We start from the raw sequence: 109249 nt of genomic DNA on the forward strand, positions 1-109249 counted from the left end.
GGATCCGGCACCGGCGCAGTCCCAGTCGACCAGGCCCGTGCATCGGTCGCCGGACCACAAGGTGTTCCCGAACCACAGGTCACCGTGCACGAAGACGGTCGGGCCGCCGGGCATCGGGAGGCGGGCCAGCCGTTCTTCGGCGGCGGCCAGCAGTGCAGTGGTGCCCTTCTCCCGGCGTTGGGCCGCGAAGTCGACGTCCGCGATCGAGCGGGTCCGCAGGGGCAGCGCGGCCCGAGGCTCGAGCGGGACCGCCTGAAGTGCGGCCGCCGTGGCCCCGAGCGCCTGGAGCCGTGCGTGCGAGGCGACCGCGGGAATCCGACTGTGCCCGGGCAAGGCAGCCGTCAGCACCGCCAACGCTCCGGTCGCGGCGCCGTCGAGATCCGCCGCGATCAGCCGGGCCGCGGGCAGCCCGTGGTCGCCGGCGACCCGCAGTGCCGCCGCCTCGGTCGCGAACCGCTGACGATGGTCGGGATCAGCGGGGTCCCCGAGGCGCAACACGGCCGCGTCGGCCCCGTCGACCCTCAGCAACCACGGATCGACTCCCTCCCGCAGACCGGTGACCGAGGCCACCCGGGCGCCGCCGACCGCGTCGGTCACCCACCGCATGACCTTCCCGGGCAGCTCTCGCTTCGTCACGACCCCGGCAGCAGCCCGACGGCGCCACGGGCGACCTGCGCCCAGGCCAGCCGGCCGAAGAGGTAGTGGCACGCGACCTGCTCGCTGGTGAACCGCGCCCAGTCGTAGCGGTTGCCCTGCTCCCGCCAGAACACCTCCCACGCCTCGTCCTCGCCCTGCATCAGGCACCAGGCGTTGTCGACCTCGGCGCCGAGCGAGACCACCTCCGGCGGGACGCCCAGCACGCCGAGCCAGCGCTGGATCGACTGGGTGTTCATCAGTCCTCTTCCCCCTTGGCCTCGGCGAGATAACCGAGGGTGACGAGCTCGTCCGCCGCCAGCAGCGCACGGTAGCGGGCACCGCCGCCGACCTGGCCGAACCAGTTCGCGGTCTCCGACCGCCACATCGGCACCGCGCGCACGACGACGTACCGGCGGTACTCGGCGTCCAGCATCCCGGGCGGCAGCGAGCGTTCCGCGAACGGCGTGCCGTCGGCGAAGAACACCCGGCCGTACGCCGGGCCGAAGCGGTCGAGCACGGTGTTGGCCGGGACCATCACCGGCTCGGCGTGGTCGACGCCGCCCTCGGGGAACATCTCCCCCGGCGGCCACGCGTACTCCGGCCCGAGCTCGCTGTGCCCGACGACGAACCGGCGGATCCACACCGCCTGCGTCGCCCGCGCGTACGGGACGTAGTGCTCGGTCAGGTGCGCCGGCACCGGCCGCGGCGGCGCGGTCGGCGACCGGCGGAACCCGGCGGTGACGTTGGTGAGGGCCTGGTCGTCGAAGATCAGCCGGGCGTCCGGGTGGTCGTTCGGGCCGAAGCCGTCCGGGTCGTCCTCGGGCAGGTCGAGCTGCAGCGCCGGTTTGTCCATCGCGACCGGCAGGTGCCCGATCGGGAACATGTGCACCAGGAACAGCGCGACAACGCTTTCCCGCTCGACGCGCGGCGAGCCGAGCGGGGGCAGCGGCGCGGGCGAGCCGGGGTTCGGCGGCGGGCCCGCCACGGGCGGCGGCGGCCCGGCCGGCGCCGGCGGAGGCTGCGGGGCCGGCGGGGCCGGGGGCAGCGGGAACGGCGGCAGGAGCGGCGACACCGCGTGCGGCCACGCGGCGGGATTGCCCGAAGGCGGCGTCGGCGCCTCTTCGAAGGCACCCGAGTCCGGCAAGCCGTACCCGGGCAGCCGGATCGGCCCGGTGTCGAGGTCGGCCTCGACCGGTTCGGAGCCCGCCTCGGAAGGCTCGGTCACACCCATCCTCCGGCTCGGTCGGTGCCCGCGGGCACACTGTTCGACGCGGCCGCGGCCGGTCCCCCTTGATACCGCACCCTCCGGGTGCGTGCGCAGGCGAGGTCAGCTCAGCGCGGCCACCACGCGGGACGGGCTCGGGCGGCCGAGCTGTCCCGCCATCCACGCGCTGGCCGCCACCAGCGCGTCCAGGTCGACGCCGGTCTCGACGCCGAGGCCGACCAGCATCCACACCAGGTCCTCGGTGGCCAGGTTCCCGGTCGCCGACTCGGCGTACGGGCAGCCACCCAGTCCGCCCGCCGAAGAGTCCACTGTCGACACTCCACATCGGAGCGCCGCGAGGGTGTTGGCGAGAGCCTGACCGTAGGTGTCGTGGAAGTGCACGGCCAAAGTACCGACATCGCCGAACAGCCCGACCAGGTTCTCGACCTGGCCCGCGGTCGCGACGCCGATGGTGTCGCCCAGCGAAAGCTGCGAGCAGCCCATGTCCAGCAGGCGGCGCCCGGCGTCGGCGACCTGCTTCGCGGGCACCACGCCTTCCCAGGGGTCGCCGAAGCACATCGAGAGGTAACCGCGCACGTCCAGGCCGGCTTCCCGGGCCCGGGTGACGACCGGCTCGAACATCGCGAACTGCTCGTCCAGCGACGAGTTGAGGTTCTTCTGCGCGAACGTCTCCGTGGCGCTGGCGAAGATCGCGATGTGCTCGACCCCCGCGTCGAGGGCCCGGTTCAGGCCCTTCTCGTTCGGCACCAGCACGGGGTAGCGGACGCCTTCGCGGCGGTCCAGCCCGGCCAGCAGCTGCTCGGCGTCGGCCAGCTGCGGCACCCACTTGGGGTGCACAAAACTGGTCGCCTCCAGCGTGGTCAGGCCGGCGCCCGCGAGCCGGTCGAGGAACTCCAGCTTGACCTCGACCGGGACGATCGTCTTCTCGTTCTGCAGGCCGTCCCGCGGGCCGACCTCCCAGATCGTGACCCGCTCCGGCAGGTCAGCCGCCGAGGGGACCCGCTCCGGCAGACCGAGTTCGCGCGTGCCCATCAGCGGCGTCGATCGCCGCGCGGCGGGTGCCCGCCCTGGGGCGGCAGCGGCTCGGTCTGCTGGGGAGCCGGCGCGCCGCCGGGCCGGTAGTCGTCGTACGGGTTGTCGTTGACCTCGCGGTAGATCACCGAGTGCACCTTCTCGACGTGCGGGATGTCCTCGAACCGCAGCGGCTCGTCCGACGCCGACTCGATGATCAGCGAGCCGCAGCCGAAGACCCGGTCGAGCAGGCCGTGCTCGAACTGGACGCTGTTGATACGGCCCATCGGGATGTCGATGCCGGTGCGCTTCAGCACACCCTCGCGCACGATCAGCCGGTCGGTCGTGACGATGAAGTGGGTGGTGCGCCAGCGCACGAACGGCACCAGGAACAGCCACACGACGAGCACGAGCGCCACCACGCCGATGGCGATCAGCCCGACGGAGTCCCACGGCGAGCCGGCGTCCTTCGCCAGGAGCGCGAGCCAGATGCCCGCGCCCACCGTGACCAGCAACGCGAGCGTCGGGAAGATCAGCATCTTGAAGTGCGGGTGACTGTGCACCACGACGTGCTCTTGCTCGCTGAGCAAATCGTCCGGATAGGCCACGGCGGACGCTCCCAAGGTCGGTGCGGCGGTGTCGTCTCACCGTACCGGCGAGACGCCCGGCCGGTGAGTGCAACGCCCCGAAGAATCAGGCCGGGCGGACGTGCACCACGTCACCCGCGAAGACGGTGTGGCGCTGGCCGCCCGCCATGTCGACCTGCAGCTGCCCCGCGGCGTCGATGTCGGCCGCCCGGCCGACGAGGGACGTGCCGTCCGGGAGCTGCACCTCGACGTCCTGGCCGAGGGTCGCGCAGTGGGCGCGGTAGTCGCCGAGCAGGCCCGCTTCGGTGAGGTCGCCGCCCGCGAGCCGCCAGCGCCGCTCGAGCTCGTCGAGCTCGGTGAGCAGCGCGATCGCGACGTCGGTGCGGTCGGTGTTCGTGGCGCCGCGCTCGGCCAGCGACGTCGCGGGCAGCCCGCCGGGCCCCGGCTGGACGTCGCCGAGCGGCAGGACGTTGAGCCCGATGCCGAGCACGATCGACGCTTCGGCCCCCGCGACGGCCTCGGCCAGGATCCCGGCGCACTTGGCGCCGTCGACGAGGACGTCGTTCGGCCACTTGAGCGAGGCGTCGACCCCGACCCCGGCGGCGGCCGCCCGGACGGCGAGCCCGGCGACGACGGACAGTGAGCCCAGCGCCGAAAACGACACGCCCGACGGCCGCAGCGCGACGCTCAGGTACAGCCCCGCGCCCTTCGGCGAGCTCCAGGACCGCGCGCGCCGCCCGACCCCCGCGGTCTGCTCCTCGGCGAGCAGGACGGTGCGGTCGGCAGCCCCGTCGTCGACGGCTTTCCGCAGGTCGGCGTTGGTGGAGCCGGTCCGCTCGACGACGTCGATCTTCGCGTACCGATCCTGCAGCTCCGCGCTCAGGCGGGCAGCGTCGATCTCAGGCATGTGCCCACCATATGGGAGTCCCCCTAACGTGCAAGCTACTCAGTCGTTCACTAAGAGGTGCGCTCTTCTAAGTTGGACCCCGTGACGACCAAGCCGACCTCCTGGGCTCGTGGTGCGGCCCTGCGCGGCCTCGTCGCGCTGCCGCTCGTCGCGGGTCTCGTGGCCGCGGGCTTCCTGCTGGCCGACCGCTCCCCCGAACCCGCGCCCGCCCCGCTCCCGGTGGCGCGCGACGCGGCGGCGTCGGGCCCGTCGGTCCTCGAGGTCAGCGCACCGGTGAAGGCGCAGGAACCGGGCCAGGGCGCGTCCGGCGCGGGCGGCAAGAGCCCGCTCCAGCAGTGGGCCGAGCAGCTGTCCGGGCCCCTGGACATCCCGGCGGACGCGCTGGTCGGCTACGCGAACGGCGAGCTGGCGCTGCGCAGCGAACAGCCGTCGTGCCACCTCTCGTGGGTCACGCTCGCCGGGGTCGGCTCGGCGGCGTCCGACCACGGCCGCGGCGGCGGGAACCTGCTGGGGCTGACGGCGGCGCAAGCCAAGAAGTACGGCGCCGACGCGCCGGTCGCGGCCGGGCGGGCGCTCTGCGCGGGCGGCACCGACCTCGGCGCCGGCCCCGGCTGGTGGAAGGCGATCGCGGCGTACCACCCGGGCAACGAGACCGAGCTGTTCCGCCAGCGGGTGCTCGGCACGGCCCAGCTGTACGCGACGCTCTCGCTCGACCCGGCGTCGGCCTCGTCGCCGTCGGTCCGCGCGACCCGGTTCGCGCTGGGCCAGCTCGGCCTCCCGTACGTCTGGGGCGGCAACGGCCCCAACGCGGGCGCGGCCGGCTTCGACTGCTCGGGCCTGACGAAGGCGTCGTACGACAGCGCGGGCGTGTCCCTGCCGCGCACGGCGGACAGCCAGTTCCGGGCGCTCCCGCCGGTGCCGGCTTCGCAGGAGCCGCGCCTGGGCGACCTGGTGTTCTACGGCAGCCCGGCGACACGCATCCACCACGTCGGGCTGTACCTCGGCAACGGCCTGATGATCAACGCGCCGACCGAGGGCCAGGCGATCCAGATCCACACGTATCACTCGAAAGGTGACGACTACGCGGGCGCGGGCCGTCCCGCCTGACTCTTTCGTCTCGCGTTTTCCGGTTCCGCCCCGCCGCCGGGCCGGTGTCGATTACCCTCCGGATTCTTCGAGGGGAAAGGCACTTTCATGTCCGTTCGCGCGCTATCGGTCCTGGCCACGGGCGTCTTCCTGGTGATCACCGGCTGTTCGAGCGACGTCGGTGGGACGGCGGCCCCGGCTTCGACTTCGGCTTCGGCTTTGCCCGCGCCGTCGTCGTCGACTGCGGCCGTGTCCTCCACACCCGCGCCTTCCTCGTCGAGCACGCCGTCCTCGCCCTCGTCAGCTCCTGTCAAGACGGCTGCCGGGGCGATCGCGCGGTACGAGACATATCTGCACGCGGTGGGCAAGCAGGACGTCGCGACAGTCTGCGAGATCGCCGCCCCGGCCGCGAAGAAGGCCGAGGACGAGGGCTTCGGGCCGTGCGAGCAGACGATCCCGGTCATGTTCGGGTTGATCTCGGCGGCGCAGAAGCGAGCGCTGCAGAGCGCGACGGTCGATCGGGCCCGCGTCAGCGAGGACAGCGCGACGAAGGTCCAGATCCCGGCGAGCGCGATCCGGGCGGCCGTCAAGTTCACCGAAGGCGACCTGGGCGACGCGGTGCTCGAGTACCGCGGCGGCAACTGGTTCGTCGTCGACTGAGCTCGCCGTTTTTGTCGGTGGTCGCCGCTAACGTCGCCGGCATGTACGAAGTGGACTTCGTGGAGTTCCCGTCGGCGTCGGCAGCGGCGTCCGGCGAGTTCTTCGAGCGCGCGTTCGGCTGGGCGGCGACCGCCTACGGCCCGGACTACACGGACGTCCGGACCGCGGGACCCACCCTCGGCTTCCAGGCGGACCGGGCCCAGCAGACCGGCGCACCGCTGGTCACCATCCGCACCGACGACCTCGCCGCGGCCCGGACGGCGGTCGAGTCCGCCGGCGGTGTGGTGACGACGGAACCGTTCGCCTTCCCCGGCGGGCGGCGGTTCCACTTCCGCGAACCCGGCGGGAGCGAACTGGCGGTGTGGTGCCCGGAATGACACTACGACGCCAGCTCGACGTACCCCGCCGCCCCGCCGCCGTAGTAGGTGGCGGGGTCGCCGGGCGCGAGCGGCAGGCCGAGCGCGAACCGCGTCACCAGGTCGGGGTTGGCGATGAAGTGCCGCGCGTAGGAAACGGCGTCGGCGATCCCGGCCGCGACCACGGCGTTGCCCGAGTCGCGGTCGAAGCCGTTGTTGACGATCAGCGGCCCGGCGAACAACCGCCGGTAGCGCGCGAAAGCGGCGAAGTCCGGTCCGTCGTCGGCCCCTCGGAGGTGCAGATACGCCACATCCAGTGAAGCGACGATTTCGTCGTACTCGGCGCGGAGTGTTTCGTCCACAGTGAACAGTCCGCCGGTCCACCACGGCGAAAGCCGCACGCCCACCGCGAGCCCGGACGCGCGCACGGCGGCGACGACGTCGAGCAGCAGCTTCCCCCGGGAGCGGCCGTAAGCGTCGGTGCGGTGGTTCAGCCGTGGGTGCAGGAACTGCGCGAGGAGGTACACCCCGTTGGCCGCGACCTCGACCCCGTCGAACCCGGCGCGGCGCGCGTTTTCCGCCGCCGTGCCGTAGTCCGCGACGGTCGCCCGGATTTCGGCCGCGCTCATCTCGCGCGGAGTCACGGTCGGCCTTCGCCCGCTCGCGAGGTGCACCGTCTCGCCCGGGTTCACCGCGGACGGCCCGCCCGGCCGTTCGCCGAGGAACTCCGGGTGCGAAACCGCGCCGGTGTGCCACAGCTGCAGGACGATCCGGCCGCCGAGCGTGTGCACGACGTCGGTGACCCGCCGCCACCCGGCGACCTGAGCGTCGGTGTGGATGCCGGGGACGTCGGCGAGCCCGACGGCCCGTTCGCTCACCCAGGTGCCTTCGGTGACGACGAGCCCGGCGCTCGCGCGCTGCGCGTAGTAGGCGGCCTGCAGCTCGCCCGGCACGCCGCCGGGAACGCGCGCCCGCGTCACCGGCGCCACCACCACCCGGTTCGGCACCCGCCAGCCACCCAGGTCGGCAGGGGTCAGCAAGCTCATCCGGTCACCTCCGGTCGCGGGGATTCGTCAAAGAAGCGACGGTGACGGCGGGCGAAAGGTGACCGATGGACGACCTGGCGGCGGAGTTCGAGGCCGAACGCGGCCGGCTGCGCGGGCTGGCCTACCGGATGCTCGGCTCCGCGGCCGAAGCGGACGACGCCGTCCAGGAGGCGTGGCTGCGACTGAACCGCGCGGAGCCGGTCGACAACCTGGCGGCGTGGCTGACGACGGTCGTCTCCCGCGTCTGCCTCGACGTGCTGCGCTCGCGGAAGGCGCGCCGGGAGGATCCCTTCGAGGTCCTGCCGGAGCCGGTGGATGGCGCCGACCCGGCCGGCGAGGTGGAGCTGGCCGACTCGGTGGGTCGCGCGCTGCTCGTCGTGCTGGCCACGCTCGGCCCGGCCGAGCGGATCGCGTTTGTGCTGCACGACCTGTTCGCGATGCCGTTCGACCGGATCGCGCCGGTGCTGGACCGGACGCCCGTGGCGGCGAAGAAGCTGGCGAGCCGCGCCCGGCAGCGGGTGCGGGGCACGTCCCTGCTGCCGCCGGCCGACCTGGCGCGGCACCGCCGGGTCGTGGACGCGTTCCTCGCCGCGGCCCGTGGCGGTGACCTCGACCAGCTCCTCGACGTCCTCGCCCCGGACGTCGTACGCCGCGCCGACCCGGCGGCGCTCCCTTTGGGAGCATGCCTCGAAGCGCGCGGCGCCCGCGCCGTCGCCGAGGAGACGCAGGTGTTCGGAAAGCGGGCCCGCTTCGCCGAGACGGCCTTGGTAGACGGCGCAGTCGGAGTGGTCGTCGCCCCGCGAGGACGGCTGCTGCTCGCCCTCGCGGTGACCGTCGAGGGTGCACAAGTGACGTCGTACGAGGTGATCGCCGACCCCGCCCGCCTCGCCGCCCTGCGGATCACGCTCCTGTGAGCCCGCGGCAGTACTGACGCGGCCGGCCCGGCCCTCACCGGTCGATCCGGTAGGACAGGTGCGTCACGCCGGTGCCTTCGATGATCTCCGGCCCGACCAGCTTGGTCATCGCGTCGAGGTTGTCGAAGAAGCGGACGCCGGAGCCGAGCAGCACCGGGGCGAGGTCGACCTGGATGCCGTCGAGCAGGCCGAGGTTCAGGCACTGCTGGGCGATCGTGGTGCTGGCGACCGCGACGATCTTGTCGCCGGCGACCTGCTTGGCCTGGTCGACGGCGCTCTTGAGGCCGTCGGTGACGAAGGTGAACGGCGCGTCGGGGTGCGGCCAGTCGACGGGCGTGTCGTGGGTGACGACGAAGACCGGCACGCCCATCGGGTGCGTGCCGCCCCAGCCCAGGGTGAGGTTGAAGAGGCGGCGGCCGGTGATCAGCGCGCCGACGTTCTCGAGGGCTTCCCTGAGCATCTTCGCGCTGGCTTCGGAGGTCTTGAAGGTCGCCCACTCGGCGGCGGTCGGGACCTCGACGTCACCGTTGCCGAACCACTCGAACAGGTGATCGGTGCGGTCCTCCGGGTCGGCGACGAAGCCGTCGAGGGACATGGACATGTTGGCGATGACCTGGGCCATTGTCTTGCTCCTTTGTGCTGGTCAGGGGCCGTTTCCCTGCTGACGAGAAGTCTTCCGCGGCGGCGCTCCCGGAAGATCTGCCACCTGGCTGACATCCGGCGGCGGGGTGGCCGATGCCTTGACAGCGCCGGCCGGCCCCGGAACCATGAACGTGTGTTCATGAACGCGTGTTCACAACGAAGGGGATGCAGATGAGCGGGATCGTCAACACCGCGCAGGCGGAGGCGTGGAACGGCTACGAAGGGGAGCATTGGGCGACCAACGCCGACCGCTACGACGGCGTGAACAGCGGGTTCAACGAATTCCTGCTCGACCGCGTCGGCACGGAAGACCGGGTGCTCGACATCGGCTGCGGCAACGGTCAGCTGACGCGACTGGCCGCGGCGCGGGGGCGGTCCGCGCTCGGGGTCGACCTGTCCGGGCCGATGCTCGAGACCGCGCGGGCCCGGGCGGGGTCGGACGTGACTTTCGAGCAGGGTGACGTCCAGGTCCACCCGTTCCCCGACGGCGGGTTCGACCTGGCGGTCAGCCGGTTCGGCGTGATGTTCTTCGCCGATCCGGTGGCGGCGTTCGCCAACGTCCGGCGAGCGCTGAGCCCCGGCGGCCGGCTCGCGTTCCTCTGCCTGACCGCGCTGGCAGGCACGGACCTGGGCCGGGTGTTCGGCGCGATGGCGGCGTACCTGCCCCAGCCGACCGGACCGGACGGCAGCGGCCCGACGTCGTTCGCGGACCCGGACAGGACGAAGGCGGTGCTGACCGAAGCCGGCTTCGAGGACGTGACGTGCACCCACGTCGAGGCCGACCAGATCTGGGGCCGGGACGTCCCGGACGCCGCGCGGTTCATCACCGACTGGGGCCCGGTGCGCCACCACCTGAGCCTGGTCGACAAGACCACCGCCGCCCAAGCCACCGAAGCGCTCACAGCGGCGCTGGAGCCGTTCGCCGCCCCGGACGCGGTGCGGTTGCGCGGTGCGGCGTGGCTGGTCACGGGAAGGAGGACCTGACAGGCCTACGATGGCGGCGATGTCACCGAGGAAAGCCGCAGCCCAGCGGGACGGCCAGTCCCTGTACGACCTCCTGGTCGAAGCCTGCGAGAAGCTGATCGCCGAGAACGGCACGGCGAACCTCACCGTGCGCGGGATCGCGCGCACGGCGGGCGTCGCCGACGGGGTGCTCTACAACCACTTCTCCGGCAAGGAGGAGCTGATCGCCTACGCGCTGCTGAAGTACGTGCGCCACACGGAAAAGACGCTGGGCGAGCTCCCGACACCCGGCGAAGGCACGGTGGCCGGCAACCTCCGCCGTCACCTGGAGTTCGGCCTGACGCTGCACCGGGCGATCGTCCCGGCGTTCAGCGGCCTGGTCGGGCAGCCGACCGTGCTGGAGCAGTTCGCGGCGATCAGCGAGAACTCGGGCGACTGGCGCGACCGCCTGCTGGCCTACCTCGAAGCGGAGCGGGCCCTGGGCCGCCTCCGCCCGGAGTCCGAAGTGGACGCCTCGGCGGCGCTGCTGGTCGGCTACTGCCACAACTCGGTGATGGCGGCGGTCTTCCCGCACACGAGCCCGCTCGACCCGCCGAGCCCGGAGTCGGTGGTCGAAGCCGTGCTCCACGGCATCGCTCCCTAGCCCCGTCGGTCTCGCACCCGCACCCGTACCACCCGTCGACGCGGTCCGTCCTCTGTAGAGCAGTCGACTTGAATCCCGTCATTCGCGACCTGGGAAGGGAAAGACCGATGGACGCTGCCGCGATACCGTTGCGGTATGGACGATGTCGAGGTCCGTGAGCTGCGGTACTTCCGCGCGGTAGCCGAGGAGCTGAACTTCTCCCGGGCCGCCGAGCGGCTCGGGATGGCGCAGCCACCGCTGTCGCGCGCGATCCGGCTGCTGGAGCGGCGGCTCGGGGTCCTGCTGTTCGAACGCACCAGCCGGCACGTGTCCCTCACGCCGGCCGGGAACGTCCTGTTCGCGGAGTCGGCGAAGGCGCTCGACGCCGTCACCGCGGCGGTCCGGCGCACCCGCCGGGCGGCGCAGGACGCGCCGCCGCTCGTGGTCACCGCCAAACCCGGGGTCGCCACCGAACTGCTGCGGCGGATCGCCGACGGCTACCCGGACCGGGTCGAGATCCGCATCAGCGGGTTCGGCGAGCAGGCGGAGATGGTGCGGGACGGCCGCGCGGACGTGGCGGTGGTCGGCGGCCCGGCCGACAACGACGGCCTGGACGTCGAGGTGCTCTTCAGCGAGCCGCGGGTCGCCGCGCTGCCCTCGGGGCACGAGCTGGCCGGGCGGGCCGCGCTGGCCTGCGCGGACTTCGCCGGGCGGCCGACGCCGTGGTGGCCGGACGCGTCCGCCGCGGACCGGGCGTACTGGTCCGGGCAGGACGTGACCGGTGGCGCGGTCACGCCGGGGCCGGTGGTGCACAACAGCGAGCAGATGCTGGAGACCGTCGCGCTCGGGCAGGCGATCGCCTTGCTTCCGGTGTCGGTGGCCGAGCAGCGGGTACGGGCCGACGTCGTCTACCGGCCGGTCGTGGACGCGACGCCGTACTCGCTCGTCCTGGTGTGGCCGACCGACGCGCGGGACCCGCGGATCGCGCGGTTCGTGCGGACGGCCGTCGAGGTCAGCGAAGCACCACCTCGACCGGGAGCTGTCCCGGCGGGGTGACCGAGCGGATCACCGGCGGCACCCGGACGTCGTCGGCCTCGAACGCCACCCGCAGCTGCTCGACGTCGGCGTCGGCCATCAGCTCGGCCAGCTCGTCGGCGCGGGCGAGGGTCGCCGGGGCGAGCGTCGCGTCCTCCGTGAGACCGCCCCAGAGGTCCCACAGGATCATCTCGTGCTTGTTGAGCGCGGCGAGGTCGAGCACGAGGTTGTGCCACGCGTACGGCAGCCCGCGCAGGAAGGGCACGTCCAGGTCCGGGGAGACGACCAGCCGGTCCGGGTCGACGTCGCCGGAGCGGGCCGCGGTCCACGCGTCGGCGCCGGTCAGGAAGCGGTCGCGGGGCACGTCGAGGAGGTCGAACTCGCCGAACCCGGCCGGGAACTGCGGTTCGACGAGGTGCCACTCGACGCCGTCGTGGACCTCGGCGACCACGTGGTCGAGGTGCCAGCCCGGCACGAGGTAGTTCGCGAACCCGACGCGGGCGCGGGCCGAGAATCCGTGGTGCCGCGCCATCGAGACGAACAGGAGGGTGAAGTCACGACAGCAGCCGACGATCCGCTGCAGCGGCTGACGCGGGCCGCCCGGCGGCGCCGGGTCGAGCTCGCGCAGGCGGGCGAACATGTCCGAGGCGTAGCGCAGGTTGATCTCTTCGCGCCGCGCCGACGGGAAGCCGTGCTCGGCGATGTCCCCCTGCGCCCAGTAGTGGAACACCAGCTCGGACGCTGCGAGGCGCAGGGCCGCGAGGTCGTCCGGCGTGCCGTCGAGCCAGGACGACTGCGCTCCCGGGTCGGTGAACCGGCTGTGGCTGACGTAGAAGTCGTCCATGGCCGACCACGCTAGCCGGATTCAGCCCGCCTGCGTCGCCAGTTCTCCGCGGAACGTCGAGCGGTAGGCGCTCGGTGACACCCCGAGGGCCACCTGGAAGTGCTGGCGCAGCGACGCCGCCGTGCCGAACCCGGCTTCGGTGGCGACGCGGTCGACCGGCAGGTCCGACTCCTCGAGGAGCTGGCGGGCGCGCTCGATCCGTTGCTGCGTCAGCCATTGCAGCGCCGAGATGCCGACCTCCTCGCGGAAGCGGCGGGTGAACGTCCGGGTGCTCATCGCCTCGCGGGCGGCGAGCTCGCGCAGGGTGAGCGGCCGGTGCAGGTTCTCCAGGGCCCAGGCGCGCGCCTCCTTGGTGGAGGACGTGCGGGGTTCGGGCACCGGCCGGCGGACGAACTGGGCCTGGCCGCCTTCACGGTGCGGCGACACCACCGTGCCGCGGGCGACTTCGTTGGCGACCGCCGTGCCGTGGTCGCGGCGGATCATGTGCAGCACCAGGTCGATGCCCGAAGCGACCCCCGCGGAAGTAAGGACGTTGCCCTCGTCGGTGTAGAGCACGCACGGGTCGACGTCGACCTCGGGGAACCGGTCCTGCAGCTCCTCGGCGGAGCGCCAGTGGGTGGTCGCGCGCCGGCCGTCGAGCAGGCCGGCGGCGGCGAGCACAAACGCGCCGGTGCAGATCGACGCGATCCGGGCGTCCGCCGGGATGCGCTCCAGGGCCGCGGCCAGCGGCGGGGTGAGCACCCGCGCCATCGGCTCGTACTCGGCCGAGGACGCCGGGACGATCACCGTGTCGGCCTCGGCCAAGACCTCGGGACCGCGGTCGATGGGGATGGTGAAGTCGGTGTCGGTGCGCACCGGGCCCGGCTCGAGGGTGCAGGTCACCACCTCGTACAGGGGCTCGCCCGAGGCCGAGCGAGCCTGCCCGAACAGCCGGTGGACGATGCCCAGTTCCATCACGAGCAGACCGTGCCGAACCAGCACGGCGACGTGGTGACGCGTGGGGTGCGCAAATTCGGCCATGGCTCGATTCTTGCACATGTTGGCTATCAGGCCACTCGATCGACCGAGGAGATCGAGTGACCATCGAGGTCATGAACGTGTTGTGGGTTTTTGCGCATCCCGAGCCCCGCTCACTGAGCGGCGCCCTCCGCGACGACGGGCTCCGGACGCTCCACGAGCTCGGTCACGAGGTCCGGGAGTCGGACCTGTACGCGATGAAGTGGAACCCAGTGGTCGACGCAGCCGACTTCGGCGCCGAAGCCGGCGACGAGCGCCTGGTGGTCGGAGCAACATCGGCGCGGGCGCACGCACGGGGCGAGCTGAGCCCGGACATCGTGGCGGAGCAGGAAAAGCTCGACTGGGCGGACGCGCTCGTCGTGCAGTTCCCGCTGTGGTGGTACGGCCTGCCGGCGATCCTGAAGGGCTGGTTCGACCGCGTCTTCGTAAAGGGTTTCGCCTACGGCATCCGAGCAGAAGACGGCCGAACATTGCGCTACGGCGAAGGCCGCCTCACGGGCAAGCGCGCAATGGCGGTCCTCACCGCGGGCGCCCGCGAACCGGCGATGGGCCCGCGCGGGGTGAACGGCGCCCTGAACGAGGTCCTGTTCCCGCTCCACCACGGAACGCTGTTCTACGCGGGAATGACGGTCCTACCCCCACTCGCGGTCTATGGCGCCGACCGAGTGTCCGACAACCACTTCACCGAGGCGCGCGAACTACTGCGGAAACGCCTGGAAGCACTGGAAACCACAGAGCCAATCCCCTTCCGCACCCAGAACGGCGGCGACTACGACGAGGAACTGGTCCTCCGCCCGGACCGCGCGCCCGGAGTGACGGGCTTGGCCGCGCACCTCACCCAGGCAGGGTGACGCACCGGCCCAGCCACGTCTCGCGGGCCTCTGCCCACAGCGCCTCGCCTCGCAGCCCGCCGCCCAACCACGCCACAAGGCCTGCACTCAACCGCGCTACCCGGCCAGCCGCGCCGCCTCTCGCGGCCGCCTTCCACCCCGCGCCACGCCATCCAAGCCGCCACCCACTCCGCGCCACATCTCGCGGCCCGCCGCACACCCGCGCCACACGACCCACCGCCCAACCGCGCCACACGACCCGCCGCCAACCGCGCTACGCGGCCAGCCATCCAGCCGCGCCGGCGCGCCACCACCCGCGCCACGCCATCCGGGCCACCGCCGAGCCGCGCCACCCGGCCCGCCGCACCACCCGGCCCGCCGCACCACCGGGCCTGCAGCAGCGCCCGATGCAGCTCCTCGCCGTGGCCTCAGCGGCAAGGCCGCCGACCAGCGGCCCACCCGACCCTCAGGCGGGCAACGTCAGCCGCTGCCCCAACCCTCCGTCCACCGGAAGATCCGCTCCCGTCGTAAACGTCGCCTCAAAAGCCAAAAACAACACCGCCGCCGCCACTTCCTCCGGGGTCGCATGCCGCTTCAGCGGGGTCACCACATCACCCGTGTCCTTGAACGCCGCCAGCACCTCCGACGGCACCCCCGTCACCCCCATCGTCGGGGTGTCCGTGTAACCCGGGCTGACCACGTTCACCCGGATCCCCCGCGGCGCCAGCTCGGCCGCATACGTCCGGGCGAACGACCGAACCGCCGCCTTCGCCGCGGAATACGGCCCCATCCCGGCGATCCCGGCCTCCGCCGCCACCGAGGTCGTGAACACGAACGATCCCCCCGTCCGCACCAGCCCCGCCAACCGCTGCGCCGTGAAATACGCGCCCCTGGTGTTGACCGCGAACGTCCGGTCGTAGATCTCCGGTGTCGTCTCCGCGAACGGGGTCAGCGTTGCGAACCCGACGTTGACGAACACCAGATCCAGCTCACCAAGCGTCTCCGCCGCCACCGCACCCAGCTCGTCGACGTCCGCAAGAGACGCAGCGTCCGACGACAGCATGTGCGCCTTTCCCGGCAGCTTCCCCTCCAGCGACGAGACGTCGCGGCCGGTCAGGAGCACCTCGGCCCCGCCGTCGAGGAGGGACTTCACCACCGCCAGCCCCATTCCGTGGGTGCCGCCCGTGACCACCGCCTTCTTGCCCAGGTACTTCACCGGATCTCCTCGATGACACTCGCGATCGCGTGCGCGCCGTGGCCCGATGCCACCGCGCGGTCGAACAGCTCCCGCAGGGCGGCCGGGACCGTGACACCGATCCCCTGCGCCCGGCTCGTCTCCACCAGCAAACCGAGCCCGGCCGCGTTGATGTCCAGTGCGGAGACGTCGGTCTCGTACTCGCCGCTGGCCACCTGCGCGCCGATGCCGGGCAGGAACCCTCCCACCGCCGAGAGCCAGCCCAGCGCCATCGGCGTGAACTTCTCCGGTGTGACCCCCTCGGTGCCGACCAGCGCGAGCGCGTGCAGGTAGCCGCCCATCGTCGACCACATGATTCCCAGCAACGCCAGGTCGTACAGTGCCGCCAGTCCGGCGTCCTCGCCGAGGAACACCGGCTCTCCCAGTACTTCCAGCACGTCCCGCCCCGCCGTGAACGCCGCTTCGGAACCGCTGTAAAGAACCCGCGCGCCCGCGGTGCCGATGCCCTGGGGCACGGCCATGATCACGCCGTCCACGTAGTCGATTCCCTGCGAAGACGCCCATTTCGCCGTCTCGCGAGCTTCTTCCGGCGTCCCGGACGTGAGGTTGACGAGCAGTTTCGGCTCGGCCGCCGCCAGCACCGGCCGTTGGACGTCGTATGTGGACAGACAGCTGATCACGACGTCCGCCGAGGCCGCTTCCGCCGGGGTGGCCGCCAGCCGTGCTCCCCGGTCGAGCAGCGGGCCCGCCTTGAGCGGCGACCGGTTCCACACCACGACGTCGTGGCCCGCCCCCAGCAGGGCTCCCGCGAGCGCGGCGCCCATCCGGCCCAGGCCGAGCACGCCCACCTGTTTTGTGCTTTCTCCCATGGGTTCCATGCTGCTGACGCGCTTTACAATGGACAAGTACCGACTAATAAGTCGGGTACTCACCAAAAGGTAAGGATCGGCGCATGCTGGCGAGAACCTACCGCTGCGGACTGGACGCGGCCATCGACGTGGTCGGCGGCCGCTGGAAGGCCCTGATCCTGTGGGCGCTGCACGCCGAGCCGCTGCGGTTCGGCGAGCTGAAGCGGAAGGTCGCAGGCATCAGCGAGAAGATGCTGATCCAGGCTCTGCGGGAGCTCGAGGCGGACGAGATCGTGCACCGCGAGGTGTTCCGGGAGGTCCCGCCGAAGGTCGAGTACTCGCTGACCGGCCTGGGTCAGCGGCTGAACACCGCGTTGCTGCCCCTGGGCGACTGGGGCGAGGAGAACATGGCGGGCATCGCGAGCCGCCGGGGTGTCACGCCGGCGCCGCCGCATAGCGCTTGAGCTTGATCGTGTTGCCCGCCTTGAGCGGCAGCTCCTCGATCAGCTTGCGCCACGGCAGGTACGGCAGCAGCTTGTAGTTGAGGTTGCGCATGCGGATCCACGCGCGGGTCGGCGGGACGAACCACTTCCCGTTGCCCTCGGCCAGCTTCTGGCACGCGGCGACGAGCTCGCGCATCTCCTCCTGGTACGCGCCGAACGCGCTCCGGTGGTCACCGCCGGCCGCAGCGAGCTCGCCGGCCAGCACGTACGCGCCGACGATCGCGAGGCTCGTCCCCATGCCCGAAAGCGGTGCGGCGCAGTACGCCGCGTCGCCGACCAGCACGACCCGGCCGTTCGAATACCTGTCGAGCTTGATCTGGCTGGCCGAGTCGAAGTAGAAGTCCGGCGCCTCGCACATCGCCTTGAGCAGCGTCGACGTCTCCCAGCCGACATCGGCGAAGCGCTCTTCGACGATCCGGCGCTGCTGCTCGACGTCGCGGTGGTCGTAGCCGAGCGGGTCCGAGCCGAACCAGAACAACGCCTTGGCCTCGGTGTTGTCCCGCGCGCTGTACACGCCGACCGTGCGGTTCGGCTCGTTGTAGAAGCGGCCGACGTGGTCGAGGCCGAGGTGGTTCGGCACGGTGAAGATCGAGACGTAGTACCCGAGGTCGCGCCGGTACCAGGACTCGTCGCCGAAGACGAGCGAGCGGACGTTCGAGTGCAGCCCGTCGGCGCCGACGACGAGGTCGAACTCGCGCGGCTCGCCGTGTTCGAAGGTGACCGTGACACCGTCGCGGTGCTCGGTGATTCCGGTGATCGAGTCGCCGAAGACGTACTCGACGTCGTCCGCGGTCGCCTCGTGCAGGATGCGTGAGAGGTCGCCGCGCAGGATCTCCAGTTCACCGCTCTGGAACGTCGACGGCGTGACCACCAGCGTCCGGTCGTCGCCGTCCACATAGGACACGTCGCCCATCCGCGTCGCCGCCGCTTCGACCCGGTCGAGCAGGCCCATCCGGTCGAGGACGTCGAGGGACGCGCCGCGGAAGTCGACCGCGTAGCCGCCATCACGCAGCCGGGGCGCGCGTTCGACGACCGTCGGCGTGAAGCCGTGGTGGCGGAGCCAGAAGGCCAGGGCGGGGCCGGCGACGCTGGCGCCGGAGATGAGGACTCGTCTGTTCTGCATGCCGAGAACCATAACCGCGATTTGGGCGATCGCGCAAGGCGTTCGCCTAAGACGATCGTGCTAGGCTCTCGGCATGGGCAACAAGGAAGCACTGCTGGCGGGCGCGAAGCGCTGCCTGAACGAGAAGGGGTACGCCCGCACGACGGTGCGCGACCTGGCCTCGGCGGCGGACGTCAGCATGGCCGCGATCGGGTACCACTTCGGCTCGCGGGAGGCGCTGCTCAACGCCGCGCTGATCGAGGCGAACGAGGAGTGGGGCGAGACGCTGGCCGGAGTCCTGCAGGCCGAGACCCCCGCGGACGCGTCACCGGCCGAGCGCTTCGAGCTGATCTGGCAGCGCGTCATCGAGTCGTTCGAGGCGCACCGCCGGATGTGGGCGATGACCTTCGAGGCCTGCTCGCAGCCGGATCTCGACGAGAAGGTCCGGGCCCAGCTGGCGAACGCCTTCGAGCTGGCCCGCTTCGGCCTGGCGAACCTCTTCCAGGGCCTCGACGACGGCGGCGCCGAGGCCCGGGCCGCCGGCACGGTGCACCAGGCCCTGCTCTCGGGCGTGATGCTCCAGTGGCTGGTCGACCCGGACCACGCCCCCTCGGGCGCCGACCTGGTCCGCGGCCTGCGCCTGATCGCGGCGGACGCCTAAGCGGTCACGAGAGCCTTGCTGAAGAACGTCTCCGCCGCCGTCATCGCGTCGGCGTCCAGCAGGACGTCACCGGGGCGGCTTCCGTTGCCCAGCAACACTCCTCCCCAGTTCATGCTCAGGTACTCGGCACACAGCTCCAGCGTGCCGATCAGCGGCTGGGCTTCCCGCGCCGTCTCGCTCAGGACGCTCACGCCCCACAGCGACTTGCCGCACATCCTCGGCTTGAACTCGACCGGCAGGCGCATCCAGCCGGACCAGTAGTCCAGGTAGAGCTTCACGCTCGCCGCGACCGAGTACCAGTACACCGGCGACACGATCACGATGTCCGTCGCCGCGAAGGTGGCGTCCATCAGCAGCTGCTCGTTCGGCCCCGGCTCCGGGTGCTCGCCGGCGCCGTGGCGGCGGTCTTCGAACGGCGGCAGCGGCAGCTCGGGCAGCCGCAGCCACCGCTGCTCCGCGTCGGCGGGCAGCTCCTTCGCCGCTCGCCGGGCCAGCATCTCCGTGTTCCCGCCGGCCCGCGCCGCGCCGACCAGGAAGAGGAAGTTCCGCGTCATGAGAGTCCCCTCAGTTACTTGCATGTACATATAAAGACTGTCCCTACAGCTATCCTGATGTCAAGAGGAGGCCGCACATGACCGTCGACGAACAGGCGTGGGGACGCGTTCTCGTCCTGCATGCCCGCATCGAGCAGGAGCTCGGCAAGGCGCTGCACCGCCGCCACGGGCTCGGCCTGTCCGAGTACCGCGCGCTCGGCAAGCTGGTCGAAGGCCCGCGCGGCGGCCTGCGGATGCAGGAGCTCGCCGAGGCGATCGGGCTCAACCAGAGCTCGGTCAGCCGGATGTGCGCGCGCCTCGAAGACGCCGGCCTGACCATCCGCGACCTGTGCGAAGACGACCGTCGCGGCGTCTACTCGGTGATCACCGACGCCGGCCGCAAGCGCTACGCCGAGACCGAGCCGACGTACTGCTCGGTGCTGCGGACCGCGCTCGACAAGGCCGCGGGCGACCCCGAGCTCACCGCCGCGGTCGCCGCCGTCCGCGGCGCTTGACCCGAATATGCCACGGTGGTTATATACGGGCACAGGCACCCTGACAGGAGGACGCCGTGCCCGCGAAGCTGCTGACCGCCGACGATCGCCCCGTGCTCAGGCTGGAACGCCGTCTCGAGCACCCGCCCGAGAAGGTGTGGCACGCCCTCACCGACCCGGCCGAGCTGGCGCATTGGTTCCCCGCGCAGGTGGACGTCGACCTGCGCGCGGGCGGCGCCATCCGGTTCACCTTCCCCGGTGAGGACGACACGACGACCGGCCGGGTCGTCACGGTCGACCCGCCGCGCGAGTTCACCTTCGTCTGGAACGACGACACCCTGCGCTGGCTGGTGTCCCCGGACGGCGACGGCAGTCTCCTGGAGTTCACGCACACCTTCGGCCGCGGCGACCCCGCGATCGCGAAGCTCGCGGCGGGCCGCAACGCCGCCGGCTGGGACGTCTGCCTCAACGCCCTCGACGCGCGGCTGTCCGGCCGCTCCTTCACCCAGCCCGGCCAGTGGCACGACCGGATGGCGTCCTACGTGACGGAGTTCGGCCTCGACACGGGCGAAGTCCTGCCGGACGGCACCATCCGCTTCCGCCGCGACCTGATCTGGAAGCCCGTCGATGAGGTCCGGGCGCTGCTGCCCGGCGAACCCGGCTGGCACGTGCTCCAGGACCCGCTCGACGGCACGCGCGTCGAGCTCACCGAAGCCGCCGAGGCCGACGTCCCCGCGCAGCTGGCCAGGCGGCACGAACAGCTCGACAAGCTCTTCGCCGCGACCCACGGCGTCGACCTGCCGGACTGGACGCCCGACCGTGTCGAGTACGTGAAGAAGCAGTACGCGGAGCGTCCGACCCAGGGTTGACGCTTCCACCGCGCGGCCGCATTACGTTCGGTCCATGCGAATCCGCGTGGCACTCGACGTGCTGGCCGCGCTCGTGCTGGGGATCGGCGCGGGCGGCAACCTCGCCGCGGGCGCGTGGACGCTCCCGGTGTGGCTGCCCGCCTGGCTCGGCTGGACGATCCTGCTGACGAGCGTCCTCCCGATCGTGCTCCGGCGGTGGTGGCCGCTCGGCAGCTACGTGCTCAGCCTCGTGCTGGCCGCGGCCGCCGTCCCCATCGGCGGCCCGGTCTTCGGCGTCGCCGTGGTCGGCGCCGGGTGTGCGCTCTACGTCGTGGTGGTCCGGCTGAACCGCCGGTTCGGCCAGATCGGCCTCGCGGTCGGCATGATCGAGCTGGGCGTGCTGGCCCTGGTCGTGTCGAACCCGAGCGCGGCCACGACGGTGAACTTCAGCGTGTCGGCGCTGGTGGTCGGGTTCGTGCTCGGCATCACCGTCCGCACCCGCCGCGAGTACGCCGTGATCGAACGGGAAAACCATGCCCGCCAAGCAGTTTCGGCCGAACGGCTGCGGATCGCGCGGGAGATGCACGACGTCGTCGCGCACAGCATGAGCCTGATCGCGGTGAAGGCGGCGGTCGGCAACCACGTCGCCCTCGAGCAGCCGGACCAGGCGCGGGACGCGTTGCGCGTCATCGAAGACACCAGCCGCGAGACGCTCGCCGAGCTGCGGCGGATGCTGGGGGTGTTGCGCGACGGCACCGGCGTCCCGGCTTTGGCTCCCGCCCCGACACTCGACGACCTGCGTGCGCTCGCCGAACGCGCGCAGGTCGCGGGCCCGGCCGTCGACCTCGTCGTCGACGGTCTCGACGAGCTGCCGAACGGTGTCGGCCAGTCCGTGTACCGGATCGTGCAGGAGGCACTGACCAATGTGGTCAAACACGCGGGCGCGACGACGTGCCGCATCCACGTCACCGGCGGCAACGGCGAGGTGAGCATCGAGGTGCTCGACAACGGCCGCGGCGGCGTCGCGACCCCGGGCCACGGCCTGATCGGCATGCGCGAACGCGTCGCCGTCTACGGCGGCGAGTTCAGCGCGGGCCCGTCCGACCACGGCTTCCGCGTTTTCGCGCAGCTCCCCTACGAAACGGCGGTGGCCCGATGACCCGCGTCCTGATCGCCGACGACCAGGCGTTGCTGCGCGGCAGTTTCCGCGTGCTGGTGGACAGCGCGCCCGGCCTGAGCGTGGTCGGCGAGGCGTCCGACGGGGTCGAGGCGGTCGCGCTGACCCGGCGCGAGAAGCCGGACGTCGTGCTCATGGACGTCCGGATGCCGGAGATGGACGGCATCGAGGCGACCCGCCGGATCTGCGCCGAGACCGACGTCCGGGTGCTGATGCTGACGACGTTCGACCTCGACGAGTACGTCTACGCGGCCCTGCGCGCGGGCGCGAGCGGCTTCCTGCTGAAGGACACTCGCCCGGCGGACCTGCTGGCGGCGATCGAAGTGGTGGCCTCCGGCGACGCGCTGCTCGCGCCGTCGGTGACCCGGCGGCTGGTGGCGGAGTTCGCGCGGCTGCCGGCCGGGCCGGTGACCCGGTTGGACGGCGTGACCGCGCGCGAACAGGAGGTGCTGACGCTGATCGCGCGCGGGTTCTCGAACGACGAGATCGCCGCGCGCCTGCACCTGGGCATCGCGACGGTGAAGACCCACATCGGCCGCCTGCTGCACAAGCTCGCGGCACGCGACCGGGCCCAGCTCGTGATCACGGCGTACGAGTCGGGGCTGGTCCGCCCGGGCTGAGGCTCAGGACGGCTACGGTGGGTTCGAGGGAGGTACACCTTGAGTCGCAGCATCCTCGTTTCCGGCGCCAGTATCGCCGGACCCACCCTGGCCTCGTGGCTTTCGCTGGCGGGCTGGGACGTGACCGTCGTCGAGCGCTTCGACCACGTGCGCGAGCAGGGCCAGAACATCGACGTCCGCGGGGTCGGGCGTCAGGTCATCCGCCGGATGGGCCTGGAGGACGCCGTGCGCGCCGCGCACACCGGGGAGACCGGCACGGAGTTCGTCGACGAGCACGGCCGCGCGATCGCCACCTTCGCGGGCGGCACCGACGACACGTCCGGCGGCACCGCCGAGCTGGAGATCCTCCGCGGCCAGTTCGCCAAGATCCTCTACGAGCACTCCAGGAACGACGCCGAGTACGTCTTCGGGGACCAGATCACCGCCCTGCACGACGACGGCTCCGGCGTGGACGTCGAGTTCCAGCACGGCGCGAGCCGGCGTTTCGACGCCGTCGTCCTCGCCGAAGGCCTCCGCTCACGCAGCCGAGCGCTGGTCATGCCCGACGCCCGGATCGACGAACTGGGCCTCTACAGCGCCTTCCTCGCCATCCCGCGCACCGGCGACGACACCGACCGCTGGCGCGTGCTGGCATGCGGGCGAGGGCGGACCCTCTCCCTGCGCCCGGACAACCTCGGCACCACCCAGGCGTCGTTGGGCTTCATCTCCGACGTGCGCGGCCTGGACCGGCTCGGCCGCGACGACGTTGTCGCGGTCCTGCGGGCGACCTTCTCCGACGTCGGCTGGGCGGCTCCGCGCGTGCTCGCCGAGCTGGACAACGGTTCCCTGTACTTCGAGGACGTCGGGCAGGCGAAGCTCGGCGCCTGGAGCCGCGGCCGGGTCGCGCTGCTCGGCGACGCCGCGTACTGCGCGTCCCCGATCAGCGGCATGGGCACCACGCTGGCCCTGGCCGGCGCCTACGTCCTGGCCGGGGAGCTCGCCGGTCACGACGATCCGCGCGACGCCTTCGCCCGCTACGAACAGGTGCTGCGGCCGCTGGTCACGAAGGCGCAGCAGCTCCCGCCGGGGGCGCCGCAGATCGCCCACCCCCGCTCCCGCCTGCAGCTCACCGCGTTCCGGACGGCGGTGCGCGTGGCCGCGTCACCGGTGCTCGGCCGGGTGTCGGGGCTGGCCGGCAAGTTCATGTCACCACCGGCCGAGGCGATCACGCTGCCGGAGTACCCGATCCCGGCGGCCGCCGGGTAGGTCAGCCCACCGCCCGGGTGAACGGCGCGAACCTCCGTGCCGGGTCACCCGGGAGCGTGCGGCCGCCGAGGACCAGCCGGGGCGCGAGGGCGCCCGGGACCAGCCCGCGTTCGCGGATCCACGCGGTCAGCGCCGGGAACCGGAAGTCGGGGTCCACCCGTACTTCGCCGGACGCCGACCGCGCCACCCCGCGGATCAGCGCCTTCGCCTGCTCCTCTGTCTCCGCGACCACCGGGCCGATCACAGTCACGTGCCCGATGTCCACGCCGAACGCAAAACCGCCCGCCACGACGAACGGCGTCCCCAGCCGCTCCAGCAGCGGCCGCCGGTCCACGCCCTGAGCACGCAGGTCCAGCGGGAAGACGTCCGGTAACGAACCCGGCGAAGCTCCCGGCCCGCCGTCGTCGGCGAAGGTGCCGACGTGGCCCTGGCAGCCGCCGTCGAGGACAAAGCCCATCGACTCGTACAGCGGCTGCCCGGACTTCGACGCGTGGAGCCAGACCACCCGGTCGCCTGCCGCCGCAAGCGCTTGCGTCGTGATCGCGCGGCCCAGGCCCTGGCGCTCGTAGCGGGGCGCGACCAGCACCATCGAGATCGACGCCACCGCGCCGAAGGACACCAGGGCGGCCGAGGCGGCCAGGCCGTCGCCGTCCGGCGCGTCGATCCCGAACACCTGCCCGATGTCCTGCAGCATCGCCCACTTCGGCGGCTCGCGCGGCCACGACCGGGATTCCGCCAGGTCGGAGCAGGCGGGCAGGTCCGCGGGGGTCAGCAACCGGATCTCCATGGACGTTGCCTACGCCACACGCGAAGTGACCGGCAAGTAGCTAAGCTCCCGTGGCATGAGCAGTGCGACGGAGCCGCTCGGGACGCCGCCCGAGGACGAACCGGACATCCACACCACGGCCGGCAAGCTGGCCGACCTGTACCGCCGGTACGACGAGGCGGTGCACGCGGGCTCGGCCCGCGCGGTGGAGAAGCAGCACGCCAAGGGCAAGAAAACCGCGCGCGAACGGATCGAGCTGCTGCTCGACGAAGGCTCGTTCGTGGAGCTCGACGAGCTGGCCCGGCACCGCTCGACCAACTTCGGGCTGGAGAAGAACCGCCCGTACGGCGACGGCGTCGTCACCGGCTACGGCAGCATCGACGGCCGCCCGGTCTGCGTGTTCAGCCAGGACGTGACGGTGTTCGGCGGCGCGCTCGGCGAGGTGTACGGCGAGAAGATCGTCAAGGTGATGGACCTGGCGATCAAGACCGGCCGGCCGATCATCGGCATCAACGAAGGCGGCGGCGCGCGCATCCAGGAGGGTGTCGTCTCGCTCGGCCTGTACGGCGAGATCTTCAACCGCAACGTCAAGGCGTCCGGCGTGATCCCGCAGATCTCGCTGATCATGGGCGCGAACGCGGGCGGGCACGTCTACTCCCCCGCGCTGACCGACTTCGTGGTGATGGTCGACGAGACGTCGCAGATGTTCATCACCGGTCCGGACGTCGTCAAGACGGTCACCGGCGAGGACGTCACCTTCGAGGAGCTCGGCGGCGGCCGCACCCACAACACGAAGTCCGGCGTCGCGCACTACCTCGGCTCCGACGACGAAGACGCGATCGCCTACGTCAAGGAGCTGCTCTCCTACCTGCCGCAGAACAACCTGTCGGACGCGCCGGTGTTCGAGCAATCCAACACAGCCGCAATCGGGTTCTTCGACGACGTCACGGACGCCGACCGCGAGCTGGACACGATCATCCCGGACTCGCCGAACACGCCGTACGACATGCACGAGGTCATCACGCGTGTGGTCGACGACGGCGAGTTCCTCGAGGTCCACGAGCTGTTCGCGCCGAACATCATCGTCGGCTTCGGCCGCGTCGACGGCCAGAGTGTCGGCGTTGTGGCGAACCAGCCGACGCAGTTCGCCGGCTGCCTCGACATCGACGCGTCCGAGAAGGCCGCGCGGTTCGTGCGCACCTGCGACGCGTTCAACATCCCGGTGGTCACCTTCGTCGACGTCCCGGGGTTCCTCCCGGGCACCGACCAGGAGTGGAACGGCATCATCCGCCGCGGCGCGAAGCTGATCTACGCCTACGCCGAGGCGACCGTCCCGCTGGTCACGATCATCACGCGCAAGGCCTACGGCGGCGCGTACGACGTCATGGGTTCGAAGCACCTCGGCGCCGACATCAACCTCGCCTGGCCGACCGCGCAGGTCGCGGTGATGGGCGCACAGGGCGCGGCGAACATCGTGCACCGCAAGACATTGGCGAACGCCGCTTCCGAAGGCCGCGACGTCGACGCGCTGCGCGCCGAGCTGATCCAGGAGTACGAGGACACGCTCCTGAACCCGTACGCGGCGGCCGAGCGCGGTTACGTCGACTCGGTGATCGTGCCGGCGCACACACGCGGGCACGTCGCGCGGGCGTTGTCGTTGCTGCGCAACAAACGTGAGGCGCTGCCGCCCAAGAAGCACGGGAACATCCCGCTGTGAGCGAGGAGCGCAAGCCCCTGCTGCGGGTGGTCCGCGGGAACCCGAGCGACGCCGAGCTGGCGGCGCTGACGGCGGTCGTCGCCGCGGCGGCTTCGGCTCCGGCGTCCTCGGAGAAGCCGAAGCCGCGTACGTCCTGGTGGGGCGACCACGCGACCGCGCTGCGGAAGCCGCTTCACCACGGCGAAGGTGCTTGGCGCGCTTCGGGTTTGCCCGGCTCCTAGCGCGAAAGGGCGTCGAGGAACACGGTGGGGACCTCGTTCTCGCGGACGACCGTCCCGAGCAGCGCGGCCAGCCGGTCGCGGTCTTCGGTGCCCAGGCTCGCGGCCAAGTCGTCCACGCGGCGGCACGTCGCCGCGTAGAAGTCCTCCGCCAGGACGCGACCTTCGGGGGTAAGCACGACACGCACGGCGCGGCGGTCGGCCGGGTCGGGTTCGCGGCGGACGAGCTCCCGCCGGACCGCGCGGTCGACGAGCCCGGTGAGGCTGGACTTCTCCAGGCCGAGCGTCGCGCCGAGGTCGCCCATGCCGTAGGGCCGGCCCATCAGCACGCACAGCAGCTGACCCTGCTGCACGGTGAGCCCGTACTCACGGGCCGACTCGGCGTAGACGGCGTTCACCAGGAACGACGCCCGCACGAGCCCGGCCACCACGCCGAGGTCCTCCCCGCGTTTCCCCATCACACCAGCCTACTTCGCGACGGCCTCCCGCACGGCGGGCGCGATCTCCTCGGCCCACCGGGCGGCGGCGGTCTCGTCGGGAGTGCTGCCACCGGGGCCGAAGAGCACGAACCCGGATGCGCCGTGCTCCAGCACCGCGCCGGTCAGCTCCTCGATCCACTGGTCCGGTGAGCCGCCGATCCAGCGCCCGTCGTCGGCGCGGGTCTTCGCGAGCGGCTTTTCGCTGATCCGCCCGGGGAAGTTGTAAACGGTGACAACGTCGGCGGGCCCGCGTCCGGCGGCGGCCGCGGCTTCGTCGATCACCGGCCGGGAGGTGCGATAGCGCTCGCTGAGCCAGTCGGCGGCGCGGCCGGGCATCCACCCGTCGGCCACCCGCCCGGTGACGGCGAGGGATTTCGGCCCGACGGACCCGGTCCACACGGGCGGCACGTTTTCCTCGGCCGGCTCCAGGTTCGTGACCTGGTAGAACTCGCCGTCGAAGGTGACCGGCCCACCGCCCCCGCCGAGCAGCTTCACCAGCCGGATCCCCTCCTCGAACGCCCGCACGGCCGCCCCGGGCGTCAGCTTGGCGACGCCGAGCCGGGCGATGTCGTCCCAGAGCCCGCCGACGCCCATGCCGAGCACGATCCGCCCGCCGCTCAGCGCGGACAAGGACGTGACGGTCCTGGCGAGCATCGGCGCGTGGCGCGTGGGCAGGTTGGTGACGCTGACCAGGCCGGAAACCCGTTCGGTGCGCCCGAGCAGAACGCCGATCTCGGCATAGGCGTCGAGCCGGTCGGCGTAGTAGGGGTGATCGGAGACGGTGACGAGGTCGAGCCCGGCCCGATCGACCTGGACGGCGAGCCGCAGGGTCTTTTCAACGGCGGCAACGGCCGTTGACACCCCGATCCCGAAGTGCACCATGATTCCTCCCAGTTTTAGTTCGCTCTACGAACTGACTATACATAGTTCTTAGCACGAACTACTAAGACTAAGCGTTCCGAGAGAAGCCATCGGAGCCCCGACACCGGATCATGGAAGCTTCCAGACCGTGTACGCACGGTCACAGAACTGGCCGTGGACTCCCGCATAGTCTGCGCCGTATAGTCCACGTGGAATAAACGACCTGGAGTCATCCGGAGGGACCAACGATCATGGCCTCGGCCAAGCTGACCCCACTCGGCATCGCGGTGCTGGAGCTGCTCCACGAGAAGCCCATGCACCCGTACGAGATGGCCCAGCTCATGCGGGAGCGGTACGTCAGCACGCGGGTCAACGTGAAGGCGGGCTCGCTCTACCACACCGTCGAACGCCTGCACCGGGACGGCTTTGTCGAGGTCGTCGACACGCAGCGTGACGGACGGCGGCCCGAACGGACCGTCTACGGCATGACCCAGGCGGGCCTGGATGCGTTCAACCAGCGCGGCCGCGAACTGCTCGGCGACCTCGTCGAGGAGTTCCCCGCCTACCTGTCCGGGCTCGCCGTGATCGACGAACTGGGGCGCGAAACCTCGTTGATCGAGCTCGACCACCGGGTCACGCGGCTGCGCGCCGCGGTGGCCGCCGACCAGGCCGTGCTGCAGCGGCTGGTCGAAGACGCGACGCCGCCGATCTACTGGCTCGACTGGCGCTTCAAGTGCGACCAGCGGAAGTTCGAGCTCGAGTGGACCGAGCGGCTCGTCGACGACCTCGCGTCCGGGCGGATCCCGTTCCAGGACTGCGAACAACCCAGGCTCACGCTCATCACCAAGGAAGACGACGATGAACGCAAGACAAGCTAACCCGTGGGCCGCGCTGGGCGCGCTGTGCCTCGGCTTCTTCATGATCCTGCTCGACACGACCATCGTGTCGATCGCGATCCCGACCATGCTGCGCGAGCTGAACGCCGGACTGAACTCGGTCGTCTGGGTGATCAGCGTCTACCTGCTCACCTACGCCGTGCCGATGCTGTTCACCAGCCGCCTCGGTGACCGCTTCGGCCCGAAGCGCGTGTTCCTCGCCGGGCTGGTCGTGTTCACCGGCGCGTCGCTGTGGTGCGGCCTGTCCGGCAACGTCGAGATGCTGATCGCCGCGCGTGCGGTGCAGGGGCTCGGCGCCGCGCTGATGACGCCGCAGACGCTGGCGTTCATCACGCACCTGTTCCCGCCGGCCAAGCGCGGCCCGGCGATGGGCATGTGGGGCGGTGTCGCCGGCCTGGCGACCATCGCCGGCCCGCTGCTCGGCGGGGTGCTGGTGGACCACCTCGGCTGGGAATGGATCTTCTACGTCAACGTGCCGATCGGCGTGATCGCCATCGTGCTGACGCTGATGCTGGTGCCGGACTGGCAGCCCAAGCACTCGCATTCCTTCGACCTGCTGGGGATCCTGCTCTCCAGCGCGGCCCTGTTCTGCATCGTGTTCGGCGTCCAGAACGGCCAGCAGTACGACTGGGGCACGGTCTGGGGCGGCATCACCGTCTTCGAGATCATCGGCGCCGGCGTGGTGCTGCTGCTGGCTTTCCTGGCGTGGCAACGGTTCAACAAGCGTGAGCCGCTGCTGCCGCTGCAGGTGTTCTCGAACCGGAACTTCTCGGCCGGGACGCTCACCGCGACCACGGTCGGCTTCGCGATGACCGGCATGTTCCTGCCGCTGGTGATCTACATCCAGTCGGTGCTCGGGCTGACCCCGACCATGGCCGGCCTGCTGACCGCGCCGATGTCGCTGCTGTCCGGGATCATCGCGCCGTTCGTCGGGCGCGCGTCGGACAAGGTCAACGGCAAGTACCTGGTGATGTTCGGCCTCGCCTCGCTCGCCGCGGGGCTGGGTGTCATCGCGCTGCAGGCGTCGCCGACGAGCAGCCCGTGGAGCTTCATCCCGGCGCTGCTGCTGTGCGGGCTCGGCATCGGCTGCATCTTCTCGCCGATGAGCAACATGACGATGGGCTCGGTCGAGCCGCGGCTGGCCGGGACGGCGTCGGGCATCTTCAACACCTCGCGCCAGGTGGGCGGCGTGCTGGGTTCGGCGGCGATCGGCGTGCTGCTGCAGGCGCGCGTGACGGCGTCGATCACGGACGAAGCAGCGAAGGCGGCCACGCAGCTGCCGGAGCAGTACCGGGCGCCGTTCGCGGAGGGCATCGCGAAGGCGGCCGCGAGCACGGGTGAGTTCGGCTCCTCGGGCGGTCCGTCGCCGATGCCGGGGCTGCCGGCGGAGATCGCGGCCCAGGCGGGGAAGCTGGCCTCGGACGCGGTCCACAGTGGACTCACCGACGCAGCCCGCGTGACGATGCTGCTGCCGATGGTGGTGCTGTTGCTGGGAATCGTCTCGGCCGCGGTGATGCGGCAGGTCAAACCGCGCTGGGAGACCCCGGCGCCGGCCGCGCCCGAGACCGCCACGGCCTGAAAACCGGGCAGGCCTGTCGTTCCGGTGTCGGGTGGCCGGAGCGACAGGCCCGCACGGACCGCGGGAGCGGTGGTCCGGTTGTCAGCCAGTCAGCTCGTCAGCTCGTCGCGGGAGGGGAAGCCGCCGGCGCCGAGCCCGGCACGGGCCGGCCGGCGGCCCGGGTCTTCGAAGTCCGGCGTTTGGCCCACCACGGCGACCGCGACGTCGCGGTCGACTCCGTCACGCGCACGGTCATCAGCCACCTCCGCGCCATATGTTGCGAGCCACAACAAACTAACTCCGCATCCGGGTGACGGCGGTCACAATTCGGTCACGACCCCCGCCCGGGTAGGTTCCCGGGGTGCAGTTCGTCCTCGCCTCCCAGTCCCCCGCCCGGCTCGCCCTGCTGCGCTCGGCGGGCCTCGACCCGGCCGTGTTCGTCTCCGGTGTCGACGAAGACGCCGTCGCCGCGTCGCTGACCGAGCCGGAGCCCGCCGAGCTGGTCATGGCGCTCGCCGCGGCCAAGGCCGAAGCCGTCCTCGACCAGGTCGCCGCCGCGCACCCGGACGCCGTGGTCGTCGCCTGCGACTCGATGCTGAACATCGGCGGGCGGATGGTCGGCAAACCGGCCACCCCGGACATCGCGCGGCAGCGCTGGGCCGCGATGGCGGGCTCATCCGGTGAACTCTTCACCGGCCACACGGTCGTCCGGCTCGAAGGCGGGAACCGCGCCAAGGAGGCCTCCGGCTCGATGTCGACCGGCGTCCGGTTCGGCACGCCGAGCGCCGCGGAGATCGACGCCTACGTCGGCACCGGCGAGCCGCTGCACGTCGCCGGCGGCTTCACGATCGACGGCCTGGGCGGCTGGTTCGTCGAAGGCCTCGACGGCGACCACACGAGTGTCATCGGTCTCAGCCTGCCGCTGACGCGCCGGCTGCTGGCCGAGGTCGGCGTGAGTGTCGTGGATCTCTGGCGGCCTCCCGCATCCTGAGAAGGGCACCACACGAACGGGCGATCCGGAAGAGTCCTGTCCTGCCTAACGTTCTTCTGACGAGGCAAGACAAGATACTTTCAAGCACCGGAGTAGCCCCGTGTCTTTTGTACGGACATACACCAAGCCGCGGGTGTTCGCGGCCGCGGTTCTCGGCGCGCTCGTCGTCGGCGCCCTGCTGGGTGTCGTCGCACGGCAGACCGAGGCCGGCTGGCTGACCGATCTCCTCGACCAGATCGGCACCATCTTCACGACGCTGCTGCAGATCGCGGTGATCCCGCTGGTCTTCACGGCGATCGTGGTCGGCATCAACAGCCTGCGCAAGCTCGGGGGCGGCCGCACGGCCGCGCGCCTGGGCGGCAAGACAGTGCTGTGGTTCGCGATCACGTCGTTCATCGCCTCGCTGATCGGCATCGCCGTCGGCCGGATCTTCAACCCCGGCTCCGGCGGCCTCGGCGGTGTCGAAGCCACCGCGAAGAACGCCGACAAGGCCGCGGCCAGCGTCGACCACTGGGGCTCGTGGAGCGCCTTCATCGACGGGTTGCTGCCGGAGAACTTCATCAAGGCCTTCGCCGACGGCGAGACGCTGCAGGTGCTGTTCCTCGCGCTCGTGATCGGCGCCGCCGCGTACAGCCTGGGTGACAAGGCCAAGCCGTTCGTCGACTTCACGACGAGCGTCTTCGAGATCATCCAGCGCTACCTCGGCTGGATCGTCCGGCTCGCCCCGATCGGCATCATCGGCCTGATCGGCGCGGCGGTGGCCAACTACGGCGACGCGCTGTTCCGGCCGCTGTTCTCGACCACGCTCGCGGTGTACGTCGGCTGCCTGCTCGTGCTGTTCGTCGTCTACCCGATCCTGCTGCAGTTCGTGGCGAAGGTCAGCCCGCTGAAGTTCTTCGCGAAGGCCGGCACGGCGATCCAGTTCGCGTTCGCCTCGCAGTCCTCGGCCGCCACCCTGCCGCTGACCCGCCAGTCCGCGGTGAACCTCGGCGTCCAGCCGGCGTACGCGGCCTTCGCGACCCCGCTCGGCAGCGCCACGAAGATGGACGGCTGCGCGGCGGTCTTCCCGGCGATCGCGGCGATCTTCGTCGCGAACCTCGCCGGGGTGTCGCTGAACTTCTGGCAGTACGTGGGCATCGTGGTGGTCGCCGTGGTCGGCGCGCTCGCGACGGCCGGCACCACCGGCTGGCTGACGGCGTTCACGCTGACGACGTCGTTCATCGGCCTCGACGCCAAGCAGGTCGCGCTCGGCCTGGCCCTGATCTACTCGGTCAACCCGATCATGGACATGATGCGCACGGCGACGAACGTGGCCGGCCAGATCGTGGTCCCGGTGGTCGTGGCCCGCGGCGAGGGCCTGCTCGACGAAGAGGTCCTCAACACCCCGACGGACCGCCCGCAGGCCTCCGACGACGGCTCCGCGGCCCGCCACACCGAGCCCGCCCCCGCCTGACCCCTGACACCGAGCGCCCCGGGGCCCGCCTCGGGGCGCTCGTCAGGAGGACGGGCAGGCGCGCAGGTCGGCGCGGGTCAGGCGGATGTCCGGCCAGCCGCGCAGGTCCGACGGCGAGGTCACCCGCCGGGTGCAGCCCACCGACTTGCCCGTCAGGTCGTAGACCTCGCCCAGCACCGGCGCCGCCGCGCACTTCGCGGTGCCGGCCGCCGCGTCGGCGCAGTCGTGGCGGACCACGATCACATCCGGGCGGCCGTCGGCCGTGACGTCGTAGAGCGCGAGCGTGCCGGCGTCGGCGTAAAACGGCTTTCCCGAGTCGCGCCACACTCCCCCGCCGGCGACCAGCAGCTCGCCGTACGCGGCCGTGCCCTCGTCGCCGACGTCGCCGCGGACCAGGCACGTCGGCGCGGCGCCGTCGATGCAGCGCAGCGAGTTCTGGTCCAGCCGGACCCCCAGCTGGGCGATCGACAGCTCGAACACCGTGCCCGGCTCCGGCCCGATGCGCAGCCGTCCGGACCCGCCCGAGGCGTCGGTGAGCAGCACGACCGGCGTGCCGCCGACCGTCATCGCCGCGAGCTGGCGGCACGGCCCGCCGCCGCAGGTCACCACGGGCGCCACCGGGCCGGCCGCGGGCTCGGCCGCGCCGGCGGGCACCTCCGGGCGCGGCCGCAGCAGGAACACCGAGCCGATCGCGCCGAGGGTCACCACCGCGGCCAGCACCGCGGTGAGCAGCGCCGACCGGGGCGTCCGCGCTGCCGAAGTCCGCATAAGACAGAGCGTAAGCCGCTTCGCGACCGTGTGTGGGCAGCGCCCCGGCGCCGTGTGGCCGAAATCCCCCGGGGGTGCGAGCCCACCCCGGCAGACCCCCTGAACGGGTGACCTGACGGGGCCAGATCTCGCTCTGCGTGTCCGTCTATGTTGGCCGGGTGACGAACCCCAACCTTCCCCCCGCCCTGTACCTGCCGACCGGCCCGGTGAACGTCGAAGCCGAAGGCGCGTCGATCGAGCTGCGCCGCACACCGGACGGCCGCACCGCGCTGGTCGCCTTCACCGCCCTCGACCGGCTGATCGACTGCTGCGGCGAGCACCAGCCGTGGGTGCTGGTCAACACCGAGCACCTGCCGAAGGTGCACGCCGCGAACCCGTACGACGTGATCGTGCTCGACTCGCCGCTGCCGGTGGAGCTGCGTCACCACGTCTGAGCGTGGTTCAGCTCTCACTCCAGAGACGCGCGACGTCGTATCCGTAGACTTCCCAGGTGCCGCGCAGGCGGTCAGCAATGCAGCTGTCGGACACAGGAGGTGCGGGGTGGCCGAGCAGGTCGGCGAATCCACGGGTGGCCCGGTGACCAAGATCCTGGTCGCCAACCGGGGCGAGATCGCGGTACGCGTGATCAGAGCCGCGAAAGACGCTGGTCTCACCAGCGTCGCGGTGTACGCCGACCCGGATCGCGACGCACCGCACGTGCGCCTGGCCGACGAGGCCTTCGCGCTCGGCGGCACCACGGCCGCGGAGAGCTACCTCAACATCGACAAGCTCCTCGACGCGGCGAAGCACTCGGGCGCCGACTCGGTGCACCCGGGTTACGGCTTCCTCTCCGAGAACGCGGACTTCGCCCAGGCCGTCCTCGACGCCGGGCTGACCTGGATCGGGCCGAGCCCGCAGGCCATCCGCGACCTCGGCGACAAGGTCACCGCGCGGCACATCGCGACCCGCGCGGGCGCGCCGCTGGTGCCGGGCACCAAGGAGCCGGTCAAGGACGCGAGCGAGATCGTCGCGTTCGCCGACGAGCACGGCCTGCCGGTGGCCATCAAGGCCGCGTTCGGCGGCGGTGGCCGTGGCCTCAAGGTCGCGCGCACCCGCGAAGAGATCCCGGAGCTGTTCGAGTCCGCGACGCGCGAGGCGGTGGCCGCGTTCGGCCGCGGCGAGTGCTTCGTCGAGCGCTACCTGGACAAGCCGCGGCACGTCGAAGCCCAGGTGCTGGCCGACCAGCACGGCAACGCGATCGTCGTCGGCACCCGCGACTGCTCGCTGCAGCGCCGGCACCAGAAGCTCGTCGAGGAGGCGCCCGCGCCGTTCCTGTCCGACGACCAGCGCAAGCGCATCCACGAATCGGCGAAGGCGATCTGCAAGGAAGCCGGGTATTACGGCGCCGGCACGGTCGAGTACCTCGTCGCGACCGACGGCACCATCTCGTTCCTCGAGGTCAACACGCGCCTGCAGGTCGAGCACCCGGTGTCGGAGGAGACGACCGGCCTCGACCTCGTCCGCGAGATGTTCCGCATCGCGCGCGGCGAGAAGCTGCGGATCACCGAGGACCCCGAACCGCGCGGCCACTCGATCGAGTTCCGCATCAACGGCGAGGACGCCGGCCGCGGCTTCCTGCCCGCGCCGGGCACGGTGACGAAGTTCGTCGCGCCGAGCGGGCCGGGGGTGCGGGTCGACTCCGGTGTCGAGTCCGGCAGCGTCATCGGCGGGCAGTTCGACTCGATGCTGGCGAAGCTGATCGTCACCGGGACCGACCGGAACAACGCTCTCGAACGCAGCCGCCGCGCGCTCGCCGAGATGGTCGTCGAGGGCATGGCGACGGTGCTGCCGTTCGACCGCGTGATCGTGAACGACCCGGCCTTCATCGGCGACGACAACGGCTTCAGCGTGCACACGCGCTGGATCGAGACGGAGTTCGACAACCAGATCGAGCCGTTCGTCGCGCCGGACGTCGAGGCCACCGAAGAGGAGCCGCGGCACAACGTCGTCGTCGAGGTCGGCGGGCGGCGGCTCGAGGTGTCGCTGCCGGGCGGGTTCGCGCTCGAAGGCGGCGGCGGGGGCGGCGGCACCGCCGTCAAGGCGAAGCCGCGCAAGCGCGCCGGCGGGGGCAAGGCCGCCGTCAGCGGCGACGCCGTCACCGCGCCGATGCAGGGCACCATCGTGAAGGTCGCCGTCGAAGAGGGCCAGTCGGTCGAAGCCGGCGAGCTGATCGTCGTCCTCGAGGCGATGAAGATGGAGAACCCGGTCACCGCACACAAAGCGGGCACCGTGACCGGACTTTCGGTCGAGGTGGGCGCCGCCGTGACGCAGGGCACCCAGCTCCTGGAGATCAAGTAGCGCAGTTCGTTACGGATGTCGTGGTGGGCCGCCCCCGAGGCGGCCTACCATCGACTACGTGACCGAAGTCCCGTCTCCGCAGCTGCGGATCAGCGACCAGAACCGCGAGTCCGCACTGACCGCGCTCGGTGAGCACATGAGCGCGGGGCGGATCGACATCGACGAGTACGGCGAGCGCTCGGCCCGGATCACCGCGGCGAAGACGCGCGGCGAGCTGGGCGAGATCTTCGGTGACCTGCCGGCACCGCACCCGAAGTACGACGACGTCCCGCAGGCCGTCGCGGCTCCCGAGCCGGAAGCCGCACCGGCTCCGCGGCACCCGGGCACAGCGGACGGCTGGAGCGGCGGGCAGCGGTTCGTCGCCGCGTTCCTCCCGCTGGTCTGGATCGCGACGATCGCGCTGATCGCCACCGGCCTCGTGTCCGGGACGCTGATCTTCGTTCCGATCGGGCTGAGCATCTTCGGCCGGTCGATGTGGGGTCATGCCGGGCGTCACGACCGGCACGACCGGCACCTGCGCGACCGCGAGCGCCGGCGCGCGCTGCGCGACTCCTACCGCCGCGAGATGGGCCGCTGATCCTCCCGTGGGCGACATGCTGCTGAGCGACGCCGAACGCCAGGACGCGCTGGACGTGCTCGAGGAGCACGTCCGCACCGGGCGGCTCGACATCGACGAGTACGGCTCGCGCTCGGCGAAGGTCACCGCGGCCAAGCGCGTCAGCGAGCTCGTCCCGCTGTTCGACGACCTGCCTTCGCCGCGGCCGAGCGCCCTGCTCAACGGGGCCGCCGCGCCGCAGGTGCCGGTGATGACCGGCGAGACCACGCTGTCGCGCTGGCTGACGGCGAGCGCGGTGCCGATCGCGATCGTCCTCGCCGTGGTGGTGCTCATCCTGTCCCGCGGCCGGCTGCTGATCATCTCCGTCGCGCTGCCCCTGGTGGTCGCGATGATCGCGGGGGCCCGCCGGCGGCGCTGAACCTGCGAGAATCGCTGCGTGATGGGCGTGGTCCCGGGCGCGCTGGACGCCCGAAGCGAACGGCTGGCCGGACCGATCTTCACGGTCGTCGGCCTGGCCGGGCTCGCGGCGTGCGTGATCTGGGGCCCCGGTGTCCGGGGTGTCACGCTGGTCGCCGTCGTGGTCGCGGCGGTGTGGGTGCCGCTGTTGATCCCGCTCTTCCCGCACCGGCGGGCGCACCCGTGGCTCGTCTCCGGCTACTACGCCGGGGTGCTCGCGGTCGCGACCGTGCTGGTGGCCCGCGACGACACCTTCATGGGCTTCGCATCCTTCGGCTACCCGCTCGCCTTCGTGCTCTTCCCCGCGCGGTGGGGGTTCTTCGCGGTGGCCGCGACGGCGACGCTGCCGCTGCTGGCCGCCAACTCGGATTCGCGGAGCCCGACCTGGGTGCTGGTCGCGTCGATGGCCGGGCCGCTGCTGTACGCCGCGTGGTTCGTCGGCGCGGAGAGCGAGCAGCGGCGGAAGGCGAACGTCCGGCTGGAGGCCGCGCTCGAGGAGAACGCGGACCTGCACGCGCGGCTGGTGACCCAGGCGCGCGAAGCGGGCGTGCTCGACGAACGGCAGCGGATGGCCCGAGAAATCCACGACACGCTCGCCCAGGGCCTGACCGGGATCGTCACGCAGCTGCAAGCCGCCGACGGCCCGGACCGCGATCGGCGTGTGGAGCAGGCTCGCACGCTCGCCCGGGAGAGTCTCGGCGAAGCGCGACGCGCCGTGCAGGCGCTGCGGCCGGAGCCCCTGGACGCGGCCCAGCTGCCGGAAGCGCTTTCCCGGCTGGCCCGGCGGGTGTCGGAGACGTCCGGGGTCGCGGTGCGCGTCGAGACGACCGGGGACACCCGGCCGCTCCTGCCGGAGCTGGAGGAGACGCTCTACCGCGTCGCCCAGGAGGCGCTGGCGAACGCGGAGAAGCACGCGAAGGCGTCCCGGATCGGCGTGACACTGTCCTATGCGGACGATCTGGTCCTGCTCGACGTCGTCGACGACGGGGCCGGCTTCCGGCCGGGCGACCGCGGCGACGGCACCGGGTTCGGCCTGGAGGCGATGCGGCAGCGCGTCCGGCGGGTGGCGGGGACGCTGTCGGTCGAGAGCGAGCCGGGCGGCGGCACGGCCGTGAGCGCGCAGGTCCCCGCGCTCTGAGATTGCTCCTTTCGCCGGGCAACCCGTCCGCCGGTCCGGACGTGGTGATCGTGCAGGTCGGGGGAAAGGGGAAATGATGAGCAAGAAGTGGCTGCGGGCGGGGGTGCTCGCCACCGCGGCGATCGCCGTCACCGCGCTGGGAGTGCCGGTTTCCGCGGACGCGGCGATCCGCATCTCGTGGCGGCCGACGGTGCTGCCGCTGCCGCCCGGCGCGAGTGCGGGCAACCTCACCGGGTCGGACGGCAAGGGCGAGTACACCGGGACGTTCCGGGTCAACGACGTCACCCAGGTCGTGAGCTGGCGCAACGGGCAGCCGGTCCTGCGCGGCGTGCCGAGCGGGTACGAGCGGGTCGACGCCAACGACGAAAACTCGTCCAGTGTGGTCGCCGGCACGATCCACGACTACGAGAGCATGACCAGCCGGACGTACACCTTGGACGCGTCGGGCTACCACATCAAGGACAACCCGGCGGGGTACCAGGAGGTGACCGGCGTCGCGATCAACACGCGTGGCGACGTGCTGGGCGAGGCCTACGCACCCGGGGTGCCCCGCGCCGTCGTCCTGTGGCGGGCCGACGGCAGCGCGCCGGTGGTCATCCCGGAGACGGGCGACATCTCGTCCCCGCAGGACCTGGACGACGACGGCACGATCCTGCTGAACTCGGGCAGCGGCTCGGCGCTGTGGAAGGACGGGGTCCTCCGCAAGCTCCCGCCGAGCCCGTCGGCGTGGGCGGTCGGCTACGCGATCCGCGGCGGCGTTGTCGTCGGGTCGCGCTCGTGGGGCAGCGAGCAGGCGGCCCGCTGGTCGACCCCGACCTCGGGAGTCGCCGGCCTGGAAGGCGGCGGCATCGCGCTGAGCGTCAACAAGGCCGGCCTGACGGTGGGCCTGGCGCCGACGCCGTCGGGACCGCAGATCTACGGCAACGCGGTGGTGTGGCGCGGCACGGTCCCGGGCGTGGTCCAGGGTCCCAGCGGCTACCCGACGTTCCGGGCCGAGGTCGCGGCCGACGACGGCACGCTGGCCGGCTACGCGTCGAAGGACGCGGCCCCCAGCAGCGGGGTGCCGGTGATCTGGCGCTTGACGCCGTGACGCGGCCTTGACCGGGCGGGCCGGGAGCGACGTGCTCCCGGCCCGTTCCTAAACCGTTCCCGGGGTTCGCGCGTGCTGGCGGCGAACAGGGGAGGAACGGATGACCTTCAGAACCAAGGCACTCGCCGTCGCCGCGGCGGCACTGCTCGCCACCACGCTCGCGCAGCCCGCGCAGGCCGCCCTCGGCCACTGGGAGGCCGACCTGCTGGCCTTGCCGGCCGGCTACTCGGACGCGTCCGGGTGGGTCCGCGGCACCGACAGCCACGGCGGGTACGCCGGGAACCTCTGGCTGGACGGCACTTCCCACGTCGTGACGTGGTCGAACGGCCAGCCCACCGTCCACCCGGCGCCCGGGGACTCCCCGTCCGCCGAAGTCCTGGACGAGAACTCGTCCGGGACCGTCCTCGGCCAGACCATCGACACGTACGGCACCCGGGTGCAGCCCTTCCTGCTCGACCACGGCGAGTACCGGATACTGCTGGCGCCGGGCGACTGGGCGAGCCTGACCGCGGTGGCGATGAACGAACGCGGCGACGTCGTCGCCAACGCACAGCCGAACGGCGGCGGCGCGGGGGCGGTCGTCCTCTGGCACGCCGACGACCGCGACCACCCCGTCGTGATCACCGGGCAGCCGTACCTGTCCGCCACGGACATCGACGACGACCGCGCGGTCCTGGTGAACTCTTTCCCGAACTCGTTCGTCTGGCGGGACGGTGTTTTCGAGCAGCTCACGGCCCCTCCGGGGGCGGCGTACGTCAACGCCTCCGGCATCCGGAACGGGCAGGTCACCGGGAACTTCGGGGCATCCGACTGGCTCACCCTCGAAGGCGTGCGGTGGCGCTCCTCCGGGCAGCCGGAAGTGCTGCCGTCGTCCAGCACGACGTTCGGGCTCAACCGGCTCGGCCTGATCGTCGGGTACGGCACCAGGCCCGATCCGACCGGCCCGCTGGGTCCCCTCTCGGTGTGGCTGGCCGGGCGTGCGATGGGGCCGCTGCCCCTCGCCGGGTTCAGTGCCGGCTATGCGAAGACGGTCGGTGACGACGGGACGATCGCGGGCGTGGTCTCCGACTGGCATCCGTCGACGTACGGCGGCCACCCGGTCGTGTGGCGCTACTCGCTGCGCTGACGCCGTGCCCCGGGGCTGATCCGGCCGTGATCGCCGGGCCGGGAGCGACGTGCTCCCGGCCTGGCTAGGCTGGGTGGAGTGGAACCGGTGGAGATCAACGCGGGCACCTACTACCTGCGCCAGCTGCGCGCCGACCGGCACATCGACGACCGGCCGCTGCTCATGGAGGCGTTCGCGGACCCGACGCACCGCAAGTACGTGCTGAACTACCGCTTGCGCACCCTGGACGAGGCCACGGAGTACGTGACTCTGCGGGCAGCCCAGTGGGCCGGCGACGAGCGGTGTTCCTGGGCGATCGCGGAGCCGACGTCAGGGCGCCTGCTGGGCGAGGTGGGCTTGCGGGAGCTGGACCTTTCCTCGAACTACGCCGAGGCGACGATCTGGGTCCACCCGGCCGAGCGCGGCAAGGGCATCGCGACCACGGCGTTGAACGCGGCCTTGCGGTTCGGTTTCGGCGGGCTGGGGCTGACCGAGGTGAGCTACCGGTACGAGGAGAGCAACGCGGCGTCGGCGATCGTGGCGGAGCGCTGCGGGTTCACGCTGGTGGGCCCGGAGCCGGACCGGGCGCCGACGGGCGAACGCCTGATCCGCTGGCACCGGACCTCCTGATGCTCCCTCAGCTCACCGGCTCGACCAGGCCCGAGCGGGCCTCCGGGGCCGCCGACCGCAACGCGTCCGCCGCTTCGTCGCTCGGCTGGGACTGGGACTCGCGCTCCGACTCCACCCTCGCGCGGTAGACCTCGATCTCCCTCTTCACCGTTTCGGGTGACCAGCCGAGGACCTCGCCCACCAGGGCCGCCACCTGCTCCGCGCAGTCCACACCGCGGTGGGCGTACTCGATCGAGATACGCGTCCGGCGGGCCAGGATGTCCTCCAGGTGCAGCGCCCCCTCGTGCGAAGCCGCGTACACCACCTCGACGCCCAAGTAGTCCGGGGCGTGCTCGATCGGCTTGAGGAGCTCCGGGCGACCTTCGGCCGAGGCCAAGACCTCGTGGACCAGCGACCCGTAGCGGTCCAGCAGGTGCCGGACCCGGTACGGGTGCAGGCCGTGCTCGGCGGCCAGGTGGTCGGCCTGGTTGACCAGCGCGTGGTAGCCGTCCGCGCCGATCAGCGGGACCTTGTCCGTGATGGACGGCTGGGACCGGCCGGGCAGGTCGACCGCCGCCGCGTCGACCGCGTCCGCCGCCATCACCCGGTACGTCGTGTACTTGCCGCCCGCGATCGCGACCAGGCCCGGGGCCACCCGCGCCACCGCGTGCTCGCGCGAGAGCTTCGACGTCTCTTCGCTCTCCCCCGCCAGCAACGGGCGAAGGCCCGCGTACACACCTTCGATGTCGTCGTGCGTCAGCGGTGTCGCCAGGACGCTGTTGACGTGCTCGAGCAGGTAGTCGATGTCGTGCTTCGTCGCCGCCGGGTGGGCCAGGTCGAGGTTCCAGTCCGTGTCCGTGGTGCCCACGATCCAGTGATTCCGCCACGGAATGACGAACAGCACCGACTTTTCGGTGCGCAGGATCATCCCCGACTCCGACACGATCCGGTCGCGCGGGACGACGATGTGCACACCCTTGCTCGCCCGCACGCGGAACCGCCCGCGGCCGCCGGACAGCCGCTGCAGCTCGTCGGTCCAGACGCCGGTGCAGTTGATCACCGCGGCCGCCGAGATCTCCGTTTCCCGGCCGTCCTCGACGTCGCGCACCCGCACGCCGGACACGCGGTCGGCCTCGCGCAGGAACCCGACCACCTGCGTCGACGTCCGCACGACCGCGCCGTAGTGGGCCGCCGTGCGCGCCACTGTCATCGTGTGGCGGGCGTCGTCGGACTGCGCGTCGTAGTAGCGGATCCCGCCGATCAGCGCGGACCGCTTGAGCGCCGGCACCATCCGGAGCGCGCCCGCGCGGGTGAGGTGCTTCTGGCCCGGGACACTGCGGGCGCCGCCCATCGTGTCGTACATCAGCAGGCCGGCCGCGGTGTACGGGCGCTCCCACACGCGGTGCGTCAGCGGGTACAGGAAGCTCACCGGCTTGACCAGGTGCGGCGCGATGGTCGTCAGCATCAGCTCACGCTCGCGCAGGGCTTCCCGGACCAGGCCGAACTCGAGCTGCTCCAGGTACCGCAGGCCGCCGTGGAAGAGCTTGCTCGACCGGCTCGACGTCCCCGACGCGAGGTCGCGGGCCTCGACCAGCGCCACCCGCAGCCCGCGGGTCGCGGCGTCCAGCGCGGTGCCCGCGCCGACGACGCCGCCGCCGATCACCACGAGGTCGAACGTTTCGCCGCCGAGCCGCTGCCAAGTCTCTTCGCGCTTGACCGGGCCCAATCGAGCCGGGTTCGTCTCCGCTGCGTGCTGCGCCACGTGACATTCCTCCTCGTGCTGGCGAGGCTTCCAGCATCGCACGACCCGGTGATCCTCCGCCCGTTCGCGGACGACACGTGTGGCGTAACCCTCCGCGATCTTGCTGTGCCATCCGCCTGCGTCCGGCCGGATCTTGAAAAGATTCGGCTACCCGGTGCTTTGAATCCGCTTCTACGCCCCGGTAACGTCGCGCGGACGTGGGTCGGCAACGGTGCCGTGGCACGCCGTGATCGACCCTGCGCAGAGTGTCCAGTGTGGAGGTGCAGCGGTGAGTGCTGGGGCAATAATCGTCTGGGAACTACTGGGAACGGCCGCCCTGATCCTGCTCGGCAACGGTGTCGTCGCGAACCACGTGCTGCGCAAGACCAACGGCAACAACGGCGGAATCCTCTTCATCAACTTCGGCTGGGCGTTCGCCGTCTTCACCGGCGCCAGCATCGCCGCGCCCAGCGGCGCGCACCTGAACCCGGCGGTGACCCTCGGGCTCGCCATCGCGGACAAGACCAAGTGGGCCGACGTGCCCTTCTACTTCATCGGGCAGATGGCCGGCGCCATCATCGGCGCCCTGCTCTGCTGGGCGACCTACAAGCTCCAGTTCGACGACCACCCCGAGCCCGAGAACACCCTCGGCATCTTCTCCACCGCACCGCAGATCCCGAACGTCGCGTGGAACCTCGTCACCGAGGTCATCGGCACCTTCGTCCTGGTGGCCTGGATCCTGCTCAGCCCGACGTTCGCCGCGACCGACGGCGGCACCCCGAACTTCGGCAACTCCGCGCTGGGCTACGCGGGCGTCTCGTTCGTGGTCCTCGTGATCGGCACCTCCCTCGGTGGCCCGACCGGGTACGCCATCAACCCGGCGCGTGACCTCGGCCCCCGGATCGCGTACGCGTTCCTGATGCCGATCCGCAACAAGGCGAACGCGAACTGGGGCTACTCCTGGATCCCGGTCGTCGGCCCGCTGGTCGGTGGCGCTCTCGCCGCGCTCGTCTACCTCCTCGTGCACAACCTGACCTGATCGCCCGTCCGAGAAGAACTCCTGGAGCAAGCATGACTTCGTACGTAGCCGCGATCGACCAGGGCACCACCTCGACCCGGTGCATGATCTTCAACCACGAGGGCCGGGTCGTCGCCGTCGACCAGAAGGAACACGAGCAGATCTTCCCGAAGGCGGGCTGGGTCGAGCACAACGCCGAGGAGATCTGGGAGAACACCCGCGCGGTCGCCGCGGGCGCCATCGCCAAGGCCGACCTGCACACCAAGGACATCGTCGCCGTCGGCATCACCAACCAGCGCGAAACCGCGCTGGTCTGGGACAAGACGACCGGCAAGCCGGTGTACAACGCGATCGTCTGGCAGGACACCCGCACCGACCGGATCGTCACCGAGCTCGGCAACCTCGGCGGCGGCCAGGAGCGCTACCGCGACAAGGTCGGCCTCCCGCTCGCGACGTACTTCTCCGGGCCGAAGATCAAGTGGATCCTCGACAACGTCGACGGCGCACGCGAGAAGGCCGAAGCCGGTGACCTGATCTTCGGCAACATGGACACCTGGGTGCTCTGGAACATGACCGGCGGGGCCGACGGCGGCGTGCACGTCACCGACCCGACCAACGCCTCGCGCACCATGCTCATGGACCTCGACACCCTGCAGTGGGACCCCGAGATCGCCGCCGAGATGACGATCCCGCTGTCCATGCTGCCGGAGATCCGCTCCTCCTCCGAGGAGTACGGCAAGGTCCGCGAGAAGGGCGCGCTCGCCGGCGTGCCGATCGCGGGCATCCTGGGCGACCAGCAGGCCGCGACGTTCGGCCAGGCCTGCCTCTCGCCCGGCGAGGCCAAGAACACCTACGGCACCGGCAACTTCATGCTGCTCAACACCGGCACCGAAAAGGTGATGTCGCAGAACGGGCTGCTCACCACGGTCTGCTACAAGATCGGCTCGAACGACACGGTCTACGCGCTGGAAGGCTCCATCGCCGTCACCGGTTCGCTGGTGCAGTGGCTGCGCGACAACCTCGGCATGATCTCGACCGCGGCCGAGATCGAGGAGCACGCGCGCAGCGTCGAGGACAACGGCGGCGCGTACTTCGTCCCGGCGTTCTCGGGTCTGTTCGCTCCTTACTGGCGATCCGACGCTCGCGGCGCGATCGTCGGGCTCACCCGGTTCGTCAACAAGGGACACCTGGCCCGCGCGGTGCTGGAGGCGACCGCCTTCCAGTCGCGCGAGGTCATCGACGCGATGAACGCCGACTCCGGTGTCCCGCTGAAGTCGCTCAAGGTGGACGGCGGCATGGTCGTCAACGAGCTGCTCATGCAGTTCCAGGCCGACATCCTCGGTGTGCCGGTGATCCGCCCGGTGGTCAACGAGACCACCGCGCTGGGCGCCGCGTACGCCGCCGGCCTGGCCGTCGGGTTCTGGAAGTCCGAAGACGACATCCGCACCAACTGGGCCCAGGACAAGCAGTGGGACCCGTCGATGGACGACGCCCGCCGCGAATCCGAATACCGCAACTGGAAGAAGGCCGTCACCAAGACCTTCGACTGGGTCTCCGAAGAGGACTGACCGGCCTGGGCCGGGGGCACCACGTGCCCTCGGCCCGCCCCTCAGTCGTCCCAGCCCTCAGTCGTCCCAGCCCTCCGGCTTGCCGGACTGCTCGTTGGGGGCGATGACCAGGAACGGCACACCCTGGTCGTCGACCAGCCGCACCTGCCTGCCGTGCGGCGAGTCGAACGGCTCGCCCAGGACCTGGCCGCCGAGCTCGACCGCCTTGGCCGCGCTCGCGTCGGCGTCCGCGACCCAGAAGTAAACCGACCAGTTCGACGGGACCTCCGGCGGCACTTCGGCCGGCATTCCGCCGATCCCGCCGACCGAGCGGCCCTCGACCAGCAGCACCGAATACGTGAAGCCGGCACCGGAGACGTCTTCGAACCCGAAGCCGAAGACCTTCTCGTAGAACGCCTTGGCCGCCGGGTAGTCGCGGCTCATGCACTCGTTCCACGCCGGTGTGCCCGGTGCCGCCGTCACCTGTGTGCCCACGTGGTTGCCGGGCTCCCAGAGGCCGAACGCCGCGCCGCCCGGGTCGACCGCGACGGCCATCCGCCCTTCCTTCAGCACGTCCATCACCGGCACGACGACCTGACCGCCGGCTTCGGTGACCGCCGACGTCGCCTTGTCCACATCGGACACCGCCAGGTAGGTCGTCCACACCGCGGGCATCTCCTGGCCCGGCGGTGTCTGGCCGATCCCGGCGACGGGCCGCCCCTGCAGCGTCGCCATGCCGTAGAAGCCGGTCTCCTCACCGCCCGCCTGCACGCTCCAGCCGAGCAGACCGCTGTAAAAAGCGATCGCTTTCGCCTGGTCGGGCACCATCAGGTCCACCCAGCTGGGTGTCCCGTCGGGCCAGGGCTCGTCGCGGAACAACATGTCGGCTCCCTACGTCGTCGGCGCCGCCTCGGGTGACGGCTGACACAGTGAAGCACCGGGGTACGACAAAACCCGGAAATCAGCCCTGGACCAGGCGGGCGTACACAACGATGTTGTCGACGTAGTTGTGCGCGCTCCGGTCGAAGACACCGCCGCAGGTGATCAGCCGGAGCTCGGGGCCGGGTGTGTCGTCGTAGACGCCTTCGCCCTCGAAGTCCTGCTTGGGCACTTGGTGCACCTTCGTCACCTCGAACGACGCCGTGGTGCCGTCCTTGCGGGCGACCGCGACCCGGTCGCCGGGCGCCAGCTCCTTCAGCCGGTAGAAGATGCCCTTCTGGTGGTTGCCGTCGACGTGCCCGAGCACGACGGCCGGGCCGACCTCGCCCGGCGTCGGCGCGTAGGTGTACCAGCCGGCCTGCAGCGGCGTGGTCACCGGCGGCACCTGGACGGTGTTGTCCGCGTTCAGCCCGAGCGGGACCAGCGACGAGTGCGCGCCGATCTTCGGGATGTCGATCGAAACCGGCTCCGACTTCGGCATCGACGCGACGGCGTCGGCCCCCTCGCCCCCCTCGGCCCGCGGTTCCGGGCTGACCGCGACCGGCTGGGCCGGCGGCGGCTGCGCGGTGGACGGCTCGGACCCGCCGCCCAGTGTCAGCACCAGGACCGCCAGGACGGCCAGCAGTGCGACGACGAGCGCGATCAGGTAGCCCCGTCTGTTCGTGATCCTCGTGGTCATGGTCTCCCCCGTGACTGGCGCCTGCAGTTCACACGTCCGGGTGGCCCGTTCGGTTGGGTCCCGACGGTACCGCCGCGGGCGGGCCACTCCGGAGCCCCCGCTCCGGAGTGGCCCTGGAAGATCAGCGGCGCCGAGCCCGTCGGGCCAGCACGAGGCCGCTGCCTCCGATCGCGAGCACCCCCATGGCGGCCGCGGCCGCGAGGGGTGCGCCGGAACCGTCGTCCGGCCCGTCCGTGCCACCGGTCTGCGGGGCGCCCGCGGGCACCTTCGCGACCTGCTTGCCAGGCTGCTTGCCGGGCTGCTTCGCGGCCGGCTGCACCACGAACCACAGCTCCTGCGTCTCCGGGCCGCAGTGCAGCGCCACGATGTACTTGCCGGGCTTGACGTTCTTGACGGTCGCGTCACCCCAGTTGCCCGGCTTGGCGAAGCTCAACGCCGCCGACCGCACGCTCACGGTCTCGTCCGGGCCGCGGGTCTGGCAGTGGAAGTCGACGGCCACCTTCGTGCCCGGCTTCGCGGCCGACGGCGAGAACGTCAGCGCCTTCGTGACCCGGGTCTGCGGGCCGTTTTCGTCCGGCGGCGCGGGAGTGGTGGGCTTGGCCGAGGTGGACGGCGCGGTGTCCGACGTCGCCGCGAGCGCGGCGGTGGGCGCGAGCACCAGGAACGCCGCGGCGACCCCCGCGACGACAGCAGTGTTCTTCATTCTTTTCTCCCCTGTGGATTCGCTTCGGAAATTACGGGAAACGGACGCCGTTCGCAGTTCCCCCTGCATCGGCCTGCTCCGCTCACCTACACAGCCAAAGACGTCTCCACCTGCGATCGGTTGCGCCCGAAGGTCACGAAAACATCGCGAAATCAACGGCGGGGAACTCAAGAAAAAACCACCCCGGAGCGTGGTTCCGAGGTGGTCTTTTCGAGCCGGTGAATCAGCCGGCCATACTGCCGTCGCCCGCTTTCGCCGCGCCGGAGGGCACCTTCGCGACCTGAGCCGCGGGCACCGAGAACTGCGTGCGGTAGGTGTTGCTGCCGCAGGTCACGGTCAGCGGGTACGTCCCGGCCGCGGTGCCCGGCTTGAGCGTCGCGTCGGCGCTGATGTTCGCGTCCGTGCCCATGAACGGGCCGGGGAAGTAGTTGGCGAAGGTCAGCACCGGCGACGAGAACGCCGGCGAAGCGCCTTGGCACTTCGCCAAAGCGACGTTCGGCGCATCCCGGACGTACTTGTTCACGAGCGTCTGGTTGATCGCGGTGTTGACGTTGAGCTGCACGCTGCCCTCGGGAGCGGCCGGTGCGGGACTGCTGGTCTGCTGCGCTGTTGCCGGCGCCGCCAGCGCCGTCGCCCCGATCACCGCTGCCGCAACAAAAACCACCGTCTTGCGCACCTTCGCACCCTTCGCGTCCTTCAGCCTTACAACCGACAAGACGCGACGGGTGCGAAGGGGTTGCGTGACTTTCTCAGTCGAGATCGTCGTGGCGCATGAGCTGGCGCCCGGCCTCGGTGATCGAGCCCGAGAGCGACGGGTACACCGAAAATGTCAGTGCCAGGTGGTCCACTGTGAGCTGGTTCTGGACGGCGAGCGCGATGGGAAGGATGAGCTCGCTCGCCTGCGGCGCCACGACGACCCCACCGACGACCACGCCGGTGGCGGGGCGGCAGAACAGCTTCACGAAGCCTCGGCGGAGGCCCTCCATCTTCGCGCGCGCGTTGGTGGCCAGGGGCAGCATGATGGTGCGCGCGGGCACCTCGCCGGAGTCGATCGCCTGCTGGCTGATGCCGACGGTCGCGATCTCCGGGTGGGTGAACACGTTGGCGGCGACGGTCTTGAGCTTGATCGGCGCGACGCCTTCGCCCAGCGCGTGCCACATAGCGATGCGGCCCTGCATGCTCGCCACCGAGGCCAGCATGAGCACGCCGGTGCAGTCGCCGGCGGCGTAGATCCCGGGAACGGAGGTGCGTGAAACGCGGTCGACGGTGATGAAGCCGCCGGGGCCGGGTGCGATGCCGACCTTGTCGAGGCCGATGTCCTGGGTGTTGGGGACCGAGCCGACGGTCATCAGCGCGTGGCTGGCTTCGATCACGCGGCCGTCGGCGAGGAAGATCTCGACGCCCTTCTCGGTGCGCTCGACGCGGTCGGCGCGCGCCTGCTTCGCGACGGTCGTGCCGCGCTGCGAGAAGACCTCTTCGAGCACCGCGGCGGCGTCGGCGTCCTCGTGCGGGAGGACGCGGTCGCGGCTGGAGACGACGGTGACCTTGACGCCCATTTCGGTGTAGGCGGACGCGAACTCGGCGCCGGTGACACCCGAGCCGATCACGGCGAGGTGCTCGGGCAGCTCCTGGAGCTCGTAGAGCTGACGCCAGTCGAGGATGCGCTCGCCGTCCGGCACCGCGCCGGGCAGCACGCGCGGGGTGGCGCCGGTGGCGATCAGGACGACGTCGGCCGGGAGCTTCTCGGTCTCGCCGTCCGGCTTGACGACGGCGACCTTGTGCGTCGCGAGGCCGGGCTCTTCGTCGCAGAAGCGGGCTTCGCCGATGAGGACGCGCACGCCTTCGCGCTGGACGCGGGCGCGGATGTCGGCGGACTGCGCGAGCGCGAGGCCCTTGACCCGGCCGTGGACGGTCGGGAGGTCGATGCTCGTGTCGGCCAGGTCGGTGTTGATGCCGAGCTCGCCCAGGTCGTGCATCTTCGCGAGGGCGCCGGAGGACGCGATGAACGTCTTCGACGGAACGCAGTCGTAGAGGACGCAGGCGCCGCCCAGGCCGTCTCGCTCGACGATCGTGACGTCGGCCCCGTGCTGGGCTGCGACCAGCGCGGCTTCGTAGCCGGCCGGGCCCCCGCCCATGATCACGATCCTGGTCACCTGGGTCCTCCTCTGGGCTGTTCGTGCGGTGGTCTCACCGTACGCGGCGAAGGTGACCGGACACTGAAGTGGGCGAACACGCCGAGTACGTCCACTCGGGTGAGGTGGGGGTCGCTACGCTGTCGGCGTGCCGTTGTATGCCGCTTACGGATCGAACATGGAGCCCGCCCAGATGCTGGAGCGCGCGCCGCACTCTCCGATGGCCGGCTCCGGCTGGCTGGAGGGGTGGCGCCTGACCTTCGGCGGCGAGGACCTCGGCTGGGAAGGTGCCCTGGCCACGATCGTCGAAGACCCGGGATCCCGGGTCTTCGTCGTTCTCTACGACGTCACGTCCCTGGACGAGACGGGCCTCGACCGCTGGGAAGGCGGCGAGCTGGGCATCCACTCGAAGATCCGCCTGCGCGTCCAGACCATGGACGGCTCGGTGCTGGCCTGGCTGTACGTCCTGGACGCCTACGAAGGCGGCCTCCCTTCCGCGCGTTACCTGGGCGTCCTGGCCGATGCCGCCGAGGCTGCCGGTGCTCCCGCCGACTACGTCGACGACCTCCGCACCCGCCCCTGCTCAGGCATCACCGGCTAACCGTGTCGACCCTCCAGTCACGCGTGTCGACCCTTCAATCACGCGTGTCGACCCTCTGATCACGCAACACGGCCGGATCGTTGGGAGAAGGCGTCCCGCAGTTCGGTCAGCAGGCGAGCTGGGTCACGCAGGTCGGCCGCCGCGGCCCGGACGGTGATCCATCCGCGGCCCGCCATCCGCTCGTCGCGCGTGAGGTCGTAATCCCGCCGCTCCTCGTGAGCCGCGAACCCGTCGTACTCGAGAGCGATCTGCCTGCTCGGCCACGCCATGTCGAGCACGTACAGCTTGCGGCCGTCGACGGTGGTGATCTCGTACTGCGGCTCGGGCACCGGGAATCCGGCTTCGACCACGATCAGGCGGAGCACACTCTCCGGAGGTGATTCCGCCTTGCCGGTGGCGAGGTCCAGCAGCATCAGCGCCCTGTGGATACCTCGACGGTCCTGGCGGTCGGTAAGCCGGTCGCGTACGTGCTCCCTCAGCTTCCCGAGGTGGTCCGGCGGAAGCCCGCGCATGGCTTCGTCGAGCGCCGCGAAGGCCACTCGCTTGTCTCCGTCGCAGAGGAAATCGGCCAAGGCGCGATCGAGCGAGAACGTCGCCAGCCCCTCGATCTCGATCACGTCCTCGTCCCGGAAGCCGCCTTGGTGCACGACCAGGCCCTTGCGCGATCGGATGCGCCGCGAGTAGGGCACCATCACGTGGATGCCGCGGTCCTCGGCGGCCGAAATGCCATGCAGCGCAAGAGAAGTAACTCCGGCAAGCGCCGCCGGCGGGCCGACGGCGACCAACGCGGCAGCGGCTCTCGTCGACAGCTTCAGCGTGTCCGCGGCGTGCACCACCACGCCTCGCCACGGCTGAGAAAGCACACCGCGCTCAAGCCCTTCGAGGACCTTGCGTCGCCCAAGAATCCGGTCGGCCTCGCCGCGCAAGAGCACGCCGTGCCGCCTTGCCCATTCGGTCACAAACTCGAGGATGAGGCTCTCCGGCGCGTGCGCGGAAGAGCCTCATCCTCAGCCTGTGGATAACTGTCTACCTGTGGATAACCCTGTGCACAGCTGGCCGTGCGGGAAGGGTCAACTCGCGTGATTAGAGGGTCGACACGGTTAGGCGAGGGTGGTTAGGGCGGTGTGGACGAGGGTTCGGACTCCGCAGAGGAGGGCACGCTCGTCGAGGATGAAGGTGGGGCGGTGGATGTCGGACTGGGGGGCCGGGGGCCCGGGCCAGACGCCCAGGCGGGCGAAGGCTCCCTGGACGTGCTCCAGGTACCAGCCGAAGTCCTCGCCGCCGGATGACTGCTCGGTGCCGGCCAGGGCGTCCTCGCCCAGGGCGGCCTCGGCGCCGGCGCGCATCAGGGCCGTCGACTCCTCGTCGGACACCACCGGGGGGACTCCGCGGCGGTAGTCCAGGTGGAAGCCGACGCCCGTCGGGGCCAGCAGGGACTCCACCGACGAGGCCACCAGGGGCTCCAGCGCCGTCCAGACCTCGTGGTCCGCCGTGCGGAGTGTGCCGCGCAGGACGCCGTCCTGCGGGACGGCGTTGGCCGCCTGGCCCGCGTGGACCGCTCCCCACACCAGCACCGTGCCCGACCGCGGGTCGACGCGGCGGGAGAGCACCGCGGGCAGCGACGTGATGACCGTGCCCAGCGCGTGGACCAGGTCCGCCGTCAGGTGCGGGCGGGACGTGTGGCCGCCGGGCGAGGTGAGGCGCAGCTCGATCAGGTCCGCGGCCGACGTCAGCGCGCCGACGCGCATGCCGAGCTTGCCGACCTCGAGACGCGGGTCGCAGTGCAGGCCGTAGATCCGCTCGACGCCTTCGAGCGCGCCCGCCGCGATCATGTCCAGCGCGCCGCCGGGCATGACCTCCTCGGCCGCCTGGAAGATCAGCCGGACGCGGCCGGGCAGCTCCGGCGCGCCGGCCAGCGCGCGGGCCGCGCCGAGCAGGATCGCCGTGTGGGCGTCGTGGCCGCACATGTGCGCCGCGCCCTCGACGGTCGACGCGTAGGGCAGGCCGGTGTCCTCGGTGAGGGGCAGCGCGTCCATGTCCGCGCGCAGCGCCACGCACCGCTCGCCGCTGCCGATGTCGCAGACGACGCCGGTGCCGCCGGGCAGCACCCACGGCTTGAGCCCGACCGTGCGCAGCAGCGTGACGATGAGCTCCGTGGTCGCGAACTCGTGCCGCGACAGCTCCGGGTGCGCGTGGATGTGCCGCCGCCAGGCGAGCACGTCGGTCGCGTTGGCGCGGAGCCAGTCGTCGAGCCAGAACGGGCCGCGGCCCGCACCAAGGTCCTCCACGGGAGCCATGCTGACGCCGGCTTCGGAAATGAGCGCCTCCGGCCCCTCGAAAGAGGCATGAGGGTCACCTGGAACGTCCGGTCGTGAGTCGAGCACCGTCACGCCGCACCTCCTCCCGCAACACGGGCAACCCGGGCAGCGGCTGGGGTCACGCGACGTGCCGATCGATCTGTCGTACGCATTTGCAGATGATCGTGCACCATGCAGGCGGCAAGCCGCGCCTCGAAAACCGCCGTCCTAGATGGCCGGTACCGGATCTGCGTTGAACGGTGTGCAGGAGTTCGGCAACGCCGAAACCTCAGGACTTCTTGGCCTTCTTCGAACGGATCCGCCGTCCCCAGACGACGATGCCGAGGAGAACCACCGCGACCAGGCCCGCGATCAGCTTGTTCTTGGTCTTCTCGCTGTTCGCCTTGTCGGTCTGGGTCGGGTCGAGCACCGGCCCGGGCGGCTGCGTCTGCGCGGGTACGAGCGCCGCGGCCTGCGCCGCCGACACCGACACGGTCGCCACGCGCACCGGCGACGCGACGGCCGGCGACGCGGCGAACAGCACCGCGCCCAGCACGCCGACCAGGACCAGAACCCGCAGTTTCGCCATGACGTCCCTTCGCCTCGACCAGGCATTCTGCCCGCGGAACGCCACCGCGTCAGCCACCTTGCGGTGGATTGAACGCGTCGAGGATCCGCTGAGCACCGAGGGTAGCCGTCAGCTCACCGTCTCGCACCGCCCGCTCGACGTCGGGAACGACCGTTCGCACGTCCGGATGTGCCGCCAGGCGACTCAGCAGCTGTTCGCGGACCATCGCCCACGTCCAGTCGACCTGCTGCTGACGGCGACGGGACTCGAGCTCGCCGGACGCGCTGAGCGTGTCGCGGTGCTGCTCGATCGCGCCCCAGACCTCGTCGAGGCGCAGGTTGTGCAGGCCGCTGCAGGTCAGCACCGGCGGGGTCCACGACGCCTCGGGCCCGTAGATCATCCGCAGCGCGCCCGAAAGCTCCCGCGCCGCGCGGCGGGCGTCCCGTTCGTGGTCGCCGTCGGCCTTGTTGACGGCGATGACGTCGGCGAGCTCCAGCACGCCCTTCTTGATGCCCTGGAGCTGGTCGCCGGTGCGGGCGAGCGTCAGGAACAGGAAGCAGTCGACCATGTTCGCGACGGTCACTTCGGACTGTCCCACCCCGACAGTCTCGACGAGCACGGTGTCGTAACCCGCCGCTTCCATCAGCACGATCGTCTCGCGGGTCGCCCGCGCGACGCCGCCGAGCGTCCCGGACGTCGGCGACGGCCGGATGAACGCCCGTTCGTCGACCGCCAGGCGCGCCATCCGGGTCTTGTCGCCGAGGATCGACCCGCCGGTGCGCGTCGACGACGGGTCGACCGCCAGCACGGCGACGCGGTGCCCGGCCGCCGTCAGATCGGTGCCCAGCTGGTCGATGAATGTCGACTTGCCGACACCGGGGACGCCCGTGATGCCGATGCGTCGCGCGCCACTGGACGACGGCAGCAGCTCGACCAAGAGCTCCTGCGCCTGCGCCCGGTGGTCCTCACGCTGCGACTCGACCAGCGTGATCGCCTTCGACAGCGTGCCGCGGTCACCCGCCAGCACACCCTTGGCGTAGGCGGTGACGTCGATCTTGCGCGGCAACGGTCAGGACTCCTGCGCGGTCAGCTGGCCGAGCAGGTCGATGGCGGCGTCCGCGAGCACCGTGCCGGGCCCGAAGATCGCCGCCGCGCCGGCTTCGCGCAGCGCCGGGTAGTCCTGCGGCGGGATGACCCCGCCGACCACGACCATGATGTCCTCGCGGCCCAGCTCGGCGAGCTCGTGCCGCAGCGCGGGCACCAGCGAAAGGTGCCCGGCGGCCAGCGACGAGACGCCGACGACGTGCACGTCCGCCTCGATCGCCTGCCGCGCGACCTCGGCCGGGGTGGAGAACAGCGGGCCGACGTCGACGTCGAAGCCGATGTCGGCGAAGCCGGTGGCGATCACCTTCTGGCCGCGGTCGTGACCGTCCTGGCCCATCTTCGCGACGAGGATGCGGGGCCGGCGCCCTTCCTCCGCGGCGAACTCTTCGACGAGCTGACGCGCCTTCTCGACGTTCTGCGACTTACCCACCTCTTCGCGGTAGACGCCCGAAATCGTCCGGATCTGCCCGGAGTGGCGGCCCCAGAGCTTCTCGAGCGCGTCGGAAATCTCCCCGACGGTCGCCTTCGCGCGGGCCGCACCGATGGCCAGCTCCAGCAGGTTGCCGCCGTTCCCGGCGCCCTCGGTGAGCCGCCGCAACGCGTCTTCGGTGGCAGCGGAGTCACGCTCGTCGCGCAGCCGCCGCAGCTTCTCCAGCTGCTGCGTCCGGACGCCCGCGTTGTCCACCTTCAGGACTTCGATGTCCTCGTCCCCGGTGACCTGGTACTTGTTGACGCCGATGACCGGCTGCCGGCCGGAGTCGATCCGCGCCTGGGTGCGGGCCGCGGCCTCCTCGATGCGCAGCTTGGGGATGCCCGCGTCGATCGCCTTGGCCATGCCGCCGGCCTGCTCGACCTCGCTGATGTGCCCCCACGCCTTGCGCGCGAGGTCATAAGTCAGCTTCTCGACAAAAGCGGACCCGCCCCACGGGTCGATCACGCGCGTGGTGCCGGACTCCTGCTGCAGCAGCAGCTGGGTGTTGCGCGCGATCCGCGCGGAGAAGTCCGTCGGGAGCGCCAGCGCCTCGTCCAACGCGTTGGTGTGCAACGACTGCGTGTGCCCCTGGGTCGCCGCCATCGCCTCGACGCAGGTCCGCACGACGTTGTTGTAGACGTCCTGAGCGGTCAGCGACCAGCCGGACGTCTGGGAGTGCGTACGCAGCGACAGCGACTTCTGCGACTGGGGGTCGAAGCCCTTGACCAGCTTCGCCCAGAGGAGACGCGCCGCGCGCAGCTTCGCGACCTCCATGAAGAAGTTCATCCCGATCGCCCAGAAGAACGACAGCCGCGGCGCGAACTTGTCGACGCTCAGCCCGGCGTCGACACCCGAGCGGATGTACTCGACGCCGTCGGCCAGCGTGTAGGCCAGCTCGAGGTCGGCGGTCGCCCCGGCTTCCTGCATGTGGTAGCCGGAGATGGAGATCGAGTTGTACTTCGGCATGTGCTGCGAAGTGAAGGAGAAGATGTCGGAGATGACCCGCATCGACGGCTGCGGCGGGTAGATGTAGGTGTTGCGGACCATGAACTCCTTGAGGATGTCGTTCTGGATGGTCCCCGCGAGCTGCTCCGGCTTCACCCCCTGCTCCTCGGCCGCGACGACGTACAGCGCGAGCACCGGCAGCACCGCGCCGTTCATCGTCATGGACACCGACATCTTGTCGAGGGGAATCCCGTCGAAGAGCTGGCGCATGTCGTAGATGGAGTCGATGGCGACGCCCGCCATGCCGACGTCACCCGAGACGCGCGGGTGGTCGGAGTCGTACCCGCGGTGCGTGGCCAGGTCGAAGGCGACCGAAAGCCCTTTCTGACCGGCCGCGAGGTTGCGCCGGTAGAAGGCGTTGGACTCCTCGGCCGTCGAGAACCCGGCGTACTGGCGGATGGTCCACGGCTGGTTGACGTACATCGTCGGGTACGGGCCGCGCAGGAACGGCGCGATGCCCGGGTACGTGCCCAGGAAGTCCACATCGGACAGATCGGCCGCGGTGTAGACCGGCTTGACGCCGATACCCTCGGGTGTCTCCCAGGCCAGCGCGTCCGGGCCTTTGCCGGTGGCTTCGTGCACCGCGCGGGCCCACGCGTCGCGGTCGCCCGGCGACGGGGTGCCGAGGCCGACGTCGGCGAAGTTCGGGATGGTCATCGCACAACTCCCAGCTTGGCGTGGAGGCCGTTGAGGACGTCTAGGGCGTCACAACCGGCGAAGACGTTGGCGTCGACACCGTCGTAGGAGCCCTTGCCCGCCAGTAGCAAGTATTCGGCGCCCAGCGACGCGGCGACTTCGGCCGCCTGCTCGGCGTAGGCGTCGTCGGTGCCGCAGATGCAGGCGACTCGGGTGCCGCTCTCGCGGAACGCGCCCGGCAGGTCGTCGGTCGCGCCCGGGTTCACCGCCTCGATGCCGCCCGCCTGGAACAGGTTCGCGGCGAACCCGGCCCGCGTGGTGTGCGCGGCGACCGGGCCCAAAGTCGCGAGGAAGACCTTCGGCCGGGCACCGGTCGAAGCGAGGTGCGCGTCGGAGGCGTCCCGCAGCGCTTCGAAGCCTTCGGCGTACCGGTGCCGTGGCAGCCCACCTTCCACAGTGGACTCCACGGGCTCGCGGACCACCGGCTTCTCGGTGAGGTTCGGGAACTCGCTGACGCCGGTGAGCGGGTCACGCCGGGTGGCGATCCGCGCCGAGCGCTTCTCCCACGTCGAGGCCAGCCGCCCGGCCAGCGCGCCGGACGCCAGCTCCGCGACCAGGCCGCCCGCGGCCTCGATCGCCGTGAACTCGGTCCAGGCGGCGTGCGCGAGGTCGTCGGTGAGCTTTTCGACGTACCAGGAGCCGCCCGCCGGGTCGACCACGCCGGCCAGCTTGGACTCCTCCAGCAGCACCGCGTGCGTGTTGCGCGCGATCCGCGCGGAGAAGGCGTCCGGACGGCCGATCGCCGCATCGAACGGCAGCACCGTGACGGCATCCGCTCCGCCGACACCGGCGCCGAAGCAGGCGACGGTGGTGCGCAGCATGTTCACCCACGGGTCGCGGCGGGTGAACATCGACGGCGACGTCACGGCGTGCTGGCGCATCGGCGAGGAGAAGCCGCACACCTCGGCGACGCGGGCCCAGAGCCGGCGTGCGGCACGCAGCTTGGCGATCGTGGAGAACTGGTCGGCGGTCGCGGCGAGCCGGAACTCGAGCTGCCCGGCCGCGGTTTCGGCGTCGAGGCCCGCTTCGGTCAGGGCCCGCAGGTAGGTGACGCCGGCGGCGACGAGCGCGCCCAGCTCCTGGGCGTCCGACCCGCCGGCTTCGTGGAACGGGAGGCCGTCGGCGACGATCGTGCGCACCTTCGGGTACTTCCCGGCGACACGCGCGGCCAGCGCGGCGGCCGGTCCGAGGTCGGCGGCCGAACCGGACCGCGCCGCGAGCCCGACCGGGTCGGCGCCGAGCACGGCCACGGCTTCGCTCGGCGGGATCTCCCGTTCGGCGAACAGCTCGAACAGCGCTTCCGACGCGGCTTCGTACGACGCGCCGGCGTCCAGCACGACCGGCGCCAGGTCGAGGTAGACCTCGTTCAGCGCGTCGGCCAGCGACCCGGGCGCCACGGTCAGCCAGATCGACGTCACGCCGCCTTCGAGGTCGGCGAGAATCGCCCGGTTGACCGCGCGGGCGTCTTCACCGGCGAAGCGGGCGCGGACGTCCCAGCCCGTGCTGATCTGGCCTTCCGCGCGGGCGCCGCGCACGAACGGCGACAGCCCCGGGAACCCGCTGTCCCCCGGCGCGTCTTCGGCCGTGTACAGCGGCTGGATCTCGATGCCGTCGTAGGTCTTCGTGACGAGCTTGCTCTCCGGGGCGCCCTCGAAGTCCTCGGGCAACCTGCCGCTCTTGCGCAGCACCCCGGCCACGAGCTCCTGCCACTGCCCGCGCGTCGCCTGGGGGAATTCACCCGCCAGGTCGAGCTCGGAGATCGGCGCTGACTCCGGACCGGCCACTTCAGTCATAAGCAGTGATGGTAGAGGCACGCGCCGCGTCCGACCTGTGAGTCTGGTCGCGCCTAGGGGTTCACCCAGTGCAGGTTAGGGGCCACTCGGCCGCGTACGCCACAATTGGCGGGTGCCCTCCTCGAGCGAAGAGAAACGACTGGTCGCCGGTCGGTACCGGCTGCGTTCGGTGCTCGGCTCCGGGTCGATGGGCACCGTCTGGTCGGCCTACGACGAGTTCCTCCACCGGCAGGTCGCCGTCAAGGAGATGAAGGTGCCGCCGGGCATCCCGTCGTCGCAGGCGGACGAGCTGCGGGAACGCACCCTGCGCGAGGCGCGCGCGATCGCCGTGCTGTCTCACCCGAACGTGATCATCCTGCACGACGTCGCCCGCGAGAACGACCAGCCGTTCGTGGTGATGGAGCTGCTGCCCTCGCGCAGCCTGGCGCACATCCTGCGCGACCACGGGCCGCTGACGGTCGAGCAGGCCGCCGCGATGGGCATCGCCGTCGCGTCCGCGCTCGAGGCCGCGCACGCCGCCGGCATCACCCACCGCGACGTCAAGCCGGGCAACGTGCTCGTGGCCAGCGACGGCCGGATCAAGCTGACCGACTTCGGCATCGCCCGCAACGTCTCCGAAGCCACCATGACGCGCACCGGGATCATGCTCGGCTCGCCGGCCTACATCGCGCCGGAGGTCGCCTCCGGTGGCGCCGTCACGCCGGCCGCGGATCTCTGGGGCCTCGGCGCGACGCTCTTCGCCGCGGTCGAGGGCGCGCCGCCGTACGACGCCGACGGCGACCCGCTGGAGACCGTCGGCAAGGTGGTCAACGGGAAGGTCCCCAAGCCGAAGGCCGGCCCGCTCGCCGACGTCATCAGCGCGCTGATGCGCAAGGAGCCCGGCAAGCGGATCACGCTGCGCGAGGTCCGGCACCGGCTGTACCCGCTGCAGACGAAGACGCCGCTCGACCTCTTCGGGCCGGAGCTGTTCCACACCCCGGACGGCAAGAAGACGTCCGCGCAGCCGGACGCCAGCGACACCCAGGTGATCAAGACCGTCCTGCCGGAGAAGGCAGAGAAGAAGTCCGAGGAGTCGAGCAGCGAGCTCGCCACCGACCCCGGCCCGCTGCCGTTCCTGCGGCCGCCCACCCCGGCGCCCGCACCGGCCCCGGCACCCGCGCAGACGGCCGCGACGGTGTTCGTCCCGCCTCCGCCGCCGCGGCCCGGACGCCGTGGCGCCCGGGCCACCACGGTGCTCGTCGCCGTGGCGATCCTGCTCTTCCTCCTCGCCGCCGGCGGCGGGTTCGCGCTGGCCAGGACGGTCGGCGGGCAGTCGCTGCTGCCGCCGGACAGCGTGCCGCGCAGCACGTCGAACGGCCCCACCGACGTGCCGCCGCCGATCCTGGTGCACCAGACCGGCGACGCGAGCTACGTGACCGGCAACGGCGGCCAGTTCGAGCTCGACGTGCCGGACGGCTGGCAGAAGTTCGTCGCCCCGCACAACACGGCGCGGTTCGGGGTCAGCCTGGCCGTCCAGTACGTCTCGCCCGACGGGCGCCGCTCGCTGCGGCTGGAGCGGCTGGCGGACTACTTCCCCAAGTTCGACGACGACGAGTACCTCACCTGGCTGAAGCAGTCCTACCCCGGTGACGCCTTCGAGCTCTTCCCACCGGCGCCGCTGCCGGACGGCAAGGGCCTGACGCTGACCTACCGCCTGGCCGAGCGCGGCACGCTGCCCGAGAGCGACGGTGGCGGCGGCACCCGCGTGACGTTCATGAACCTCGTCCAGGCCGGCACCAGCCTCTGGCTCCTCTCGGTCACCGCGCCGTCCGAGCAGGAGGATGCGGCCCGCCGGGACGTCTTCGACCGCGTCGCGGCCACCCTGAAGGTCACCGACTAGCCGGGCGGGCGCCCGAGCACTTCGCGGGAGACCTGCGCCTGGGCGAGGTGGCGCAGGCCGCTGAAGATCCGGTCGCCGAGCACCGTCGCGACCAGCCCGGCCTCGATGATCCGGTCGTAGGAGGCCAGGCCCGTCACCACCTCGACGTCGAGCTCCGCGACGCGCAGGGCCAGCTGGACGTAGTCCTCGAGCCGTTCGGCCAGCTTCTCGTGCCCCAGCTCCTTCGCCGTGGCGAGCGCCGCGACGACGTTCGCGACCGTCGCGTCCTGGCGGTCGTAGGACTCCCAGCCGCTGCGCAGGGCGATCTCCTCGAGCCGCCCGGACGCCCAGTCGGCGGCCGCGCCGGAGACGTCCGGGGCCGGGCCGGCCAGCTCCTTCTGGACGACGCCCATCGTGTCGTGCGGGGTCTCGCGGGAGTCGATCGCCTCGAGCACGGCGCCGACCGAGGCCAGCGAAAGCCCGCCGACCTCGGTGAGCGCCTTGATCAGCCGCAGCCGCTGGACGTGCCCCGCGGAGTAGCGGGCCTGGTTGGGGCTGGTGCGCTCGCCCGGCGGGAGCAGGCCCTCGCGCAGGTAGAACTTGACGGTCGCGACCGGGACGCCCGACTCGGCGCTCAGTTCGGCCATCCGCATGCGTGTCCGCTCCGATCCCAGGGTCGCCTCCGGGGCTTCCCTGAAGACTTCTCAGGATGGATAGCTTAGCTTCCCATAACGGAGAGCTTGACTATCCATTCTGGGAGGAACCATGACCATCCTTGCCGACGTCCGGACCAGAACCCGCGGGTGGCACCGGCCGTCCGCCCTCGCCGCGGCCGCCTTCGGGGTGGTGGCCGTGCTGTGCGTCGCCGCGCTCCTGCTCGACCAGCGGACCCTCGGCGGCGCCCCGATCTGGGCCAAGCCGTTCAAGTTCGCCGTGTCCGGCGCGCTCTACTTCGCGAGCTGGAGCTGGCTCGTCTCGCTGCTGCCGCGCTTCCGGCGCACCGCGTACTGGCTGACGAACTTCCTCGTGCTGATCTTCGCCAGTGAGTACGTCCTGCTGGTGTTCCAGGCGGTGCGCGGCCGGGCCAGCCACTTCAACCACGCGACCCCGCTGGACTCCGCGATCTACGACACGATGGGCAAGATGATCGCCGCGCTGTGGGTCGCGACGCTCGCCCTGACCGTGCTGGTGATGTTCACGAAGATGGCGGACCGCGGCACCTTCTGGGCGGTTCGCGCCGGCACCGTGCTCTCGCTGATCGGCCTCGGCCTGGGCTTCCTCATGACGAGCCCGACCGCGCAGCAGCTCGCGCAGTGGCGGGCGGGCGGCCCCGAAGACGTCATCGGGGCGCACACGGTCGGGCTCGCCGACGGCGGTCCCGGCCTGCCGATCCTCGGCTGGAGCACGGTCGGCGGCGACCTGCGGATCCCGCACTTCGTCGGGATGCACGCGCTGCAGGCGCTGCCGCTGCTGGCCCTCGCCCTGCTCACGCTCGCGTCGCGGTTCCCGCGGCTGCGGGACGACGTCGTCCGCGCGCGACTGGTGCTCATCGGCGCGGCCGCCTACGCCGGGCTGCTCGCGCTCGTCACGTGGCAGGCGCTGCGGGCGCAGTCGATCGTGCACCCGGACGCCGTGACGCTGGAGGCGTTCGTCGCGCTGGTCGTGGCCGTCGGAGTGGGTTCGTGGGCGGCGGTGCGGTCGCGATGACGCTGTTCAGCCTGGCCTTCCCGCTGGCGACGCCGTTCTGGGCGCTGCTGATCCTGGCGCCCAAGTGGCGCTGGACGGCGCGGATCATGGCGTCGCCTTGGGTGCCGCTGCTGCCGCTCGTCTGCTACTTCGCGCTCGAGCTGCCGCACTTCGGCGAGTAGGGGCGGGCGATGCTCTCCCCCGACCTCGGGGTGCTGCAGGGGCTGCTCGCGACGCCGTGGGGCGCCGGGCTGGTCTGGGCGCACCTCATCGCGTTCGACCTGTTCGTCGCGCGGTGGATGTACTTCGAAGGGCGCTCGCTGGAACTCTCGCCGTGGGTCGTCAGCCCGATCCTGGTGCTGACGATCTTCCTCTCGCCGTTCGGGCTGGTCGCGTTCCTGGTGGCCCGGAGCGTCCGGATACGCTCGCGCGCATGACTGAACAAGAGGCCGCGGCCGCCATCGCCGAACGCACCGGCGTGGACGCGCACGACATCGCGGTGGTCCTGGGGTCGGGCTGGCGTCCGGCGGCGGACGTCATCGGGGAGTGCGAGACGGAGATCCCGTTCGCCGAGCTGCCCGGCTTCACCACGCCCGGCGCGGTGGGCCACGGCGGCACCATCCGCTCGCTGAAGATCGGGGACAAGAACGTCCTGGTCATGCTGGGGCGCACGCACTTCTACGAGGGCAAGGGCATCGACCCGGTGGTGCACAACGTGCGCACCGCCGCCGCGGCCGGCGTCCGGACGGTGCTGCTGACGAACGCGGCGGGCGGCCTGCGCGAGGGCTTCCGGGTGGGGCAGCCGGTGCTGATCGCCGACCACCTCAACCTGACGGCGCGCTCCCCGATCGTCGGCGCGAACTTCGTCGACCTGACCGACCTGTACTCGGCGCGGCTGCGGAAGATCGCCCGCGAGATCGACCCGTCGCTCGAGGAGGGTGTCTACGCGGGCCTGACCGGGCCGCACTTCGAGACGCCTGCCGAGATCCACATGCTGCGCACGCTGGGCGCGGACCTGGTCGGCATGTCGACGGTCCTGGAGGCCATCGCGGCCCGCGCGGCGGGTGTCGAGGTGTTCGGGCTGTCGCTGGTGACGAACCTGGCCGCGGGCATGACCGGTGAGCCGCTGAACCACGAAGAGGTCCTGCAGGCGGGCCGCGAAGCGGCGACTCGCATGGGCTCGCTGCTCCGCGACCTCGTCACCCGCGCCTGACCCCGGGCGCCCCCGATGCGGGGCGCCCGGCTCAGGCGAACGCCGGGAGCTGGGCGGCCACGTCGGCCGGGGACGGCATCGCCGCCACCTCGGCCGCCAAGGCCCGGGTCGCGTCGCGGACCGCGGTGTCCGTGAGGAGGCGACGCGCGTGCGTGGCCACCGCTTCGGGCGTGACTTCGGCGGCGAGCAACCGGGAGCCGACGCCCGCGGCCACGACCGCGTCCGCGTTCGAGAACTGGTCCGCGCCCTGCGGGAGCAGCAGCTGCGGGAGACCCGCGCCGAACGCGCCGAGCGTCGTGCCGCTGCCGCCGTGGTGGACCACCAGGTCCACGTGCGGGAGCAGCTCCGACTGCGGCACCCACGCCTCGAGCCGGACGTTCGGCGGCACCTCCCCGAGGGTCGCCGGGTCGACCGTCGGGCCGGTGGCGACCAGGACGTCGGCGTCCAAACCGGACAGACCGGCGATCGCCGCGCCGAGCACCCCCGCGTGGCCCATCGCCGTGCCGAGGGTCAGGTAGACCAGCGGCCGCGTGCGATCGAGCACTCCCGCCGGCAGCTCACCCGGCTCGCTCCAGCCGACCGGGCGCAGCGGGACCCGCGTCGCCCGCGCCACGAACTCCGGGTCCTGCACCGACTCCGGGCAGATGTCGACGAACGGGCCGCCGAAGGTCAGGTCGTCCCCGAGCGTCAGGCCCAGCGACGCGGCGTTCGCACGGATCGCCTCGCGGATCTCCGCCACCATCGGGTCGGCGCCCGACTGCTTGCCGAACCCGTGCGCCACCACGGGGATCCCGGCCTTCATCGCCGCGAAGACGCCACCCGAGTTGCCCGACTCGGCGACGACCAGGTCCGGCCGGGCCCGCTCGAACAGCGGCAGCAGGTCGGCGACGAACCGCCCGGGCATCAGCTCGCCGAACACCTTCGCGACGATCGGCCGCAGCACCTCCGGCGGGATCTCGCCCGGCGCCCGGCGCGGTCCGGGCGGCGCGGCGGCGAACGCCTGGCCGAACGCGTCCTTGAGGGCGAGCCCGGCGGCGGCCGTCTCGAGCCCGGCTTTTGTCAGCTGTGGCAGGAAATCTTCCGAAGTGGCGAAGACGACCTCGTGGCCCGCGTCGCGCGCGGCGACCGCCAGCGGCACGAGCGGGAACGTGTGACCGAAGGACCCCAGTGAGGTGAAGAGCAAGCGCACTCCCCCGACCCTAGCCCGTAGGCTGGCGCGGTGACTGTGACCTCCACGCTGCGGGACGCCGCCTACCGCTGGATCGCCGACGACCCGGACGACGCCGCCCGCGCCGAGCTGCAGGACGTGCTCGCCCGGGCGCTGGGCGGGGAGCCCGGCGCGGCCGAGGAGCTGGCCGACCGGATGGCGGGGCCGCTGGAGTTCGGCACCGCGGGCCTGCGCGGGCCGGTGCGCGCGGGGCCGAACGGGATGAACGTCGCCGTGGTCACCCGCACGACCGCCGGGGTGGCACAGTGGCTGACGGCGCACGGGCACGCCGGCGCGCTGGTCGTCGTCGGCCGGGACGCGCGCCACGGCTCGGAAGCCTTCTCGACCGCGGCCGCCGAGGTGCTCACCGCCGCCGGGTTTGCCGTCAAGGTGTTCCCGAAGCCGTTGCCGACCCCGGTGCTCGCGTTCGCCGTCGGCCGGCTCGGCGCGGTGGCCGGGATCCAGATCACCGCGTCGCACAACCCCCCGGCGGACAACGGGTACAAGCTCTACGACGCGACCGGCGGGCAGATCGTGCCGCCGTCCGACGGCGAGATCGAGCGCGCCATCCAGGCCGCGCCCGCCGCGGTGAGCGTGCCGCGCGAGCCGGGCGCGCAGGTCGTCGACCTGCTCGACAGCTACCTGGCCGAGGTCGCGGCCCTGCCGCTGGGCCAGGAGCGCGTGGTGCGCGTGGCCGCGACGGCGTTGCACGGTGTCGGCGCCGACACGCTGCGGGCGGCGTTCGAGCGGGCCGGGTTCACCGACCTGCACCTGGTGGACGCCCAGGCGTCCCCGGACCCCGACTTCCCGACGGTGTCCTTCCCGAACCCGGAAGAGCCGGGCGCGACGGACCTGCTGCTGGCGCTGGCGTCCGATGTGGACGCCGACCTGGCCATCGCGCTCGACCCGGACGCCGACCGCTGCGCGCTGGGCGTGCGGGAGCGGGACGGCTCCTGGCGGATGCTGCGCGGCGACGAGACCGGCGTGCTGCTGGGCTCGACCGTGCTGTCCACTGTGGACCGGACGCTGCTGCCGGACCCGCTGGTGGCCACGACGATCGTGTCGTCGTCGATGCTGGGCGAGATCGCGAAGGCCGAAGGCGCGCGCTACGCCGAGACGCTGACCGGGTTCAAGTGGCTGGTCCGCGCCGGTGAGGGGCTCGTCTTCGCCTACGAAGAGGCGCTCGGCCTGTGCGTCAACCCCGGGTTCGTCCGCGACAAGGACGGCATCGCCGCCGCGACGCTCGCGGCCGGGCTCACCGCGCGGCTGAAGGCCGGCGGCCGCACCCCGCTGGACGTCCTCGACGAGCTGGCCCAGCGCCACGGCGTCTACCTGACCGACCAGGTTTCGCTGCGGGTCACCGACCTCTCGGTCCGCGGCCGGTTGATGACGAAGGTGCGCGAGACCCCGCCGTCGCGCCTCGGCGGCGTCGACGTGACGCTGGAGGACCTGCTGCCCGACGCGGACGTGCTGCGCCTGACCGGCGAGGGGGTGCGGGTGGTCGTGCGGCCGTCCGGCACCGAGCCGAAGCTGAAGGCGTACCTGCAGGTCGTCGCGCCGGTGACGGACTCGCTAGCGGACGCGCGGGCCGCGGCGCGGGAGCGGCTGACGGGGCTGCGGGCCGAGGTCGAGGGGCTGCTCGTCTGATGCCGAGGCTGCTGGTCGTGCACCACACGCCGTCACCCTCGACGCAGGCGCTGTTCGAAGCGGTGCTGGCCGGCGCGACGCACCCGGACATCGAAGGGGTGGAGGTGGTCCGCCGGGCGGCGCTGGCGGCCACTTCTTCCGACGTGCTCGAAGCGGACGGCTACCTGCTGGGCACGCCGGCCAACCTCGGCAGCATGAGCGGCGCGTTGAAGCACTTTTTCGACACGGTCTACTACCCCTGCCTGGACTCGACGCGTGGTCGCCCGTTCGGGTACTGGATCCACGGCAACAGCGACACGGCGGGCACGGAACGCCAGCTGCTGGCCATCACCACGGGGCTGGCCTGGGAAAAGGCCGCGAACCCGGTGGTCGTGACGGGCGAGCCGGACAAGAAAGCGCTGGCGGCGTGCACGGAGCTGGGCGGCACGCTGGCCGCGACGCTGATGGCTTGAGGACCCGGAAAAAGTAAGGGGCCTGTCACCGGAAGCCCTGGGGGTCGACCTCCGGCAACAGGCCGTGACCAAGGGATCGCCGCGAGGGCGTTCGACCTTGGTTCCCCAAGCGTACTACAGACGGCCGATCATGACGAGTCGGCGGGCAGGACAACCTCTCGCCGGGTTGGTTCCGTACACCCCCAGGATACGGATCGCCCGGCGAGAGGCGAGCCAACTGTAAACCACTGCATACGATATCTGTCAACATGTGCGTACAGTGGTTTCCCGGCTAGAATTTTCACGGTGGAAACCTAGGGGGCGGGTATGGCACGGGAACGCACCTTCGCGGAGCGCCTGAGCACCCTGATCGAGGCAGCTCGGGTGGACGGCCGCGCACCGCACAGCTACCGGGAGATCTCGGCCGCCGTCGAGCGCGCGGGAGGTCCGGCGATGTCGCCCGCCTACCTGCAGCAGCTCGCGACGGGCAAGCGGGTGAACCCGAAGATCCACTACGTCGAGGCGCTGGCGAGACTGTTCGGGGTGCCCGTGACGTACTTCTTCGACGAAGAGGCCGCGGCGGCGCCGGCCGGCGAAGTGCAGCTGATGGCGATGCGCGCGCAGGAGCTGTCCCCGCAGGGCCGCCGTCAGGTGATGGACCTGCTGGAGCTGGTCGAACGCTACGAGCGGGCCGAACGCGAGGGCCGGAACCCGGAGGACGCGCCGCGATGAGGGAACGCGAGCTGCGCCGCCGCTGCCGGAAGCTGCTGAAGCAGCTGGACATCGGGCCGCCGCTGGACGTCGAGGTGCTGTGCGCGCGGCTGGGCGAGCAGCGCGGGAAACCGATCCGGCTGATGGCGTACCCGCTGGAGGTGCCGGGGCCGTTCGGCTGCTGGATCGCGACGTCGTCGGCCGACTACATCTTCTACCAGGCCGAAACGACGAAGTCGCACCAGGACCACATCATCCTGCACGAGCTCGGCCACATGCTGGCCGACCACCACCCGCACGGCGACGCCGAGCCCGCCGACTTCCTGCGCGGCCCGGCTCCCGATCTTGACCCGGATGCCGTACACCGCGCACTGCGTCGTTCGTCCTACGATGACGCGCACGAGTGGGAAGCCGAAACGGTCGCGACGATCATCCTCGAGTGGGCGTCCGTCCTGAACTACACGATCCCCCGGCGCGCCGCTGACCGGGATCTCCGCCGGATCCAGGGGGCGCTCGGCGATCACCAAGGGTGGTTGTGAGCACACTTTTCAGCCCAGTCAACTTGATCGCGCTGGTGCTGTTCGCCGTCGCGCTCGCGTGGCGGATCTACCAGGTGCAGCGCGCGCCGACGGTGCCGAACTGGGCCGTCACCGCGTGCGTCGCCGGCTTCGCGCTGGCCTTCCTGCTGCAGCAGCCGGTGCTCTCCGACGAGGTCGACGCGCTCCTCGGCCTCGGCGCGGCGCGCGTGGCGAACAACGCGCTGCTGGCGTGCGCGGTCTGCGCGCTGGTGATCTTCTTCCTCGGCTCGGCACTGGGCCCCGTCCGCCGGTACGGCCGCGTGGTCGCCGAGCTGGTCCCGCTGGGCGCGGCGATCACGCTGATGGTCGTCGCGATGGACCTGACCCCGCCGGAGCTGCGCGGGCTCCCGCTCGGGCCGTCGACCATCCACGACAGCGGCGTCGCGCTGTTCTACCTCGGCGCCGGCCTCTACCTGATCTACGGCCTCATCGCCTGCACCGCGTGGATCGTCCGGTACCTGCGGGTGGCCGACCGGGACCTGCGGATCGGGCTGAAGCTGGGCGCGGTCGGCCTGGCCAGCGCGGCGGTGGGCAGCATCTTCCGCGCGCTGTACATCGTGGTGGCGTGGGCGTTCGGCCCGGTCGTGAAGATCCTGCTGCTGCTCGGCGTGCCGTTCGTGATCGTCGGCGGCCTGCTGTTCCTGGTCGGCGTCACCTACCCCGGTGTGCGGGCGCGGGTCTCGGCGCTGCGGCGCCGGCGGCAGCACCGGCGCGAGCACCAGGCGCTGGGTCCGTTGTGGACGGTCCTGGTGCAGGCGTTCCCCAGCATCGTGCTGCGGACCCCGCCGCGCCGGCGCACGGAACTGCTGTCGCCGCGCAGCATCCACCGCGTCTACTACCGCCGGGTGATCGAGATCCGGGACGGCCTCGTGCAGCTCTCGCCCTACCTGGACGCGGACTTCGGCGAGGTGGTCGCCGCCGATCCCGGCGCCGCGGCGGCCGCGTTGAAGACGGCGCTGCGGCGGCACGCGGCGGGCGAGGAGATGGACGGCCGCGCCAAGCAGGTCCTGCCCGCCCGGGCGGACGACATCGAATCCGACGTCCGGCCGCTGCTCGCGCTGTCGGCCGCGATGGGGAACAGGGCGTGACGTGGACGTCGTGATCACCGCGGGCCGGGTGCTGCCGCGGCCGTCGACCCCGATCGAAGACGGCGGCGTGCTGGTGCGCGACGGCCTGCTCGCCGCGGTGGGCCCGCGCGCGGACGTGCTCGCGCAGGCGGCGCCCGACGCCGTCCGGCACGACTTCCCCACCGGGACCGCGCTGGCCGGACTGTTCAACGTCCACGCGCACCTGGCTTTTGACGCCTCCCGCGAGATGCTGGCGCACTTCGAGGATGCCTCCGATCCACTCGAAGGCGCGCGCACGCGGCTGTCGTCGATGCTGGCCAGCGGGGTCACGACGGTGCGCGACCTCGGCGACCGCGACCACCTCGGCGCGGCCGTGCGCCGGTCGTTCGCGGGCTCGGCCGCGCCGCGGCTGCTCGTGTCGGGCCCGCCGATCACCGTGCCGGGCGGGCACTGCCACTTCTTCGGCGGCGAAACCGCGTCCGACAACGACATCCGCGCGCGGATCGACGAGAACGCGGCGGCCGGCGCGGACGTGATCAAGGTGATGGCCAGCGGCGGCCAGATCACCGAGGGCGGCGCGGACATGTGGGAGTCGCAGTTCGACACCCGGCAGCTGGCCCTCATCGTCGAGCACGCGGCGTCGCACGGACTGCCGGTGGCGGCGCACGCCCACGGCGCGGACGCGATCTCGGCCGCGGTCGAGGCGGGCGTCTCGACGGTCGAGCACTGCAGCTTCCTGACCGGGCCGCGGACGTTCGACCGCCGTGCCGACGTGGCCAAGCGGATGGCGGCCGACGGGATTTCGGCGTGCTCGACGAGCAGTCGCAACTGGCGGATGATCGTCGAGAAGCTGGGCGACTCCGCCGCGGAGGCGATGTACGGGCGGCTGCCGTGGCTGGAGGAGCACGGCGTCCGGCTGCTCGCGGGCACGGACGCCGGGCTGCCGGGGTCGGTGTTCGACGATCCGGTCGGCGCCCTGGAGCTGTACGAATGGCTCGGCTTCCCGCGGCGGCGGATCCTGGAGATCGCGACCGAGGACAGCGCGGCCGGGCTCGGCCTCGGCGCCGTGACCGGACGGCTGGAAGCCGGGCTCGCGGCGGACGTCCTGGTCGTCGAGGGTGACCCGCTGGCGTCGCTCTCCGCGCTTCGCAACCCGTTGCTGGTGCTGGCCCAGGGCCGCTCCACCTGATTCCACGATCGGGGAATGCCTGGTTTGGTGACACCGTTTTAAAACAGTGTTACTGTAGGCCTGCCCACCCCGGAGAAGGAGTCCCCCGATGCACGGACCCACCCAGCTGTTCACGGTGATCGCCCTGGTCTCGCTGCCGACCGTGATGTACGGCGGTTACGCGCTGATGGGCATCATGCGCGAAGCCAAGCTCACCGAACACCAGCGCGCGATGTTCCGCGCCGGCCACGCGCACGCCGGCGTCCTGCTGATCCTCGCCCTGGTCGCGCTGCAGATCCTCAGCCGCACCACGCTGTCCGACACGACGTTGTGGATCACCTGCTTCCTGCTGCTGTTCGGGGTGCTCGCCCAGTCCGGCGGGTTCTTCGTGCACCTGATCCCGAACAAGGGCAGGCTCGGCGGCCGCGTGACGTCCGCCGGCGCGGTGCTCCTGGCCGCCGCCACGCTGCTCACGGCGTACGGGGTCGCCTTCGCCTGAGCGCCGGTCGTTAAGCTGGGTGACGTGCCTGAATACCTGCCGACCGCGCCCTACAAGGGGACCCGGGACTTCCTGCCCGCCGAAATGTCCGTCCGGACGCAGGTGTTCGGTCATCTCTACGACGTCCTCGAGCGCCGTGGCTTCCTGCGCTACGACGGCCCGATCCTCGAGTCCGCCGAGATCTACGAGCGCAAGTCCGGCCAGGAGCTGGCGGACAAGCAGCTGTACACGCTCACCGACAAGGGCGGGCGGCGGCTGGCGCTGCGCCCGGAGATGACCCCGTCGGTGGCGCGGATGATCGCCGGGAGCGCGAAGTCGCTGTCGTTCCCGGTGCGCTGGTACAGCCACCCGAACTGCCACCGGTACGAGGCGCCGCAGCGCGGCCGGGTGCGTGAGCACTGGCAGATCAACGCGGACATCTTCGGCTCGGACAGCGCCAACTGCGAGATCGAGATCTTCGAGCTGGTGCACGACATGATGGCCGCGCTCGGCGCGACGCCGGACATGTTCGTGCTGCGTGTCAACGACCGGAACCTGCTGACGTCGGCGCTCACCGACGTCGCCGGGGTGTCGGAGGACCACCTCTCCCAGGTGTTCGCGCTGGTCGACCGCTGGGAGAAGTACCCCCGCGAGAAGCTGGCCGAGGGCGCGGCCGAGATCGGGCTGTCGGACAAGCAGTTCGTGAAGCTGGCCGAGACGCTCGACATGGGCGAGGCGCTGCTCGACGAGCTGCCGGCCGAGGTGCGGGAGCAGTCGAACCTGGTGAAGGTGCTGAACAGCAGCGCGGGTTCGCTGGTGAAGTACGAGCCGATCATCGTGCGCGGGCTGGCGTACTACACGTCGACCGTGTTCGAGGTCTTCGACACCTCACCGGAGAACCGCCGGGCCCTCTTCGGCGGCGGCCGCTACAGCGACCTCGCGTCGATGTTCACCCCGCAGCAGATCCCGGGCATCGGGTTCGGCATGGGCGACGTCACGCTGATCGACTTCCTCGAGACGCACGGCCTCACGCCGGCGCCGCGCAGCGAGGTCGACGTCATGGTGATCCCGGTGACCGAGGACCTCTCGGACGCGGCCCGCTCGGTGGCGGCGGCCCTGCGCGCCGCGGGGCTCCGGACGTCGACCCCGATCGAGCACCGCAAGCTGGGCAAGGAGCTCACCCGCGCGGACAAGGCGGGCGCGGCCGCGGTGGTGATCGTCGGCCAGGAGGACTGGGCGGCCGGGAACGTGACGGTGCGCAGCCTCGCGACGCGGGAGCAGAACCCGGTCGCGGTCGCGGAGGCCCCGGCGGCGGTCCAGGCCCTGCTGGCCTGAAATCGGTTCGACGCCCCCTCGGCGCACAGGCATCCTGAGCGCCGAGGGGGATGCCGATGTACGAAGAACCACTGACCGCCGCGAGCCTGCGTGCCCTCGTTGCGGGGGACGTGCGCGAGTGGGTGGCCTACGACCTCGCCGTGCGGCGCTGGTGGCGGCCCACCGGCCTGCCCGGGGTGCGTGAGCTGGGGCGCCGGCCGCCGCGGGAGGTGCTGGCCGAGGCCGCCTGCCACGGCAACGGCCACCTGCGCCAAGCCGCCGTCGAGCGGCTCGCCCACAGCACGGACCCCGAGGCACTCCCCCTCCTGCTGGTCCGCTGCGTCGACTGGGTCCGGCCGGTCCGGGAGGCGGCCCGCGCGGCCGCGCTGGCCAAACTGGATTCGGCGGCCACGCGGTTGATGCTTCCGCTGATCGCCGTACTGGGCCGGCGTCAGGTCGACGACTGGGCGGTGACGCTCTTCCGCCAGGTCTTGGCCGGCTCGCTCGATGCCGCGCTGGCTTTGGAGGACCGGGAGAGCCGTCGCTGGGCGCACCACGAAGCGATCGGGCTTCTTTCGCGCGAGCGGCTGCTGGACATTTCCCTGCGGGACCGGGACTTCGTCGTCCGCGCGGTGTGCGGCAACGCGCTGCTCGACCGCGGCGAATGCGTTGAGGAGCTGCTGGCGGGCGGGCCGCCGAAGGTCCGGATGCGGGCGCTCACCATGGCCGGCGACGCGGCGACGTACCTGGCCGACCGGACGTCGGCGGTCCGTTCGATGGCGCAGGCCCTGGTGCTCAAGGCCGGCGGCGACCCGGCCGCGCGCTACCGCGCCATGCCGGTGTCGTTCGGCATGCTCGCCGGGCTCGGCGAGACGGGCACCGCCGCCGACGCCGGGCTGCTGGCGGGCCTGCTCACCGACGACCGCCCGCGGATCCGGCGGGTGGCCGTGCGCGGCCTGCGCCGGATCGCTCCGGAGTCGGCGGCGGTCGCGCCGTTGCTGACCGATCCGTCCCCCGCGGTGACCCGGCAGGTCGTGGAGTTCCTGCGCGGCAAGCCCGCGCTGGTCGGGGAGCCGGCGCTGCGGGACCTGCTGGCGCCGGGACGGCCGGTCCACACCCGCCGGGCCGCCGCGGCGTTGCTGCGCGACCGCGACACCTGGCTGCGCCTGCACACGGACCTCACCCTGCTGGCCGACGCCGACCTGGGCGCCGACGCCGAGCAGGACCTGCACGCCTGCCACCAGCACATGGCCGGCGTCTACACCAAACCGCCGGCCCGGCTGCGGGCCGAGATCGAGGCCGCGTGCGACCACCTCGACCCGGCCCGGGCCCGCGGAATCCGTTTCCTCCTGGGTTCCGCGAGATACCGCGCGTGACCAGACCCGGAACTCACGTGATCAAGCCCGTAACTCGCGTGATCAAAGCCGGAACTCACGAGTTCCGGGTCCAGTCACGCGAGTTCCGGGTCCAGTCACGCGAGTTACGGGGCTGATCACGCGAGATCGGCGCGCAGGAGCCGGAGGGTGAACGTGGCTCCGTCGCCGGGACGGCCCGCGGCCGCGATCGTGCCGCCGTGGCCCGTCACCACCTCGCGAACCAAGGCCAGGCCGAGGCCGAAGCGGCGGCCGTCGCCGTCGGAACCTCGGGCGAAGCGCTCGAAGATCCGTTCCGCGTCGGCTGCCGGGAAGCCCACTCCGGTGTCGCGGATCCGCAGCTCCACGTGCTGCTCGTCCGGGACGCCCAGCCAGACCTCGATCGAGCCGCCCGGCGGGGTGTGGCCGAGCGCGTTGTCCAGCAACGCCGAGAGCACCCGCCGCAACGCCGTCGGCACCCCCTGGACGACGTACGGGCGCCGCTCCCGGGTCACCGCCAGCCGGACCCGGCCCTCCCCCGCGCGGACCGCCTCCGCCGCGACCGCTTCCTCCGCCAGCACCCCCAGCTCGACCGGCACGAACTCCGGCCGGTCGCACGCCCGCGCCGACAACAGCAGGTCCTCGACGACTTCGCCGAGCTCCCGCGTGCCGCGCACCAGCTGGTCGAGGTCGTCCGCGTCGCGTCCGGACGCGCGCCGGGCCAGCAGCTGGGCGCGGGTGTGCAGCCGGGTCAGGGGCGCGCGCAGCTCGTGGGACGCGTCCGCGACGAACGTCCGCTGCCGCCGCAGCGCGTCGGCCAGCGGCCGGATCGCCCGGCAGGCCAGCACGCGTCCGCACAGCACCGCCGCGACCAGCGCGAGCAGCTCCGCGACGCCGAGCCCGAACAGCAGCGACGAGCGGTCCTGGATCTGGTACAGCTCCTCGAAGAACGCCTCCGAGACGACACCGCCGCGGTTCTCCACGCGGATCGTGTACGTCATCTCGCCGATCTGCCGCCGTTCCGTGTGGACGTCGCCGGGCGAAGGCGTCAAAGCGGTCAACGCGGGGATCGGCATCCCCGCCGGCGGCCGGCCCGCGGGCGCGTGCAGCGCCGGCGTGAACAGCCAGACGCAGCCGGGCGGGGTGGTGGCCGGGCCCAGTTCGATCGTCCGGGCCAGCGTCCGGTCGGCGTCGGCGTGCTGACCGGACAGCAGCATCCCGTACGCGATCCCGCCCGCCACCGCCACCAGCAGCGAAACGACCACGGCGATCTGCGCGGTGATCGCCCACCGCGCCCGCCGCAGCGCGCGCTCCTCCGGGTCGCCGCGGGGTCTCACACCGCGCCGATCTGGTAACCGAGCCCGTGCACGGTCCGGACGACGTCCCGGCCGAGCTTGCGCCGCAGGTAGTAGACATAGGTGTCCACAATGGACTCACCGGTCGAGTCGGCGAAGACCCGCGTGCGCAGCGCCGCCCGCGGGTGGATCGCCTTCGGCCGCTGCGCCAGCGCCCGCAGCAGCTCGAACTCGCGCCCGGACAACGTGATCCGCTCCCCCCGGGGCAGCACGACCTCGTGCCGCTGCAGGTCGAGGGCCGCCGCGCCGAGCGGCAGGCACTCCGCGCCCTCGAGGTCACGGCGGCCCAGCGCGCGCAGCCGGGCCAGCAGCTCCTCGGCCTCGAACGGCTTGACGAGGTAGTCGTCGGCCCCCGCGTCGAGCCCCTCGACGCGGTCGGCGAGCTCCCCGAGCGCCGACAGCATCAGGACCCGGGTGGTCACCGCGCGCGCCCGGAGCCGGGCAAGCAGCTCGAGCCCGTCCAGCACCGGGAGACGGCGGTCGATGATCATCACGGCGTAGTGCCCGGTGAGGCCGAGGTGCAGCCCCCGCTGGCCGTCGTGGGCGGCGTCGGTTTCGTAGCCTTCCTCCGCGAGCAGCTCGGCGAGCATGCCCGCGAGGTCCCGGTCGTCTTCGACGAGCAGCACCCTCGTTTTTGCAGCCACATCGTGCACGAGTCCATACTGGCAGTGAATTTCTGGGATTGAACCCTCAACTTTTCCCGGTGACCGGAACCGGCTCGGCCGTCAGGAGCACCTCGCTGCTCCCCCGGCGGGCGTCCCGCCGGTCCAGCCAGCTGAGCACCGGCGCGGTCATGACGGTGGTCACCAGCGCGACGAGCACCAGCACGGTGAACAAAGCGGGCGAAACGATCCCCGCCGCGAGCCCGACGTTGAGCGCGATCAGCTGCATCAGCCCGCGGGCGTTGACGAGCACACCGACACGCGACGCGATCGCCGGCGGCTCCCCCGCCAGCCGGGCCGCGCCCCAGGACGCGCCCAGCTTGCCGACGATCGAGACGGCCACCGTCACGAGCGCGAAGGCGAGCAGCTTGGGATCGGCGAGGAGCGCGAACCGGGTGTTCAGGCCGGAATAGGTGAAGAACAGCGGGACGAACACGATCCGCCCGATCGGCATGATCTTCGCGAGCACCGCGTCGGAGGCTTCCCCGCGAGGGAACGCCACGCCGACGCAGAACGCGCCGAACACCGCGTACAGCCCGATGGTGTCGGTGAACCAGGCCGCCGCGAACAGGATCATCGCGGTGACGAGCACCCGCTGGTCGACGCTCACCCGGTCGCTGCCCATCATCCGGTTCAGCAGCCGCCGCCCGACGATGAACACCAGCAGCGCGAACAGGACCCCACCGCCGAGGGCCAGCGCGATCGGCCCGGCCGAGCCGGCGTGCATGCCCAGCACGACCGCCAGCAGCAGCCACGCCAGCACGTCGTCGAGCGCGCCGCAGGCCAGGGCCAGCGAGCCGAACCTCGTCGACGCGATGCCGCGTTCGGTGATGATCCGGACCATCATCGGGAACGCCGTGATCGCGACCGCCACCCCGACGAACGCGGCGGAGGTCACCGGCGAGACACCCTCCTTGCCGATGCCGACCCAGGACGTGCCGAGCACCGCGACGCCGATCCCGAGCACCAGCGGCACCAGCGTCCCGGCCGAGGAGATCGCCGCGACCGACTTCCGCGACTCCTTGACGCTGGTCAGGTTGAACTCGTAGCCGGCCCCGAACATGTAGATGACCAGGCCGATCTGGCCGCCGACGTAGAGCAGCGACTTGATGGCGTCGGGGAACAGCGCCGCCTGCAGGTCCGGCAGCAGCAGCCCGAACAGCGACGGCCCGAGCAGCACCCCGGCGACCATTTCGCCGACCACCGGTGGCTGGCCGAGCTTGACCGCGAGCGCGCAGACGAGCCGGCACACCAGCAGGATCGCCACGACGGCGATGAAGAACGTCGGCGCGGCTTCGGACGGGCTCATCGGTTTCCTCCGGCGAAGTAGGTCGAACAGAGGGCTTTCTTCCGGGCGTCGAGCACCATGTACGTGCCGAAGACGAGCTGGGCGAGGCTGCGCCAGACGTCCTCCCAGCGGTCGCGCACCGCGAGCCAGACCAGCGGCGCGCGACGGCGGCGGGCGCCACGCGGGGTCAGCAGCGCCGGGCCGCGGTTGGGGATCGAGCGGGTGTGGCCGGCCGTCGAGGCGAGGCTGAACCGGCGCAGCACCTCACGCGCCACCACGCGCATGGTCAGCGGGGCCAGCCCGCGCGCCGGGCACGCGCGGTTCTGCGCGACGCCGAACGGGATGAAGGCGTCCTTTCCGGACTGCGCGGCGAACTCCGGGTAGCTGAAGCACAACACGGTGCCCGCCGGGATCGTCAGGTCCGCCAGGTCGATGTCGGCGGTGGAGATCCGGTGCGCGATCCCGAACAGCGGGAACGTGCGCAGGCCGTCCATGATCACCTGGTCCAGGTAGGCGTCGTCGTCCGGGTGCCCGGCCAGGCGTCGCTGCACCTCGTCGTCCTGCGCGACGATCATCAGCAGGTGCGCCATCGCCTCGGACATCTGGACGACGGCGGTGTTGAAGAACGTGCCCTGCAGGTAGTACGCCTGCTCCTCGCGGGTCAGCGACACCGGCAGCGGGTGCGGGACGTCGTCCAGACGCCTTCGCAAGTACTTCGTCAGCCTCGCGCGGCGGCGCATGTTCCGCGGCCGCACGCACTTCAGCGCCGAGACGACGTCGTCGGCGTTCGCCACGATGAGGTCGCGTGCCTCCGGCGGGCACGGCTCGTCGAAGACCAGCTCGTAGTAGAGCTCGGCCCAGATCGGCATCATCTCGTCGCGCAGCCGGACCAGCCCGGGCCGCGTGGTGTCCAGCACGTGCGCCGCGACGCGCCGGGTCAGCTCCTCGGAGTCCTTTTTGGACTTGACCAGGATGTGCCGGGTGCACTTGGCGACCTCGTCGTAGCGCGGCCCGGCTTCGAGGTGCTCCTGGTGCACCTCGGGGCCGGGCGCGAGCCAGTACCAGAACAGGTCCGACAGCGCGGCGCCCTTGCTGCGGCCGTTCGCCGCCGGGTCGGCGTAGACGCGCCGGAAGTCCGCCGCGCCGATCCGCTCGCCCGGGATCGTCACCGTGTCCTCGCCGTTGACCAGCGAGAAGATCTTCACCCGCAGCGCGACGACCCGGCCGGGCAGCCACGCCGGCGCGGTGGCGACCGCCGCGGCGGCGAGCGCTTTCCCGATCATCGCCGCACCTGGTCCGGGGTGAGATCCGCGGGGTGCCGCCCGCCGCACATGGCCAGCGCCTGGTCGAAGTCGTCGCGCAGCAGCTCCAGGACCTGCGTGACCCCTTCACGGCCGCCCGCGGCCAGGCCCCACACGACCGGACGGCCGACCCCGACCGCGTCCGCGCCGAGGGCGAGGGCCTTGACGACGTCGGTGCCGCGGCGGATCCCGCCGTCGAGCAGCACCGGCACCGCCCCGCCGACCGCGGCGGCGATCTCGGGGAGGACGTCGATCGTGGCCGGCACGGTGTCGAGCTGGCGGCCGCCGTGGTTGGACACGACGATCCCGGCGACACCGTGGTGCACCGCGAGCCGCGCGTCCTCGGGGTGCAGCACACCCTTGATCAGCACCGGCAGCTTGGTCTTCGAGCGCAGCCAAGCGATGTGCTCCCAGTTCAGCGCGGCCGACATGACGATGTCGCGGACGTGGCTCGCGTTGCCGCCGCTGCGGTTCACGCCGATGTTGCGGAGGTTCTCCACGACCAGCCCCGACGGCAGGTCGTGGAAGCTGTTGCGGTCGTCGCGCTCGCGGCGGCCGAGCACCGGCGAGTCCACGGTGACGACGAACGCCTTGACACCGGCGTTTTCGGCCCGCCGCACGATCGCCTCGGTGAACTCCAGGTCCGGCTGCAGGTAGAGCTGGAACCACAGGCCCGGGTCCGGCGTCACCTCGCGGGCCGCCGCGGCGACGTCCTCGATCGCCGTGGTGGCGGCCATGCTGACGATCATGATCGTGCCCGCACGCGCCGCCGCGCGGGCGGTGGCGAGCTCGCCGTCGGCGTGCGCGAGCCGGTGGAACGCGGTGGGCGCGACGAGGATCGGCATCGAGGACGACGTCCCGAGCAGCTCGACGCTCAGGTCCCGCTTGTCACTGCCGCGCAGGACCCGCGGGAGCAGCCGCAGCTTCTTGAACGCCGATTCGTTCTCCGCCACGGTGATCTCGTCCTGCGCGCCGCCGGCGAAGTAGTCGTAGTGCACCGGGTCGAGGCGCTGCCGGGCCGCCGCCTCGAACTCCGCGACCGTGCGCATCACAGCTCCCGCGTGAAGAACGCGGTCAGCGGTCCGACGTGGACCTCCTTGTCCCATTCGTTCTCGAGGTTCTCGGTGACGTGGTGCGTGGCCACGAGCTCACCGCGGCGGTAGTGCCGGACGATCGGGTGCAGGTAGTGGCCCTCGCCGTGGTCGTTGGCCTTGTCCTGCGCGGCGCGCGCGACGAAGTCGAACGGGTCGATCTTGTCGTGGTCGGGCCCGTAGTCGAGGGTGACGACGTAGGCGTCGTCCGGCGGGTTCGCCAGCACGCGGTCGACCGGCACCTCTTCGAGGTAACGCGCGGTGTCACCGTCGATCGTGAGGACGTCCCCGAGGAAGCCGAACTGCTGGTACAGCGCGGAAGTCCGGTTGATCCGGGTGATCACGGCGTCGGTCAGCGCGTCCGGTTTGGCGGGCAGCTCGGTGCTCGGCCACGGCGTTTCGTGGTGGCGCTCGTTCAGGATCCGGGACAGCGCGCGGACGCCGTAGCGGAAGCCGTGGATGAACGGGTTGGTGGCCTTCTTGAAGCCGCGGACCTGCGTGATCGTGCCGGCGAAGTAGAGGCCGGGCACGTTCGTCGACTCCCAGTCCGGCGTCTGCGCCGGGAAGCGGTCGTCGATGACCAGCTCCGGACGGCAGTCCTCGTCGAACAGCGACGCGTCGAACCGGAAGCCGGTGCAGCCGATCACGCGGTCGTAGCGGATCTCCTTGACGACCTCGTCGGTGCGGGCGAAGGAGAACTTGACGTGGTAGCCGTCGGCGTCCTTGCGGACCTCGCGCACGTCCCCGTCGAGGATCGCGTGCTGCAGCTTGAGCTGGTACATGTCGAGGATGCCGGCGTTGTACGCGCGCAGGTGGCCGACGAAGTGGGTGCGCCAGGCGAGCTTCACCGGCCGCGGGCCGCCGACGTGCACGACCGCCGCCTTCTCGATCAGGTTGTCCGCGGTCTCGAAGGCGGAGTTCCCCTTGCCCAGCACCAGGACCCGCTGGTCGGTGAAGCTGTCCGGGTCGACGTCGACGTCCGTGTACTGGTCGATCAGCTCGACCCCGGGGAACTGCGGGACGAACGGCTTCGTGACGCCGGTCGCCATGACCAGGCGGTGCGCGCGGACCTCGGCGTCACCCGCGGTGACCACGAAGAGAGCGCTTTCCAGATCCCGGCGGATGCGTGTCACCCGGGTGTCGTAGCGCACCTGGACCTGATGCTTCGCCGCGTAGTCGGCGAGGTAACGGAGGAAGTCCTCGGCGTCCGGGAAGAGCAGCTCACTGTAGTTCGTGAAGAGGACCGGGTCGTCGTCCCCCTCGGCGAGGATCGAGTTCCAGTCCATCCGGAGGTTCAGCTCCGGGTCGGTCCAGCCGGTGTGCTTCTTATTGATGGAGATGAGCGTGCGGTGCCGAGGGAAGGTCGCGAAGAACGTGCCCGGCGCCGAACCGGCCTCCAGCACCAGGTACCGGTGTCCGGCGTGGCCGAGGGCCTGCCCCAGCTGCAGCCCCGCCGGCCCCGCGCCGACGACCACGTAATCGAGCACTTCCTCTGCCACGACGACCTCCTGGAGCTCGGCACCGACCGCATGATCGGCGCCGAGCCTGCCCCGGAGATCTCAGAAAAGCTTCAGAAGCACCTCAGAAAGTGCACTGTTCCGGCATTTCGCCAGTGTTCACCGGCCGGCCGCGCGGGCGAGGCGTTCGGGGTAACGCTCCCCCGCGATCGCCTCGGCGGGCGCGGCCGCCTCGATGGCCGCGATGTCCGAAGCCGTCAGCTCCAGCGAAGCCGCCGCCACGTTCTCCTCGAGGTACTTGCGGCGCTTCGTCCCCGGGATCGGGACGACGTCCTCGCCGTGGGACTGCACCCAGGCCAGCGCGAGCTGCCCGGCGGTGACGCCCTTCTCCTCGGCGAGCTTGCACAGCGCGTCGACGATCGCCATGTTGCGCTCGAAGTTGCCGTCGGCGAAGCGCGGCAGGCCGCGCCGCATGTCGCCCTCGGGCAGGTCCTTCATCGACGTCACCGCGCCGGTGAGGAAACCGCGGCCGAGCGGCGAGAACGGCACCACGCCGATGCCGAGCTCACGGCACGTGTCGAGGATTTCGCCTTCGAGGCCGCGGGTCCACAGCGACCACTCGCTCTGCAGCGCCGTCACCGGGTGCACGGCGTGCGCGGCCCGGATCGTCGCGGCGCTCGCCTCCGAGATGCCCGCGTACCGGATCTTCCCGGCCTCCACCAGGGACTTCAGCGCGCCCCAGGTCTCCTCGATCGGCGTGTCCGGGTCGACGCGGTGCTGGTAGTAGAGGTCGATGTGGTCGACCCCGAGCCGCCGCAGCGACTCGTCGCAGGACTGCTTGACGTACTCGGCGTCCCCGCGGGCGCCCATCGAACCGTCGGTCCAGACGATGCCGAACTTCGTCGCGAGCACAACCTCGTCACGGCGGCCGGCGATCGCGCGGCCGACCAGCTCTTCGTTGGCGCCCTGTCCGTAGACGTTCGCCGTGTCCAGCAGGGTGACGCCGAGGTCGAGGGCCCGGTGGACCGTCGCGACCGACTCGGCTTCGTCGTCGAAGACGCCGTAGGCCTGGCTCATCCCCATGCAGCCCAGCCCCTGGGCGCCGACTTCCAGCCCGCCGAGCTTCCTGGTCTTCACGCGGAGATTCCCTCCATGTCGGGTTCCACACCGAACGCCTTGCGCTCGATCTGGGCGTAGTTGTCGATCTTGTAGTCGAGGACGTCGAGGCAGCCCTGCAGCTCGGCGATCCGCTCGGCGACCGACCGCCGCTGCTCCACCAGGAGCGCCTTGCGGCGGCCCGCGCTGGCGACGCCGTGACGGCGCAGCGACGCGTACTCGCGCATGCTCTTGATGGGCATCCCGGTGGTCCGCAGCTTGGTCAGGAAGGCCAGCCAGCCGAGGTCCTCGTCCGAATAGGCCCGGCGACCGGCGGTGTCGCGGGCGGGCGGGTCGAGCAGTTTGATGCGCTCGTAGTACCGGAGGGTGTCGATGGACAGCCCGCTACGTCGAGCGGCTTCCGCTATCGAGTAGCTCATGACCTCGACACTACGACCTGGAGTGCACTCCAGGTCAACCATCGGCTGTGGTCATTCATAACAGCGTTGCGCTACGCTGCGTAGATGGCTCGACCACGGACACACGACGAAGCGCTCCGGCTGAAGCTGCTCGACCGCGCCGGTGAGCTCATCGCCGAGGACGGCCCCAAGGCACTTTCCCTGCGCAAGCTGGCCGCCGACGCCGGGACGTCGACCACCGCCGTCTACTCCCTGTTCGGCAGCAAACCCGATCTGGTGAACGCGCTCTACACGGAGGGCTTCCGCCGCTTCGGCGCCCGGATGGCCGGCACCCCGCTGACCGGCAACGCGGTGGACGACCTCGTGACGCTCGGCAGCGCCTACCGCGCGAGCGCCCTCGCCGACCCGAACCTCTACGGGATCATGTTCACCCGGTCCGTGCCGGGCTTCGAGCCGAACGAAGACGCCGAGAAGCTGGCCAGGAACACCCTGAAGCCCCTCGAGGAGATCATCCGCCGGGCGGTGGCCGAGGGCGTGTTCGTGGACATCCCCCCGGAGACGATCGCGGTCGCCTGCTGGGCGTTCGTGCACGGGCTCGTGTCGCTGGAGCTGACGGGGAACCTGCCGGAGGGGTTCGACATCACCGGCTCGTACGAGACGGCGTTGCGCGCGAACGCCTCCGGCTGGCTGAAGGTCTAGCCGGACTCGAACCGCGCTTCCGACAGGTCGATGTCCGCGTGCTCACCGCCGTCGAAGAACGCTTCGCCATCGAACACCGTATGGGAGAAGAGGAACCGGCCACCTGACCTGGTCCGGGTAAAGCGGACATCGCCGCCGAAGCGCGCGAAGGAGAAGAACGCGCCTTCGGCGAAGACCGTCCGGTCGAAGTTCGCGGGTGCGGTGAACACCGCGCCGAAGAACCCCGCCTGGCGCACGAAAGTCGTGCCGCGGATGTGCACCTTGCCGACGAACCGGGCGCGGCTGAAGTCCGCGACCTCGAGTGTGCAGCCGCTCAGCCGGAAGTGGACGAGCGTGGCCCGCTGCAGGTCGACCGACATGCCCGGCCAGAAGCCTGGTTCGTCGTGACTCAGGTGCGTCTTGAGCAGCTCCTGGGCGGCCAGGCGGACCTGGAGCTCACTTTCGTCGTAGTCGACTTTTTCCGGGGCCGCGGTACCCCGGAGTCCCGCGGCCGGTCCCTCGAACGGCATCCGGAGGTAGGCACACAGCACGTTGACGATCGTCTGGCGCTGCTTCGGGTTGTCCCGCCCGAGCCGCTCCAGCGCGTACAGCCCACCGAACCGGACTGGCGCCTTGTCACTACCGAGCTGCTCCACGGCTTTGGTGTACAGCTCGGTGACACGCCGCTCCTCGAGGTCCCGCTCGGTGATGCCCGCGACTCGCGTCGTCTCGGCGAGCTGCAGCTCCAGCGTGCGCTGCCGGCGCGTGGCCAGCCACAGCGCGAACACTCCACCGGCGCCCGCGCCGACCCCGAAGGCCGTCTTCACCGCGTCGATCCGCACCGGCGCGTCGGGCTGTCCGGACCAGGCCAGGAACAGCCAGAGCAGCGCGCCGGTGACGGCGGCGGTCACCGCGATCCACCGCCACCTCAGGACCGGCAACGCCCTAGACAGCGCCGTACTGGCGGTCACCCGCGTCGCCGAGGCCGGGGACGATGAAGCCCGAGTCGTTGAGGCGCTCGTCGATGCTGGCCGTGACGACCCGGACCGGCAGGCCGGTCTTCTCCAGGTGGGCCAGGCCTTCCGGCGCGGCCAGCGCGCAGATGGCCGTGACGTCGGCGGCGCCGCGGTCGGTGAGCAGCCGGATCGTGTACTCCATCGAGCCGCCGGTGGCGAGCATCGGGTCGAGCACCATGACCGGCCGGTCGGCCAGCGACTCCGGCAGTGACTCCAGGTACGGCGTCGGCTTGAGCGTCTCCTCGTCGCGCGCGAGGCCGACGAAGCCCATCTGCGCGTCCGGGATCAGCTTGTGCGCCTGGTCGGCCATGCCCAGCCCGGCCCGCAGCACCGGGACCAGCAGCGGCGGGCTGGCCAGCTTGTACCCCTCGGTGCGCGCGACCGGCGTGTGGATCCGCTCGGTCTTCACCGGCACGTCGCGCGTGGCTTCGTAGACCAGCATGACGGTCAGCTCGTGCAGCGCGGCCCGGAACGCGGCGCTGTCGGTGCGCGCGTCGCGCATCGTGGAGAGCCGGGCCTTCGCGAGGGGGTGGTCGACGACGTGCACATCCATGCGGGTCAACTTAGCCGGTCCGCGAACCTTTTCACCCAGCCGCGCTGCCAGGGCGTTTCGACGGCGCGTTCGTTGTAGTGCTCACGCACCCAGGCGACGGCCCGGTCCGCGGGGACGCCGGAAAGGATCGCCAGGCAGGCCATGACCGTGCCGGTGCGGCCCGCGCCGCCGTAGCAGGCGACTTCGACGGTTTCGACCTTCGCCCGCTCGTGGAGCGCCTTGATCTTTTCGCGGGCGTCGGCGGGGTCGACGGGCAGCAGGAAGTCCGGCCAGGTGACCCATTCGTGTGGCCAGGTGATGCCGCCGCCGTGCTTGCGCCGCAAGCGGCTGGTGCCCAGGTAAAGCCCGAAGTCGGGCTCGGGTCCGGCCGGCCGCGGGCGGCTCAGCCCCCGCCCGCGGACCTGGACGCCGTCAGGGAATTCGACCATTGGCTCAGTGTCCTCGCCGAAGATGGACACAGTGCGTGGTTTTCGCCGCTAGGCTGCCCCGGGTGAGCGAACTGACGCCCGACCAGATGCGGGCCTCCGACGCCGACCGTGAGCGCGTCGCCCAGGTGCTGCACAACGCCCTCTCCGAAGGGCGGATCACCGTGAACGAGCTGGAAGAGCGGCTGACCACGGTTTACGAGGCGAAAACGATCGGCGAGCTCAAGCCGGTGACGGCCGACCTGCCGACGTCGTCGGCGGCGGTCGAGCCGGCGACCACCCGCGCGCTGGGCTTCCCGGACCAGCGGATCGGCGGCCACCCGGGCTCCCCGGTGTCGATCGGCGTCCTGTCCGGCGCGATCCGCAAGGGCAGCTGGGTCCTGCCCCCGCAGCACAACAGCTTCGCCTTCTGGGGCGGCGCGGAGATCGACCTGCGCCAGGCCCGCTTCGCGGACAAGCACTGCACGATCACGGCGGTCGCCATCATGGGCGGCATCCAGATCACGGTGCCCGACGACATCAACGTCGACGTGACGGGCATCGGCTTCATGGGCGGCTTCGTGCTGGAGGACAAGTCGGGAGCGCCTCCGGCCCCGCCGACCGCGCCGACGGTGAAGATCAACGGGCTCGGTTTCTGGGGCGGCGTGGTCGTGTACCGGAAGCCGGCGAAGCGGTCGGAGCCGCCGCAGATCGAAGGGGCCTGACCGGGGTTCCCTGCCCGCGCGAACGGTCCACTCGCGCCTCGCCCGTACGGCGCGAACGGTCCGTTCGTGGCGCGCCGCCCGCAGCACGAACGGGCCACTCGCGTCCCGCCGAGAGCACGAACGGTCCGTTCGCTCCCTCTCGACGTCACGAACGGTCCGTTCGCGCCGTCGCAATCGCCCCCGCGTGACACACGCCGCCGAGAACGTCACACCGGGTGACCTCCCGCCGGACCCCGCGCGCTGTCGGACCCGCCGCCTAGACTCAGGCCCATGACAGCCACGACCAGCACGTCAGCGGCGCCGGCCACCCCGGCACCACTGGCGGACGCGACTCGCGACGAAGCGAGCCTGCGCCGCTTCCTGCTCGGGCTGCCCGGTGTCGACCAGGTCGGCGTCGAGCAGCGCGCGGCGGGCCTCGGCACGCGCAGCATCAAGAAGGACGCCAAGCGGTGGGCCATCGACACCGCCATCTCCATGGTCGACCTGACCACGCTGGAGGGCGCCGACACCCACGGCAAGGTCCGGGCGCTCGCCGCGAAGGCCGTCCGCCCCGATCCCGAACGCCAGGACACCCCGCGCGTCGCCGCCGTCTGCGTGTACCCGGACATGGTCGCCACCGCCGTCGAAGCGCTCAAGGGCAGCGGTGTGCACGTCGCGAGCGTCGCCACCGGCTTCCCCGCCGGGCGCACGAGCCGCGAGATCAAGCTGGCCGACACCAAGATCGCCGTCGACGCGGGCGCGCACGAAGTCGACATGGTGATCGACCGCGGCGCCTTCCTCGAGGGCCGCTACATGGACGTCTTCGAAGAGATCCAGGCGATCAAACAGGCCTGCGGCGACGCCCACCTGAAGGTCATCCTCGAGACCGGTGAGCTGGCGACCTACGACAACGTGCGGCGCGCGTCGTGGCTGGCGCTGCTGGCCGGCGGGGACTTCATCAAGACGTCCACCGGCAAGGTCTCCCCCGCCGCGACGCTGCCGGTCACGCACATCATGCTGCAGGCGGTCCACGACTGGCACGTGACGACCGGCGAGCTGCGCGGCGTCAAACCCGCGGGCGGCATCCGGACCACGAAGGACGCGATCAAGTACCTGGTCGCCGTGCACGAGGTCGCCGGCGAGCACTGGCTGACCCCGGACCTGTTCCGCTTCGGCGCGTCCAGCCTGCTCAACGACCTGCTGCTGCAGCGCCGCACCCAGGTGGACGGCCACTACAGCGGCCCCGACTACGTGACGGTGGACTGATGCCTGTTTTCGAGTACGCACCGGCGCCCGAGTCGCGCGCCATCGCGAACCTCAAGGACCACTACAAGCCGTTCGTCAACGGCGAGTTCGTCGACGGCTCGGGTGAGCCGCTCAAGACGATCAACCCGGCCACCGAAGAGGTCCTGGCCGAGGTCGGCACCGCGTCGAAGTCCGATGTGGACACCGCGGTGAAGGCCGCGCGCAAGGCCTACAACACTGTCTGGTCGAAGATGCCGGGCAGCGAGCGCGCGAAGTACCTCTTCCGCATCGCGCGGCTGATCCAGGAACGCTCGCGCGAGCTGGCGGTGCTGGAGAGCCTCGACAACGGCAAGCCGATCAAGGAGTCGCGCGACTCCGACATCCCGACGGCCGCCGCGCACTTCTTCTACCACGCGGGCTGGGCCGACAAGCTGGACTATGCGGGCTACGGACCCGACCCGAAGCCGCTGGGTGTCGCGGGCCAGATCATCCCGTGGAACTTCCCGCTGCTGATGCTGGCCTGGAAGATCGCCCCCGCGCTGGCCACCGGCAACACCGTGGTCCTCAAGCCGGCCGAGACGACGCCGTTGACCGCGCTGGTGTTCGCGGAGATCTGCCAGCAGGCCGAGCTGCCGCCGGGCGTGGTGAACATCCTGCCCGGCGCGGGCGACATCGGCGCGGCCATCGTCGAGCACGGCGACATCAACAAGATCGCCTTCACCGGCTCGACCGAGGTCGGCAAGGCGATCCAGCGCCAGGTCGCGGGCACGCCGAAGAAGCTGACGCTGGAGCTGGGCGGCAAGGCCGCGAACGTCGTGTTCGAGGACGCGCCGCTCGACCAGGCCATCGAGGGCATCGTCAACGGCATCTTCTTCAACCAGGGCCACGTCTGCTGCGCGGGCTCGCGGCTGCTGGTGCAGGAGTCCGTCGCCGAAGAGGTGCTGGAGAAGCTCCGCTACCGCGTCTCGACGCTGCGGCTCGGCGACCCGCTCGACAAGAACACCGACGTCGGCGCGATCAACTCGGCCGAGCAGCTGGCGAAGATCCGCGGGCTCGTCGAGGCGGGCGACGCCGAGGGCGCGCAGCGCTGGACCAGCCCGTGCCCGGTGCCCGACCGCGGGTTCTTCTTCGCCCCGACGGTGTTCGCGAACGTCCACCAGTCGATGCGGATCGCGCGCGAGGAGATCTTCGGGCCGGTGCTGTCGGTGCTGACGTTCCGCACGCCGGACGAGGCCGTCGCGAAGGCCAACAACACGCCGTACGGGCTTTCGGCCGGGATCTGGACCGAGAAGGGCTCGCGCATCCTGTGGATGGCGAACCAGCTGCGCGCCGGCGTGGTCTGGGCCAACACGTTCAACCGCTTCGACCCCACCGCCCCCTTCGGCGGCTACCAGGAATCCGGCTTCGGGCGCGAAGGCGGCCGCACCGGGCTGGAGGCTTACCTCGATGTCTGATCGCATCTCCGTCGCGAAGACGTACAAGCTGTACGTCGGCGGCAAGTTCCCGCGTTCGGAGTCCGGCCGGGTCTACCCGGTGACGGACCCGAAGGGCAAGTTCCTGGCGAACGCGGCGCACGCGTCCCGCAAGGACGTCCGCGACGCTGTGGTGGCGGCCCGCAAGGCGTTCCCGGGCTGGTCGGCGGCGACGGCGTACAACCGCGGCCAGGTCCTGTACCGGGTGGCCGAGGTGCTGGAAGGCCGCCGCGACCAGTTCGTCGCCGAAGTGTCCACTTCGGAGGGTCTGGCCCCGAAGAAGGCCGAGTCCCTGGTGGACGCGGCGATCGACCGCTGGGTCTGGTACGCGGGCTGGACGGACAAGATCGCGACGGTCCTCGGCGCCGCGAACCCGGTGGCGGGCCCGTACTTCTCGTTCACGGTCCCGGAGCCGACGGGTGTGGTGGGAATCCTGGCGCCGCAGCAGTCGTCGCTGCTGGGCCTGGTCGAGGTTCTGGCCCCGGTCCTGGCCACCGGCTCGACGGCGGTGGTGGTCTCGAGCGCGGAGCGCCCGCTGCCGGCGATCACCCTGTCGGAGGTCCTCGCGACGTCGGACGTCCCGGGCGGCGTGGCGAACATCCTGACGGGCCGGGCGGCGGAGCTGGGCTCCTGGCTGGCCTCGCACGGAGACGTCAACGCGCTGGACCCGACGGGAGCCGCCCCGGCGGACCGCCCGGAGCTGGCGCGCGAAGCGGCGAACACGGTGAAGCGGGTGCTGACGGTCCCGGAGGCGGAGCCGGACTGGACGTCGGCGCCCGACCTGTCGCGGCTGCGGCGGTACCTGGAGGCGAAGACCGTCTGGCACCCGATCGGCGTCTGAAAGCAGGAACCAAGCCGGCCATTCGGCCTACTGGTAACCTCTCGGTCACGCAGCGACACAGGAGGACGCTGGTGAACGACGAGCGCCGCTGGGGTTTCGAGGAATACAAGGACTGGGACGACGAACCGGCGGGGCCGCCATCCGCGGCGCCGCCGGAGGACGAGCCGACGCTGGCCGGAAGTGATCCGGACGAAGTCGTCGAAGTGTTCGTCACCGCCGACGCGTCGATCGCCGCGGTCCGGCTCTCCCGCGACTGGCGCAGGTCCCTTGATCCCCGCGCGCTCGACGGCGCTGTCCTCGCCGCCGCGAACGCCGCGACGATGCTGGCGCTCGCGAAGAGCGTCGAAGACAGCCAGGCCGGTGCGGCCGAAGAGCCCGTCGTCCCGCAGCCCGCCGAGACCGGCAGCCTCAGCTCGGCCGACGTGCAGCGGCTGCTCGACAGCGTCCACCGGGAGATCGCCGACTTCAGCCGGCAGCTGGCGGCCGTCGTCGACCGCCCGGCCGAGGCGGAAAGCTCGGGCCGGCACGTGCGGGGCACCGCCGAACGCGGTCACTTCACCTCCTTGACGATCGACACCTCGTGGGCCGCGCAGGTCCGGCACACCGAGATCGAAAGCGAGCTGACGGAAGTGCTGCGCAAGCTGCATTCCGAGAGCACTCCCGGCGAACTGGCGGACGGCCCGCAGGGGCCGGCGATCGCGGAGCTGATGGACCTGGCCGGCGACCCGGAACTGCTCATGCGCCGGCTCGGCCTGCCCGCCACCTGAACCCGGGGAGAAAACGACGATGGATCTGAAGACCGCGGTCGCTGCTCTGCGCGCCGACGCCGGGACCTGGGACACAGCGGGGCAGGCGGTCGACGCTCCCAAGCAGGCGATCGGCGGCCTGGGCCTCACACCCGCCGACGTCATGATGTACGGCGTCGACAAGGGGATCGACAAGACCTACGCGAGCGCCCAGAACGCCTTGTCGGCCATGCTCGGACAGGCCGCCGAAAACTTCCACGATCTCGCCGGAGCACTGCGGCACGCGGCGGACATGTACGACGAGACCGAGGCCGCTCACCAGCAGCGCATCCAGCGCGCGTCCGGCCACTGACCCGGCGAGGAGGCCGAAACCTTGACCAGCGCCGCGATCCAGCAGAGCACCGGCACGTTCCACGAGCTCGAACAGAAGATCCAGGAGTTCATCGCCAAGGTGAACGACGCGCTGAACTGGGTTCCCGGCTTCCTGTCCGACCTCGTCCAGCCGATCAAGGACGGCCTGGTCTTCCTGCAGCAGAAGGCGAAAGAGTTCTGGGACCGGGTCAACCAGCTGATCGACCAGCCCGGCAGCCCCGACCGGCTCCACCAGGTGGCCGCGGACTGGGCGGACAAGATCGGCAACGCGGTCGGTGACATCGCTGGCGACGTCGCACTGGACAAGCTGCAGGCCAACCTGGACTGGCAGGGGCGGGGCGCCGAGGCATACAAGGCCACGGTGCCCGCTCAGGTCGGCGGGCTCAACTCGGTGAAGGACCTCGCCAACCAGCTGCGCAGCTCACTGGACAACCTCGCCAACGGCATCGACACGTTCTGGGTGGCCATGGGCGTCGCCGGCGGGGTGTTCCTCGTCGGCGCCATCGGCGCCATCGCGGCCGCGTGCACCGTGGTGGGCATCCCGGCCGCGATCGCCGCGATCGCCACCGCGGCCGGGGTCGCCATCGGCCTGGTCACCACCGCGATCGTTTCGGTGATGTCGCTGATGAACACCATCTCGACGGAGCAGAACACCATCACGCAGAAGGTGCACGACCTCGGCACCGAGTGGTCGAAGTCGAACGTCGGCGCCATGCAGGACAAGTCGGACTGGCACGTGATGTCGTGACCAGGGCACCCGGCGTTCTCGCCGTCCTCGTGGCCCTCGCCGGCTGGATCGCCCTGGTCTGGCTCGGCGTGGCCGCGCCGTCGGGCACCCACCCGCTCGTCTACTTCGGGCTGATCTTCCTCGGCGCGGGCGGCGTGGCCCTGCTGCTCGCGGGAGTCGGCGCGCTCACCGCGCGGTCGCGCCGGGTCGCCGGGGCGCTGACGCCGTCGTTCGTCACCGGGGTCCGGAACCTCGTCCTGGCGATGTGGTGCTGCGCCGTCGTCACCGACGTCCTCGGGTGCCTGACCGTCTTCGGCACCGCCGGGCGCGGCGGGACGGCGGAACTCACTACGGGCACGGTGGTCGTTGTGCTCGTCCTCGCGGCGGTCACCCTGGTCGTCGGCGGGGTGACCTCGGTTTCCGTGCGCCGGGCCTGCCGGCTCTAGCTCATCGTCACCGAGAAGTCCGTCAGCGTGAACCGGGCCTGGCCGCCGCCGGTCGAGCAGAACTCGATGCCGTAGCCGATCTGGTTCACCGTCGGGTTCGCCGGGATGTAGCCCTTGCCGATCGACCAGGCGATCATCGCCTTGAGGTCGACGGCGCCCGAGTACTGCGTCGTCTGCGACACGAACGCCACGTACCCGTCCTTCATCCAGACGTCGTAGGTCTGGCCGCCGGCCGAGTAGGTCTCCACCTGGTCACCGGAGGGGACCTGCTTCAGGTTCTCCGTCCACACCATCAGCTCGGTGACCCCGTCACCGTCGCCGACGCCGTTCAGCCACACGTCGTACGCCACGTCGTAGATGCCCACGCCCGGGCCGCGGCCGGCGAACGTCGACTTGATCGTCGAATACCCGTCGAACGGTTTCCCGTCGAGGTTGTTGATGTCCTTGTGCACGTTCGGATAGGTTTTCACCGACGTTGTCGACGGCTGGGTGGAATCGACGTACCAGTTGTTGTACGCGCACGCTCGCAGCGTTTCCGGGCCCGCTTCGTCGGAATTCCACATGTTGTTGTGGACGTAGTAACCGCCGTTGTCCCAGCCACCGTCGGTCTCGCTGGTGGTGAACTCCGGCGAGGCGCAGCTCGGAACCGCCTGCACCGAAGGCGGTGCTGGAGTGGACGAAGGCGCCGCGGCCGAACTCGACGACGCGACCGGCTCGGGAGCGGCACTGCACCCGGCGAGCACCAACCCGCAAATGACCAACAGCACAGCTCGCATTTTTTCCCGCCCGGCGGTCGCAATTTCTGCAGAACAGGAACACTACCCCCAAAACCGCGGAAAATCAGTCTTCGGGGTCGAGGTCGCGAGAAGTGATGGGCCGGCCGGGCAGTTCGGTTCCCGGCCGCGCGCTGAGCCCGTCGATCATGATCCCGACACAGCGGCGGGCCGCCAGCTCCGCCACTTCCGGGGCCTTCGCGCGCACCTGACGCAGCAGCGTCGCGAAGAGGATCGCGATGTCCCCCGCGCCGACGTCCTCGCGGAGCCGGCCCTCGGCCTGGGCGCCGCGGACGAGCTCGTCCACCACCACCAGGATCTCCTCCCGCAGGCGCCGGACCTCCGGGTCGCCCTTCAGGATGACGAGCGCGCGGTGGGACACCATCGCCAGCTGGATGCTCAGCTGCAGCTCCACCGACTGCCGCAGCAGCCGGGACAGCGCGTTCCACGCCGACGTCTCTTCGCCGGCGATCCGGTGGGCGTCGATCAGCACGCGCTCGAAGTTGTCCATCGCGACGGCGCGGACCAGCGCGTCGCGGTCCGGGAACCGCCGGTAGAGCGTGCCGACGCCGACGCCGGCCGCGCGGGCGATCTCCTCCATCGGCACCTCGGGACCGGAAGCAGCGAAGATGCTCTTCGCCGCGGCGAGGATCTGGTCGCGGTTGCGCCGCGCGTCCGCCCGCAGGGTGGTCTCGGGGTCTGCCGTCATGCCGTTCGCCTCTCGCTGGATCGCGCGGGGTGATTCTCGCATGGTCAAGGGGCCACGCACTCGGACTCGAGTGAGTCACCCGTTAGCTAGTGGACGACTTCCTTCCGCTTCGGTACCTTGGGATGAGGAACCGGAATGTAATCCTCCGCATACTGTAAGTCCGTTTTAGGGGGCCCGATATGACCGAAGTCGCCGATCCCACCACGAAGGACGAAGTCTTCCCGCTCGCCCGCACCTGTCCGTTCGCGCCGCCGCCGGCCTACGACAAGCTCCGCGAAGCGGGCCCGGTCCAGCGTGTCGCCCTCCCGGACGGGTCGGAAGCCTGGGCGATCACCCGCCTGGAAGAGGTCCGGCAGATGCTGACCGACCCGCGGTTCAGCTCCGACCGGTTCAACCCGGGCTTCCCGGTCCTGTTCAAGTCCGGCCGGCCGCAGCGGCGGCGGAACTTCACGGCGTCGCTGATCAACATGGACCCGCCGGAGCACGGCGCGGCCCGCCGCGAGGTCGTCGGCGAGTTCACCGTCAAGCGCATGAAGGCGCTGCAGCCGCGGATCCAGCAGATCGTCGACGAGCACATCGACGCGATCCTGGCCGGCCCGAAGCCGGCCGACCTGGTCACCGCGCTCTCCCTGCCGGTGCCGTCGCTGGTCATCTGCGAGCTGCTCGGCGTGCCCTACGGCGACCACGACTTCTTCCAGGTCCGCAGCTCGAAGCTGCTCAACCGGGAGATCGACCAGGAGAGCCGGATCCAGGCCGTCGACGAGCTGCAGGAGTACCTCGACCAGCTGGTCGCCACCAAGGAGGCCGACCCGACCGACGACCTGCTCGGCCGCCAGATCGTCAAGCAGCGCGAAGAGCACGGTGACGCCGACCACGACTCGCTCGTCTCGCTGGCGTTCCTGCTGCTCATCGCCGGGCACGAGACGACGGCGAACATGATCTCGCTCGGCACCGTCGCGCTGCTGGAGAACCCGGACCAGCTCGAGATCATCAAGAACGACCCCGGCAAGACGCTCGACGCCGTCGAGGAGCTGCTCCGGTACTTCACGATTGCGGAGTTCGCGACCTCGCGCGTCGCCACCTCGGACGTCGAGATCGGCGGGCAGCTGATCCGCGAGGGCGAGGGCGTGCTGGGCCTGAGCTACTCCGGCAACCGCGACGAAGAGGCGTTCGAGAACGCCGACGAGCTCGACCTCGAGCGCGGCGCGCGCCACCACGTCGCCTTCGGTTTCGGCCCGCACCAGTGCCTCGGCCAGAACCTGGCCCGGATGGAGCTGCAGATCGTGTTCGACACGCTCTTCCGCCGCATCCCGGAGCTGAAGCTGGCCGCGCCGGTCGAGCAGCTGCCGTTCAAGCACGACTCGTCGATCTTCGGTCTGTACTGCCTGCCCGTGACCTGGTGAAGAGGGGGAAGTCATGACGACTGTCGAGAAGCACGAATTCCCGATGACGCGCACGTGCCCGTTCGCGCCGCCGCCGGCGTACGAGGAGATCCGCGAAGGGGACCCCGTTTCGAAGGCCGGGCTGCCCGACGGCGGCTGGGCCTGGGTGGTCACCCGCCACGAGGACGTCCGGACCGTGCTGAACGACCGGCGCTTCAGCGCCGATCGCCAGCACCCGGACTTCCCGCAGCTGGTCAAGGGCGGGTTCCGGCGCAAGGGTGACGAGCGCACCATGATCACCATGGACGCGCCCGAGCACGGGCCGGCCCGCAAGGCCGTGCTCGGCGAGTTCACCGTGCGGCGGATGGAGGCGCTGCGGCCGCGGATCCAGGAGATCGTGGACGGGCAGATCGACACGCTGCTGGCCGGGCCGAAGCCGGGTGACCTGGTCGAGGCGTTGTCGCTGCCGGTGCCGTCGCTGGTGATCTGCGAGATGCTCGGTGTCCCGTACACCGACCACGACTTCTTCCAGGAACACACCGCGAAGCTGATCAAGCGCTCCACGACGCCGGAGGAGCGGCGGGCGGCGTTCGACACCATCCGCGGGTACATGGAAGACCTCATCGCGGAGAAGGAGGACAACCCGCCGGACGACCTGCTCGGCCGGCAGATCGTCAAGCTCCGCGAAGACGGCACCTACCGGCGCGCCTCGCTCGCCGCGACCGGCTTCCTGCTGCTGGTGGCCGGGCACGAGACGACGGCGAACATGATCTCGCTGTCCACCGTGGCGTTCCTGCGCAACCCCGAGCAGCTCGCGGCGATCAAGGCCGACCCGGGCAAGACGCTCGACGCCGTCGAGGAGATGCTGCGGTACTGGACGATCGTGGACGCGGCCACCGCGCGCCTGTGCGTCGAGGACGTCGAGGTCGGCGGGCAGCTGATCCGCGCCGGGGAGGGTGTGCTGGCGCTGGGTTACTCGGCGAACCGCGACCCGCGGGCGTTCGAGAACGCCGACGAGCTGGACATCGAGCGCGGCGCGCGCCACCACGTCGCCTTCGGCTTCGGCCCGCACCAGTGCCTCGGCCAGAACCTGGCCCGGATGGAGCTGCAGATCGTGTTCGACACGCTCTTCCGCCGCATCCCGACCCTGGCGCTGGGCGCGGACGTCGACGACCTGCCGTTCAAGGACGACGCGAACATCTACGGCCTGTACCGGCTGCCGGTGACCTGGTAGAGATCGAACCTGCCATCCCACCACAGGAGAGAAGAACCATGAAGATCATCGCGGACACCGGCAAGTGCGTCGGCGCGGGTCAGTGCGTGCTCACCGAGCCCGCGCTGTTCGACCAGAGCGAGGACGACGGCACGGTCATCGTCCTGAACGAGACGCCCGAGGGCGAGCTGGTCGAGAAGGCCCGCGAAGCGGTGCACGTCTGCCCGAGCCAGGCGCTTTCGCTGCAGGAGTAGGTCTACCGCAGCTGGTCGTGAGTGGTAATTAGGGTTAGAACCCCAATTACCACTCACGACTGGTGGCCGACTTATCCACATTGGGTCCAGTTGTCCACAGATTCGCGACGGTACTCCTGGGGAGCCGCGGGGCGCGGCAAAGTCGAGCCATGCCCCTGCACACCCGCTGGTCGACCGATCAGATAGCGCCGTCAGCCCGACCGAGCTGGCAAGTCCTGCTCGACGAACAGCACGGCGTCATCAGCAATCGCCAGCTCCGTGCCTATGGCCACTCGGTCGCCGACCTGACGGCCAACCTCAAAGCTGGACGGTGGCAACGCGTTCTCCCCCGGGTCTACGCGACATTCACCGGAGGCCTCCCTCGGCCGGCAAGACTGTCCGCGGCTCTGCTCTACGGCGGCTCCGAGGCCGTACTCAGCCACTACACGGCCGCAGAAGAATGGGGTCTGGTAACGATTGCGGACCGGCCAGTGGAGATCACCGTCCCGTATTCCAGCTCCGCTATCTCCCAACTGCCGCTCGTCATCGTGCACAGATCCCGTGCGCTGCCGCACATCGTCCTTGAAACCAAACCGGTTCGTACCCGCGCTCCGGACACCATCGTCGACCTGGCCGTGTCGCAACGCACTTCCCGCGAGGCGACGGCCCTTGTCGTCGACCTCGTCAGCCGCACCAGAATCCCTGTTGCGGAAGTTCGGAACTGCGTGCTCGCGAGACCTCCGTATCGCCACCGGACTGCCGTCCACCGGGGACTCGACCTCGTGGCGAACGGCCTGATGTCGACGCTGGAAGTCGAGTACCTCGAGAACGTCGAAGACCTGCACGGGCTGCCCCGGGGGAACCGCCAGACACCGTTCGTCGTGGACGGAAAGACCTTGTGGGAAGACGTCACGTACGACAATCACGGTGCCGAGGTGACGATCCGGCTCGACGGCCGGGCGACGCACGCGACCGCGGGCGTGGCCTTTCGCGACCGCCGCAGAGACAACGCGGCTGAGCTTGCGGGGCGTGCCCGGCTCGTCTACGGCTGGCAGGACGTTCACACGTCGCCGTGCACCGTTGCCGCCGAGGTTCGGACGATCCTGCTCCGCGAAGGCTGGAATCCCGAGGGCAGTCGGAAGCCATCCTGCCCACGATGTCGTGAGTGGTAATTCGGGTTAGAACCCTAATTACCACTCACGACGAGGTGGCCGCAGCTCTCAGGAGAGACGCAGGGTCGTCTCCGGGTTGAAGGCGTGGGTCTCGCCTTCGCCGCGCAGGCCGACGCGCACGTTGTCACCCATGCGCGGCGGTGTGCGGCCGTCGACCCGGACGACGAACCGGTCGTCGCCGACCTTGCCGTGCAGGTATGCGTCCGCGCCCAGCTCCTCCACGAGCTCGACGACCAGCTCGAAGCCGCCTTCGGAGACCAGCTCCAGCGACTCCGGGCGGACGCCGAAAACCACCTCGCGCAGGTCGCCGGCCGCCGAGAGCACCGACCGCGGCAGCGGCAGCACGACGTCGCCGAGCTTGACGCCGCCTTCGGTCAACGGGAGCGTCGCCAGGTTCATCGCCGGCGACCCGATGAAGCCCGCCACGAACGAGTTCGTCGGGTTCTCGTACAGCTCCCGAGGTGACGCGCACTGCTGCAGCACGCCGTCGCGGAGCACCGCGACCCGGTCGCCCATCGTCATGGCCTCGACCTGGTCGTGCGTGACGTAGATGGTCGTCGTGCCCAGGCGCTGCTGTAGCTGGGCGATGTTCGCCCGGGTCTCCACGCGCAGCTTCGCGTCCAGGTTGGACAGTGGCTCGTCCATCAAGAACACGCTCGGCTCGCGCACGATCGCCCGGCCCATCGCGACCCGCTGCCGCTGCCCGCCGGACAGCGCCTTGGGCTTGCGGTCCAAAAAGCGAGACAGGTCCAACATCTTCGCCGCTTCGCCGACCTTCGCGTCGATGTCCGCTTTGGACAGTCCACGCAGCTTGAGCGCGAAGCCCATGTTGTCGGCGACCGTCATGTGCGGGTACAGCGCGTAGGACTGGAACACCATCGCGATGTCCCGGTCCTTCGGCGGCAGGTTCGTGACGTCGCGGTCGCCGATGCGGATGGCGCCCTCGTTGACGTCCTCGAGCCCGGCGAGCATCCGCAGCGCCGTCGACTTGCCCGAACCGGACGGGCCGACCAGCACCAAGAACTCGCCGTCCGGCACCGAGAGGTCGAGCTTGTCCACCGCGCGAACGGTCGAAGCACCCGGGTAGATCCGCGACGCCTCTTCGTAACTGACTGCTGCCATGACTACTTCACCGCTCCCATCGAGAGGCCCCGGACGAGGTGGTTCTGCGCGAACCAGCCGACGATCATCACCGGCAGCGAGGCCAGCAACGCGGCTGCGGACAACTGGGCCCAGTACAGGCCCTCACTCGTGATAAACCCGACGAGGAACACCGGCACGGTGCCGGCCCGCGCCGCCGTCAGGTTGACCGCGTAGAAGAACTCGGTCCAGGAGAAGATCACGCAGATCAGCGCGGTCGCCGCGATCCCGGGCGCGACCACCGGCATGATGATCTTGCGCAGCAGGGTCGGCAGGTTCGCGCCGTCGATCCGGCCCGCTTCGATCATCTCGTGCGGCACTTCCAGGAAGAACGACCGCATCATCCAGATGGCCAGCGGCAGGTTCATCGACGTGTAGAGGATGACCAGCGCCCACACCGTGTCCAGCAGCTCGGTGTTCTGGGAGATGATGTACAGCGGGATGATCGCCGCGACGATCGGCAGCATCTTCGTCGAGAGGAAGAAGCCGAGCGCGTTCGACGTCTTCTTCACCGGCGCCAGCGACAGGGCGTAGGCCGCGGGGATGCCGAGGAGCAGCACCAGCAGCGTCGAAAGCACCGTGACGAACGCCGAGTTCGACAGGTAGGGCAGGAACCCGCCCTTCAGGACGTTCGCGATCTGGTCGAACGTCGGGCTGAAGAACAGCTTCGGCGGGTCGGTGTAGGCGTCGGCCTCCTGCTTGAACGCCGTGAGGATCATCCACAGCAGCGGGAAGACGAACAGGATCGCGATCACCCAGGTGACGAAGGTGAGCGAGCCGGGGCCGACCTTGCGCTTCGGCTTGCGGGCCGGAGCCGCGGTCGCAGCCGACGATGGGCGGGTTTCGAGGGTGGTCATTTGACGCCTCCGTCCACCGAGAAGGTGCGGAACATCAAGCGCAGGGCGAAGGTCGCGACGATCATCGTCAGGATCACGACGATGACACCCATCGCCGACGACTGGCCGACGTCGAAGCCTTCGAACGCGCGCTGGTAGATGTAGTACGGCAGGTTGGTGCTGGCCGTGCCCGGCCCGCCCTGCGTCATCAGGAAGATCGCGTCGAAGCTGTTCACGATGTAGATCGCGCCCAGCAGGGTCGCCAGCTGCAGGAACCTCGACAGGTGCGGCAGCGTGATGGAGACGAACGTGCGCCACCGGCTGGCACCGTCCACAGAGGCCGCTTCGAGGACCTCTTTGGACTGGCTCTGCAGGCCCGCGAGGATCAGCAGCATCATGAACGGCGTCCACTGCCACACGATCTGCGCCATCACCGAGGCCAGCGGGAACTCCGAAAGCCAGTCGACGTCGGTGCCGAAGACGAAGTGCAGCAATCCGTAGGTCGGGTCGAACATCGTCGTCTTCCACAGCAGCGCGCCGGCTGCCGGCAGGATGAGGAACGGCGTGATCAGCAACGTCCGGACCACCCCGCGGCCGAAGAACTTCCGGTCCAGCAGGATCGCCAGGCCGAGGCCGAGCAGCAGCGCGACGAGCACGCACACCACCGTCAGCAGCACGGTGTTGAGCAGCGCGACCAGGAACGTCGTGTCACTGAAGACGTCGATGTAGTTGGCGAGGCCGACGAAGTGCCGTGAACCCGGCCGGACCAGGTTCCACGACTGGAAGGAATAGAAGACCGTCAGCAGGAACGGCAGCTGCGTCACCGCGATGACGAAGATCAGCGCCGGCAGCAGCGGGAGCCGCCGCTTGGCCGCGGTGCTCAGGCCTTTCCGCTCTTCGGCCTTCGCGTGCGTGTGGGACTTGGGCGTGTCTACCGACAGTGTGGACATCACTGCACCGCCTTGTAGGAATCGCCCACTGTCTGGGCGTAGTCCTGGGACTGCTTCAACGCGTCGTCTACGGACTCGCGGCCGGCGATCGCCGCCGACAGCTGCTGGCTCACCCGGGTGCCCAGGTCCTGGAACTCGGGGATGCCGACGAACTGGATGCCGGGGTAGGGCACCGGGTTCGCCATGGCCTTCTGCTGGTTGGCGTCCGCGATGCCGTCCAGCGTCGGCTTCGCGTAGGCCTGCGCGGCCTTGGCGTAGTCGGGAATGTCGTAAGTGGACTGACGCACGCCCGGCGGGACGCGGTTCCAGCCGTAGGCCGCGCCGACCTTCTGCACGTACGCCTTGTCGGTCATCCAGGCCATGAACTTCCAGGCCGCGTCCTTGTCCTTGGCGACCTTGGGGATGCCGAGCGCCCAGGTGTAGAGCCAGCCGCTGGCCTGGGTCTTGACGACCGGCGCCGGCGCGTACCCGGACTTGCCGACGATCTTGCTGCTCGACGGGTCCTCGTTGGTGCCCGCCATGACCGTCGCGTCGTACCACATCGCCGCGTTGCCCTGCGTGTAGCGCGTGCCGCACTCGGAGAACCCGGCGCTGGAGGCGCCGACCTCACCGTGGTCGCGGATGAGGTTGACGTAGAAGTTCGCGGCGTCCTTGAACTCCGGCGACGTCAGCTTGGCGTTCCAGTCCTTGTCGAACCACTGGGCGCCGAAGGTGTTGGCCACCGTCGTGAACGGCGCGAGGCTCTCGCCCCAGCCGGGCTTGCCGCGCAGGCAGATGCCCGCGACGCCGTTGGCCTTGTCGTCGAGCTTGGCGGCGTACTCCGCGACCTGCTGCCAGGTCGGCTTGGCCGGCATGGTGATCCCGGCCTTCTCGAAGAGGTCCTTGCGGTAGGCCAGGAACGACGACTCGCCGTAGAACGGCACCGCGTACATCTGGTTCTGGTACGACAGCGACTGCTTGATGCTGGGGATGAAGTCGCCTTCGTCGTAGCCCTGGGTGGCCGCCATGTGCGGCTCGAGGTTCTCGAGCCAGCCGTTGGCCGCCCACTGCGGGGCCTCGTAGTTGCTGATCATCACGACGTCGAACTCGCCGCCCTCGGTGGCGGTCGACGCGGTGATCTTGGCGCGGGCCTGGTTCTCCGGCAGCGAGACGAACTTGAGGTTGATCCCCGTCGCCTTCTCGAACTCCGGGGCGAGCGAGATCGCGTCCTTCATCTGCGGGTTGGACACGATCGCGATGACGAGCGTCGAGCTGCCGGTGCCGATCGAGCCGGCGCCCGCGCAGCCGGTCGCCAGCAGCGACGTCGCGGCGAAGAGCGTGAGGAGCTTACGCACGGCCACCTCCCGGGAGGACCTGCACCTTGAGGCCCGAGCCGCTGCGCATCTTGGCGAGCGCCTCGGGGTACTGCTCCAGCGGGAGCCGGTCGGTCAGCAGCTCCTCGGTGTCGATCGCGCCGCCGGCCACGAGGTCGAGCGCGGCGCCGTAGCTGTTCAGCACGGCCATCGAGCCGACGATGGTGATCTCGTCGTTGTAGATCCGGAACGGCGAGAGCGCGACGCGGGCTTCGGCCGGGGCGACACCGAAGACGAGCAGGCGGCCGCCGCGGCGGATCGAGTCGAAGGCGGCTTCGATGGCCGGGGCGGCGCCGGTGGCGTCGACGGCGACGTCGAACTTCTCGCCGTTCAGCTCACTGACGTCCGACGCGGTGGCGACGGCGCCGAGGCGGGCCGCGCGGGGCAGGCGCTCCTTGTTGCGGTCGACCACCGTGACGTTCGCGCCGGCGCGCTGCAGCAGCTGCTGCATGATCAGGCCCATGGTGCCGGCGCCGATCACGAGGAAGCTCTCGCCGGCCTCGACGCCGACGCGGCGCACGCCGTGCACGGCGCAGGAGACGGGCTCGACCAGCGCGCCCTGCTCCCAGGTCATCGAGTCGGGCATGCGGTAGCAGTTGGCCGACGGCACGGCGACGAACTCCGCGAAGGCGCCGTCGACGGTGTCACCGGTCGCGTTCCAGTTCGCGCACAGGTTTCCGTGGCCCGAGCGGCACGGGCCGCAGTAGCCGCAGAACAGGGAGGGGTCCACGGCGACGCGGTCGCCGACCTGCCAGCCGCCCGGCACGTCGGCGCCGAGCTCGACGATCTCCCCGGCGAACTCGTGCCCGGGGACGATGGGGTACGGGGTGGGCGGGAAGTGCCCGTCCGCGATGTGCAGGTCGGTGCCGCAGATGCCGCACGCGCCGACCTTGACGACTACCTGCCGTTCCCCCGCTTTCGGATCGGGCACCTCGCCGACTCGGATCTGGCCGGGCCGGTCGATGATGGCGGCACGCATGCCTAACCCCTTCCTCGCGCTCATATGAGCGGCGTTGACCTATGGCGTCGAGTACTTGTGAAGGCATTAGAGGTCTGACGTCGGTAGTACGTCAACCTTTTGGGCGGATTTCTAGCTATAGTGCTCATATGAGCACGACCAAGAAGCCGGGGTCCCTGACCGAAGCTATGCTGCTCGCGACCGTCGCCCGGCGCTTCTACGTGCAGGGACGCTCCAAGCTGGAGATCGCCGACGAGTTCGGCGTCAGCCGGTTCAAGGTGGCGCGCATGCTCGACACCGCCATGGAGTCCGGGCTGGTCAGGGTGGAGTTCTCACTGCCGGCGCCGGTCGACCTGGCGCTGTCGGACGAGGTGCGCTCGGCCTACGGCCTGGAGCGGGCGCTGGTGCTGGAGCGCTCAACCGAGCGGGAACCGAAGGAAGTCGTCCGGGCGAAGATCGGGACGCTGGCCGCCCGGCTGCTCGAAGAGATCGTGCGGCCCGACGACGTCGTCGGCCTCTCGTGGGCGCGCTCGGTGAACGCGATGACCGAGGCGATCCGGGCGCTGCCGCGCTGCCCGGTCGTCCAGCTCTGCGGGGTGCAGGCCGGGATGGACATGCGCGGCCGCTCGGTCGAGACGGTCAGCCGCGTGACGTCGGTGTCCGGCGGCGACGCGTACCCGATCTTCGGGCCGCTGGTGCTCCCCGACCGCCGCACGACCGAGACGCTGCGGCGCCAGCCCGGCATCGCGGAGACGTTCGGCCAGTTCAAGAACCTGACCAAGGCGGTGGTCAGCATCGGCGCGTGGCAGCCCGGCGAGTCGACGGTGTACGACGCGCTCGACGAAGCCGAGCGGGCGGCGATCTCGGCCCGCGGCGCGACGGCGGAGGTCGCGGCCCGGCTGTTCGACGCGGCCGGCAACGCGCTGTCGACCGGCCTGGCCCACCACGTGCTGGCGATCAGCCACGAGGAGCTGACGGCGGTGCCGGAGGTGATCGCCCTGGGCTACAGCCGCCCGAAGGCCTCGGCGGTCGACGCGGTCCTGCGCTCCGGCATGGTCTCGACCCTGATCACCGACGCCGCCGCCGCAGTCCCCCTGCTGGCCCTCGCCGCCAAAAACCCACCGACCCGCACGTGAAGGAAGGGTCAACACGCCCCGCCCCGGCGAGTCGACCCTCCAATCACGCGAGATGCCCCTCCAATCACGCGAGATCCGCCGCTGATCACGCGAGATCCGCCGCTGATCACGCGAGTTCCGGGTTCCGGCCCGTACTCCCGTGGCAGTACGGGCGTCGCGGCGCTCTACCCCGGCGGGTGCAGGCGCGACCGGCGCGGCTCCGGGGCAAAACCCGGGTCGGGCCCGATGTGCCCACCCGCGCCGACGGCGAGCCTGGACCGCATGAAAACTTCCCCGCGGTGGCGGCAGGCCGTCGTCTGGCTGCACGTCGTGTCGTCGGTCGCCTGGATGAGCCAGGCCCTCGCCCTCGTTGTGCTGATGTCGCTCGCCCTGACGGACCCGGGCCGCGCCGTGGCCGCGACCGCCATGGCCGACCGGCTCGACTCGACCCTGCTCGCCCCGATGGCGAACGTCTCCGCCTTCACCGGCCTGCTGCTCGCCGGCGCGACCGCCTGGGGTTACTTCCGGCACTGGTGGGTGCTCACGAAGTTCGCCCTGACGCTCATCCAGCTCTACGCCGGGATCTTCCTGCTCTCCCCCGCGCTGCGCGAGTCCGCGGACACGGCCACCGCGAGCTGGCTCCAGGTCGCCGGCGCGTCGCTCATGGCGAGCGCGCTTTCCTTCCAGGCGTGGCTTTCGGTCGCGAAGCCGGGGAAGAAGACGCCGTGGGCACCGGCCGGGAAGCAGCCGGCCGCGCCGACCTGGGTGTTCGTCGCCGGGGTCGTCGTGTCCGTGGTCGACGTCGTCGACGGCCTTCTGCTCGGCTACCCGCTGCCCGCGTTGTCCCTGGTCATGCTGATCGTGCTGCTCGGTCTTGAGCGGCGACGACGGCATCGCCGTGCTCCGCGGCCCAGCGCCCGAAGCCCTCGATCGGCGCCAGCAGCGTCTCCCCCAGCGGCGTAAGGGCGTACGCGCCTTCGCGACGCTCGACGAGACCGTCGAACTCCAGGCGCCGCAGGGTTTCCGTGAGCACCTTCGCGCTGATTCCGCCGATCGTGCGACGCAGTTCGCCGTGCCGCGCCGGGCCACTCCGCAGCGCCCACACCACCACCGGGTTCCACGTGTTGGCCATCAGGTCGAACGCGAGCCGCGTCCGGCAGTCGGCGAGGAAGTCCATGGTTACCGTTCGGTTCCTTCCCGGGTTCCTACCGTCGTGCTGGTAGCCAACCACAAGGAGGACACATGCGGATCGGGATCTTCGGCACCGGCGGGATGGCGGCGGCGCTCGGCACGCACTGGGCGCGCGCGGGCCACGAGCTGCTGGTGAGCGGCCGTAGCCCCGACGCGCTCGCGAAGCAGCTAGACGCGCGAAGCGGAACCTGGCGCGAAGTGGCTTCGCAGGCCGAAGTGCTGCTGCTCGCCGTCCCCGCCGACGCCGTCTTCGAGGTGCTCGCCGCCGCGGGTCCCCTGCCCGGCCGGGTCGTGATCGACTGCACCAACCAGCCCGGCGCGGACGGCGGCCCGCCGCCGGGCACCCCGGTCGCCGCGCGCATCGCGGCCACCGCGCCGGACGCGCACGTCGTCAAGGCGTTCAACCTGGCGTCCGTCGACGTCTGGCGGAAGCCACCCCGGACGCTCACGGTCCCGCTCTGCGGCGACGACCGGGCGGCGCTCGACGCGGTGAGCACGCTGGTCCGGGACGTCGGCTGCACCCCGGTCCACGGCGGCGGCCTGGACCGCGCCGCCCTGCTGGAGGCGACGGCGGCGTTCGCCATCGGCCTGTGGTTCGCGGGCGAAGACGCGCAGAAGATCCTGGCGCCGGCAGGCTGAGCTCAGCAGCACGCCTTGTAGGCGCCCGCGACGATGCTCGGCGCCATGCCGTACTCGGTCGCCGAGGCGTCCGGGCCCGTGGACGCGAGTGCGGTGGTGGCCGGCGCCGCCCCGGCGGCCCCCAGCACCGCCGCGACGAAGATTCCGGCCACGACACGCTTCAGGTTGATCATGGGTTCCCTCCCCTGTGGACTGACACCAACCTAGCGACGCCCACGCGGTCGCGAGGGAATTTGACCGCTTCCGGCCAGCGGCCGGACGTCAAGCGCTGACGGCGTCGACGTCGCCCGCCGTCAGGGAAGCCGCCTGGGCTCGCAGGGACTTGCCGCCGTGGGGAACCACCGTCACCTCGCCCGTCGCCAGGTCCGTCACCAGCGTGCTCAACGTCATCAGCTCGTCCCCGCCGGTCGCGTCGCGGAAGACGCCGCCGGTCAACGTCTCCGTGAGCCACGCCGCGTCCGGTGTGGACGGCGCGAGGTGCGCACACACCTCCGCGCGCCGCAGGCTCTCCTCCGGCGCGGCGTCCAGATGGGGCGGGAGCTGCCGGAAGTGGTTGGTGTGCCAGGAAAGTCCACTCGCGACAGTCAGGACCGCCGTCTCGGTCCCGGCCTTCTCGACGACCGTGACACCCGGCTCGCCGATCCGGCCCATCGTGTAGGCGAACCCGCCCGCCGACGAGCAGCGGCGCAGCAGCGACACGGCCTCGGGCAGGTTCGTCGCCCGCTGCGCCGAGCGCGCCACGAAGTGCCGCCCCGCGCGCGGCCCCGGCGCGACGACGCCGACGCTGTCGACCCCCCACACCAGCCCGTGCGAAGTGAGCGTGAACGTGTTGGCCGGCAGGAACCCCGGATACCACCAGACGCACACGCCGGGCTCGCCGTCGACCAGCAGCGTGAGCAGCCGCCCGAGGCCGTCGAACACCGGGAGGCCGTCCTCGTTGTGGCCGAGCAGCGAAGGCGCGCCGACCCACGCGAGGTCGGTGCAGCCGGTCCCGTCGCCGGTGCCCAGGTCGCCGCGGAGGTTGGCCAGCAGCAGGTCGTCGAACGGCACTCCGGCGCCCTCGGCGAGCGCCGTCAGCTCGGCGTAGGCGTCCGGGTGGTCCACCTGGGACGCCGATTCGACCGCCCGGAACAGCACCGGGGACCGCCGGGCCCGCGCGGCGACCGGCCAGCCGGCCAGTCCGGCGAGGACGGTCCGGATGTCCGCGGCAGCGTGCTCGCCGAGCGCCCGGAAAGCGGCTTCCCGGGGACCCCGGACGATCGTCCAGCGCACGTCGCCGATCCGGTGCTCTTCGACCTTGGCCGCCATGCGCTCACGATGACTGAGCAGTCAGGAAAAGGCAACGGGCCCGCCGGAAAACGAGTGGAACGGCGCCACCGGCTGCGGTTACCGTGCCGACGAACCGAGTCGCCTGGTCAAGGACGTGCCGTTGTACACCTCGTGAGACCTCCCCGAGCGCTGATCTGACGCGCGTCGCGCTTTCCGCGCCGCGCCGCTTCTTGCTGCGGACTTCTCACGAGAACGGGTGTCCTTGTCATGCTCGAAAACTGGGTGGTCGTCCCCACCCGCCTGCCGCTCGTCGTCCGGTCCTGCCACGCGTGCGCGGCCGACCGCTTCCGGACGAGTGGCAAGTTCCGCGTCAACGCCCACCACAAACGGCTCGACGCCTGGCTCCTCGCGCTCTGCACCACCTGCGGGGAGACCACGAAGCTCACGGTCCTGGACCGGGTCAACGTCCGGTCCGTCCGGCCCGAGCTGCTCGACCGGCTGCACACCAACGACCCTCGGCTGGCGGCCGAGCTGCTCCAGGACCCGGTCCTGCGGCGCCGCAACCGCGTCACGCTCGACTGGGACGGCGCCTGGCGCCTCGACACCGGCCGGCCCGCTCCCCCGGACCGCGACGTGATCGATGTTTCGGTCCGCTTCGCGGCGCGGATCCCGATCCGGCCGGTGCGACTGATCGCCGAAGGGTGCGAGCTGTCGCGAGCCGAGGTCGAACGCCTGGTCACCAAGGGGAGGCTCGTCGCGGCGGTCCGGCTGACCGGCCGGCTCACCGGCGACTTCACCTTCACACTCAAGCGGTGAGCTGCCGGCGGAGCCGGGGATCTAGTGCGCGCCGACCTCGGTCACGCGCACCACGGCCACCCCGGCTTCGTCGGACGCCGCCAGGTCGACCTCCGCGCTGATGCCCCAGTCGTGGTCGCCGGCCGGGTCGTCGAAGATCTGCCGCACCTTCCAGACGTCCGGCTGCTGCTCGATCATCAGCAGCGCCGGGCCGCGCGCGTCCGGGCCGGTGCCCAGCGTGTCGTACTCCTCGAAGTAGTCCTCGATCGCTTCCTGCCACGCCTCGGCGTCCCAGCCGGACTCCGCGTCCAGCTCGCCGAGCGGGAACCACGCCCGGCGCCCGAACAGCTCGACCCGGCGGAACAGCTCGTTGCGGACCAGCACCCGGAAGGCGCGCTCGTTGCGTGTGACGGCCGGCGGCTCGGACGGCGGCCGCGTCGACACCGGGCCTTCTTCGTCGGGGTGGCGCAGGGCTTCCCACTCGTCGAGGAGGCTGGAGTCGACCTGCCGGACGAGCTCGCCGAGCCACTCGATGAGGTCCTGCAGCGGCTCGGTCTTGGCCTCGTCCGGCACCGTGTGGCGCAGGGAGTCGTAGACGTCCGTGAGGTAGCGCAGCACCAGCCCTTCCGAGCGGGCGAGCTGGTAGAAGCCGATGTACTCGACGAAGTTCATCGCGCGCTCGTACATGTCGCGCACGACCGACTTCGGCGACAGCTCGTAGTCGTCGACCCACGGGTGGCCCTGCCGGTAGCTGTGGAACGCGCCCTGCAGCAGCTCCTCGAGCGGCTTCGGGTAGGTGATGTTCTCGAGCAGCTCCATGCGCTCGTCGTACTCGATGCCCTCGGCCTTCATGGCGTTGACGGCCTCGCCGCGCGCCTTGAACTGCTGCTGCGACAGCACCGGCCGCGGGTTGTCCATAGTGGATTCCACAGTGGACACGACGTCGAGCGGGTAGCTCGGCGACTCCAGCTCGAACAGCTCGATCGCGGCCAGCGCGAACGGCGAAAGCGGCTGGTTGAGCGCGAAGTCGAACTGCAGGTCGACGGTCAGCCGGACGATCCGGCCCTGCTCGTCCGGCTCCGGCAGCCGCTCGACGACGCCGGCGGCGAGCAACGCGCGGTAGATCGCGATGGCGCGCAGGATCAGCTTGCGCTGGGACGCGCGGTCCTCGTGGTTGTCCTCCAGGAGGTGCCGCATCGAGTCGAACGCGTTGCCCGGGCGCGAGATCACGTTCAGCAGCATCGAGTGGGTGACCTTGAAACTGGAGGTCAGCGGCTCGGGGTCGGCCGCGATCAGCCGGTCGAACGTGCTCTCGGTCCAGTTGACGAAGCCCTCCGGCGCCTTCTTCCGGACGATCTTCTTTTTCTTCTTCGGGTCGTCGCCCGCCTTCTCCAGCGCCTTGGCGTTCTCGACGACGTGGTCCGGGGCCTGGACGACGACGTAGCCGTCGGTGTCGTAGCCCGCGCGCCCGGCGCGGCCGGCGATCTGGTGGAACTCGCGCGCCTTGAGGTGGCGCTGGCGGACGCCGTCGTACTTCGTCAGGGCGGAGAAGACCACTGTCCTGATTGGTACGTTGATGCCGACGCCGAGGGTGTCCGTCCCGCAGATCACCTTGAGCAGGCCCGACTGGGCCAAGGTCTCGACCAGTCGGCGGTACTTCGGCAGCATCCCGGCGTGGTGGACGCCGATGCCGTGGCGGACCAGCCGCGAGAGCGTCTTGCCGAAGCCCGCGGAGAACCGGAAGTCGCCGATCAGCTCGGCGATCGCCTCCTTCTCGGCCTTGGTCGTGACGTTGATGCTCATCAGCGTCTGGGCGCGTTCGATGGCCGCGGCCTGCGAGAAGTGCACGACGTAGACCGGCGCCTGGCCGCCGTTGAGCAGCTCGGACATCGTCTCGTGCAACGGCGTGAGCGCGTACCGGAAGGTCAGCGGCACCGGGCGCTGCGCCGACGTCACGACGGCGGTCGGCTTGCCGGTGCGGCGGGTGAGGTCCTTCTCGAAGAAGGACACGTCGCCCAGCGTCGCCGACATCAGGACGAACTGGGCCTTCGGCAGCTCGAGGATCGGCACCTGCCACGCCCAGCCGCGGTCGGGCTCGGAGTAGAAGTGGAACTCGTCGGCAACGACCTGCCCGACCGGGGCGTCCGCACCGAACCGTAACGCGATGTTCGCCAGGATTTCCGCGGTGCAGCAGATGATCGGGGCGTCCGGGTTGACGCTCGAGTCGCCGGTCATCATCCCGACGTTGTCGGCCCCGAAGATCTCGATGAGCTGGAAGAACTTCTCCGACACGAGCGCCTTGATGGGCGCGGTGTAGTAGCTGCGGCGGCCCTGGGCGAGCGCGGTGAAGTGCGCGCCGACGGCGACGAGGCTCTTCCCGGAGCCGGTCGGCGTCGAGAGGATGACGTTCGATCCGGAGACGACCTCCATCACCGCCTCCTCCTGCGCCGGGTACAGCTCGATGCCCCGATCGGCCGTCCAGGTCGTGAACGCTTCGAAGAGGGCGTCGGGTTCGGGATCCGCAGGCAGGAGGTCTGTGAGAGTCATCAGACGTCCATCGTGCCATCCGCTCGTCGCAAAGTCGGCAGGGGCAATCGCGTCGCGCGTGGTAAACCCGTAGGCTTCGCGGTACCGCGCATCGACCGGGGGATACTTTCGGTCTCGCGCGCACACGGGCGGTAATCCGGAGGGCTTAGGAATGGCACAGGACATCATCCCGATCGAACTCGGCCTGCCGCAGGGAGACGTCGTCACCCTGTGGGCGCCGCGCTGGCGGGAAGACGGCGAGGAGTGGGAAGCGTTCCTCGGCGACGAGGACGACCTGTACGCCTTCCCGGACGCCGCGCACCTGGCCGCCTTCGTCCGCACGTCCGAGCGCCACGACCTGCTGGACCACCCGGCCTGGGACGCCGTGCCGTCGCTGAACGTGCCGGAGCTGATCCCGGACGAGGACCACACGTACGACCTCGTCGGCGTGCCCGAGCTCGTCGCCGAAGAGCCGGACATGTGGCACATCGCGGAGCTGGCCGAGATCGTGGGC

At 71.0% G+C, this 109249-nt stretch carries 117 protein-coding genes and 1 pseudogene (2 of these 118 only partly in view); 63 read left to right on the top strand and 55 right to left on the bottom strand.

The genetic code is table 11. The features are described from left to right. From ACZ63J_RS10555 to ACZ63J_RS10580, 6 genes are all read right to left on the bottom strand, one after another. Positions 1–636: the 5' portion of a phosphotransferase family protein gene (locus ACZ63J_RS10555; protein ID WP_465404067.1), read on the bottom strand. It extends 273 nt beyond the left edge of the window; 636 of the gene's 909 nt are visible here — the first part of the coding sequence; it begins with the start codon at positions 634–636; its stop codon lies off the left edge, out of view. Continuing rightward, positions 633–893, bottom strand: a complete 261-nt coding sequence (locus ACZ63J_RS10560) for a hypothetical protein (RefSeq protein ID WP_003105220.1) — start codon at positions 891–893, stop codon at positions 633–635. Before ACZ63J_RS10560 ends, ACZ63J_RS10555 begins: the two co-directional genes overlap by 4 nt. Further along, positions 893–1861: a TNT domain-containing protein gene (locus tag ACZ63J_RS10565; protein ID WP_465404069.1), complete on the bottom strand. Its 969-nt coding sequence runs from the start codon at positions 1859–1861 to the stop codon at positions 893–895. The genes ACZ63J_RS10560 and ACZ63J_RS10565 overlap by 1 nt, the downstream gene beginning before the upstream one ends. Positions 1862–1963: 102 nt before the next feature. Further along, positions 1964–2893, bottom strand: a complete 930-nt coding sequence (locus ACZ63J_RS10570) for a hydroxymethylglutaryl-CoA lyase (protein ID WP_465404071.1) — start codon at positions 2891–2893, stop codon at positions 1964–1966. Continuing rightward, positions 2893–3480, bottom strand: coding sequence for a PH domain-containing protein (locus ACZ63J_RS10575; RefSeq protein ID WP_465309173.1), 588 nt, complete (start codon positions 3478–3480; stop codon positions 2893–2895). Before ACZ63J_RS10575 ends, ACZ63J_RS10570 begins: the two co-directional genes overlap by 1 nt. A gap of 85 nt (positions 3481–3565) precedes the next feature. Further along, positions 3566–4366 carry a biotin--[acetyl-CoA-carboxylase] ligase gene (locus ACZ63J_RS10580; RefSeq protein WP_465335740.1) on the bottom strand — a complete coding sequence of 267 codons (801 nt, stop codon included), beginning with the start codon at positions 4364–4366 and terminating at the stop codon, positions 3566–3568. 81 nt (positions 4367–4447) lie between these two features. Between ACZ63J_RS10580 and ACZ63J_RS10585 the strand changes: the two genes are divergently transcribed. From ACZ63J_RS10585 to ACZ63J_RS10595, 3 genes are all read left to right on the top strand, one after another. Beyond that, positions 4448–5473, top strand: coding sequence for a C40 family peptidase (locus ACZ63J_RS10585; protein WP_465404073.1), 1026 nt, complete (start codon positions 4448–4450; stop codon positions 5471–5473). Positions 5474–5560: 87 nt separating this feature from the next. Continuing rightward, a complete protein-coding gene (locus ACZ63J_RS10590; protein ID WP_465404075.1) occupies positions 5561–6112 on the top strand; it encodes a hypothetical protein in 552 nt (183 codons plus the stop codon). 41 nt (positions 6113–6153) lie between these two features. Continuing rightward, positions 6154–6489 carry a VOC family protein gene (locus ACZ63J_RS10595; RefSeq protein WP_465404077.1) on the top strand — a complete coding sequence of 112 codons (336 nt, stop codon included), beginning with the start codon at positions 6154–6156 and terminating at the stop codon, positions 6487–6489. Positions 6490–6491: 2 nt separating this feature from the next. Here the strand turns inward: ACZ63J_RS10595 and ACZ63J_RS10600 are convergent, their stop codons facing one another. Further along, positions 6492–7514, bottom strand: a complete 1023-nt coding sequence (locus ACZ63J_RS10600; protein WP_465404079.1) for an alkene reductase — start codon at positions 7512–7514, stop codon at positions 6492–6494. A gap of 65 nt (positions 7515–7579) precedes the next feature. On the opposite strand from ACZ63J_RS10600, the gene ACZ63J_RS10605 reads away from it, so the two are divergent. Then, positions 7580–8428, top strand: a complete 849-nt coding sequence (locus ACZ63J_RS10605) for a sigma-70 family RNA polymerase sigma factor (RefSeq protein ID WP_465404081.1) — start codon at positions 7580–7582, stop codon at positions 8426–8428. A 34-nt stretch (positions 8429–8462) separates the two neighbouring features. On the opposite strand, the gene ACZ63J_RS10610 is transcribed toward ACZ63J_RS10605, so the two are convergent. After that, on the bottom strand, positions 8463–9050 hold the full coding sequence (locus ACZ63J_RS10610; RefSeq protein ID WP_465404083.1) for a dihydrofolate reductase family protein: 588 nt from the start codon (positions 9048–9050) through the stop codon (positions 8463–8465). Between the two features lie 191 nt (positions 9051–9241). On the opposite strand from ACZ63J_RS10610, the gene ACZ63J_RS10615 reads away from it, so the two are divergent. The 3 genes from ACZ63J_RS10615 (at position 9242) to ACZ63J_RS10625 (ending at position 11711) form a co-directional block, all read left to right on the top strand. Continuing rightward, complete coding sequence (locus ACZ63J_RS10615; RefSeq protein WP_465404085.1) at positions 9242–10054, top strand: class I SAM-dependent methyltransferase; 813 nt, start codon at positions 9242–9244, stop codon at positions 10052–10054. A gap of 19 nt (positions 10055–10073) precedes the next feature. Continuing rightward, entirely contained in the window at positions 10074–10676 is a 603-nt protein-coding gene (locus ACZ63J_RS10620; protein ID WP_465404087.1) for a TetR/AcrR family transcriptional regulator, read from the top strand. A gap of 135 nt (positions 10677–10811) precedes the next feature. Beyond that, positions 10812–11711 (top strand): LysR family transcriptional regulator, encoded by a 900-nt coding sequence (locus ACZ63J_RS10625; protein WP_465404089.1) that lies wholly within the window; start codon positions 10812–10814, stop codon positions 11709–11711. Here the strand turns inward: ACZ63J_RS10625 and ACZ63J_RS10630 are convergent. Together ACZ63J_RS10630 and ACZ63J_RS10635 are read right to left on the bottom strand one after the other, a co-directional pair. Continuing rightward, a complete protein-coding gene (locus ACZ63J_RS10630) occupies positions 11668–12534 on the bottom strand; it encodes a transglutaminase domain-containing protein (RefSeq protein WP_465404091.1) in 867 nt (288 codons plus the stop codon). The genes ACZ63J_RS10625 and ACZ63J_RS10630 overlap by 44 nt on opposite strands. 21 nt (positions 12535–12555) lie before the next feature. Then, positions 12556–13554 (bottom strand): GlxA family transcriptional regulator, encoded by a 999-nt coding sequence (locus ACZ63J_RS10635; protein ID WP_465404093.1) that lies wholly within the window; start codon positions 13552–13554, stop codon positions 12556–12558. Positions 13555–13625: 71 nt separating this feature from the next. Between ACZ63J_RS10635 and ACZ63J_RS10640 the strand changes: the two genes are divergently transcribed. After that, positions 13626–14402: an NAD(P)H-dependent oxidoreductase gene (locus tag ACZ63J_RS10640; protein WP_465404248.1), complete on the top strand. Its 777-nt coding sequence runs from the start codon at positions 13626–13628 to the stop codon at positions 14400–14402. A 445-nt stretch (positions 14403–14847) separates the two neighbouring features. Here the strand turns inward: ACZ63J_RS10640 and ACZ63J_RS10645 are convergent, their stop codons facing one another. Both ACZ63J_RS10645 and ACZ63J_RS10650 read right to left on the bottom strand, forming a co-directional pair. Further along, positions 14848–15597: an SDR family NAD(P)-dependent oxidoreductase gene (locus ACZ63J_RS10645; RefSeq protein ID WP_465404095.1), complete on the bottom strand. Its 750-nt coding sequence runs from the start codon at positions 15595–15597 to the stop codon at positions 14848–14850. Then, positions 15594–16445, bottom strand: coding sequence for an NAD(P)-dependent oxidoreductase (locus tag ACZ63J_RS10650; RefSeq protein WP_465404097.1), 852 nt, complete (start codon positions 16443–16445; stop codon positions 15594–15596). The genes ACZ63J_RS10645 and ACZ63J_RS10650 overlap by 4 nt, the downstream gene beginning before the upstream one ends. A gap of 83 nt (positions 16446–16528) precedes the next feature. On the opposite strand from ACZ63J_RS10650, the gene ACZ63J_RS10655 reads away from it, so the two are divergent. Beyond that, positions 16529–16888: a winged helix-turn-helix transcriptional regulator gene (locus ACZ63J_RS10655; protein WP_465309143.1), complete on the top strand. Its 360-nt coding sequence runs from the start codon at positions 16529–16531 to the stop codon at positions 16886–16888. On the opposite strand, the gene ACZ63J_RS10660 is transcribed toward ACZ63J_RS10655, so the two are convergent. Next, complete coding sequence (locus tag ACZ63J_RS10660; RefSeq protein WP_465404099.1) at positions 16860–18050, bottom strand: FAD-dependent monooxygenase; 1191 nt, start codon at positions 18048–18050, stop codon at positions 16860–16862. The genes ACZ63J_RS10655 and ACZ63J_RS10660 overlap by 29 nt on opposite strands. Positions 18051–18123: 73 nt before the next feature. Between ACZ63J_RS10660 and ACZ63J_RS10665 the strand changes: the two genes are divergently transcribed. After that, complete coding sequence (locus ACZ63J_RS10665) at positions 18124–18690, top strand: TetR/AcrR family transcriptional regulator (RefSeq protein ID WP_465404101.1); 567 nt, start codon at positions 18124–18126, stop codon at positions 18688–18690. Here the strand turns inward: ACZ63J_RS10665 and ACZ63J_RS10670 are convergent. After that, positions 18687–19244: a flavodoxin family protein gene (locus tag ACZ63J_RS10670; protein WP_465404103.1), complete on the bottom strand. Its 558-nt coding sequence runs from the start codon at positions 19242–19244 to the stop codon at positions 18687–18689. The two genes, ACZ63J_RS10665 and ACZ63J_RS10670, sit on opposite strands and share 4 nt — an antisense overlap. Positions 19245–19321: 77 nt before the next feature. Here ACZ63J_RS10670 and ACZ63J_RS10675 point away from each other — a divergent pair, with 77 nt between their 5' ends. Genes ACZ63J_RS10675 through ACZ63J_RS10695 form a run of 5 tightly spaced genes read left to right on the top strand, consistent with a single transcriptional unit; the run spans position 19322 to position 23607 of the window. Next, positions 19322–19738 carry a MarR family winged helix-turn-helix transcriptional regulator gene (locus ACZ63J_RS10675; RefSeq protein ID WP_465309135.1) on the top strand — a complete coding sequence of 139 codons (417 nt, stop codon included), beginning with the start codon at positions 19322–19324 and terminating at the stop codon, positions 19736–19738. Between the two features lie 56 nt (positions 19739–19794). Then, entirely contained in the window at positions 19795–20586 is a 792-nt protein-coding gene (locus tag ACZ63J_RS10680; protein ID WP_465404105.1) for an SRPBCC family protein, read from the top strand. A 34-nt stretch (positions 20587–20620) separates the two neighbouring features. Further along, positions 20621–21724 carry a sensor histidine kinase gene (locus ACZ63J_RS10685; protein ID WP_465404107.1) on the top strand — a complete coding sequence of 368 codons (1104 nt, stop codon included), beginning with the start codon at positions 20621–20623 and terminating at the stop codon, positions 21722–21724. Beyond that, complete coding sequence (locus tag ACZ63J_RS10690) at positions 21721–22362, top strand: response regulator (RefSeq protein WP_465404109.1); 642 nt, start codon at positions 21721–21723, stop codon at positions 22360–22362. Before ACZ63J_RS10685 ends, ACZ63J_RS10690 begins: the two co-directional genes overlap by 4 nt. Positions 22363–22401: 39 nt before the next feature. Then, positions 22402–23607, top strand: coding sequence for an FAD-dependent monooxygenase (locus ACZ63J_RS10695; RefSeq protein WP_465404111.1), 1206 nt, complete (start codon positions 22402–22404; stop codon positions 23605–23607). Position 23608: 1 nt separating this feature from the next. Here ACZ63J_RS10695 and ACZ63J_RS10700 read toward each other — a convergent pair whose 3' ends face one another. After that, positions 23609–24394: a GNAT family N-acetyltransferase gene (locus ACZ63J_RS10700; RefSeq protein ID WP_465404113.1), complete on the bottom strand. Its 786-nt coding sequence runs from the start codon at positions 24392–24394 to the stop codon at positions 23609–23611. 55 nt (positions 24395–24449) lie between these two features. On the opposite strand from ACZ63J_RS10700, the gene ACZ63J_RS10705 reads away from it, so the two are divergent. Together ACZ63J_RS10705 and ACZ63J_RS10710 are read left to right on the top strand one after the other, a co-directional pair. Next, complete coding sequence (locus tag ACZ63J_RS10705; RefSeq protein WP_465404115.1) at positions 24450–26090, top strand: acyl-CoA carboxylase subunit beta; 1641 nt, start codon at positions 24450–24452, stop codon at positions 26088–26090. Further along, positions 26087–26311 (top strand): acyl-CoA carboxylase subunit epsilon, encoded by a 225-nt coding sequence (locus tag ACZ63J_RS10710; RefSeq protein ID WP_465335762.1) that lies wholly within the window; start codon positions 26087–26089, stop codon positions 26309–26311. The genes ACZ63J_RS10705 and ACZ63J_RS10710 overlap by 4 nt, the downstream gene beginning before the upstream one ends. Here the strand turns inward: ACZ63J_RS10710 and ACZ63J_RS10715 are convergent. Further along, a complete protein-coding gene (locus tag ACZ63J_RS10715; protein ID WP_465404117.1) occupies positions 26308–26766 on the bottom strand; it encodes a MarR family winged helix-turn-helix transcriptional regulator in 459 nt (152 codons plus the stop codon). The two genes, ACZ63J_RS10710 and ACZ63J_RS10715, sit on opposite strands and share 4 nt — an antisense overlap. Positions 26767–26775: 9 nt before the next feature. Continuing rightward, on the bottom strand, positions 26776–27669 hold the full coding sequence (locus ACZ63J_RS10720; protein ID WP_465404119.1) for an LLM class flavin-dependent oxidoreductase: 894 nt from the start codon (positions 27667–27669) through the stop codon (positions 26776–26778). Between the two features lie 230 nt (positions 27670–27899). Between ACZ63J_RS10720 and ACZ63J_RS10725 the strand changes: the two genes are divergently transcribed. Both ACZ63J_RS10725 and ACZ63J_RS10730 read left to right on the top strand, forming a co-directional pair. Continuing rightward, a complete protein-coding gene (locus ACZ63J_RS10725) occupies positions 27900–28526 on the top strand; it encodes a PadR family transcriptional regulator (protein WP_465404121.1) in 627 nt (208 codons plus the stop codon). Continuing rightward, complete coding sequence (locus ACZ63J_RS10730; protein ID WP_465404123.1) at positions 28507–30123, top strand: DHA2 family efflux MFS transporter permease subunit; 1617 nt, start codon at positions 28507–28509, stop codon at positions 30121–30123. Before ACZ63J_RS10725 ends, ACZ63J_RS10730 begins: the two co-directional genes overlap by 20 nt. A gap of 89 nt (positions 30124–30212) precedes the next feature. On the opposite strand, the gene ACZ63J_RS10735 is transcribed toward ACZ63J_RS10730, so the two are convergent. After that, positions 30213–30365: a hypothetical protein gene (locus tag ACZ63J_RS10735; protein WP_465404125.1), complete on the bottom strand. Its 153-nt coding sequence runs from the start codon at positions 30363–30365 to the stop codon at positions 30213–30215. 98 nt (positions 30366–30463) lie between these two features. Here ACZ63J_RS10735 and ACZ63J_RS10740 point away from each other — a divergent pair, with 98 nt between their 5' ends. Then, positions 30464–31093, top strand: a complete 630-nt coding sequence (locus ACZ63J_RS10740; RefSeq protein ID WP_465335766.1) for a Maf family protein — start codon at positions 30464–30466, stop codon at positions 31091–31093. Positions 31094–31193: 100 nt separating this feature from the next. Further along, positions 31194–32546, top strand: coding sequence for a dicarboxylate/amino acid:cation symporter (locus ACZ63J_RS10745; RefSeq protein ID WP_465404127.1), 1353 nt, complete (start codon positions 31194–31196; stop codon positions 32544–32546). A 42-nt stretch (positions 32547–32588) separates the two neighbouring features. On the opposite strand, the gene ACZ63J_RS10750 is transcribed toward ACZ63J_RS10745, so the two are convergent. Continuing rightward, complete coding sequence (locus ACZ63J_RS10750; RefSeq protein ID WP_465404129.1) at positions 32589–33314, bottom strand: hypothetical protein; 726 nt, start codon at positions 33312–33314, stop codon at positions 32589–32591. Between the two features lie 158 nt (positions 33315–33472). Between ACZ63J_RS10750 and ACZ63J_RS10755 the strand changes: the two genes are divergently transcribed. The 8 genes from ACZ63J_RS10755 to ACZ63J_RS10790 all read left to right on the top strand — a co-directional run bounded on the left by ACZ63J_RS10755 (position 33473) and on the right by ACZ63J_RS10790 (position 40626). Next, positions 33473–33748, top strand: a complete 276-nt coding sequence (locus ACZ63J_RS10755) for an SAV_915 family protein (RefSeq protein WP_465309101.1) — start codon at positions 33473–33475, stop codon at positions 33746–33748. Positions 33749–33854: 106 nt separating this feature from the next. Further along, complete coding sequence (locus ACZ63J_RS10760) at positions 33855–35651, top strand: acetyl/propionyl/methylcrotonyl-CoA carboxylase subunit alpha (protein ID WP_465404131.1); 1797 nt, start codon at positions 33855–33857, stop codon at positions 35649–35651. Positions 35652–35709: 58 nt separating this feature from the next. Beyond that, positions 35710–36228 carry a DUF1707 SHOCT-like domain-containing protein gene (locus ACZ63J_RS10765; protein ID WP_465335771.1) on the top strand — a complete coding sequence of 173 codons (519 nt, stop codon included), beginning with the start codon at positions 35710–35712 and terminating at the stop codon, positions 36226–36228. A gap of 7 nt (positions 36229–36235) precedes the next feature. After that, positions 36236–36625: a DUF1707 SHOCT-like domain-containing protein gene (locus tag ACZ63J_RS10770; RefSeq protein ID WP_465309095.1), complete on the top strand. Its 390-nt coding sequence runs from the start codon at positions 36236–36238 to the stop codon at positions 36623–36625. A 21-nt stretch (positions 36626–36646) separates the two neighbouring features. Beyond that, positions 36647–37801 carry a sensor histidine kinase gene (locus tag ACZ63J_RS10775; protein WP_465404250.1) on the top strand — a complete coding sequence of 385 codons (1155 nt, stop codon included), beginning with the start codon at positions 36647–36649 and terminating at the stop codon, positions 37799–37801. Between the two features lie 76 nt (positions 37802–37877). Next, a complete protein-coding gene (locus ACZ63J_RS10780) occupies positions 37878–38891 on the top strand; it encodes a hypothetical protein (RefSeq protein WP_465404133.1) in 1014 nt (337 codons plus the stop codon). 100 nt (positions 38892–38991) lie between these two features. Further along, positions 38992–40017, top strand: coding sequence for a hypothetical protein (locus ACZ63J_RS10785; protein ID WP_465404135.1), 1026 nt, complete (start codon positions 38992–38994; stop codon positions 40015–40017). Between the two features lie 78 nt (positions 40018–40095). Continuing rightward, positions 40096–40626 carry a GNAT family N-acetyltransferase gene (locus ACZ63J_RS10790; protein WP_465309089.1) on the top strand — a complete coding sequence of 177 codons (531 nt, stop codon included), beginning with the start codon at positions 40096–40098 and terminating at the stop codon, positions 40624–40626. A gap of 7 nt (positions 40627–40633) precedes the next feature. On the opposite strand, the gene ACZ63J_RS10795 is transcribed toward ACZ63J_RS10790, so the two are convergent. Next, positions 40634–42367, bottom strand: coding sequence for a glycerol-3-phosphate dehydrogenase/oxidase (locus ACZ63J_RS10795; protein WP_465309087.1), 1734 nt, complete (start codon positions 42365–42367; stop codon positions 40634–40636). 268 nt (positions 42368–42635) lie between these two features. Here ACZ63J_RS10795 and ACZ63J_RS10800 point away from each other — a divergent pair, with 268 nt between their 5' ends. Next, positions 42636–43385 (top strand): MIP/aquaporin family protein, encoded by a 750-nt coding sequence (locus tag ACZ63J_RS10800; protein ID WP_465335775.1) that lies wholly within the window; start codon positions 42636–42638, stop codon positions 43383–43385. Positions 43386–43417: 32 nt separating this feature from the next. Beyond that, a complete protein-coding gene (glpK, locus tag ACZ63J_RS10805; RefSeq protein ID WP_465404137.1) occupies positions 43418–44932 on the top strand; it encodes a glycerol kinase GlpK in 1515 nt (504 codons plus the stop codon). A 57-nt stretch (positions 44933–44989) separates the two neighbouring features. On the opposite strand, the gene ACZ63J_RS10810 is transcribed toward glpK, so the two are convergent. From ACZ63J_RS10810 to ACZ63J_RS10830, 5 genes are all read right to left on the bottom strand, one after another. After that, a complete protein-coding gene (locus ACZ63J_RS10810; RefSeq protein ID WP_465404139.1) occupies positions 44990–45793 on the bottom strand; it encodes a VOC family protein in 804 nt (267 codons plus the stop codon). 79 nt (positions 45794–45872) lie between these two features. Then, positions 45873–46529: a class F sortase gene (locus tag ACZ63J_RS10815; RefSeq protein WP_465404141.1), complete on the bottom strand. Its 657-nt coding sequence runs from the start codon at positions 46527–46529 to the stop codon at positions 45873–45875. Positions 46530–46650: 121 nt separating this feature from the next. Next, positions 46651–47232: a hypothetical protein gene (locus tag ACZ63J_RS10820; protein ID WP_465404143.1), complete on the bottom strand. Its 582-nt coding sequence runs from the start codon at positions 47230–47232 to the stop codon at positions 46651–46653. Between the two features lie 223 nt (positions 47233–47455). After that, the gene (locus ACZ63J_RS10825) at positions 47456–47908 is read right to left on the bottom strand and encodes a hypothetical protein (RefSeq protein ID WP_465404144.1); all 453 of its coding nucleotides are present in this window, start codon (positions 47906–47908) and stop codon (positions 47456–47458) included. Positions 47909–47981: 73 nt separating this feature from the next. Continuing rightward, a complete protein-coding gene (locus tag ACZ63J_RS10830) occupies positions 47982–49385 on the bottom strand; it encodes an NAD(P)H-quinone dehydrogenase (protein WP_465335780.1) in 1404 nt (467 codons plus the stop codon). Between the two features lie 127 nt (positions 49386–49512). Here ACZ63J_RS10830 and ACZ63J_RS10835 point away from each other — a divergent pair, with 127 nt between their 5' ends. After that, a complete protein-coding gene (locus ACZ63J_RS10835) occupies positions 49513–49965 on the top strand; it encodes a gamma-glutamylcyclotransferase family protein (protein WP_465309071.1) in 453 nt (150 codons plus the stop codon). A 59-nt stretch (positions 49966–50024) separates the two neighbouring features. On the opposite strand, the gene ACZ63J_RS10840 is transcribed toward ACZ63J_RS10835, so the two are convergent. From ACZ63J_RS10840 to ACZ63J_RS10865, 6 genes are all read right to left on the bottom strand, one after another. Then, complete coding sequence (locus ACZ63J_RS10840) at positions 50025–50924, bottom strand: DUF559 domain-containing protein (protein ID WP_465404146.1); 900 nt, start codon at positions 50922–50924, stop codon at positions 50025–50027. A 141-nt stretch (positions 50925–51065) separates the two neighbouring features. After that, positions 51066–52355 carry an amidohydrolase gene (locus ACZ63J_RS10845; protein ID WP_465404148.1) on the bottom strand — a complete coding sequence of 430 codons (1290 nt, stop codon included), beginning with the start codon at positions 52353–52355 and terminating at the stop codon, positions 51066–51068. A gap of 196 nt (positions 52356–52551) precedes the next feature. Continuing rightward, positions 52552–52851, bottom strand: a complete 300-nt coding sequence (locus ACZ63J_RS10850) for a hypothetical protein (RefSeq protein ID WP_465309067.1) — start codon at positions 52849–52851, stop codon at positions 52552–52554. A gap of 49 nt (positions 52852–52900) precedes the next feature. Continuing rightward, entirely contained in the window at positions 52901–53896 is a 996-nt protein-coding gene (meaB, locus tag ACZ63J_RS10855; protein WP_465404150.1) for a methylmalonyl Co-A mutase-associated GTPase MeaB, read from the bottom strand. 3 nt (positions 53897–53899) lie between these two features. Further along, positions 53900–56068, bottom strand: coding sequence for a methylmalonyl-CoA mutase (scpA, locus tag ACZ63J_RS10860; RefSeq protein ID WP_465404152.1), 2169 nt, complete (start codon positions 56066–56068; stop codon positions 53900–53902). Further along, the gene (locus tag ACZ63J_RS10865; RefSeq protein WP_465404154.1) at positions 56065–57900 is read right to left on the bottom strand and encodes a methylmalonyl-CoA mutase family protein; all 1836 of its coding nucleotides are present in this window, start codon (positions 57898–57900) and stop codon (positions 56065–56067) included. Before ACZ63J_RS10865 ends, scpA begins: the two co-directional genes overlap by 4 nt. A gap of 112 nt (positions 57901–58012) precedes the next feature. On the opposite strand from ACZ63J_RS10865, the gene ACZ63J_RS10870 reads away from it, so the two are divergent. Beyond that, positions 58013–59779 carry a serine/threonine-protein kinase gene (locus ACZ63J_RS10870; protein WP_465404156.1) on the top strand — a complete coding sequence of 589 codons (1767 nt, stop codon included), beginning with the start codon at positions 58013–58015 and terminating at the stop codon, positions 59777–59779. On the opposite strand, the gene ACZ63J_RS10875 is transcribed toward ACZ63J_RS10870, so the two are convergent. Next, positions 59776–60411 (bottom strand): MerR family transcriptional regulator, encoded by a 636-nt coding sequence (locus tag ACZ63J_RS10875; RefSeq protein WP_465404158.1) that lies wholly within the window; start codon positions 60409–60411, stop codon positions 59776–59778. The two genes, ACZ63J_RS10870 and ACZ63J_RS10875, sit on opposite strands and share 4 nt — an antisense overlap. 112 nt (positions 60412–60523) lie before the next feature. Between ACZ63J_RS10875 and ACZ63J_RS10880 the strand changes: the two genes are divergently transcribed. The 3 genes and pseudogenes from ACZ63J_RS10880 to ACZ63J_RS10890 all read left to right on the top strand — a co-directional run bounded on the left by ACZ63J_RS10880 (position 60524) and on the right by ACZ63J_RS10890 (position 62657). Further along, entirely contained in the window at positions 60524–61465 is a 942-nt protein-coding gene (locus ACZ63J_RS10880; RefSeq protein WP_465404160.1) for a hypothetical protein, read from the top strand. Further along, positions 61462–61881 (top strand): annotated as a pseudogene (locus ACZ63J_RS10885) (ABA4-like family protein). Before ACZ63J_RS10880 ends, ACZ63J_RS10885 begins: the two are co-directional and overlap by 4 nt. Then, positions 61878–62657, top strand: coding sequence for a purine-nucleoside phosphorylase (locus ACZ63J_RS10890; protein ID WP_465309051.1), 780 nt, complete (start codon positions 61878–61880; stop codon positions 62655–62657). The pseudogene ACZ63J_RS10885 and the gene ACZ63J_RS10890 overlap by 4 nt, the downstream one beginning before the upstream one ends. 31 nt (positions 62658–62688) lie before the next feature. Here ACZ63J_RS10890 and ACZ63J_RS10895 read toward each other — a convergent pair whose 3' ends face one another. After that, the gene (locus ACZ63J_RS10895; protein ID WP_465404164.1) at positions 62689–63846 is read right to left on the bottom strand and encodes a glycosyltransferase; all 1158 of its coding nucleotides are present in this window, start codon (positions 63844–63846) and stop codon (positions 62689–62691) included. Between the two features lie 30 nt (positions 63847–63876). On the opposite strand from ACZ63J_RS10895, the gene ACZ63J_RS10900 reads away from it, so the two are divergent. The 9 genes from ACZ63J_RS10900 to ACZ63J_RS10940 all read left to right on the top strand — a co-directional run bounded on the left by ACZ63J_RS10900 (position 63877) and on the right by ACZ63J_RS10940 (position 72634). Next, a complete protein-coding gene (locus ACZ63J_RS10900; RefSeq protein WP_465404166.1) occupies positions 63877–65511 on the top strand; it encodes a phospho-sugar mutase in 1635 nt (544 codons plus the stop codon). After that, positions 65511–65963 carry a flavodoxin family protein gene (locus tag ACZ63J_RS10905; protein ID WP_465335792.1) on the top strand — a complete coding sequence of 151 codons (453 nt, stop codon included), beginning with the start codon at positions 65511–65513 and terminating at the stop codon, positions 65961–65963. The genes ACZ63J_RS10900 and ACZ63J_RS10905 overlap by 1 nt, the downstream gene beginning before the upstream one ends. A gap of 306 nt (positions 65964–66269) precedes the next feature. Further along, positions 66270–66674 (top strand): XRE family transcriptional regulator, encoded by a 405-nt coding sequence (locus ACZ63J_RS10910; RefSeq protein WP_465335793.1) that lies wholly within the window; start codon positions 66270–66272, stop codon positions 66672–66674. Beyond that, positions 66671–67192, top strand: coding sequence for a hypothetical protein (locus tag ACZ63J_RS10915; protein WP_465404168.1), 522 nt, complete (start codon positions 66671–66673; stop codon positions 67190–67192). Before ACZ63J_RS10910 ends, ACZ63J_RS10915 begins: the two co-directional genes overlap by 4 nt. Then, the gene (locus ACZ63J_RS10920; RefSeq protein ID WP_465404170.1) at positions 67189–68319 is read left to right on the top strand and encodes an MAB_1171c family putative transporter; all 1131 of its coding nucleotides are present in this window, start codon (positions 67189–67191) and stop codon (positions 68317–68319) included. The genes ACZ63J_RS10915 and ACZ63J_RS10920 overlap by 4 nt, the downstream gene beginning before the upstream one ends. Before the next feature lies 1 nt (position 68320). Next, complete coding sequence (locus ACZ63J_RS10925) at positions 68321–69487, top strand: amidohydrolase family protein (protein WP_465404172.1); 1167 nt, start codon at positions 68321–68323, stop codon at positions 69485–69487. 88 nt (positions 69488–69575) lie between these two features. Continuing rightward, the gene (locus tag ACZ63J_RS10930) at positions 69576–69965 is read left to right on the top strand and encodes a hypothetical protein (RefSeq protein ID WP_465404174.1); all 390 of its coding nucleotides are present in this window, start codon (positions 69576–69578) and stop codon (positions 69963–69965) included. A gap of 24 nt (positions 69966–69989) precedes the next feature. After that, positions 69990–71279, top strand: coding sequence for a histidine--tRNA ligase (gene hisS / locus ACZ63J_RS10935; RefSeq protein ID WP_465404175.1), 1290 nt, complete (start codon positions 69990–69992; stop codon positions 71277–71279). Between the two features lie 56 nt (positions 71280–71335). Then, positions 71336–72634 (top strand): HEAT repeat domain-containing protein, encoded by a 1299-nt coding sequence (locus tag ACZ63J_RS10940; protein WP_465404177.1) that lies wholly within the window; start codon positions 71336–71338, stop codon positions 72632–72634. A 116-nt stretch (positions 72635–72750) separates the two neighbouring features. Here ACZ63J_RS10940 and ACZ63J_RS10945 read toward each other — a convergent pair whose 3' ends face one another. The 8 genes from ACZ63J_RS10945 to ACZ63J_RS10980 all read right to left on the bottom strand — a co-directional run bounded on the left by ACZ63J_RS10945 (position 72751) and on the right by ACZ63J_RS10980 (position 81299). Then, positions 72751–73947 carry a sensor histidine kinase gene (locus tag ACZ63J_RS10945; RefSeq protein WP_465404178.1) on the bottom strand — a complete coding sequence of 399 codons (1197 nt, stop codon included), beginning with the start codon at positions 73945–73947 and terminating at the stop codon, positions 72751–72753. Then, entirely contained in the window at positions 73944–74591 is a 648-nt protein-coding gene (locus ACZ63J_RS10950; RefSeq protein WP_465404252.1) for a response regulator transcription factor, read from the bottom strand. Before ACZ63J_RS10950 ends, ACZ63J_RS10945 begins: the two co-directional genes overlap by 4 nt. Positions 74592–74655: 64 nt before the next feature. Next, the gene (locus tag ACZ63J_RS10955) at positions 74656–75936 is read right to left on the bottom strand and encodes a cation:proton antiporter (protein WP_465404180.1); all 1281 of its coding nucleotides are present in this window, start codon (positions 75934–75936) and stop codon (positions 74656–74658) included. Further along, entirely contained in the window at positions 75933–77198 is a 1266-nt protein-coding gene (locus ACZ63J_RS10960; RefSeq protein ID WP_465404182.1) for a cytochrome P450 family protein, read from the bottom strand. Before ACZ63J_RS10960 ends, ACZ63J_RS10955 begins: the two co-directional genes overlap by 4 nt. Then, positions 77195–78265: an alpha-hydroxy acid oxidase gene (locus ACZ63J_RS10965; RefSeq protein ID WP_465404183.1), complete on the bottom strand. Its 1071-nt coding sequence runs from the start codon at positions 78263–78265 to the stop codon at positions 77195–77197. Before ACZ63J_RS10965 ends, ACZ63J_RS10960 begins: the two co-directional genes overlap by 4 nt. Next, a complete protein-coding gene (locus ACZ63J_RS10970) occupies positions 78265–79806 on the bottom strand; it encodes an NAD(P)-binding domain-containing protein (protein ID WP_465404185.1) in 1542 nt (513 codons plus the stop codon). The genes ACZ63J_RS10965 and ACZ63J_RS10970 overlap by 1 nt, the downstream gene beginning before the upstream one ends. A gap of 117 nt (positions 79807–79923) precedes the next feature. Next, complete coding sequence (locus tag ACZ63J_RS10975) at positions 79924–80847, bottom strand: aldo/keto reductase (protein ID WP_465404254.1); 924 nt, start codon at positions 80845–80847, stop codon at positions 79924–79926. A 50-nt stretch (positions 80848–80897) separates the two neighbouring features. Continuing rightward, on the bottom strand, positions 80898–81299 hold the full coding sequence (locus tag ACZ63J_RS10980) for a MerR family transcriptional regulator (RefSeq protein WP_465309021.1): 402 nt from the start codon (positions 81297–81299) through the stop codon (positions 80898–80900). Positions 81300–81383: 84 nt separating this feature from the next. Here ACZ63J_RS10980 and ACZ63J_RS10985 point away from each other — a divergent pair, with 84 nt between their 5' ends. Further along, a complete protein-coding gene (locus ACZ63J_RS10985) occupies positions 81384–81977 on the top strand; it encodes a TetR/AcrR family transcriptional regulator (protein ID WP_465309019.1) in 594 nt (197 codons plus the stop codon). Here ACZ63J_RS10985 and ACZ63J_RS10990 read toward each other — a convergent pair. Genes ACZ63J_RS10990 through ACZ63J_RS11000 form a run of 3 tightly spaced genes read right to left on the bottom strand, consistent with a single transcriptional unit; the run spans position 81974 to position 83953 of the window. After that, positions 81974–82867, bottom strand: coding sequence for a pentapeptide repeat-containing protein (locus tag ACZ63J_RS10990; RefSeq protein WP_465404187.1), 894 nt, complete (start codon positions 82865–82867; stop codon positions 81974–81976). The two genes, ACZ63J_RS10985 and ACZ63J_RS10990, sit on opposite strands and share 4 nt — an antisense overlap. A 34-nt stretch (positions 82868–82901) precedes the next feature. Further along, positions 82902–83525: a uracil phosphoribosyltransferase gene (gene upp / locus ACZ63J_RS10995; RefSeq protein ID WP_465309015.1), complete on the bottom strand. Its 624-nt coding sequence runs from the start codon at positions 83523–83525 to the stop codon at positions 82902–82904. A 5-nt stretch (positions 83526–83530) separates the two neighbouring features. Continuing rightward, a complete protein-coding gene (locus tag ACZ63J_RS11000; RefSeq protein WP_465404188.1) occupies positions 83531–83953 on the bottom strand; it encodes a protein-tyrosine phosphatase family protein in 423 nt (140 codons plus the stop codon). Between the two features lie 86 nt (positions 83954–84039). On the opposite strand from ACZ63J_RS11000, the gene ACZ63J_RS11005 reads away from it, so the two are divergent. From ACZ63J_RS11005 to ACZ63J_RS11040, 8 genes are all read left to right on the top strand, one after another. Beyond that, positions 84040–84654, top strand: a complete 615-nt coding sequence (locus tag ACZ63J_RS11005) for a DUF1707 SHOCT-like domain-containing protein (protein ID WP_465404256.1) — start codon at positions 84040–84042, stop codon at positions 84652–84654. Between the two features lie 270 nt (positions 84655–84924). Next, the gene (deoC, locus tag ACZ63J_RS11010; protein WP_465404190.1) at positions 84925–85899 is read left to right on the top strand and encodes a deoxyribose-phosphate aldolase; all 975 of its coding nucleotides are present in this window, start codon (positions 84925–84927) and stop codon (positions 85897–85899) included. Then, complete coding sequence (locus ACZ63J_RS11015; protein ID WP_465404192.1) at positions 85899–87332, top strand: aldehyde dehydrogenase family protein; 1434 nt, start codon at positions 85899–85901, stop codon at positions 87330–87332. The genes deoC and ACZ63J_RS11015 overlap by 1 nt, the downstream gene beginning before the upstream one ends. Then, positions 87325–88191, top strand: a complete 867-nt coding sequence (locus tag ACZ63J_RS11020; protein ID WP_465404194.1) for an aldehyde dehydrogenase family protein — start codon at positions 87325–87327, stop codon at positions 88189–88191. Before ACZ63J_RS11015 ends, ACZ63J_RS11020 begins: the two co-directional genes overlap by 8 nt. A 71-nt stretch (positions 88192–88262) precedes the next feature. Next, on the top strand, positions 88263–88958 hold the full coding sequence (locus tag ACZ63J_RS11025) for a hypothetical protein (RefSeq protein ID WP_465404196.1): 696 nt from the start codon (positions 88263–88265) through the stop codon (positions 88956–88958). A 19-nt stretch (positions 88959–88977) separates the two neighbouring features. Then, positions 88978–89289: a hypothetical protein gene (locus ACZ63J_RS11030; RefSeq protein ID WP_465404198.1), complete on the top strand. Its 312-nt coding sequence runs from the start codon at positions 88978–88980 to the stop codon at positions 89287–89289. A 21-nt stretch (positions 89290–89310) separates the two neighbouring features. Continuing rightward, positions 89311–90057 (top strand): hypothetical protein, encoded by a 747-nt coding sequence (locus ACZ63J_RS11035; RefSeq protein WP_465404200.1) that lies wholly within the window; start codon positions 89311–89313, stop codon positions 90055–90057. Next, positions 90054–90482 carry a hypothetical protein gene (locus ACZ63J_RS11040; protein WP_465404202.1) on the top strand — a complete coding sequence of 143 codons (429 nt, stop codon included), beginning with the start codon at positions 90054–90056 and terminating at the stop codon, positions 90480–90482. Before ACZ63J_RS11035 ends, ACZ63J_RS11040 begins: the two co-directional genes overlap by 4 nt. Here ACZ63J_RS11040 and ACZ63J_RS11045 read toward each other — a convergent pair. Both ACZ63J_RS11045 and ACZ63J_RS11050 read right to left on the bottom strand, forming a co-directional pair. Beyond that, positions 90479–91258, bottom strand: a complete 780-nt coding sequence (locus ACZ63J_RS11045; protein WP_465404204.1) for a GH12 family glycosyl hydrolase domain-containing protein — start codon at positions 91256–91258, stop codon at positions 90479–90481. The genes ACZ63J_RS11040 and ACZ63J_RS11045 overlap by 4 nt on opposite strands. 64 nt (positions 91259–91322) lie before the next feature. After that, the gene (locus ACZ63J_RS11050; RefSeq protein WP_465404206.1) at positions 91323–91964 is read right to left on the bottom strand and encodes a TetR/AcrR family transcriptional regulator; all 642 of its coding nucleotides are present in this window, start codon (positions 91962–91964) and stop codon (positions 91323–91325) included. Between the two features lie 179 nt (positions 91965–92143). On the opposite strand from ACZ63J_RS11050, the gene ACZ63J_RS11055 reads away from it, so the two are divergent. The 4 genes from ACZ63J_RS11055 (at position 92144) to ACZ63J_RS11070 (ending at position 95964) form a co-directional block, all read left to right on the top strand. After that, positions 92144–93367, top strand: coding sequence for a cytochrome P450 (locus tag ACZ63J_RS11055; protein ID WP_465404208.1), 1224 nt, complete (start codon positions 92144–92146; stop codon positions 93365–93367). Positions 93368–93380: 13 nt separating this feature from the next. Beyond that, positions 93381–94580 (top strand): cytochrome P450, encoded by a 1200-nt coding sequence (locus tag ACZ63J_RS11060; RefSeq protein ID WP_465404210.1) that lies wholly within the window; start codon positions 93381–93383, stop codon positions 94578–94580. 38 nt (positions 94581–94618) lie between these two features. Then, on the top strand, positions 94619–94813 hold the full coding sequence (locus tag ACZ63J_RS11065; protein ID WP_290056061.1) for a ferredoxin: 195 nt from the start codon (positions 94619–94621) through the stop codon (positions 94811–94813). A 149-nt stretch (positions 94814–94962) separates the two neighbouring features. After that, entirely contained in the window at positions 94963–95964 is a 1002-nt protein-coding gene (locus ACZ63J_RS11070) for a hypothetical protein (protein ID WP_465404212.1), read from the top strand. 48 nt (positions 95965–96012) lie between these two features. Here ACZ63J_RS11070 and ACZ63J_RS11075 read toward each other — a convergent pair whose 3' ends face one another. The 5 genes from ACZ63J_RS11075 to ACZ63J_RS11095 are packed head-to-tail and all read right to left on the bottom strand — an operon-like array spanning position 96013 to position 101221. Next, positions 96013–97086, bottom strand: a complete 1074-nt coding sequence (locus ACZ63J_RS11075; protein WP_465404214.1) for an ABC transporter ATP-binding protein — start codon at positions 97084–97086, stop codon at positions 96013–96015. Between the two features lie 2 nt (positions 97087–97088). Continuing rightward, positions 97089–97961, bottom strand: coding sequence for a carbohydrate ABC transporter permease (locus tag ACZ63J_RS11080; protein ID WP_465335814.1), 873 nt, complete (start codon positions 97959–97961; stop codon positions 97089–97091). Next, positions 97958–98890 (bottom strand): carbohydrate ABC transporter permease, encoded by a 933-nt coding sequence (locus tag ACZ63J_RS11085; protein WP_465404216.1) that lies wholly within the window; start codon positions 98888–98890, stop codon positions 97958–97960. The genes ACZ63J_RS11080 and ACZ63J_RS11085 overlap by 4 nt, the downstream gene beginning before the upstream one ends. Then, positions 98890–100230: an ABC transporter substrate-binding protein gene (locus ACZ63J_RS11090; RefSeq protein ID WP_465404218.1), complete on the bottom strand. Its 1341-nt coding sequence runs from the start codon at positions 100228–100230 to the stop codon at positions 98890–98892. The genes ACZ63J_RS11085 and ACZ63J_RS11090 overlap by 1 nt, the downstream gene beginning before the upstream one ends. Then, positions 100217–101221 (bottom strand): zinc-dependent alcohol dehydrogenase family protein, encoded by a 1005-nt coding sequence (locus ACZ63J_RS11095; RefSeq protein ID WP_465308987.1) that lies wholly within the window; start codon positions 101219–101221, stop codon positions 100217–100219. The genes ACZ63J_RS11090 and ACZ63J_RS11095 overlap by 14 nt, the downstream gene beginning before the upstream one ends. A 128-nt stretch (positions 101222–101349) precedes the next feature. Between ACZ63J_RS11095 and ACZ63J_RS11100 the strand changes: the two genes are divergently transcribed. Both ACZ63J_RS11100 and ACZ63J_RS11105 read left to right on the top strand, forming a co-directional pair. Next, positions 101350–102336 carry a sugar-binding transcriptional regulator gene (locus ACZ63J_RS11100; RefSeq protein ID WP_465404220.1) on the top strand — a complete coding sequence of 329 codons (987 nt, stop codon included), beginning with the start codon at positions 101350–101352 and terminating at the stop codon, positions 102334–102336. 261 nt (positions 102337–102597) lie between these two features. After that, on the top strand, positions 102598–103278 hold the full coding sequence (locus ACZ63J_RS11105; protein ID WP_465404222.1) for a hypothetical protein: 681 nt from the start codon (positions 102598–102600) through the stop codon (positions 103276–103278). On the opposite strand, the gene ACZ63J_RS11110 is transcribed toward ACZ63J_RS11105, so the two are convergent. After that, positions 103166–103492: a winged helix-turn-helix transcriptional regulator gene (locus tag ACZ63J_RS11110; protein ID WP_465404224.1), complete on the bottom strand. Its 327-nt coding sequence runs from the start codon at positions 103490–103492 to the stop codon at positions 103166–103168. The two genes, ACZ63J_RS11105 and ACZ63J_RS11110, sit on opposite strands and share 113 nt — an antisense overlap. 65 nt (positions 103493–103557) lie before the next feature. Here ACZ63J_RS11110 and ACZ63J_RS11115 point away from each other — a divergent pair, with 65 nt between their 5' ends. Further along, entirely contained in the window at positions 103558–104145 is a 588-nt protein-coding gene (locus ACZ63J_RS11115) for an NADPH-dependent F420 reductase (protein ID WP_465404226.1), read from the top strand. Positions 104146–104147: 2 nt separating this feature from the next. Here ACZ63J_RS11115 and ACZ63J_RS11120 read toward each other — a convergent pair whose 3' ends face one another. Both ACZ63J_RS11120 and ACZ63J_RS11125 read right to left on the bottom strand, forming a co-directional pair. Beyond that, entirely contained in the window at positions 104148–104318 is a 171-nt protein-coding gene (locus tag ACZ63J_RS11120; protein ID WP_465404228.1) for a hypothetical protein, read from the bottom strand. 88 nt (positions 104319–104406) lie between these two features. Further along, positions 104407–105453 carry a C45 family autoproteolytic acyltransferase/hydolase gene (locus ACZ63J_RS11125; protein WP_465404230.1) on the bottom strand — a complete coding sequence of 349 codons (1047 nt, stop codon included), beginning with the start codon at positions 105451–105453 and terminating at the stop codon, positions 104407–104409. Positions 105454–105681: 228 nt separating this feature from the next. Between ACZ63J_RS11125 and ACZ63J_RS11130 the strand changes: the two genes are divergently transcribed. Then, a complete protein-coding gene (locus ACZ63J_RS11130) occupies positions 105682–106230 on the top strand; it encodes a DUF1062 domain-containing protein (RefSeq protein ID WP_465404232.1) in 549 nt (182 codons plus the stop codon). 21 nt (positions 106231–106251) lie between these two features. On the opposite strand, the gene ACZ63J_RS11135 is transcribed toward ACZ63J_RS11130, so the two are convergent. Beyond that, the gene (locus tag ACZ63J_RS11135; protein ID WP_465404234.1) at positions 106252–108756 is read right to left on the bottom strand and encodes a DEAD/DEAH box helicase; all 2505 of its coding nucleotides are present in this window, start codon (positions 108754–108756) and stop codon (positions 106252–106254) included. A gap of 151 nt (positions 108757–108907) precedes the next feature. Here ACZ63J_RS11135 and ACZ63J_RS11140 point away from each other — a divergent pair, with 151 nt between their 5' ends. Next, a protein-coding gene (locus ACZ63J_RS11140) for a primosomal protein (RefSeq protein ID WP_465404236.1) crosses the window boundary here: on the top strand, positions 108908–109249 show its 5' end (the start). It continues 927 nt past the right edge of the window; 342 of the gene's 1269 nt are visible here — the first part of the coding sequence; the start codon lies at positions 108908–108910; its stop codon lies off the right edge, out of view.

The sequence above is a fragment of the Amycolatopsis sp. NPDC104863 genome, from assembly GCF_055582965.1.

Coding starts and splice junctions, on each gene's coding strand:
- ACZ63J_RS10560 (WP_003105220.1), bottom strand. CDS start 893: ATGAACACCCAGTCGATCCAGCGCTGGCTCGGCGTGCTGGGCGTCCCG.
- ACZ63J_RS10570 (WP_465404071.1), bottom strand. CDS start 2,893: ATGGGCACGCGCGAACTCGGTCTGCCGGAGCGGGTCCCCTCGGCGGCT.
- ACZ63J_RS10580 (WP_465335740.1), bottom strand. CDS start 4,366: ATGCCTGAGATCGACGCTGCCCGCCTGAGCGCGGAGCTGCAGGATCGG.
- ACZ63J_RS10590 (WP_465404075.1), top strand. CDS start 5,561: ATGTCCGTTCGCGCGCTATCGGTCCTGGCCACGGGCGTCTTCCTGGTG.
- ACZ63J_RS10595 (WP_465404077.1), top strand. CDS start 6,154: ATGTACGAAGTGGACTTCGTGGAGTTCCCGTCGGCGTCGGCAGCGGCG.
- ACZ63J_RS10600 (WP_465404079.1), bottom strand. CDS start 7,514: ATGAGCTTGCTGACCCCTGCCGACCTGGGTGGCTGGCGGGTGCCGAAC.
- ACZ63J_RS10605 (WP_465404081.1), top strand. CDS start 7,580: ATGGACGACCTGGCGGCGGAGTTCGAGGCCGAACGCGGCCGGCTGCGC.
- ACZ63J_RS10610 (WP_465404083.1), bottom strand. CDS start 9,050: ATGGCCCAGGTCATCGCCAACATGTCCATGTCCCTCGACGGCTTCGTC.
- ACZ63J_RS10615 (WP_465404085.1), top strand. CDS start 9,242: ATGAGCGGGATCGTCAACACCGCGCAGGCGGAGGCGTGGAACGGCTAC.
- ACZ63J_RS10620 (WP_465404087.1), top strand. CDS start 10,074: ATGTCACCGAGGAAAGCCGCAGCCCAGCGGGACGGCCAGTCCCTGTAC.
- ACZ63J_RS10625 (WP_465404089.1), top strand. CDS start 10,812: ATGGACGATGTCGAGGTCCGTGAGCTGCGGTACTTCCGCGCGGTAGCC.
- ACZ63J_RS10630 (WP_465404091.1), bottom strand. CDS start 12,534: ATGGACGACTTCTACGTCAGCCACAGCCGGTTCACCGACCCGGGAGCG.
- ACZ63J_RS10635 (WP_465404093.1), bottom strand. CDS start 13,554: ATGGCCGAATTTGCGCACCCCACGCGTCACCACGTCGCCGTGCTGGTT.
- ACZ63J_RS10640 (WP_465404248.1), top strand. CDS start 13,626: ATGAACGTGTTGTGGGTTTTTGCGCATCCCGAGCCCCGCTCACTGAGC.
- ACZ63J_RS10650 (WP_465404097.1), bottom strand. CDS start 16,445: ATGGGAGAAAGCACAAAACAGGTGGGCGTGCTCGGCCTGGGCCGGATG.
- ACZ63J_RS10655 (WP_465309143.1), top strand. CDS start 16,529: ATGCTGGCGAGAACCTACCGCTGCGGACTGGACGCGGCCATCGACGTG.
- ACZ63J_RS10660 (WP_465404099.1), bottom strand. CDS start 18,050: ATGCAGAACAGACGAGTCCTCATCTCCGGCGCCAGCGTCGCCGGCCCC.
- ACZ63J_RS10665 (WP_465404101.1), top strand. CDS start 18,124: ATGGGCAACAAGGAAGCACTGCTGGCGGGCGCGAAGCGCTGCCTGAAC.
- ACZ63J_RS10670 (WP_465404103.1), bottom strand. CDS start 19,244: ATGACGCGGAACTTCCTCTTCCTGGTCGGCGCGGCGCGGGCCGGCGGG.
- ACZ63J_RS10675 (WP_465309135.1), top strand. CDS start 19,322: ATGACCGTCGACGAACAGGCGTGGGGACGCGTTCTCGTCCTGCATGCC.
- ACZ63J_RS10685 (WP_465404107.1), top strand. CDS start 20,621: ATGCGAATCCGCGTGGCACTCGACGTGCTGGCCGCGCTCGTGCTGGGG.
- ACZ63J_RS10690 (WP_465404109.1), top strand. CDS start 21,721: ATGACCCGCGTCCTGATCGCCGACGACCAGGCGTTGCTGCGCGGCAGT.
- ACZ63J_RS10700 (WP_465404113.1), bottom strand. CDS start 24,394: ATGGAGATCCGGTTGCTGACCCCCGCGGACCTGCCCGCCTGCTCCGAC.
- ACZ63J_RS10705 (WP_465404115.1), top strand. CDS start 24,450: ATGAGCAGTGCGACGGAGCCGCTCGGGACGCCGCCCGAGGACGAACCG.
- ACZ63J_RS10715 (WP_465404117.1), bottom strand. CDS start 26,766: ATGGGGAAACGCGGGGAGGACCTCGGCGTGGTGGCCGGGCTCGTGCGG.
- ACZ63J_RS10720 (WP_465404119.1), bottom strand. CDS start 27,669: ATGGTGCACTTCGGGATCGGGGTGTCAACGGCCGTTGCCGCCGTTGAA.
- ACZ63J_RS10725 (WP_465404121.1), top strand. CDS start 27,900: ATGGCCTCGGCCAAGCTGACCCCACTCGGCATCGCGGTGCTGGAGCTG.
- ACZ63J_RS10730 (WP_465404123.1), top strand. CDS start 28,507: ATGAACGCAAGACAAGCTAACCCGTGGGCCGCGCTGGGCGCGCTGTGC.
- ACZ63J_RS10750 (WP_465404129.1), bottom strand. CDS start 33,314: ATGCGGACTTCGGCAGCGCGGACGCCCCGGTCGGCGCTGCTCACCGCG.
- ACZ63J_RS10775 (WP_465404250.1), top strand. CDS start 36,647: ATGGGCGTGGTCCCGGGCGCGCTGGACGCCCGAAGCGAACGGCTGGCC.
- ACZ63J_RS10780 (WP_465404133.1), top strand. CDS start 37,878: ATGAGCAAGAAGTGGCTGCGGGCGGGGGTGCTCGCCACCGCGGCGATC.
- ACZ63J_RS10785 (WP_465404135.1), top strand. CDS start 38,992: ATGACCTTCAGAACCAAGGCACTCGCCGTCGCCGCGGCGGCACTGCTC.
- glpK (WP_465404137.1), top strand. CDS start 43,418: ATGACTTCGTACGTAGCCGCGATCGACCAGGGCACCACCTCGACCCGG.
- ACZ63J_RS10810 (WP_465404139.1), bottom strand. CDS start 45,793: ATGTTGTTCCGCGACGAGCCCTGGCCCGACGGGACACCCAGCTGGGTG.
- ACZ63J_RS10815 (WP_465404141.1), bottom strand. CDS start 46,529: ATGACCACGAGGATCACGAACAGACGGGGCTACCTGATCGCGCTCGTC.
- ACZ63J_RS10820 (WP_465404143.1), bottom strand. CDS start 47,232: ATGAAGAACACTGCTGTCGTCGCGGGGGTCGCCGCGGCGTTCCTGGTG.
- ACZ63J_RS10850 (WP_465309067.1), bottom strand. CDS start 52,851: ATGGCGAAACTGCGGGTTCTGGTCCTGGTCGGCGTGCTGGGCGCGGTG.
- scpA (WP_465404152.1), bottom strand. CDS start 56,068: ATGACCATCCCGAACTTCGCCGACGTCGGCCTCGGCACCCCGTCGCCG.
- ACZ63J_RS10865 (WP_465404154.1), bottom strand. CDS start 57,900: ATGACTGAAGTGGCCGGTCCGGAGTCAGCGCCGATCTCCGAGCTCGAC.
- ACZ63J_RS10875 (WP_465404158.1), bottom strand. CDS start 60,411: ATGCGGATGGCCGAACTGAGCGCCGAGTCGGGCGTCCCGGTCGCGACC.
- ACZ63J_RS10880 (WP_465404160.1), top strand. CDS start 60,524: ATGACCATCCTTGCCGACGTCCGGACCAGAACCCGCGGGTGGCACCGG.
- ACZ63J_RS10890 (WP_465309051.1), top strand. CDS start 61,878: ATGACTGAACAAGAGGCCGCGGCCGCCATCGCCGAACGCACCGGCGTG.
- ACZ63J_RS10905 (WP_465335792.1), top strand. CDS start 65,511: ATGCCGAGGCTGCTGGTCGTGCACCACACGCCGTCACCCTCGACGCAG.
- ACZ63J_RS10910 (WP_465335793.1), top strand. CDS start 66,270: ATGGCACGGGAACGCACCTTCGCGGAGCGCCTGAGCACCCTGATCGAG.
- ACZ63J_RS10915 (WP_465404168.1), top strand. CDS start 66,671: ATGAGGGAACGCGAGCTGCGCCGCCGCTGCCGGAAGCTGCTGAAGCAG.
- ACZ63J_RS10930 (WP_465404174.1), top strand. CDS start 69,576: ATGCACGGACCCACCCAGCTGTTCACGGTGATCGCCCTGGTCTCGCTG.
- ACZ63J_RS10940 (WP_465404177.1), top strand. CDS start 71,336: ATGTACGAAGAACCACTGACCGCCGCGAGCCTGCGTGCCCTCGTTGCG.
- ACZ63J_RS10955 (WP_465404180.1), bottom strand. CDS start 75,936: ATGAGCCCGTCCGAAGCCGCGCCGACGTTCTTCATCGCCGTCGTGGCG.
- ACZ63J_RS10960 (WP_465404182.1), bottom strand. CDS start 77,198: ATGATCGGGAAAGCGCTCGCCGCCGCGGCGGTCGCCACCGCGCCGGCG.
- ACZ63J_RS10965 (WP_465404183.1), bottom strand. CDS start 78,265: ATGCGCACGGTCGCGGAGTTCGAGGCGGCGGCCCGGCAGCGCCTCGAC.
- ACZ63J_RS10975 (WP_465404254.1), bottom strand. CDS start 80,847: ATGGGGATGAGCCAGGCCTACGGCGTCTTCGACGACGAAGCCGAGTCG.
- ACZ63J_RS10980 (WP_465309021.1), bottom strand. CDS start 81,299: ATGAGCTACTCGATAGCGGAAGCCGCTCGACGTAGCGGGCTGTCCATC.
- ACZ63J_RS10985 (WP_465309019.1), top strand. CDS start 81,384: ATGGCTCGACCACGGACACACGACGAAGCGCTCCGGCTGAAGCTGCTC.
- upp (WP_465309015.1), bottom strand. CDS start 83,525: ATGGATGTGCACGTCGTCGACCACCCCCTCGCGAAGGCCCGGCTCTCC.
- ACZ63J_RS11000 (WP_465404188.1), bottom strand. CDS start 83,953: ATGGTCGAATTCCCTGACGGCGTCCAGGTCCGCGGGCGGGGGCTGAGC.
- ACZ63J_RS11005 (WP_465404256.1), top strand. CDS start 84,040: ATGCGGGCCTCCGACGCCGACCGTGAGCGCGTCGCCCAGGTGCTGCAC.
- deoC (WP_465404190.1), top strand. CDS start 84,925: ATGACAGCCACGACCAGCACGTCAGCGGCGCCGGCCACCCCGGCACCA.
- ACZ63J_RS11015 (WP_465404192.1), top strand. CDS start 85,899: ATGCCTGTTTTCGAGTACGCACCGGCGCCCGAGTCGCGCGCCATCGCG.
- ACZ63J_RS11020 (WP_465404194.1), top strand. CDS start 87,325: ATGTCTGATCGCATCTCCGTCGCGAAGACGTACAAGCTGTACGTCGGC.
- ACZ63J_RS11030 (WP_465404198.1), top strand. CDS start 88,978: ATGGATCTGAAGACCGCGGTCGCTGCTCTGCGCGCCGACGCCGGGACC.
- ACZ63J_RS11045 (WP_465404204.1), bottom strand. CDS start 91,258: ATGCGAGCTGTGCTGTTGGTCATTTGCGGGTTGGTGCTCGCCGGGTGC.
- ACZ63J_RS11050 (WP_465404206.1), bottom strand. CDS start 91,964: ATGACGGCAGACCCCGAGACCACCCTGCGGGCGGACGCGCGGCGCAAC.
- ACZ63J_RS11055 (WP_465404208.1), top strand. CDS start 92,144: ATGACCGAAGTCGCCGATCCCACCACGAAGGACGAAGTCTTCCCGCTC.
- ACZ63J_RS11060 (WP_465404210.1), top strand. CDS start 93,381: ATGACGACTGTCGAGAAGCACGAATTCCCGATGACGCGCACGTGCCCG.
- ACZ63J_RS11065 (WP_290056061.1), top strand. CDS start 94,619: ATGAAGATCATCGCGGACACCGGCAAGTGCGTCGGCGCGGGTCAGTGC.
- ACZ63J_RS11070 (WP_465404212.1), top strand. CDS start 94,963: ATGCCCCTGCACACCCGCTGGTCGACCGATCAGATAGCGCCGTCAGCC.
- ACZ63J_RS11075 (WP_465404214.1), bottom strand. CDS start 97,086: ATGGCAGCAGTCAGTTACGAAGAGGCGTCGCGGATCTACCCGGGTGCT.
- ACZ63J_RS11080 (WP_465335814.1), bottom strand. CDS start 97,961: ATGACCACCCTCGAAACCCGCCCATCGTCGGCTGCGACCGCGGCTCCG.
- ACZ63J_RS11085 (WP_465404216.1), bottom strand. CDS start 98,890: ATGTCCACACTGTCGGTAGACACGCCCAAGTCCCACACGCACGCGAAG.
- ACZ63J_RS11095 (WP_465308987.1), bottom strand. CDS start 101,221: ATGCGTGCCGCCATCATCGACCGGCCCGGCCAGATCCGAGTCGGCGAG.
- ACZ63J_RS11100 (WP_465404220.1), top strand. CDS start 101,350: ATGAGCACGACCAAGAAGCCGGGGTCCCTGACCGAAGCTATGCTGCTC.
- ACZ63J_RS11105 (WP_465404222.1), top strand. CDS start 102,598: ATGAAAACTTCCCCGCGGTGGCGGCAGGCCGTCGTCTGGCTGCACGTC.
- ACZ63J_RS11110 (WP_465404224.1), bottom strand. CDS start 103,492: ATGGACTTCCTCGCCGACTGCCGGACGCGGCTCGCGTTCGACCTGATG.
- ACZ63J_RS11115 (WP_465404226.1), top strand. CDS start 103,558: ATGCGGATCGGGATCTTCGGCACCGGCGGGATGGCGGCGGCGCTCGGC.
- ACZ63J_RS11120 (WP_465404228.1), bottom strand. CDS start 104,318: ATGATCAACCTGAAGCGTGTCGTGGCCGGAATCTTCGTCGCGGCGGTG.
- ACZ63J_RS11125 (WP_465404230.1), bottom strand. CDS start 105,453: ATGGCGGCCAAGGTCGAAGAGCACCGGATCGGCGACGTGCGCTGGACG.
- ACZ63J_RS11130 (WP_465404232.1), top strand. CDS start 105,682: ATGCTCGAAAACTGGGTGGTCGTCCCCACCCGCCTGCCGCTCGTCGTC.
- ACZ63J_RS11135 (WP_465404234.1), bottom strand. CDS start 108,756: ATGACTCTCACAGACCTCCTGCCTGCGGATCCCGAACCCGACGCCCTC.